This is a genomic window from Erythrobacter litoralis, from assembly GCF_001719165.1.
Taxonomy (GTDB): domain Bacteria; phylum Pseudomonadota; class Alphaproteobacteria; order Sphingomonadales; family Sphingomonadaceae; genus Erythrobacter; species Erythrobacter litoralis.
The window spans coordinates 281,268-392,898 of the sequence record NZ_CP017057.1 but is presented as its reverse complement, the minus strand read 5'-3'; the positions used below and the strand labels follow the sequence as shown (position 1 = coordinate 392,898).

110 protein-coding genes and 1 pseudogene (2 of these 111 only partly in view) are annotated in these 111,631 nt (G+C 62.1%); 42 read left to right on the top strand and 69 right to left on the bottom strand.

Annotated features, from left to right (window positions below; translation table 11 throughout):
- On the bottom strand, nt 1-994 hold the 5' portion of the coding sequence (locus Ga0102493_RS01850; protein WP_034906691.1) for an aspartate kinase. Its footprint begins 272 nt before the window's first position; the window shows 994 of its 1,266 coding nt (coding positions 1-994); it begins with the start codon at nt 992-994; its stop codon lies off the left edge, out of view.
- A gap of 112 nt (nt 995-1,106) precedes the next feature.
- Between Ga0102493_RS01850 and ubiG the strand changes: the two genes are divergently transcribed.
- Nucleotides 1,107-1,844 (top strand): bifunctional 2-polyprenyl-6-hydroxyphenol methylase/3-demethylubiquinol 3-O-methyltransferase UbiG, encoded by a 738-nt coding sequence (gene ubiG, locus Ga0102493_RS01845; RefSeq protein ID WP_034906616.1) that lies wholly within the window; start codon nt 1,107-1,109, stop codon nt 1,842-1,844.
- A 4-nt stretch (nt 1,845-1,848) separates the two neighbouring features.
- Here ubiG and Ga0102493_RS01840 read toward each other — a convergent pair whose 3' ends face one another.
- From Ga0102493_RS01840 to Ga0102493_RS01825, 4 genes are all read right to left on the bottom strand, one after another.
- Complete coding sequence (locus Ga0102493_RS01840) at nt 1,849-2,919, bottom strand: glycerophosphodiester phosphodiesterase family protein (protein WP_034906612.1); 1,071 nt, start codon at nt 2,917-2,919, stop codon at nt 1,849-1,851.
- The gene (locus Ga0102493_RS01835) at nt 2,898-3,248 is read right to left on the bottom strand and encodes an arsenate reductase (protein ID WP_034906609.1); all 351 of its coding nucleotides are present in this window, start codon (nt 3,246-3,248) and stop codon (nt 2,898-2,900) included. Before Ga0102493_RS01835 ends, Ga0102493_RS01840 begins: the two co-directional genes overlap by 22 nt.
- A gap of 10 nt (nt 3,249-3,258) precedes the next feature.
- A complete protein-coding gene (gene ruvC, locus Ga0102493_RS01830; RefSeq protein WP_034906607.1) occupies nt 3,259-3,723 on the bottom strand; it encodes a crossover junction endodeoxyribonuclease RuvC in 465 nt (154 codons plus the stop codon).
- A 105-nt stretch (nt 3,724-3,828) separates the two neighbouring features.
- Nucleotides 3,829-4,575, bottom strand: coding sequence for a YebC/PmpR family DNA-binding transcriptional regulator (locus tag Ga0102493_RS01825; RefSeq protein ID WP_034906605.1), 747 nt, complete (start codon nt 4,573-4,575; stop codon nt 3,829-3,831).
- Between the two features lie 48 nt (nt 4,576-4,623).
- Here Ga0102493_RS01825 and Ga0102493_RS01820 point away from each other — a divergent pair, with 48 nt between their 5' ends.
- A complete protein-coding gene (locus Ga0102493_RS01820; RefSeq protein ID WP_034906604.1) occupies nt 4,624-5,376 on the top strand; it encodes a CPBP family glutamic-type intramembrane protease in 753 nt (250 codons plus the stop codon).
- 4 nt (nt 5,377-5,380) lie between these two features.
- On the opposite strand, the gene Ga0102493_RS01815 is transcribed toward Ga0102493_RS01820, so the two are convergent.
- The 4 genes from Ga0102493_RS01815 to Ga0102493_RS01800 all read right to left on the bottom strand — a co-directional run bounded on the left by Ga0102493_RS01815 (nt 5,381) and on the right by Ga0102493_RS01800 (nt 7,482).
- Nucleotides 5,381-5,728 carry a heavy metal-binding domain-containing protein gene (locus Ga0102493_RS01815; RefSeq protein ID WP_034906603.1) on the bottom strand — a complete coding sequence of 116 codons (348 nt, stop codon included), beginning with the start codon at nt 5,726-5,728 and terminating at the stop codon, nt 5,381-5,383.
- A gap of 80 nt (nt 5,729-5,808) precedes the next feature.
- Nucleotides 5,809-6,690 carry an SDR family oxidoreductase gene (locus tag Ga0102493_RS01810; RefSeq protein ID WP_081845792.1) on the bottom strand — a complete coding sequence of 294 codons (882 nt, stop codon included), beginning with the start codon at nt 6,688-6,690 and terminating at the stop codon, nt 5,809-5,811.
- 122 nt (nt 6,691-6,812) lie between these two features.
- The gene (locus Ga0102493_RS01805; RefSeq protein ID WP_034906602.1) at nt 6,813-7,049 is read right to left on the bottom strand and encodes a DUF2312 domain-containing protein; all 237 of its coding nucleotides are present in this window, start codon (nt 7,047-7,049) and stop codon (nt 6,813-6,815) included.
- Between the two features lie 115 nt (nt 7,050-7,164).
- Nucleotides 7,165-7,482 carry a DUF1244 domain-containing protein gene (locus Ga0102493_RS01800; RefSeq protein WP_034906601.1) on the bottom strand — a complete coding sequence of 106 codons (318 nt, stop codon included), beginning with the start codon at nt 7,480-7,482 and terminating at the stop codon, nt 7,165-7,167.
- A gap of 49 nt (nt 7,483-7,531) precedes the next feature.
- On the opposite strand from Ga0102493_RS01800, the gene pyk reads away from it, so the two are divergent.
- Nucleotides 7,532-9,001 (top strand): pyruvate kinase, encoded by a 1,470-nt coding sequence (gene pyk / locus Ga0102493_RS01795; protein WP_034906599.1) that lies wholly within the window; start codon nt 7,532-7,534, stop codon nt 8,999-9,001.
- A 65-nt stretch (nt 9,002-9,066) separates the two neighbouring features.
- The gene (locus Ga0102493_RS01790) at nt 9,067-9,585 is read left to right on the top strand and encodes a nuclear transport factor 2 family protein (RefSeq protein ID WP_161490026.1); all 519 of its coding nucleotides are present in this window, start codon (nt 9,067-9,069) and stop codon (nt 9,583-9,585) included.
- A 56-nt stretch (nt 9,586-9,641) separates the two neighbouring features.
- On the opposite strand, the gene gltX is transcribed toward Ga0102493_RS01790, so the two are convergent.
- From gltX to rpoB, 4 genes are all read right to left on the bottom strand, one after another.
- Entirely contained in the window at nt 9,642-11,003 is a 1,362-nt protein-coding gene (gene gltX / locus Ga0102493_RS01785; RefSeq protein WP_034906595.1) for a glutamate--tRNA ligase, read from the bottom strand.
- Between the two features lie 62 nt (nt 11,004-11,065).
- Nucleotides 11,066-11,506, bottom strand: a complete 441-nt coding sequence (locus Ga0102493_RS01780) for a hypothetical protein (protein WP_034906593.1) — start codon at nt 11,504-11,506, stop codon at nt 11,066-11,068.
- 174 nt (nt 11,507-11,680) lie between these two features.
- A complete protein-coding gene (rpoC, locus tag Ga0102493_RS01775; RefSeq protein ID WP_034906590.1) occupies nt 11,681-15,967 on the bottom strand; it encodes a DNA-directed RNA polymerase subunit beta' in 4,287 nt (1,428 codons plus the stop codon).
- Between the two features lie 64 nt (nt 15,968-16,031).
- Nucleotides 16,032-20,234, bottom strand: coding sequence for a DNA-directed RNA polymerase subunit beta (gene rpoB / locus Ga0102493_RS01770; RefSeq protein WP_034906587.1), 4,203 nt, complete (start codon nt 20,232-20,234; stop codon nt 16,032-16,034).
- 312 nt (nt 20,235-20,546) lie between these two features.
- Between rpoB and Ga0102493_RS15855 the strand changes: the two genes are divergently transcribed.
- From Ga0102493_RS15855 to Ga0102493_RS01720, 11 genes are all read left to right on the top strand, one after another.
- Nucleotides 20,547-20,798, top strand: a complete 252-nt coding sequence (locus Ga0102493_RS15855) for a hypothetical protein (RefSeq protein WP_150132390.1) — start codon at nt 20,547-20,549, stop codon at nt 20,796-20,798.
- An 839-nt stretch (nt 20,799-21,637) separates the two neighbouring features.
- A complete protein-coding gene (locus Ga0102493_RS16085; protein ID WP_161490025.1) occupies nt 21,638-21,784 on the top strand; it encodes a hypothetical protein in 147 nt (48 codons plus the stop codon).
- 31 nt (nt 21,785-21,815) lie between these two features.
- Nucleotides 21,816-22,361 carry a DUF2975 domain-containing protein gene (locus Ga0102493_RS01760; RefSeq protein ID WP_034906583.1) on the top strand — a complete coding sequence of 182 codons (546 nt, stop codon included), beginning with the start codon at nt 21,816-21,818 and terminating at the stop codon, nt 22,359-22,361.
- Entirely contained in the window at nt 22,361-22,615 is a 255-nt protein-coding gene (locus Ga0102493_RS01755) for a helix-turn-helix domain-containing protein (protein WP_034906580.1), read from the top strand. The genes Ga0102493_RS01760 and Ga0102493_RS01755 overlap by 1 nt, the downstream gene beginning before the upstream one ends.
- A gap of 66 nt (nt 22,616-22,681) precedes the next feature.
- A complete protein-coding gene (locus Ga0102493_RS01750) occupies nt 22,682-22,927 on the top strand; it encodes a hypothetical protein (RefSeq protein ID WP_034906578.1) in 246 nt (81 codons plus the stop codon).
- 315 nt (nt 22,928-23,242) lie between these two features.
- On the top strand, nt 23,243-23,758 hold the full coding sequence (rplJ, locus tag Ga0102493_RS01745) for a 50S ribosomal protein L10 (RefSeq protein WP_034906577.1): 516 nt from the start codon (nt 23,243-23,245) through the stop codon (nt 23,756-23,758).
- Between the two features lie 80 nt (nt 23,759-23,838).
- Nucleotides 23,839-24,216 carry a 50S ribosomal protein L7/L12 gene (rplL, locus tag Ga0102493_RS01740; RefSeq protein ID WP_034906575.1) on the top strand — a complete coding sequence of 126 codons (378 nt, stop codon included), beginning with the start codon at nt 23,839-23,841 and terminating at the stop codon, nt 24,214-24,216.
- Nucleotides 24,217-24,337: 121 nt separating this feature from the next.
- A complete protein-coding gene (locus tag Ga0102493_RS01735; protein ID WP_034906572.1) occupies nt 24,338-25,729 on the top strand; it encodes an MATE family efflux transporter in 1,392 nt (463 codons plus the stop codon).
- Between the two features lie 146 nt (nt 25,730-25,875).
- On the top strand, nt 25,876-26,163 hold the full coding sequence (gene groES, locus Ga0102493_RS01730) for a co-chaperone GroES (protein WP_034906569.1): 288 nt from the start codon (nt 25,876-25,878) through the stop codon (nt 26,161-26,163).
- 54 nt (nt 26,164-26,217) lie between these two features.
- On the top strand, nt 26,218-27,867 hold the full coding sequence (gene groL, locus Ga0102493_RS01725; protein ID WP_034906567.1) for a chaperonin GroEL: 1,650 nt from the start codon (nt 26,218-26,220) through the stop codon (nt 27,865-27,867).
- A 126-nt stretch (nt 27,868-27,993) separates the two neighbouring features.
- On the top strand, nt 27,994-28,401 hold the full coding sequence (locus Ga0102493_RS01720) for a baeRF12 domain-containing protein (protein WP_034906564.1): 408 nt from the start codon (nt 27,994-27,996) through the stop codon (nt 28,399-28,401).
- A 101-nt stretch (nt 28,402-28,502) separates the two neighbouring features.
- Here Ga0102493_RS01720 and Ga0102493_RS01715 read toward each other — a convergent pair whose 3' ends face one another.
- Nucleotides 28,503-30,797 carry a DUF305 domain-containing protein gene (locus Ga0102493_RS01715; protein WP_051698445.1) on the bottom strand — a complete coding sequence of 765 codons (2,295 nt, stop codon included), beginning with the start codon at nt 30,795-30,797 and terminating at the stop codon, nt 28,503-28,505.
- 297 nt (nt 30,798-31,094) lie between these two features.
- On the opposite strand from Ga0102493_RS01715, the gene Ga0102493_RS01710 reads away from it, so the two are divergent.
- On the top strand, nt 31,095-32,129 hold the full coding sequence (locus tag Ga0102493_RS01710) for a serine hydrolase (RefSeq protein ID WP_034906683.1): 1,035 nt from the start codon (nt 31,095-31,097) through the stop codon (nt 32,127-32,129).
- A 98-nt stretch (nt 32,130-32,227) separates the two neighbouring features.
- On the opposite strand, the gene Ga0102493_RS01705 is transcribed toward Ga0102493_RS01710, so the two are convergent.
- The gene (locus Ga0102493_RS01705) at nt 32,228-32,494 is read right to left on the bottom strand and encodes a hypothetical protein (protein WP_034906562.1); all 267 of its coding nucleotides are present in this window, start codon (nt 32,492-32,494) and stop codon (nt 32,228-32,230) included.
- Between the two features lie 243 nt (nt 32,495-32,737).
- Between Ga0102493_RS01705 and polA the strand changes: the two genes are divergently transcribed.
- Nucleotides 32,738-35,587: a DNA polymerase I gene (gene polA / locus Ga0102493_RS01700; protein WP_034906559.1), complete on the top strand. Its 2,850-nt coding sequence runs from the start codon at nt 32,738-32,740 to the stop codon at nt 35,585-35,587.
- A 39-nt stretch (nt 35,588-35,626) separates the two neighbouring features.
- Complete coding sequence (locus Ga0102493_RS01695; RefSeq protein ID WP_034906557.1) at nt 35,627-36,718, top strand: mechanosensitive ion channel family protein; 1,092 nt, start codon at nt 35,627-35,629, stop codon at nt 36,716-36,718.
- A 10-nt stretch (nt 36,719-36,728) separates the two neighbouring features.
- Here the strand turns inward: Ga0102493_RS01695 and Ga0102493_RS01690 are convergent, their stop codons facing one another.
- Nucleotides 36,729-39,035 (bottom strand): CDC48 family AAA ATPase, encoded by a 2,307-nt coding sequence (locus Ga0102493_RS01690; protein WP_034906555.1) that lies wholly within the window; start codon nt 39,033-39,035, stop codon nt 36,729-36,731.
- 489 nt (nt 39,036-39,524) lie between these two features.
- Between Ga0102493_RS01690 and Ga0102493_RS01685 the strand changes: the two genes are divergently transcribed.
- The 4 genes from Ga0102493_RS01685 to Ga0102493_RS01670 are packed head-to-tail and all read left to right on the top strand — an operon-like array spanning nt 39,525 to nt 42,937.
- Nucleotides 39,525-40,247, top strand: coding sequence for a CoA transferase subunit A (locus Ga0102493_RS01685; RefSeq protein ID WP_034906553.1), 723 nt, complete (start codon nt 39,525-39,527; stop codon nt 40,245-40,247).
- 9 nt (nt 40,248-40,256) lie between these two features.
- On the top strand, nt 40,257-41,111 hold the full coding sequence (locus Ga0102493_RS01680) for a hypothetical protein (RefSeq protein WP_069297422.1): 855 nt from the start codon (nt 40,257-40,259) through the stop codon (nt 41,109-41,111).
- Entirely contained in the window at nt 41,108-41,773 is a 666-nt protein-coding gene (locus tag Ga0102493_RS01675; RefSeq protein WP_034906551.1) for a CoA transferase subunit B, read from the top strand. The genes Ga0102493_RS01680 and Ga0102493_RS01675 overlap by 4 nt, the downstream gene beginning before the upstream one ends.
- Before the next feature lie 3 nt (nt 41,774-41,776).
- Nucleotides 41,777-42,937: a CaiB/BaiF CoA transferase family protein gene (locus Ga0102493_RS01670; protein WP_034906550.1), complete on the top strand. Its 1,161-nt coding sequence runs from the start codon at nt 41,777-41,779 to the stop codon at nt 42,935-42,937.
- 9 nt (nt 42,938-42,946) lie between these two features.
- Here the strand turns inward: Ga0102493_RS01670 and Ga0102493_RS01665 are convergent, their stop codons facing one another.
- The 7 genes from Ga0102493_RS01665 to hisS form a co-directional block, all read right to left on the bottom strand.
- Nucleotides 42,947-44,158, bottom strand: coding sequence for a DUF418 domain-containing protein (locus Ga0102493_RS01665; protein WP_034906549.1), 1,212 nt, complete (start codon nt 44,156-44,158; stop codon nt 42,947-42,949).
- Between the two features lie 36 nt (nt 44,159-44,194).
- Nucleotides 44,195-45,442, bottom strand: a complete 1,248-nt coding sequence (metK, locus tag Ga0102493_RS01660; protein ID WP_034906548.1) for a methionine adenosyltransferase — start codon at nt 45,440-45,442, stop codon at nt 44,195-44,197.
- A gap of 99 nt (nt 45,443-45,541) precedes the next feature.
- Complete coding sequence (lnt, locus tag Ga0102493_RS01655) at nt 45,542-47,062, bottom strand: apolipoprotein N-acyltransferase (protein WP_418251650.1); 1,521 nt, start codon at nt 47,060-47,062, stop codon at nt 45,542-45,544.
- Between the two features lie 154 nt (nt 47,063-47,216).
- On the bottom strand, nt 47,217-47,873 hold the full coding sequence (locus Ga0102493_RS01650; protein ID WP_034906546.1) for a DUF4167 domain-containing protein: 657 nt from the start codon (nt 47,871-47,873) through the stop codon (nt 47,217-47,219).
- A gap of 260 nt (nt 47,874-48,133) precedes the next feature.
- Nucleotides 48,134-48,979 (bottom strand): peptide chain release factor N(5)-glutamine methyltransferase, encoded by an 846-nt coding sequence (gene prmC, locus Ga0102493_RS01645; RefSeq protein ID WP_034906545.1) that lies wholly within the window; start codon nt 48,977-48,979, stop codon nt 48,134-48,136.
- Nucleotides 48,976-50,043: a peptide chain release factor 1 gene (gene prfA, locus Ga0102493_RS01640; RefSeq protein WP_034906544.1), complete on the bottom strand. Its 1,068-nt coding sequence runs from the start codon at nt 50,041-50,043 to the stop codon at nt 48,976-48,978. Before prfA ends, prmC begins: the two co-directional genes overlap by 4 nt.
- A complete protein-coding gene (gene hisS / locus Ga0102493_RS01635; protein ID WP_034906542.1) occupies nt 50,040-51,263 on the bottom strand; it encodes a histidine--tRNA ligase in 1,224 nt (407 codons plus the stop codon). The genes prfA and hisS overlap by 4 nt, the downstream gene beginning before the upstream one ends.
- Nucleotides 51,264-51,393: 130 nt before the next feature.
- On the opposite strand from hisS, the gene ppa reads away from it, so the two are divergent.
- The gene (gene ppa, locus Ga0102493_RS01630; RefSeq protein WP_034906541.1) at nt 51,394-51,927 is read left to right on the top strand and encodes an inorganic diphosphatase; all 534 of its coding nucleotides are present in this window, start codon (nt 51,394-51,396) and stop codon (nt 51,925-51,927) included.
- Between the two features lie 21 nt (nt 51,928-51,948).
- Here ppa and Ga0102493_RS01625 read toward each other — a convergent pair whose 3' ends face one another.
- Both Ga0102493_RS01625 and Ga0102493_RS01620 read right to left on the bottom strand, forming a co-directional pair.
- Nucleotides 51,949-53,322: a BON domain-containing protein gene (locus Ga0102493_RS01625; protein ID WP_330657738.1), complete on the bottom strand. Its 1,374-nt coding sequence runs from the start codon at nt 53,320-53,322 to the stop codon at nt 51,949-51,951.
- Between the two features lie 108 nt (nt 53,323-53,430).
- Entirely contained in the window at nt 53,431-53,838 is a 408-nt protein-coding gene (locus Ga0102493_RS01620; RefSeq protein ID WP_236922275.1) for a hypothetical protein, read from the bottom strand.
- A gap of 297 nt (nt 53,839-54,135) precedes the next feature.
- On the opposite strand from Ga0102493_RS01620, the gene lptB reads away from it, so the two are divergent.
- The 3 genes from lptB (at nt 54,136) to ctrA (ending at nt 57,401) form a co-directional block, all read left to right on the top strand.
- Nucleotides 54,136-54,936 (top strand): LPS export ABC transporter ATP-binding protein, encoded by an 801-nt coding sequence (gene lptB / locus Ga0102493_RS01615; protein ID WP_034906540.1) that lies wholly within the window; start codon nt 54,136-54,138, stop codon nt 54,934-54,936.
- 20 nt (nt 54,937-54,956) lie between these two features.
- Nucleotides 54,957-56,474: an RNA polymerase factor sigma-54 gene (gene rpoN / locus Ga0102493_RS01610; protein WP_034906538.1), complete on the top strand. Its 1,518-nt coding sequence runs from the start codon at nt 54,957-54,959 to the stop codon at nt 56,472-56,474.
- A gap of 231 nt (nt 56,475-56,705) precedes the next feature.
- Nucleotides 56,706-57,401 (top strand): response regulator transcription factor CtrA, encoded by a 696-nt coding sequence (gene ctrA, locus Ga0102493_RS01605; RefSeq protein ID WP_034906536.1) that lies wholly within the window; start codon nt 56,706-56,708, stop codon nt 57,399-57,401.
- A gap of 84 nt (nt 57,402-57,485) precedes the next feature.
- Here ctrA and Ga0102493_RS01600 read toward each other — a convergent pair whose 3' ends face one another.
- Nucleotides 57,486-58,703: a mechanosensitive ion channel family protein gene (locus Ga0102493_RS01600; RefSeq protein ID WP_034906535.1), complete on the bottom strand. Its 1,218-nt coding sequence runs from the start codon at nt 58,701-58,703 to the stop codon at nt 57,486-57,488.
- A 117-nt stretch (nt 58,704-58,820) separates the two neighbouring features.
- On the opposite strand from Ga0102493_RS01600, the gene trmB reads away from it, so the two are divergent.
- Nucleotides 58,821-59,528 carry a tRNA (guanine(46)-N(7))-methyltransferase TrmB gene (gene trmB, locus Ga0102493_RS01595; protein WP_034906533.1) on the top strand — a complete coding sequence of 236 codons (708 nt, stop codon included), beginning with the start codon at nt 58,821-58,823 and terminating at the stop codon, nt 59,526-59,528.
- A gap of 160 nt (nt 59,529-59,688) precedes the next feature.
- Here trmB and Ga0102493_RS16080 read toward each other — a convergent pair whose 3' ends face one another.
- Nucleotides 59,689-59,859, bottom strand: a complete 171-nt coding sequence (locus Ga0102493_RS16080) for a hypothetical protein (RefSeq protein WP_161490024.1) — start codon at nt 59,857-59,859, stop codon at nt 59,689-59,691.
- A gap of 518 nt (nt 59,860-60,377) precedes the next feature.
- Nucleotides 60,378-61,019 carry a response regulator transcription factor gene (locus Ga0102493_RS01590; protein WP_034906531.1) on the bottom strand — a complete coding sequence of 214 codons (642 nt, stop codon included), beginning with the start codon at nt 61,017-61,019 and terminating at the stop codon, nt 60,378-60,380.
- A gap of 856 nt (nt 61,020-61,875) precedes the next feature.
- Between Ga0102493_RS01590 and Ga0102493_RS15850 the strand changes: the two genes are divergently transcribed.
- The gene (locus Ga0102493_RS15850) at nt 61,876-62,337 is read left to right on the top strand and encodes a helix-turn-helix domain-containing protein (protein ID WP_150132389.1); all 462 of its coding nucleotides are present in this window, start codon (nt 61,876-61,878) and stop codon (nt 62,335-62,337) included.
- Nucleotides 62,338-62,455: 118 nt separating this feature from the next.
- Here the strand turns inward: Ga0102493_RS15850 and fliD are convergent, their stop codons facing one another.
- The 17 genes from fliD to Ga0102493_RS01510 form a co-directional block, all read right to left on the bottom strand.
- Nucleotides 62,456-63,889: a flagellar filament capping protein FliD gene (gene fliD / locus Ga0102493_RS01585; RefSeq protein ID WP_034906528.1), complete on the bottom strand. Its 1,434-nt coding sequence runs from the start codon at nt 63,887-63,889 to the stop codon at nt 62,456-62,458.
- A gap of 25 nt (nt 63,890-63,914) precedes the next feature.
- Nucleotides 63,915-65,078: an EscU/YscU/HrcU family type III secretion system export apparatus switch protein gene (locus Ga0102493_RS01580; protein WP_034906527.1), complete on the bottom strand. Its 1,164-nt coding sequence runs from the start codon at nt 65,076-65,078 to the stop codon at nt 63,915-63,917.
- Nucleotides 65,075-65,872: a flagellar biosynthetic protein FliR gene (locus Ga0102493_RS01575; RefSeq protein ID WP_034906526.1), complete on the bottom strand. Its 798-nt coding sequence runs from the start codon at nt 65,870-65,872 to the stop codon at nt 65,075-65,077. The genes Ga0102493_RS01580 and Ga0102493_RS01575 overlap by 4 nt, the downstream gene beginning before the upstream one ends.
- 22 nt (nt 65,873-65,894) lie before the next feature.
- Nucleotides 65,895-66,167: a flagellar biosynthetic protein FliQ gene (locus tag Ga0102493_RS01570; protein ID WP_034906524.1), complete on the bottom strand. Its 273-nt coding sequence runs from the start codon at nt 66,165-66,167 to the stop codon at nt 65,895-65,897.
- Nucleotides 66,167-66,916, bottom strand: coding sequence for a flagellar type III secretion system pore protein FliP (fliP, locus tag Ga0102493_RS01565; RefSeq protein ID WP_034906522.1), 750 nt, complete (start codon nt 66,914-66,916; stop codon nt 66,167-66,169). The genes Ga0102493_RS01570 and fliP overlap by 1 nt, the downstream gene beginning before the upstream one ends.
- 50 nt (nt 66,917-66,966) lie before the next feature.
- Complete coding sequence (locus Ga0102493_RS01560; protein ID WP_236922274.1) at nt 66,967-67,275, bottom strand: flagellar biosynthetic protein FliO; 309 nt, start codon at nt 67,273-67,275, stop codon at nt 66,967-66,969.
- Nucleotides 67,272-67,634, bottom strand: a complete 363-nt coding sequence (locus tag Ga0102493_RS01555) for a FliM/FliN family flagellar motor switch protein (RefSeq protein ID WP_069297421.1) — start codon at nt 67,632-67,634, stop codon at nt 67,272-67,274. The genes Ga0102493_RS01560 and Ga0102493_RS01555 overlap by 4 nt, the downstream gene beginning before the upstream one ends.
- Nucleotides 67,631-68,455, bottom strand: coding sequence for a FliM/FliN family flagellar motor switch protein (locus Ga0102493_RS01550; RefSeq protein WP_069297420.1), 825 nt, complete (start codon nt 68,453-68,455; stop codon nt 67,631-67,633). The genes Ga0102493_RS01555 and Ga0102493_RS01550 overlap by 4 nt, the downstream gene beginning before the upstream one ends.
- A gap of 116 nt (nt 68,456-68,571) precedes the next feature.
- Nucleotides 68,572-69,162 (bottom strand): flagellar basal body-associated FliL family protein, encoded by a 591-nt coding sequence (locus Ga0102493_RS01545; protein WP_236922273.1) that lies wholly within the window; start codon nt 69,160-69,162, stop codon nt 68,572-68,574.
- Nucleotides 69,163-69,195: 33 nt separating this feature from the next.
- On the bottom strand, nt 69,196-70,563 hold the full coding sequence (locus tag Ga0102493_RS15845) for a hypothetical protein (protein WP_150132388.1): 1,368 nt from the start codon (nt 70,561-70,563) through the stop codon (nt 69,196-69,198).
- Nucleotides 70,564-70,590: 27 nt separating this feature from the next.
- Nucleotides 70,591-71,028 carry a hypothetical protein gene (locus Ga0102493_RS01540; RefSeq protein ID WP_069297419.1) on the bottom strand — a complete coding sequence of 146 codons (438 nt, stop codon included), beginning with the start codon at nt 71,026-71,028 and terminating at the stop codon, nt 70,591-70,593.
- Nucleotides 71,021-72,355: a FliI/YscN family ATPase gene (locus tag Ga0102493_RS01535; protein WP_034906669.1), complete on the bottom strand. Its 1,335-nt coding sequence runs from the start codon at nt 72,353-72,355 to the stop codon at nt 71,021-71,023. Before Ga0102493_RS01535 ends, Ga0102493_RS01540 begins: the two co-directional genes overlap by 8 nt.
- Nucleotides 72,352-72,993 carry a FliH/SctL family protein gene (locus tag Ga0102493_RS01530; protein ID WP_051698443.1) on the bottom strand — a complete coding sequence of 214 codons (642 nt, stop codon included), beginning with the start codon at nt 72,991-72,993 and terminating at the stop codon, nt 72,352-72,354. The genes Ga0102493_RS01535 and Ga0102493_RS01530 overlap by 4 nt, the downstream gene beginning before the upstream one ends.
- The gene (locus tag Ga0102493_RS01525; RefSeq protein ID WP_081845789.1) at nt 72,977-74,023 is read right to left on the bottom strand and encodes a flagellar motor switch protein FliG; all 1,047 of its coding nucleotides are present in this window, start codon (nt 74,021-74,023) and stop codon (nt 72,977-72,979) included. The genes Ga0102493_RS01530 and Ga0102493_RS01525 overlap by 17 nt, the downstream gene beginning before the upstream one ends.
- The gene (gene fliF, locus Ga0102493_RS01520) at nt 74,020-75,699 is read right to left on the bottom strand and encodes a flagellar basal-body MS-ring/collar protein FliF (RefSeq protein ID WP_236922272.1); all 1,680 of its coding nucleotides are present in this window, start codon (nt 75,697-75,699) and stop codon (nt 74,020-74,022) included. Before fliF ends, Ga0102493_RS01525 begins: the two co-directional genes overlap by 4 nt.
- Before the next feature lie 3 nt (nt 75,700-75,702).
- Nucleotides 75,703-76,062 (bottom strand): flagellar hook-basal body complex protein FliE, encoded by a 360-nt coding sequence (fliE, locus tag Ga0102493_RS01515; RefSeq protein ID WP_034906516.1) that lies wholly within the window; start codon nt 76,060-76,062, stop codon nt 75,703-75,705.
- Entirely contained in the window at nt 76,059-77,420 is a 1,362-nt protein-coding gene (locus Ga0102493_RS01510) for a sigma-54 interaction domain-containing protein (protein WP_236922271.1), read from the bottom strand. The genes fliE and Ga0102493_RS01510 overlap by 4 nt, the downstream gene beginning before the upstream one ends.
- A 256-nt stretch (nt 77,421-77,676) precedes the next feature.
- Here Ga0102493_RS01510 and Ga0102493_RS01505 point away from each other — a divergent pair, with 256 nt between their 5' ends.
- Nucleotides 77,677-78,474, top strand: coding sequence for a flagellin N-terminal helical domain-containing protein (locus tag Ga0102493_RS01505; RefSeq protein WP_034906514.1), 798 nt, complete (start codon nt 77,677-77,679; stop codon nt 78,472-78,474).
- 157 nt (nt 78,475-78,631) lie between these two features.
- Nucleotides 78,632-79,633, top strand: a pseudogene (locus Ga0102493_RS01500) (IS630 family transposase); the annotation flags it as partial.
- Nucleotides 79,634-79,720: 87 nt separating this feature from the next.
- On the opposite strand, the gene Ga0102493_RS15565 reads toward Ga0102493_RS01500, so the two are convergent.
- The 14 genes from Ga0102493_RS15565 to flgB form a co-directional block, all read right to left on the bottom strand.
- A protein-coding gene (locus tag Ga0102493_RS15565) for an IS5 family transposase (protein WP_150132387.1) occupies nt 79,721-80,481 on the bottom strand; the annotation gives its coding sequence in 2 pieces (ribosomal slippage) (nt 79,721-80,148 and nt 80,148-80,481; 762 coding nt in all).
- 107 nt (nt 80,482-80,588) lie between these two features.
- Nucleotides 80,589-81,512 (bottom strand): flagellar motor protein MotB, encoded by a 924-nt coding sequence (locus Ga0102493_RS01485; RefSeq protein WP_051698291.1) that lies wholly within the window; start codon nt 81,510-81,512, stop codon nt 80,589-80,591.
- A gap of 1 nt (nt 81,513) precedes the next feature.
- Nucleotides 81,514-82,377 (bottom strand): flagellar motor stator protein MotA, encoded by an 864-nt coding sequence (gene motA / locus Ga0102493_RS01480; protein WP_034905599.1) that lies wholly within the window; start codon nt 82,375-82,377, stop codon nt 81,514-81,516.
- Between the two features lie 28 nt (nt 82,378-82,405).
- Complete coding sequence (locus Ga0102493_RS01475; RefSeq protein ID WP_034905601.1) at nt 82,406-83,323, bottom strand: flagellin N-terminal helical domain-containing protein; 918 nt, start codon at nt 83,321-83,323, stop codon at nt 82,406-82,408.
- Nucleotides 83,324-83,340: 17 nt separating this feature from the next.
- Nucleotides 83,341-84,681 carry a flagellar hook-associated protein FlgK gene (gene flgK, locus Ga0102493_RS01470; protein WP_034905602.1) on the bottom strand — a complete coding sequence of 447 codons (1,341 nt, stop codon included), beginning with the start codon at nt 84,679-84,681 and terminating at the stop codon, nt 83,341-83,343.
- On the bottom strand, nt 84,681-84,983 hold the full coding sequence (locus Ga0102493_RS01465) for a rod-binding protein (RefSeq protein WP_081845733.1): 303 nt from the start codon (nt 84,981-84,983) through the stop codon (nt 84,681-84,683). The genes flgK and Ga0102493_RS01465 overlap by 1 nt, the downstream gene beginning before the upstream one ends.
- Nucleotides 84,980-86,065 (bottom strand): flagellar basal body P-ring protein FlgI, encoded by a 1,086-nt coding sequence (locus tag Ga0102493_RS01460; RefSeq protein ID WP_051698320.1) that lies wholly within the window; start codon nt 86,063-86,065, stop codon nt 84,980-84,982. Before Ga0102493_RS01460 ends, Ga0102493_RS01465 begins: the two co-directional genes overlap by 4 nt.
- Nucleotides 86,066-86,105: 40 nt before the next feature.
- The gene (locus Ga0102493_RS01455; protein WP_236922352.1) at nt 86,106-86,756 is read right to left on the bottom strand and encodes a flagellar basal body L-ring protein FlgH; all 651 of its coding nucleotides are present in this window, start codon (nt 86,754-86,756) and stop codon (nt 86,106-86,108) included.
- A gap of 68 nt (nt 86,757-86,824) precedes the next feature.
- Nucleotides 86,825-87,616, bottom strand: a complete 792-nt coding sequence (gene flgG / locus Ga0102493_RS01450; RefSeq protein WP_034905607.1) for a flagellar basal-body rod protein FlgG — start codon at nt 87,614-87,616, stop codon at nt 86,825-86,827.
- A gap of 24 nt (nt 87,617-87,640) precedes the next feature.
- A complete protein-coding gene (locus Ga0102493_RS01445; protein WP_034905609.1) occupies nt 87,641-88,381 on the bottom strand; it encodes a flagellar basal body rod protein FlgF in 741 nt (246 codons plus the stop codon).
- 10 nt (nt 88,382-88,391) lie between these two features.
- A complete protein-coding gene (locus Ga0102493_RS01440; protein ID WP_034905610.1) occupies nt 88,392-89,204 on the bottom strand; it encodes a flagellar hook-basal body protein in 813 nt (270 codons plus the stop codon).
- A 43-nt stretch (nt 89,205-89,247) separates the two neighbouring features.
- Nucleotides 89,248-89,547 (bottom strand): flagellar hook assembly protein FlgD, encoded by a 300-nt coding sequence (locus tag Ga0102493_RS01435; protein ID WP_034905611.1) that lies wholly within the window; start codon nt 89,545-89,547, stop codon nt 89,248-89,250.
- 2 nt (nt 89,548-89,549) lie between these two features.
- Complete coding sequence (flgC, locus tag Ga0102493_RS01430) at nt 89,550-89,942, bottom strand: flagellar basal body rod protein FlgC (protein ID WP_150132386.1); 393 nt, start codon at nt 89,940-89,942, stop codon at nt 89,550-89,552.
- A gap of 20 nt (nt 89,943-89,962) precedes the next feature.
- Complete coding sequence (flgB, locus tag Ga0102493_RS01425) at nt 89,963-90,316, bottom strand: flagellar basal body rod protein FlgB (RefSeq protein WP_034905614.1); 354 nt, start codon at nt 90,314-90,316, stop codon at nt 89,963-89,965.
- 306 nt (nt 90,317-90,622) lie between these two features.
- Between flgB and Ga0102493_RS01420 the strand changes: the two genes are divergently transcribed.
- Nucleotides 90,623-91,273, top strand: a complete 651-nt coding sequence (locus tag Ga0102493_RS01420; RefSeq protein ID WP_069297417.1) for a MotA/TolQ/ExbB proton channel family protein — start codon at nt 90,623-90,625, stop codon at nt 91,271-91,273.
- A 424-nt stretch (nt 91,274-91,697) separates the two neighbouring features.
- Here the strand turns inward: Ga0102493_RS01420 and Ga0102493_RS01410 are convergent, their stop codons facing one another.
- Entirely contained in the window at nt 91,698-92,807 is a 1,110-nt protein-coding gene (locus Ga0102493_RS01410; protein ID WP_236922351.1) for a GGDEF domain-containing protein, read from the bottom strand.
- 181 nt (nt 92,808-92,988) lie between these two features.
- On the opposite strand from Ga0102493_RS01410, the gene Ga0102493_RS15560 reads away from it, so the two are divergent.
- From Ga0102493_RS15560 to Ga0102493_RS01385, 6 genes are all read left to right on the top strand, one after another.
- Entirely contained in the window at nt 92,989-93,549 is a 561-nt protein-coding gene (locus Ga0102493_RS15560) for a flagella basal body P-ring formation protein FlgA (protein ID WP_081845735.1), read from the top strand.
- 78 nt (nt 93,550-93,627) lie between these two features.
- A complete protein-coding gene (gene flgM / locus Ga0102493_RS01405) occupies nt 93,628-93,930 on the top strand; it encodes a flagellar biosynthesis anti-sigma factor FlgM (protein WP_034905618.1) in 303 nt (100 codons plus the stop codon).
- Nucleotides 93,927-94,268, top strand: coding sequence for a hypothetical protein (locus tag Ga0102493_RS01400; protein ID WP_034905619.1), 342 nt, complete (start codon nt 93,927-93,929; stop codon nt 94,266-94,268). The genes flgM and Ga0102493_RS01400 overlap by 4 nt, the downstream gene beginning before the upstream one ends.
- Nucleotides 94,269-94,386: 118 nt before the next feature.
- Nucleotides 94,387-95,418, top strand: coding sequence for a transglycosylase SLT domain-containing protein (locus Ga0102493_RS01395; RefSeq protein ID WP_051698301.1), 1,032 nt, complete (start codon nt 94,387-94,389; stop codon nt 95,416-95,418).
- A gap of 59 nt (nt 95,419-95,477) precedes the next feature.
- Entirely contained in the window at nt 95,478-97,577 is a 2,100-nt protein-coding gene (locus tag Ga0102493_RS01390) for a flagellar biosynthesis protein FlhA (RefSeq protein ID WP_081845737.1), read from the top strand.
- Entirely contained in the window at nt 97,574-98,311 is a 738-nt protein-coding gene (locus Ga0102493_RS01385) for a sigma-70 family RNA polymerase sigma factor (protein WP_034905621.1), read from the top strand. The genes Ga0102493_RS01390 and Ga0102493_RS01385 overlap by 4 nt, the downstream gene beginning before the upstream one ends.
- Nucleotides 98,312-98,518: 207 nt before the next feature.
- Here the strand turns inward: Ga0102493_RS01385 and Ga0102493_RS15555 are convergent, their stop codons facing one another.
- Both Ga0102493_RS15555 and Ga0102493_RS15840 read right to left on the bottom strand, forming a co-directional pair.
- Nucleotides 98,519-99,118 carry a PilZ domain-containing protein gene (locus tag Ga0102493_RS15555; RefSeq protein ID WP_034905623.1) on the bottom strand — a complete coding sequence of 200 codons (600 nt, stop codon included), beginning with the start codon at nt 99,116-99,118 and terminating at the stop codon, nt 98,519-98,521.
- A gap of 214 nt (nt 99,119-99,332) precedes the next feature.
- Entirely contained in the window at nt 99,333-99,809 is a 477-nt protein-coding gene (locus tag Ga0102493_RS15840; protein WP_150132384.1) for a hypothetical protein, read from the bottom strand.
- Nucleotides 99,810-100,093: 284 nt separating this feature from the next.
- Here Ga0102493_RS15840 and Ga0102493_RS16075 point away from each other — a divergent pair, with 284 nt between their 5' ends.
- Entirely contained in the window at nt 100,094-100,252 is a 159-nt protein-coding gene (locus Ga0102493_RS16075) for a hypothetical protein (RefSeq protein ID WP_161490023.1), read from the top strand.
- An 813-nt stretch (nt 100,253-101,065) separates the two neighbouring features.
- The gene (locus tag Ga0102493_RS01375; protein ID WP_034905726.1) at nt 101,066-101,566 is read left to right on the top strand and encodes a ferritin-like domain-containing protein; all 501 of its coding nucleotides are present in this window, start codon (nt 101,066-101,068) and stop codon (nt 101,564-101,566) included.
- 71 nt (nt 101,567-101,637) lie between these two features.
- On the opposite strand, the gene Ga0102493_RS01370 is transcribed toward Ga0102493_RS01375, so the two are convergent.
- Nucleotides 101,638-103,911, bottom strand: coding sequence for an NADP-dependent malic enzyme (locus tag Ga0102493_RS01370; RefSeq protein ID WP_034905626.1), 2,274 nt, complete (start codon nt 103,909-103,911; stop codon nt 101,638-101,640).
- 158 nt (nt 103,912-104,069) lie between these two features.
- Here Ga0102493_RS01370 and mutS point away from each other — a divergent pair, with 158 nt between their 5' ends.
- Together mutS and Ga0102493_RS01360 are read left to right on the top strand one after the other, a co-directional pair.
- On the top strand, nt 104,070-106,733 hold the full coding sequence (gene mutS / locus Ga0102493_RS01365; protein WP_472311529.1) for a DNA mismatch repair protein MutS: 2,664 nt from the start codon (nt 104,070-104,072) through the stop codon (nt 106,731-106,733).
- 25 nt (nt 106,734-106,758) lie between these two features.
- The gene (locus Ga0102493_RS01360) at nt 106,759-107,151 is read left to right on the top strand and encodes a hypothetical protein (RefSeq protein ID WP_034905627.1); all 393 of its coding nucleotides are present in this window, start codon (nt 106,759-106,761) and stop codon (nt 107,149-107,151) included.
- Nucleotides 107,152-107,179: 28 nt separating this feature from the next.
- Here Ga0102493_RS01360 and Ga0102493_RS01355 read toward each other — a convergent pair whose 3' ends face one another.
- The 5 genes from Ga0102493_RS01355 to gluQRS all read right to left on the bottom strand — a co-directional run bounded on the left by Ga0102493_RS01355 (nt 107,180) and on the right by gluQRS (nt 110,197).
- A complete protein-coding gene (locus tag Ga0102493_RS01355; RefSeq protein ID WP_034905629.1) occupies nt 107,180-107,503 on the bottom strand; it encodes a hypothetical protein in 324 nt (107 codons plus the stop codon).
- A 64-nt stretch (nt 107,504-107,567) separates the two neighbouring features.
- Nucleotides 107,568-108,437 (bottom strand): 3-hydroxyacyl-CoA dehydrogenase NAD-binding domain-containing protein, encoded by an 870-nt coding sequence (locus tag Ga0102493_RS01350; protein WP_034905631.1) that lies wholly within the window; start codon nt 108,435-108,437, stop codon nt 107,568-107,570.
- Between the two features lie 76 nt (nt 108,438-108,513).
- Nucleotides 108,514-109,089: a cob(I)yrinic acid a,c-diamide adenosyltransferase gene (locus tag Ga0102493_RS01345; RefSeq protein WP_034905633.1), complete on the bottom strand. Its 576-nt coding sequence runs from the start codon at nt 109,087-109,089 to the stop codon at nt 108,514-108,516.
- 34 nt (nt 109,090-109,123) lie between these two features.
- Nucleotides 109,124-109,354: a hypothetical protein gene (locus Ga0102493_RS01340; RefSeq protein WP_034905634.1), complete on the bottom strand. Its 231-nt coding sequence runs from the start codon at nt 109,352-109,354 to the stop codon at nt 109,124-109,126.
- Nucleotides 109,355-109,378: 24 nt separating this feature from the next.
- Nucleotides 109,379-110,197 (bottom strand): tRNA glutamyl-Q(34) synthetase GluQRS, encoded by an 819-nt coding sequence (gluQRS, locus tag Ga0102493_RS01335; RefSeq protein WP_236922270.1) that lies wholly within the window; start codon nt 110,195-110,197, stop codon nt 109,379-109,381.
- A 181-nt stretch (nt 110,198-110,378) separates the two neighbouring features.
- On the opposite strand from gluQRS, the gene Ga0102493_RS01330 reads away from it, so the two are divergent.
- Entirely contained in the window at nt 110,379-110,987 is a 609-nt protein-coding gene (locus Ga0102493_RS01330; RefSeq protein WP_034905636.1) for an HNH endonuclease, read from the top strand.
- 157 nt (nt 110,988-111,144) lie between these two features.
- Here the strand turns inward: Ga0102493_RS01330 and kynU are convergent, their stop codons facing one another.
- Nucleotides 111,145-111,631, bottom strand: the final stretch of a protein-coding gene (gene kynU, locus Ga0102493_RS01325) for a kynureninase (protein ID WP_034905638.1). The gene runs 737 nt beyond the window's last position; 487 of the gene's 1,224 nt are visible here — the last part of the coding sequence; its start codon lies off the right edge, out of view; its stop codon occupies nt 111,145-111,147.

Below are 111,631 nucleotides of genomic sequence, written 5' to 3'. Positions count from 1 at the left end.
GGGCAAGGTCGGCCTGCGGCACGGTGAAGGTCACGTCGGTCTCGCCCTTGTCGCGGCCCACGTTCTGGATGATCATGTCGACATTGATGCTCGCCTCGGCCAGCGGCTCGAAGATGTTGGCGACCGCCCCGGGCGTGTCAGGCACGCGGGTGAGGATCACCTTGGCCTCGTTCTTGTCATGCGCGATGCCGGTCACAAGCTGGCGTTCCATCAGGCCCTTCTCCACCAATTCATCCATTTCCTCGTCCGAGACGATCAGCGTACCCGGCAATTCGTCGGCGGGCGGGGCATCGTCGCCGATAAAGCTCGAAAGCACCTGGATTCGAACGCCCTCCTTCATTGCGAGGCCGACCGAGCGGGTCTGCAGCACCTTGGCCCCGACGCTCGCCAGTTCGAGCATTTCTTCGTAGGTAACCGCCTTCAGTTTTCGCGCCTTCGCGACGATGCGCGGATCGGTCGTGTAGACGCCGTCGACATCGGTGTAGATATCGCAGCGATCCGCCCCGACCGCGGCCGCGACCGCCACCGCAGAAGTGTCGGAACCGCCCCGGCCCATGGTCGTGACGCGTCCTTCATCGCTTACGCCCTGGAATCCGGGGATCACCGCGATCTCTCCGCGGCCGAGGGCATCGAGCATTCCGGGAGCATCGATCGTCTCGACTCGCGACTTCGCATGCGCCCCTACCGTCTTGACCGGCAATTGCCAGCCGAGCCAGCTGCGCGCCGAGCAGCCCAGCGATTGCAGGGTCAGCGCGAGCAGCCCGCTCGTCACCTGCTCGCCGCTTGCGACGACGACGTCGTATTCGGCAGGATCGTAAAGCGGATTGGCCTCGCGACAGAAATTGACCAGCCGGTCGGTTTCGCCGGCCATCGCGCTGACCACGACGGCAACCTCGTTCGGTTCGCCGTCCCTGCCCGCCGCCTGCGAGCGGACGAGATTGGCGACGCGCCGGATCCGTTCGGTCCCGGCCATCGACGTGCCGCCGAATTTCATAACGATGCGCTGCCGCTTCTTGTCCGGGCGCTGGGAAGCCACGATATGCATGCTCCTGCTGGCAGGGTCTTCGGGGCGCTGTTAAGCAAGGGTCCAGAGAAAGGCAAACGGCATGGCGAGCAGCGGCGCAACCACGACAATCCGCCCGGAAGAGGCTGAGCATTTCGCACGGCTTGCGCAGCGCTGGTGGGATGCGAAAGGCCCGATGGCATCGCTCCACGAAGTGAACCCGGTGCGGCTGCGCTTTATCCGCCAGTCGATCGACTCGCATTGGCCCGGCGCCACGGGCAGTGCAAAGCCGCTCGCGGGCAAGGCGGCGCTCGATATCGGCTGCGGCGCCGGCCTGGTGTGCGAACCCCTGGCGCGGCTCGGCGCGGACGTGACGGGCGTCGATGCGGCGGCGGAAAACGTCGCGGCGGCAAGCGCCCATTCGGAAGCGGGCGGGCTGGATATTCGCTACATGGCGGGCGAACTGGCGGCGCTCGACATCGGCACTTTCGATCTCGTTACCTGTCTGGAGGTTATCGAGCATGTAGCGGACAAGCGCGCCTTTCTGTTCGACGTTACGCAAAGGCTCGCACCCGAAGGCCTGCTGGTGCTCTCAACGCCCAACCGCACCGCGGCAAGCCGGGTGCTGCTGGTCGGCGCCGCCGAGGCCGTCGGTTATGTTCCCCGTGGAACACACCGATGGAGCGATTTCGTAACGCCGGAGGAAATACTCGACCTGCTGGAAGAAGTCGGGCTCGAGGTCACCGACCGCCGGGGGATAGCCTGGAGCGCAGCAAAGAGCCTGCACCTTTCGGACAACGAGGCGCTGAACTACATCCTCGCAGCGCGGCGAAAGACTTGATGCCTCAGCGCGAGCAGGCGGCCGAGCGGTCGCCCGCAGCGAGTGCGACGAGTTCGGCAGGGTTGTCGGTGAACACGCCGTCGACACCCGCCTTGACGAGTGCGTCCCACACTGCATCGTAGCAGCCGATAGTCGCCTCTCCGCCCTCACGCCGGGCAGCGACGGGCAGAAACACGTTCTCGCGCCGCAGCGTCCAGGGATGGACCTTCAGCCCCGCCGCATGGGCATCGGCGACGAGCGACGTGGCCGAGCCATCGGCGTTCAGGACATGGCCCATGAAGGGACCGATCCCATCGGCATAGGTCGCGACCTCGGCAAGGCCGGTCGGCGTCATGATCTCGCCCCAGCGCATGGTCGGCTCGTCATAGGGGCCGCCTTCGGAGGAGATCAGCAGGATGAGCGGCACGTCGATGAGCTTGTCGAGCCGTTGCAACGGACCGACTTCGAATATCTGGACGAAGACCGGGGCATCGGCGCTGTCGAGCCCGAACTGGCGCAATTCGCGAACCAGCAGGTCGACCGTATCGATGCCCTCCTGTTCGAGCAGCAGGGTGGGATGCTTGAGCTCGGGATAAAGGCCAACGGTCCGGCCGGTCTCTGCCTCTTTGGCGCGGACGAGCTGCACGATCTCGGCGAAGGTCGGTATCTGGTAGAGCCCGTTGAAGGCGGTGTTGGCGGCCCGAACGGTCGGCATCTGCTCCTTGACGCGCAGGGTGCGCAGTTCGGCGAGCGTGAAGTCCTCCGCGAACCAGCCGGTGACGCGCCGCCCCTCGATGTCCCTGGTTCGCCTGCGATCCTCGAACTCGCGGCGGCTGGCGACATCGGTCGTGTCGGAAAGCTCGGTCTCATGTCGCGCCACGAGGACGAGGTCCTTTGTCACGACGAGGTCGGGTTCGATATAGTCCGCGCCCTGGTCGATCGCACGCTCGTAAGCGGCGAGGGTGTGTTCGGGCCGTTCCCCGCTCGCGCCGCGATGGGCTATGATCAGGATATCCTCGGCGGGCGCTCCGTGAAGCGTCGGAGCGCCGAGAGCAAGCACGCCCAGCGCAAGCGTCAGGAAAGGCTTTGCGACCATTCGTCTTCCTTGAAACCGATGAGTATGCCGCCCGCATGTTCGACCACGGGACGCTTGATCATGCTGGGGTGCTGGACCAGCAAGGCTACGGCCTTGTGACTGTCCTGCGACAGAACCTTTTCCTCGTCCGAGAGCTTGCGGAAGGTCGTCCCGCGACGATTGACCACGGTGTCCACGCCTTTCGCCGCGATCCATTGCTCGAGTTTGGCCGGGTCGGCCCCTTCCTTTTTGAAATCGTGGAAGGTGTAATCGAGCCCCTCGGCGTCGAGCCATTTGCGCGCTTTCTTGACCGTATCGCAATTGGGGATGCCGTGAAGGTGGATCGTCATCGTGGTCTCCTCATCTCGAATGCGCATCGGCGATCGCCACCGCCAGCGCGTCGGCGGCATCCGCTCCGGCAATGGACGCCCCGGGCAGCAGGACCCTCAGCATCGCCTGCACCTGTTCCTTGTCCGCAGCGCCCGTTCCCACCAGCGCCTGTTTGACCCGCCGCGCCGCGTGTTCGCGTACCGCAAGCCCCGCAGCGCCACAGGCCGCAAGCACGGCGCCACGCGCCTGGGCGAGCTTGAGCGTGGATTGCGGGTTGCGATTGACGAACACCTCTTCGCACGCGGCGCGGTCCGGGGCGTGCGCCGCGATCACATCGACGAGCCCAGCCTGCAGGGCAGCAAGACGCTCGGCCATGGGCGCGGCGGTCGATGTCGGGATTTCGCCGTTCGCAACGTGCAAAAGCCGCGCGCCATCGCATCGGATGATACCCCAGCCGGTGCAGGAAAGCGATGGGTCGAGGCCGAGAATAATCACGCCGCGCCCGCGCTCATTCCAGACCGAATCTCAGGCCGACCCGCCACAGGAAGGCGGTCAGAAAAGCAGCACCGAGCGCCAGCGCAAGGAGCCATTCGAGGCGGCTCACGCCCCGAGCTTCTCCATCACCTCGTCCGGGATCTCGTAATTGCCCCATACGGTCTGGACGTCGTCATCGTCGTCGAGCGCATCGATCAGCTTCATCAGCGTACCGGCGTGGCCCTCGTCGAGCTGAACCGTGATGTTGGGCTTCCACGCGAGCTTCACGTTCTCCGCCTCGCCCAGCGCCTTTTCGAGGTCGCCCGCGACCTGGTGGAGGTCTTCGGCCGCGGTCCAGATCGTGTGCCCGTCCTCGCCGCTCTCGATGTCGAGCGCGCCCGCTTCCATCGCCGCTTCGAGCACCTTTTCTTCATCGCCGGCGCTCGCCGGATATTCGATCAGGCCGAGCCGTTCGAAGCCGTGCTGGACCGAACCTTCGGTGCCGAGATTGCCGCCGTTCTTGGCGAAGCAGGTGCGCACGTTGGTCGCGGTGCGGTTGCGGTTGTCGGTCAGCGCCTCGACGATGATCGCGCTGCCGCCCGGGCCGTAGCCTTCGTAGCGGACTTCCTCGTAATTGTCCTCGTCGCCTCCGCTCGCCTTGTCGATCGCCCGCTGGATGTTGTCCTTGGGCATGGACTGGGCCTTGGCGTTATTGATCGCTAGGCGCAGGCGCGGGTTCATGTCGGGATCGGGCGCGCCCATCTTCGCCGCCACCGTGATTTCGCGCGAAAGCTTTGAAAACAGGTTGGACCGTTTCTTGTCCTGCGCACCCTTGCGGTGCATGATGTTCTTGAATTTGGAATGGCCTGCCATGGGGACTCTTCGTCAGCGGGTGTTGAATAATGGGGGCCCATTAGCCGCATGACGGGTGAAATCACAAGTGGCCGCGCAGGCGCGGCGCTCGCGCCGAGCCTTCGCGGGCAATGGGCGCGGCTGTTCGAATTCCTGAAGCGCCCGGTCCTGCCCGAGAGACTTGCCAGCAGCGGCGTATCGGCGCGGCTCGTGCTGCGGCTCTACCTGCTCGACTTGCTGTTCATTCTCGCCTTCGGGGTCGCCATGATCCTCGCCGAAGCGGCCGGGATCGCGTTTCCCGAGAACCTCAATTCGACGCTCGAGCTCAACACGGGGACGATCCTGCTGTTCGTGGTCGTTGCCCCGGTGCTGGAGGAGATCGCCTTCCGCGGCTGGCTGTCGGGCCGTCCGGGGGCGATCATGCCGCTTCTTTCCGTCTTGGCGGGCTTCACGGCATTTCTTTTCGTGGCCCGGGACGGCTCGCTCCTGGGGCCGGGCTTCCTGATCCTCGGCGTGGTCGGGGCGGCGATCCTGTTCGCACGGCTGCGCCAAGCCCCGACTTTGCGCTTCTTCCGGAACAGTTTCCCGCTCTTCTTCTGGGCAAGCGCTGCAAGCTTCGCGCTGGTCCACCTCGTCAATTACGAGGAGGGCGCGCTCGTCATCCTGCTGCCTCTGCTGGTCCCACAATTCGTGCTGGGAACCATGGCGGGCTATGTGCGGGTGCAATGCGGGCTGATGTGGTCCATGCTTCTGCACGCGGCCCACAACGCCTTTGCGGTCGGCATGGCCCTGCTGGCGGTCGAGCTGGCGCCGGGCGGCTGACGGATCAGACCTTCACCGCCGTGCCGCTCGCGCTCACCATCAGCATCGAGCCGCTGTTGCCGATCACCTCGTAATCGAGATCGATCCCGACCACGGCATTCCCGCCGCGGCTGGCGGCCTCGGCCTGCAATTCGGCAATCGCCTCGTCGCGGGCCCGCTGGAGGATGCGTTCGTAGCTGCCCGAACGGCCGCCGACGATATCGCGGATATTGGCGAACATGTCGCGGAACAGGTTCGCGCCGACGATCACCTCGCCCACCACGATGCCGCAATAGTCCTGGATCGGCCTGCCCTCGATCATGGGGGTGGTGGTGACAATGACGCCGCTCGCGTCCTTCCATTCGCCTGGCATGAATTTCTCTCCCTGAAGCCGGTGCTGTGTTATTTGCACAATACAGCACCGGCGACAAGACCAAGTCAGGTCAGGTCAGGTCAACCGCTGACCACGCTCCCGCCATTGGGATGAAGCACCTGCCCGCTCATGTAGGAGGAATCCTCGCAGGCTAAGAACAGGAAGGCCGGGGCGACCTCGTTCGGTTCGCCCGGCCTGCCCATCGGGACGCCCGTGCCCCAGGTGTCCATCTCCTCCTCCGGCATACCCCCGCACGGGTTGAGCGGTGTCCAGATCGGCCCGGGCGCGACCGCGTTCACGCGGATGCCGTCATCCACGAGATTGCCGCTGAGCGACCGGGTGAAAGCGGTGATCGCGCCCTTGGTCGCGGAATAATCGAGCAGGATGGGGGCGCCCTGGTACATCGTGACGCTGCTGCAATTGACGATGGTCGCACCCTCCTTCAGATGCGGTCGCGCGGCCTGCGCGACGTAGAACATAGAGAAGATGTTCGACTGGAAAGTGCGCTGCAACTGCTCTGCGGTTATGTCGGTCACGTCATAATCGGGATGCTGCTCGCCCGCGATCTGGATCACGCTGTCGATCCTCCCAAAGCGGTCGATCGTCGCATCGACGAGTTTCTGCGCTTCACCCAGCGCGCCGAGATCGCCGGCGAGCGTCAGCACTTGCGAGCCCTCGGCCTCGCACAATTCCTTGGTCTTCGCGGCGTCGTCGTGCTCTTCGAGATACGAGATCGCGATGCTCGCCCCTTCGCGGGCAAACAGCACGGCCGTCGCGCGGCCGATGCCGCTGTCGCCGCCAGTGACGATCGCGACTTTGTCCTTCATGCGCCCCGAGCCCGGATAGCGCGGCTGCCATTCGGGTTTGCGCTCCAGCGCGCCCTCGTGGCCGGGAAGATCCGGCTCCTCGTCGATCGGTTCGATGAAGGCGGCCTGCTGCGAATTCGCCTTTTGCTGCGTCATGGTTGATCCTGCCTTTCCTTGCTCTTGCAGGATCAATGAGGCCCGAAGGCCGGCCGTTCCGCCTGGGCCGACCGGGCGGGGCCACCGAGCGACGACCCGCGCGAGGCGGCCCTGACGAACGATCAGCCCATGCCGAGCGCGGCCTTGTAGGTCTCGAGGATCGTTTCCTGCTCGGACCGGTCGTCGGGCTTCATCTTCCTCAGGCGGATGATCTGGCGCATGATCTTGGTGTCGTATCCGACCGCCTTCGCCTCGGCATAGACATCGCGGATGTCGTCCGCGATGCCCTTCTTTTCTTCCTCGAGGCGTTCGATGCGCTCGATCAGCAGGCGCAGGCGGTCGTCGGTGGCTTCGGCCATTGTCTCTTGGTCTCCGATTGGGTGAGAATCAGCTCGGCGCACCGGATAGGCAAAGCGGGGGAGGCGCAAAAGGCCGCTTTCCACAGGCTGACGAAAGCGGCGGGGATAATTCGCCTCAGCGGGTGTCCGGGGCATTGAGCGCAATCGAGCGCTGCATCGCCGCGATCTGCTCCGGGCTCGCCTCCTTCTGGCGGGTCGCCTTCCATTCCTCCACCGGCATGCCGTGGATGAGCTCGCGCGCCGCCCCCTTGTCGCCGCCAAATCCGGCGTCACGGATCCAGTCGGCGAGGCAATTGCGGCAAAAACCCGCAAGTCCCATCAATTCGATGTTCTGCGCATCATGACGATGCCGCAGGTGCCGCACCAGCCGGCGAAAGGCTGCCGCTGCCACGGCATCGTCGAGTTCGTCGAGCGGCTCGTGTCCATCACTCATCGTGGCTTTTCCTTGAGTTGCAAACTTGCTGTGCCATAGGCTCGCAGCCATGGCGAAACGCGATCATGCAAGGATCGACCCGCGCGGTCGCAAGGTCAAGATTCTGGCGACGATCGGCCCGGCAAGCCGCTCGCCCGAAATGCTGCGCCGCCTGTTCCGCGCCGGAGCCGATGCCTTTCGCCTCAACATGAGCCATGGCAGCCACGACGAGCACGCAGAGGCGATCCGCGCGATCCGCGCGCTGGAAAGGGAATTTGCCCGGCCGATCGCGATCCTCGCCGACCTGCAGGGCCCCAAACTGCGCGTGGGTACATTCGCGGACGGGGAAGCGGTGATCCGCCACGGCAGCCATTTCACGCTCGACCGTGACGAACGGCCTGGCGATGCGAGCCGCGTCTGCCTGCCTCATCCCGAACTGTTCGGAATCCTCGAGCGCGGACAGCGCCTGCTCATCAACGATGGCAAGATCCGCCTCATCGTGCGCGAGGCGGACGACGACCATATCCGCTGCTCGGCCGAGGTCGGCGGGGTCATCTCCGATCGCAAGGGGGTCAATGTGCCCGATGCCGAGGTCCCGATCCCGGCGCTCACCGAGAAGGACCGGCGCGACCTTGCCTTCGCGATGGAACACAATGCCGACTGGATCGCGCTTTCCTTCGTACAGCGGCCCGAAGACATCGCCGAAGCGCGAAAGCTGATGGGGCGCGAGGGCGCGCTGTGCGCCAAGATCGAGAAACCACAGGCGCTTGCGCGCCTGTCCGAGATCATCGAACTCGCCGACGGGATCATGGTCGCGCGCGGCGATCTCGGGGTCGAACTCGAACCGTTCGAAGTGCCGCCGCTGCAAAAGCGTATCGTCAATGCCAGTCGCGTCGCTGGCAAGCCTGTCATCGTCGCGACGCAGATGCTGGAATCGATGATCGAAAGCCCCATGCCGACCCGCGCCGAGGTCTCCGACGTGGCGAACGCGGTCTATGACGGCGCCGATGCGGTGATGCTGTCGGCCGAAAGCGCGGCGGGCGACTGGCCCGAGGAATCGGTCGCGATGATGGACCGTATCGCGGGACAGGTCGAACGCGACGAGGGTTACAAGGAACGCGTCCGCTTTCTCGAGACGATCCCCGACGAAACGACCTCCGACGCACTGGCCCACGCCTGCATGACGATCGCCGACACCGTTCCGATCAGCGCGATCACCGTGTTCACCTCTTCGGGCGCGACCGCAAGGCGCGTCGCGCGTGAACGCCCGGCGACGCCTATGCTGGTCCTCACCCCATCGATGCGGACCGCTCGCCGGCTCGGCCTGCTATGGGGCGCGCACGCAGTGGCGACCAAGGATATCGGCAGCTTCGAGGAAATGATCGGCAAGGGGCGCCGCATGGCGCTGCGTCACGGTTTCGGCACGGCGGGGAGCAAGATGATTGCCCTTGCCGGCGTTCCTTTCGGGACGCCCGGCGCGACCAACCTGCTCCATATCGTTACCTTGTCGGGCGACGAACTGAAAAAACATCCGGGCTGAACCCCCCTTTACCTCGTGGGCCCATCGTGCAAGTTTTGCACCAGGTCATGGAGTGGGGGAACGACATGAAACCGCATTTTGTTTGTATCGCCGCGCTGGCGCTTGCCCTTCCGGGTTGCGCCAATGTCGCCGTGAGCAGCGATGCTCAGGCAGTCTCGGATGATCGGCTCGAGCGCAACAAGCGGCTTGCTCGGGAATTCTACGAAAAGCTGTGGTTCAGCGACAACACCGATGCCTACTCCGATTATGTCGCCGACGAATATGTCGTTCACGATATCGGCGCGCGCAAGAACGTCACCGAACCCGCCATCGAGCAGAAGAAGGTCGCCGATCTCTTCCAGGGCTTCGGCGAATTGTCGGGCGAGATCGACTACCAGGTCGCCGAGGGCGACAAGGTGGCGACGCGGTGGTTCATCTCTCTCGACGCGAGCGACGAGGCAAAGGCCGCCGGCATGATGGACGTCGACCGAGTGCCGATCATCAACGTCTTTCGCTTCGACGAAGCGGGCAAGATAGTCGAGATCTGGAATCATCGCCACGATGTCGACCTGCCGCGTCCGCCGGGCCCGCCCCCGGAAGCCTGACCGGCGCGCGATTTCGCGATCCTATCGCCGCCACCGCGTCAGGGCGGCAGCGTCCGTCAGCCCTGCGCTGCCCGCGCGAGCCTTGCGCGCGCTTCGTCCTCGCCGATCAGGGGAAGCAGTTCGCCCATGTCAGGGCCATGGTCCATGCCGGTAAGAGCCTGGCGGAGCGGAAGGAAGAGCGCCCTGCCCTTGCGGCCCGTGCGTTCCTTGAGCGCGTCCGTCAGCCCGGCCCAGGGGTTTTCGGACCATTGCAGCACCTGAGCGGCTTCGCCGAGATAGGCCCGGTCCTCCGGCGTGAAATCCGGTTGCGCGATGGGGCCGGTAACGAGGCCCCACCATTCCTGAGCCTCGGCTACGGTATGCACGTTCGGGCGAATCGCTAGCCAGCCGGCTTCGTCCATTCCGTGGGGAAGACGCGGGCGCACAGCTTCGAAAGGCATGTGGTGGACGATTGCGGTGTTGATCCGTTCGAGTTCGGCGTCTTCGAATTTCGCCGGGGCGCGGCCGAAAGTCGAAAGTTCGAACGTCTCGAGCAGCGCTCCGCGATCGGCGATCGGTTCCACGGGGAGCGAGGTGCCTAGCCGGGCAAGCAAAGCGACCAGCGCCTCGGGCTCGATACCGCGCTCGCGAAACGTGTCGCAGCCCAGCGAACCGAGCCGCTTGGAAAGCTTGCCCTCCTTGCCGATGAGGAGCGCCTCGTGCGCGAAGGCCGGCACGGGCCCCGTTCCGTCATGCTGCGCAGCAAACTGCGCAGCATGAAGTGCGGTAAACATCTGAATCTGAACGGCAGTGTTGGAGACATGATCTTCGCCGCGCAGCACCTGCGACACCCCCATGTCGATATCGTCGACCGCGCTCGGCAGCATGTAGAGCCATGATCCGTCCGCCCGGCGGATGACCGGATCGGAAAGCTGCGCCGGATCGAATTTCTGAGTTCCGCGGATGCCGTCTTCCCACGTGATCGCTTCGCCGTGATCGAGCCGGAAGCGCCAGTGCGGGGCGATGCCTTCCGCCTCCTTTGCAGCGCGTTCGTCATCGGTGAGTTCAAGCGCTGCGCGGTCGTAGATCGGGGGCAGGCCGCGCCCGAGCTGGATCTTGCGCTTGAGTTCTAGTTCCTGCGCCGTCTCATAGGCCGGATAGATTCGGCCGGCGGCGCGCAGAGCAGCGAATGCCGCGTCATATCGTTCAAGCCGCTCCGACTGCCGCTCCTCTGCGTCCCATGCGAGCCCGAGCCATTCGAGATCCTCACGGATCGCGTCGACGAATTCCTCCCGGCTGCGCTCGGCATCGGTGTCGTCGATCCGCAGGATGAAGCGGCCGCCTGCCTTTCGGGCGAGCATCCAGTTATGCAGTGCTGTGCGGATATTTCCGACATGCAGGCGCCCGGTGGGCGAAGGGGCGAAACGCGTTGTGGTCATGCCGCTCGCGGTAGCCAGAGCCGAGGCGCCCGGCAAGCGCTTGCGCGCGCCCGCTTCGGCTCTCAGGCGGCCCGCATTTCCGCCGTCAGGAGAGCGAGCGCGCCGTCCCAGAGCCGCTCGATCCGGTCGGGTCGCACGAGGCCCGCTATGCTTGCCTCGAAATCGGCGCGACTGCCACAGGCTGCCGCGTCGAGCATGGCGCCGATCGTCGCCTCGTCATGGGTCAGGTGGCAGCAGCAGAAGCGCGATACGTGGACGTTTTCAGGCCAGCATGATGCGATGGCCTGGGACAGGAAGAGTGCCTTGGCGGCGATCTCGACCCCGCCCAGACGCAAGGTGAGTTCAGGGACCGGATCTCGCGATACCCGTTCATGGGCCGCGATCAGTCGGAGAGAGTAGATGAAGCGCGCTGCTAAGGGCCCCTGCGCCTCGAGCCGGGACGGCTTCGCGAGTTCTGCGACGAGGGAGCGAGTACGGGAGCCTGGCGTGCGGTGCTGGTTCATGATTCTCTCTCTGTGGCTTCGACCTCACTCTAGTCGCACTGTTGCGAGTGATTTGCAATCTCAAAGATTCGAAGCTTTCGGTTCATCCAAGAAAAACCCCGCCGGAAGCGCAAGGCCTCCGGCGGGGTCGTTCATTCGGGGCGAAGCGCTGATCCCAGCCGCCTGCCGCGGATATTACTCTTCCGTGGAAGCCTCCGCATTGCCGCCGCCCATCGCGGCCTTCATCGCTTCCTCGGAGGGAACCGCATCGGCCTCGGGCTCTTGCTCGACCGCATTGGCCGCGGCGAGCGCTTCCTGCTGCTTCTTCCATTGCGCCTTGAGCGCGGCATCGCGGCTGGATGCGGTGACGCGCATCCGGTTCATCGCCGCGCCGGTGCCGGCGGGGATGAGACGGCCCACGATCACGTTCTCCTTGAGCCCGATCAGCGTGTCCTTCTTGCCCTCGACCGAAGCCTGGGTAAGCACGCGGGTCGTCTCCTGGAAGGAGGCCGCCGAGATGAAGCTGCGGGTCTGCAGCGACGCTTTGGTGATGCCGAGCAGGACCGGCTTGCCTTCTGCGGGCTGCTTGCCCTTGGGAAGCCTGCCGTTGATCTCGAGCATCTCGGCAAGGTCGACCTGTTCGCCCGGCAGCAGTGTCGTGTCGCCGCCGTCGGTGATCTCGACCTTCTGCAGCATCTGGCGAACGATCACCTCGATGTGCTTGTCGTTGATCTTCACACCCTGCAGTCGATAGACCTCCTGGATCTCGTTGACGAGATATTCGGCCAGCGCCTCGACGCCGAGCACTTCCAGGATGTCATGCGGGTTGGGCGAACCGGAAATCAAGGTATCCCCCTTCTTCACGAAGTCGCCTTCCTGCACGTCGATCACCTTGGTCTTGGGGATCAGGTATTCCACCGGATCGCCCTCTTCCGGGATGATCGCGATCTTGCGCTTGGCCTTGTATTCGCGGACGAATTCGATCTTGCCCGAAATCTTGGCGATGATCGCGTTGTCCTTGGGCAGGCGCGCCTCGAACAGCTCAGCCACCCGCGGCAGACCGCCGGTGATGTCGCGCGTCTTGGCAGCCTCGCGGCTCGCACGGGCGAGGATGTCGCCCGCCTCGACCGTCTGGCCGTCCTCGACCGAAAGCGTCGTGCCCGGGGCCAGCATGTAACGCTGCGCCTCGGTCTCGCCATCGTCGGTCTGGCCTTCGCCGAGCAGGGTCAGGCGCGGGCGAAGATCTTCCTTCTTCTTGCGTCCGGTCGCCCGGTTCTCTGTGACCACGCGCTGGGCGATGCCGGTCGCGTCGTCGGTCTGCTCCTCGAGCGTCGTCCCCTCGATCAGGTCCTTGTAATGGACCACGCCCGAATATTCGGTGATGATCGGCAGGGTGAACGGGTCCCACTCGGCCAGACGGTCGCCCACCTTGACCTTTTCGCCATGCTTGAAGTGCAGCACGGTCCCGTAAGGCACCTTGTGCATTTCACGCTCGCGCCCTTCGGCGTCGATCACGGCGATCTCGCCATTACGTGCAAGGCTGAGGATGCGACCCTTCTTGTCGGTGATGGTCGGCATGTCGCGCAGTTCGATGCGGCCGTCCGAGATCGCCTCGAGATGGCTCGTCTCGTTGAGCTGCGCCGCGCCGCCGATGTGGAAGGTCCGCATGGTCAGCTGCGTGCCCGGTTCGCCGATCGACTGCGCCGCGATCACGCCTACCGCTTCGCCGATATTGACCGGCGTGCCGCGGGCAAGGTCGCGCCCGTAACAGGTCGCGCACACGCCCTGCTCCGCTTCGCAGACCAGCGGCGAACGGATCTTGGCCGACTGCACTTCGGCGGCCTCGATGTCCTTGACCATCGGCTCGTCGATGAGCGTGCCGGCCTTGACGATCACTTCGCCGGTGGCGGCGTTGAGGATGTCCTCTGCGACGGTGCGGCCGAGGATGCGCTCGCCGAGCGAGGCGATCACGCTGCCGCCCTGGACGATCGCGCGCATCTCGAGCGCGTTCTCGGTCTTGCAGTCGGTCTCCACGATCGTGCAGTCCTGCGACACGTCAACGAGGCGGCGGGTCAGGTAGCCCGAGTTCGCCGTCTTGAGCGCCGTGTCCGCAAGACCCTTGCGGGCACCGTGGGTCGAGTTGAAGTATTCAAGGACGTTGAGACCTTCCTTGAAGTTCGAGATGATCGGGTTCTCGATGATCTCGCCCGACGGCTTGGCCATGAGGCCGCGCATCCCGGCGAGCTGCTTCATCTGGGCGGGCGAACCGCGCGCGCCCGAGTGGCTCATCATGTAGATCGAATTGATCTCGGCCTCGCGCCCGTCCTCGTCGATCGGCTGGGCCTTGATCCGCGCCATCATTGCCTCTGCCACCTGGTCGCCGCAGCGGCTCCAGGCGTCGATCACCTTGTTGTATTTTTCCTGCTGGGTGATGAGGCCGTCCTGGTACTGCTGTTCGTAGCCCGCGACGAGATCCTTGGTCTCCTCGACCAGCTTCACCTTCGCTTCGGGGATGATCATGTCGTCCTTGCCGAAGCTGATCCCCGCCTTGAACGCGTGGCGGAAGCCAAGGCTCATGATCGCGTCGGCGAACAGCACCGTGTCCTTCTGGCCGGTGTGACGATAGACTTGGTCGATCACGTCACCGATCTCGCGCTTGGTCAGCAGCCGGTTGATGATGTCGAAGGGAACCTTGTAGTTCTTCGGCAGGCATTCGCCGATCAGCATCCGGCCGGGGGTCGTGACGAAACGCTTCATCACCACGTTGCCGTTCTCGTCAGCCTGCGGCACGCGGGCGAGGATACGGGTGTGCAGCGTCACCGACTTGACCTCGAGCGCCTGGTGCACTTCGGCCATGTCAGAGAAGCGCGGCAGCTTCTCTATCTTCGACCCGTCCTCTTCCTCGATGAATTCGGGCGTCTTCTCCTGCCGTTCCATCGACAGGTAATAGAGCCCCAGCACCATGTCCTGCGAGGGCACGATGATAGGCTTGCCATTGGCGGGCGAGAGGATGTTGTTGGTGCTCATCATGAGTACGCGCGCCTCGAGCTGGGCCTCCAGCGAAAGCGGCACGTGGACCGCCATCTGGTCGCCGTCGAAGTCCGCATTGAACGCCGAGCAGACGAGCGGGTGAAGCTGGATCGCCTTACCCTCGATCAGCACGGGTTCGAACGCCTGGATGCCGAGGCGGTGGAGCGTCGGCGCGCGGTTCAGGAGCACGGGGTGTTCGCGGATCACCTCGTCGAGGATGTCCCAGACTTCCTTGCGCTCCTTCTCGACCCACTTCTTCGCCTGCTTGAGGGTCATCGACAGACCCTTGGCATCAAGGCGGGCGTAGATGAACGGCTTGAACAGTTCGAGCGCCATCTTCTTGGGCAGGCCGCACTGGTGCAGCTTGAGTTCCGGCCCGGTAACGATGACCGAACGGCCCGAATAATCGACACGCTTGCCGAGCAGGTTCTGGCGGAACCGGCCCTGCTTGCCCTTGAGCATGTCGGACAGCGACTTGAGCGGACGCTTGTTGGCGCCGGTGATGACCCGGCCGCGGCGGCCGTTGTCGAACAGCGCGTCGACCGCTTCCTGCAGCATGCGCTTTTCGTTGCGCACGATGATGTCGGGCGCGCGCAGTTCGATCAGGCGCTTCAGGCGGTTGTTGCGGTTGATCACGCGGCGATAGAGATCATTGAGGTCCGAGGTCGCGAAACGGCCACCGTCGAGCGGGACGAGCGGGCGCAGTTCCGGCGGAATGACCGGGATCACTTCGAGGATCATCCATTCGGGACGGTTGCCCGATTCGATGAAGCTCTCGACGACCTTGAGCCGCTTGATGATCTTCTTAGGCTTGAGTGCCGACTTGGTTGTGGCGAGTTCTTCCAGAAGATCCTCGCGCTCCTGTTCAAGGTCGAGATCCATCAGCATGGTCTTGACCGCCTCGGCGCCGATATTGGCCGAGAAAGCGTCCTCGCCATATTCGTCCTGCGCCTCGAGCAGCTCGTCCTCGGTCAGAAGCTGGAACTTCTCAAGCGGGGTGAGGCCCGGCTCGACCACGACATAGCTTTCGAAATAGAGCACGCGCTCGAGCTGCTTCAACTGCATGTCGAGCAGCAGGCCGATGCGGCTCGGCAGCGACTTCAGGAACCAGATATGCGCGACCGGCGCGGCCAGTTCGATGTGGCCCATGCGCTCACGGCGGACCTTGGTGACGGTGACTTCGACGCCGCACTTTTCGCAGACGACGCCCTTGTATTTCATGCGCTTGTACTTGCCGCACAGGCACTCGTAGTCCTTCACCGGGCCGAAGATGCGCGCGCAGAACAACCCGTCACGCTCGGGCTTGAACGTGCGGTAGTTGATGGTTTCCGGCTTCTTGATCTCGCCGAACGACCAGCTGCGGATGCGCTCAGGCGAAGCGATGCCGATCTGGATCTGGTCGAAGGTTTCCGGCTTCGCGAGCTGGTTGGTGAATTTGGTCAGTTCATTCATGACTGTGTTCCCTTAAGGGATGAATTTTCGAGGGCGGGAAGGAGGGGCCGGCTGGCCCGCTCCCCTATTCCGCCGCCTCCAGCATATCGCCGTCGTCGTCGTCCTCGTCGGTCAGCGACTTGAGTTCGACATTGAGGCCTAGCGAGCGCATTTCCTTGACGAGCACGTTGAAGCTCTCGGGAATGCCAGCCTCGAAGGTGTCGTCGCCCTTGACGATCGCTTCGTAGACCTTGGTGCGGCCGACCACGTCGTCGGACTTCACCGTCAGCATTTCCTGCAGGGTGTAGGCAGCGCCGTAAGCCTGCAGCGCCCAGACCTCCATTTCGCCGAAACGCTGGCCGCCGAACTGCGCCTTCCCGCCCAACGGCTGCTGGGTGACGAGCGAATAGGGGCCGATCGAACGCGCGTGAATCTTGTCGTCGACGAGGTGGTGCAGCTTCAGCATGTAGATGATGCCGACGGTCACCTTCCGGTCGAACGCCTCGCCAGTGCGCCCGTCATAGAGCACCGACTGGCCCGAGCTGTCGATCCCCGCCTTGATCAGCATCTCCGACACGTCCGGTTCACGCGCGCCATCGAACACGGGGGTTCCCATCGGCACGCCCGCGGTCACGTTGCTTGCAAGTTCGACGATCTGTTCGACCGAACGGCTCTCGATATCCTCGACGTAAGAATCGCCATAGGCATCCTTGAGCCGGTCGATGACCGCCTGCGGAGGCTTGGCATTCGCGTAGTCTTCCTCGGCGTTCGGATTTTCCGTGCGCCACTTCTCGAGCTCATCCTTGACCCGCATGCCGAGCCCGCGCGCGGCGAATCCGAGATGCGTCTCGAAGATCTGGCCGACATTCATGCGCGAAGGCACGCCCAGCGGGTTCAGCACGAGGTCGACCGGCGTCCCGTCCTCGAGGAAGGGCATGTCCTCGACCGGCAGGATCCGGCTGATAACGCCCTTGTTCCCATGACGGCCGGCCATCTTGTCGCCCGGCTGCAGCTTGCGCTTCACCGCGACGAAGACCTTGACCATCTTGAGCACGCCGGGCGCGAGTTCATCACCGCGTTCGAGCTTTTCCTTGCGGTCCTCGAACTTGGCGTCGATCAGGCCGACGGCCTCGTCATATTGCGACTTCACCGCTTCGATCTGGGCCTGGCGATTGTCGTCCGCGACCGCGAACTTGAACCACTCGTGCTTCTCGACATCGTGCAGCACCTGCTCGCTGATCTCGATGCCCTTCTTCACGCCCTTCGGCGCTGCCGAAGCGGTCTGGCCGAGCAGCATGTCGCGCAGGCGGTTGTAGGTAGCGCGGTTGAGGATGTTGCGTTCGTCCGCGGCGTCCTTGCGCAGGCGCTCGATCTCCTCGTTCTGGATCGCGCGGGTACGGTCATCGATCTCGATGCCGTGACGGTTGAACACCCGGACCTCGACCACCGTGCCGGCCACGCCTGGCGGCAGGCGCAGCGAGGTGTCGCGCACGTCCGACGCCTTCTCGCCGAAGATCGCGCGCAGGAGCTTTTCCTCCGGCGTCATCGGGCTTTCGCCCTTGGGCGTGATCTTTCCGACGAGGATGTCGCCCGGATGCACTTCGGCTCCGATGTAGACGATGCCTGCCTCGTCGAGGTTGCGCAGCGCTTCCTCGCCGACGTTCGGAATGTCGCGGGTGATGTCCTCCGGCCCGAGCTTGGTATCGCGGGCCATGACCTCGAATTCCTCGATATGGATCGAGGTGAACACGTCGTCCTTCACGATGCGTTCGGAGATCAGGATCGAGTCCTCGTAGTTGTAGCCGTTCCAGGGCATGAACGCGACGAGGCTGTTCTTGCCCAGCGCCAGCTCGCCGAGATCGGTCGAAGGACCGTCGGCGATGATGTCGCCGGCCTCGATCGTCTCACCCACCTTCACCAGCGGACGCTGGTTGATGCAGGTGTTCTGGTTCGAACGCTGGAACTTCTGCAGGGTGTAGATGTCGACGCCCGACTGGCCGGGTTCGACATCGCCGATCGCGCGGATCACGATACGGGTCGCGTCGACCTGGTCGACGATCCCGCCGCGCTTCGCAGCGATCGCGGCCCCCGAATCGCGCGCCACGGTCTCTTCCATGCCCGTGCCGACCCACGGCGCCTCGGCCTTGACCAGCGGCACCGCCTGGCGCTGCATGTTCGAGCCCATCAGCGCGCGGTTGGCGTCATCGTTCTCGAGGAACGGGATGAGCGAAGCCGCGACCGAGACGAGCTGCTTGGGCGACACGTCCATCAGCGTCACTTGCTCGCGCGGGGCCATTAGGTTGTCGCCCGCATGGCGAGCGGAGACCAGCTCCTCGACGAAGCTGCCGTCGTCGTTCAGTTCGGCGGATGCCTGCGCGACCGTGTGCTTCTGCTCCTCCATCGCGGAGAGGTAGATGACCTCGCTCGTCACCTTGCCGCCCTCGACCTTGCGATAGGGCGTCTCGATGAAGCCGTACTTGTTGACCCGGCTGAAGCTCGCCAGCGAGTTGATGAGGCCGATGTTCGGGCCTTCCGGTGTCTCGATCGGACAGATGCGGCCGTAGTGCGTCGGGTGGACGTCGCGCACTTCGAAGCCCGCGCGCTCACGCGTGAGGCCGCCCGGACCGAGCGCGGAAACGCGGCGCTTATGGGTGACTTCGGAAAGCGGGTTGGTCTGGTCCATGAACTGCGAAAGCTGCGAGGAGCCGAAGAACTCGCGCACCGCTGCGACAGCGGGCTTAGCGTTGATAAGATCGTTCGGCATCACCGTGCTGACGTCGACCGAACTCATGCGCTCCTTGACGGCGCGTTCCATGCGCAGAAGGCCGACGCGGTACTGGTTTTCGAGCAGCTCGCCGACCGAACGCACACGGCGGTTGCCGAGGTTGTCGATGTCGTCGACTTCGCCCTTGCCGTCTTTGAGGCCGACCAGTTCCTTGACCACCGCAAGGATGTCTTCCTTGCGCAGGGTCGTGACCGTGTCCTCGGCATCGAGGCCGAGACGCATGTTGAGCTTGACGCGGCCCACGGCCGAGAGGTCATAGCGCTCGCCATCGAAGAACAGGCCTTCGAACAGGGCTTCGGCGGTTTCCTTGGTCGGCGGTTCGCCCGGGCGCATGACCTTGTAGATCGCCTCGAGGCCCTCTTCCCGGTTTTCGGCCTTGTCCGCCTTGAGCGTGTTGCGGATCCAGGGGCCGGTGTTGATTTCGTCGATGTCGAGCAGTTCGAGCCGGTCGATCCCGGCATTGTCGAGAGCCTCGACATGCTCGAGCGTCACCTCGTCGCCCGCCTCGATGTAGATGCGGCCTGTGGACTCGTCGATCATGTCGCGCGCGGCATAGCGGCTGACGACCTCTTCGGTCGGCAGGAGCAGTTCGCTCAGACCGTCCTTCGCCGCCTTGTTGGCAGCGCGAGGGCTGATCTTCTGGCCAGCGGCGAAGACTTCCTCGCCGGTCTTCGCATCGACAAGCGCGAAGGCGGGCTTCTGGTTGCGCCAGAGTTCGGGGTTGAAGGGAATCCTCCAGCCTTCCTTGGCCCGCTCCCAGACGACCGTGTCGTAGAAGTGGTGCAGGATGTCCTCGGCATCGAGGCCGAGCGCATAAAGGAGCGCGGTCACCGGCAGCTTGCGCTTGCGGTCGATGCGGACGTTCACGATGTCCTTGGCGTCGAATTCGAAATCGAGCCACGAGCCGCGATAGGGAATGACCCGCGCAGCGAACAGCAGCTTGCCCGAGGAATGGGTCTTGCCGCGGTCATGGTCGAACAGCACGCCGGGCGAACGGTGCATCTGCGAGACGATCACGCGCTCGGTGCCGTTGATGATGAAGGTGCCGTTCTCGGTCATGAGCGGCATGTCGCCCATGTAGACGTCCTGCTCCTTGATATCGAGCACGGAGCGGGTTTCGGTTTCCTGGTCCACTTCGAACACGATCAGACGCAGCGTCACCTTCATCGGGGCGGCATAGGTGATGCCGCGCTGCCGACATTCGGTCGTGTCGTACTTGGGCTCTTCGAGCTCGTAATGGACGAAATCGAGTTCGGCCGTTCCGGCGAAGTCGCGGATCGGGAACACGCTGCGCAGGGTCTTTTCAAGGCCGGAGACGTAGCCCACCGAAGGATCGGAGCGCAGGAAGAACTCGTAGCTCTCGCGCTGGACCTCGATCAGGTTGGGCATGTCGACGACTTCGTGAATGTCGCCGAAAATCTTTCGGATCCGCTTCTTCGCGGTGCCCTGCGCCTTGCGGGAGAGGTTTTTGCTCGTGGTAGGAGCCTTCGCCTTGGTTGCCATGAAGCTTATTGCCTTCCTGCCGTTGCGCGCGGGACAGAGTTGCCCGCACGCCAAATGGATATCGCTGCGTCACGCGAATCAGCAGCCATGAAGGACGAGAAAACGCCGCACACCATGAGGGCCCCTGCGGGACCGTCGGCTGCAGCACTTCGAAGCGTCGCGAATATGGCCGGGCGCCGCTTCCATTCCTGAACCGATTCCCGCGCATGAATCGGTTTCGCTCGAAGCTGGCGTGTAGGGTGGCGAAGTAGGTATGTGAGTGGCGGCTGTCAACGCCCGGATGTTCCGGGATCATCGAGGCGCGAAGTCGGCATGGCAGTGCGCCGAAAGATTCGACTAAAAGCGATCCACCTTTCGGTAGCGCCCTTTTTCGTCACGCTGGTAGGTCAGTCGACCGGTCGGAAGGGTCAGCCACGCCCGTATTCTACCGATAAGGACTTTGCTGTGGGCCAGGTCGGCGGCACGGTCTTCGTCCTGCTCGCGGAACGCCCATGCAAGAACGAGGCCGAGCGCCAGAGCCGAACCGATGAAAAGAGCGGCAAACAGGCCGACCCAAATCATTGAAGCCCAAGCAGGCGAGCCAGCAGGCCGGGCTTGTCCATGGGCTGGATCGGGCCGAATTTCCGTCGCCGCAATTCAGGGTCCTGGTGCGACCGGGGATGGGTCCAAGTATCCGACGAGGAAGATCGATAGGTAAGCTTTGCCATCAATTGCTCTCCACCAATGTGAGCGAATCGCGACCGCTTTTGTCCTGCGACGATGCCACCCGGCGCTCTTGCTGCCAACCTACGTTATCCACAACGACCCTAAAGCATCTAATGGCTTCGGGCACACGGGCCGGGCGAAGATCGGCACGCCTCGTTTAATTCGACCCCGGCCTCATTCGAGGAGCCCGACTACAAGGTCTGCGATCGCAAGACTTGACGTCAGCCCGGGCGATTCGATCCCGAACAGGTTCACCAGCCCCTCGACACCATGACGCCGGAGGCCGTCGATGCGAAAATCGGCGGCAGGCTCTGCCGGCCCCGAGATTTCGGTCTTCTTCCAGTGTAGTCAGGAACCAGCTGGCTCTCGTGGATGGCAGGCAGATAGGTGCGTATGGCACCACGAAGCCGGGCTTGAGGCTGTCGTCGAACGTGTCGTCGATGGCGTTGATCCATCGGATGTCCGGGCCGAACTTCGCTTGGCCGCCTAGGTCGAGAGTGAGGTGCACGCCAAAGTCCACCGGCGGCCGGGATCGGGTAGATCAGGCGGTCGCACGGCGCGCGCGCCAGCCCGAACCCCACATCTCGCTGCACGATATACCTCATATTGTTTATCAATATTATTGATTGACAATAAACCGGATCAGGACTAGCTCGGGTTTATTGAGGATCAATATGCCCCATCAAGGAGATCGATATATGGCTCAGCAGTTCTTCCGTCCGTTCGCCGCCTGCGCCGCTTTTGCGCTCGCGCTGGTGTCGATCAGTGCGATCACGTTTGTCCCTGAGACGGTCCCGCTCAGCGCTCAGTCGTCCGCAGCTTCGGCGATGCCGGAGCTCGCCTGAAAATCCTGACGCCCCGGACTAGGAGCCTCCGATGAAAGATAGACCCAACGACCTGCTGCTGCTCGCAGGTCAGATTCTCGCCGTCATAATGCAGATCTTCGTGACGATCGGCGCCGCCGCGCTGCTCATTGCCCTTCCCATCCTTCTCTTCGCCGGCGACTTGATTAATGCCGAGATCGCTAGCGAGTTCGGCGAGGCTGCGAGCGGCCTTCCCATGGTGCCGATTGTCGCCATGATCGCGATCGCGCTCGGCCTGCTGGCGATGCTTTTCGTCTTCCTTGGCAAGCTTCGCGCGATCATCGCCACCGTCGGAGAAGGCGACCCCTTCGCGCCCGAGAATGCAAGGAGGCTCAACCTCATGGCATGGCTGCTCCTGTCGATGCAGCTTCTAGCCCTCCCCGCTGCCGGCCTCGGCCTGCTGCTCGCGAAATGGGCCGACCAGTTCGAGGACCAGAGCATCACGATCGATGCCGGTTTCGACTTCACCGGGATCCTGATGGTGATCGTCCTGTTCATTCTGGCCCGCGTGTTCAAACATGGCGCCGCGATGCGCGAAGATCTCGAGGGGACCGTGTGATGCCGCCTGCAACCGACAGTGCCGAAGGAGGCGCGATCATGGTCAGGCTCGACGATCTGCTGCACGAACGTCGCATGACGCTGACCGAACTGGCCGAACGGGTCGGCCTGACGCTCGCCAATCTCTCGATCCTCAAGACGGGCAAGGCGAAGGCAATCCGTTTCTCGACCCTCGCCGCGATCTGCAGGGAACTCGATTGCCAGCCGGGCGATCTGCTCGCCTATGCGGGCTCGATCCGGGCGGGGGAGGACTAGACCTGCGGAACCGCGCCGCTGCCGGGTTCGTTGGGTGGGCAAGACATTCGGAAAAAGGGACTGCCTATGAAACCCCTTGCCGCCCCTGCCCTCCTCGCCTGTTCAACCGGCCTTGCCGCCTGTTCGCAGGAAACTGCCTCGGACGTGATCAGCGACCAGGCGGAGGCGACCTCGGAACATGCCGATCTTGCCGAAAGACGGGCGGCGGGGGCCCAGACGGAAGAGGAGGCGCAGGTCTTCGAAGAGCATTCCGACCGGCTCGATGCGCGGGCGCGCGAACTCGAGAAGGAAGCCGACCGCCTGGTCGAGTGATAGCTTGACAATCGCACCCCGCCAGCTAAAGGCCCGCATCGTCCGGCGGGTCTTTTCGCGTCGGGCATCCGTCCGAGACAGTTGGTGACCGGAATGTGCCGGTCTTAATTTCCAGCCTAGACGGGGAAACGAGATTTCAGGCCGCCGCTCCACTGGTGGCCATCCCGGCGCAAAGCGTCGCCTCCTTCCCTTGTCAACGGACCCAGCCCGTGCCGGTTTTCGGCGCGGGAGCCTCTGCCGGTTCTCGGCAGGGGCCAATGTGAGCCGGTCGTGCGGGGAGCCATCCCTGCGCGGTCATTAGTGAAGGAGTATGGCATGGATCGTTCGCAGAAAACCGACGCGGTCGCCCAGCTCAATGCGGTCTTCAACGAGGTCGGCGTGGTGGTGGTCACCCGCAATCTCGGCATGACGGTGGCCCAGTCCACCGACCTGCGCAACAAGATGCGCGAAGCTGGTGCTTCCTACAAGGTTGCGAAGAACCGTCTCGCCAAGCTCGCCCTGAAGGACACCGACTATGTCGGGCTCGAGGAATTCCTCACCGGCCCGACCGCGCTGGCCTGGTCGGAAGACCCGGTCGCGGCCGCCAAGGCCGCTGTCGACTTCGCGAAGTCGAACGACAAGCTGGAAATCGTCGGCGGTTCGATGGGCACGCAGGTTCTCGACGAAGCGGGGGTCAAGGCGCTTGCCTCGATGCCCAGCCTCGACGAACTGCGCGGCACGATCGTGGGTCTCATCAACGCCCCGGCGACCAAGATCGCCCAGGTCGTCAATGCGCCCGCAGCCAAGCTTGCCCGTGTCTTCGGCGCGTATGCCGCCACCGAAGACGCATAAGAGACGCTATTCGCACAAGACGAAACATCATGGGGCTGACCCGATGAAGGGCATCCCGCCACAATTTGGAGTGAAACATCATGGCCGATATCGCCAAGCTTGTTGAAGAACTTTCGAAGCTGACCGTCCTCGAGGCGGCCGAACTCGCCAAGGCGCTGGAAGAAGAGTGGGGCGTGAGCGCCGCCGCTGCCGTCGCCGTGGCCGGCCCCGCCGGTGGCGGCGATGCCGCTGCCCCCGCCGAAGAGAAGGACGAATTCGACGTTATCCTCACCGGCGACGGTGGCAAGAAAATCCAGGTCATCAAGGAAGTCCGCGCCATCACCGGCCTGGGCCTGACCGAAGCCAAGGGTCTCGTCGAGGGCGCGCCGAAGCCGCTCAAGGAAGGCGTCAACAAGGCTGAAGCCGAAGAGATCAAGAGCAAGATCGAAGCCGCCGGCGGTACCGTCGAGCTCAAGTAAGCTTCGAACTGCTTTCGCAGATCAACGAAGGGCGGTGCCGGCGACGGCGCCGCCCTTTTTCGTTTGACTGCACTCTTTGGGCTTTCCTCGGCGCCGCGCCGCGCCTATCCGGGCCGGCTTCATGGCGCACACGGCCCATCTCAATACGCCCCGCTGGGGAGGCGAACTACGCGCGACGACCCTGCTCGCCGCGCCGCTCGCGCTCGCCAACCTGCTGCAGATGGCGACCTACATCGTCGATGTCGTGTTTATCGCACGGCTGGGCGAGGAACAGCTCGCCGCATCGGGGCTGGCGGTGGGGGTCTTCGGGCTCGTCCTATGGGCGATGACCGCGCTGACAGGGGCAGTGGCGCCGCTCATCGCCGAGGCTCTCGGCGCGCGTTCACCTTCGTTCCGTCCTGTCCGGCGCGCGACGCGGATGGCGTTTTGGCTGGCAGTGATGAGCGGGCTTGTCGGCATGGGCCTGTGCCTTCTGCTCGACCCGATGATGCGGATTTCGGACCAGCAACCCACGATCATCGCGCTCGCCAACAGCTACAATGTCGTGATCATCTTCTCGCTCGTGCCGATGCTGCTCGCCGCCGTGCTGCGCAATTACGTCTCGGCGCTGGGCTGGCCGATCGTCGCGACCGCGATCACCGCCTTCGGCATCCCGGTCAATGCGCTCGCGAACTACGCCTTCATCTTCGGAAATCTCGGCGCGCCCGAACTCGGCCTCGTCGGGGCGGCGGTGGCGACGATCATCACCGCGCTGGTGACGCTTGCGGCCTATGTCGCGGTGGTTCTGCTCAACCCCGCGCTTGCCCGGTTCCACATCTTCTACCGGTTCTGGAAACCCGACTGGGCGCGGCTGCGACAGATCGTGCGGATCGGCACTCCTATCGCCCTCACCGTGACGGCGGAAGCGGGGGTGTTCAGCGCGGCGGCCTTCCTTATGGGCCGGTTCGGTGCGGCCGCGCTCGCGGGGCACATCGTCGCGCTGCAGATCGCCGCGCTCGCATTCCAGGTGCCTTTCGGGGTGGGACAGGCGGCCACCATCCGGGTCGGCTACTTCTTCGGCGCGCGCGATCCCGTGGGCGTGGCGCGGGCGGGCTGGGTCGCACTCGCACTCGGGGCCGGCTTCATGACGGTGACGGCGAGCCTGATGATCTTCGTTCCCGAGCCGCTGCTGATGATCTTCGTCGACCCGACCGAACCGGAAAACGCGACGCTGGTCGGTTTCGCGCTGCAATTCCTCGTTCTGGCCGCGGCGTTCCAGCTGGTCGACGGGGTACAGGCGGTGGCGGCCGGAGCCCTGCGCGGTTTGCAGGACACGCGCGTCCCGATGTGGATAGCGATCTTCAGCTACTGGGTGCCGGGTTTCGGAGCGGCCGTGTTCTTCGGCTTCTTCACGCCGCTCGGGGAGAGGGGCGTGTGGGTCGGGCTCGCCACGGGGCTGTCCTGTGCAGCGGTCCTGCTGATCTGGCGCTGGGGCAGGCGCGAAACGCTTGGCCTGACCCGGCGACACTCGTGAATGCACCCGCCGGCCTGCGCTGGCGTGAATTTTTTTCATGAACCTCGCTTGACTCTGCGCATCGGCACAACCAAATGCGCCGCGTTGGCACTCTCGAGGGGAGAGTGCCAACAGTCATGCAAACCCAAGCAGAAAGGTCATTACCTATGGCATTTCGTCCGCTGCACGACCGCGTTGTGGTCCGTCGCATCGAAGCCGACCAAAAGACCGCAGGCGGCATCATCATTCCCGACAGCGCCCAGGAAAAGCCGAGCGAAGGCGAAATCATCGCCGTCGGCGATGGCGCGCGCGACGACGATGGCGACCGCATTCCGATGGATGTGAAGGCCGGCGACCGCGTGCTGTTCGGCAAGTGGTCCGGCACCGAAGTCAAGATCGACGGCGAAGACCTGCTGATCATGAAGGAAAGCGACATCATGGGGATTATCGGCTGATCGGCCGACCCGCTACGCTTTTCCCGTAAACCCCGTAATCCAGGAGAAACACCAATGTCTGCCAAGGACGTGAAATTCTCGCGCGATGCCCGCGAACGCATCCTCAAGGGCGTCGACACGCTCGCCAACGCGGTCAAGGTGACGCTGGGGCCGAAGGGCCGCAACGTCGTGATCGACAAGAGCTTCGGCGCGCCGCGCATCACCAAGGACGGCGTCACCGTAGCCAAGGAAATCGAACTGAAGGACAAGTTCGAGAACATGGGTGCGCAGATGCTGCGCGAGGTCGCAAGTAAGACCAATGACCTCGCCGGCGACGGCACCACGACCGCGACCGTTCTGGGTCAGGCGATCGTGACCGAAGGCATGAAGTCGGTTGCCGCCGGGATGAACCCGATGGATCTGAAGCGCGGCATCGACCTTGCCGTCACCAAGGTCGTCGAAGACCTCAAGAACCGTTCGAAGGATGTCTCGGGCTCGTCCGAAATTGCCCAGGTCGGCGTGATCTCGGCCAATGGCGACAAGGAAGTCGGCGAGAAGATCGCCGAAGCCATGGAAAAGGTCGGCAAGGAAGGTGTTATCACCGTCGAGGAAGCCAAGGGCCTCGAATTCGAACTCGATGTCGTCGAAGGCATGCAGTTCGACCGCGGCTACCTGTCGCCTTACTTCATCACCAACCCCGACAAGATGACCGTGGAACTGGATAACCCCTACATCCTGATCCATGAAAAGAAGCTGTCGAACCTGCAGTCGATGCTCCCCGTTCTCGAAGCGGCGGTGCAGTCGGGTCGTCCGCTGCTCATCATCGCCGAGGACATCGAGGGCGAGGCGCTCGCCACGCTCGTCGTGAACAAGCTGCGCGGCGGCCTCAAGGTCGCGGCGGTCAAGGCTCCGGGCTTCGGCGATCGTCGCAAGGCCATGCTGCAGGACATCGCAATCCTGACCAAGGGCGAGATGATCAGCGAGGACCTCGGCATCAAGCTCGAGAACGTCACGCTCGGCATGCTCGGTGAAGCCAAGCGCGTCACCATCGACAAGGACAACACCACCATCGTCGACGGTGCCGGCAGCGAGGACGACATCAAGGCACGCGTCGCCGAGATCAAGACCCAGATCGAGAACACGACCAGCGACTACGACAAGGAAAAGCTCCAGGAGCGCCTTGCCAAGCTCGCCGGCGGCGTTGCCGTGATCAAGGTCGGCGGTGCGTCCGAAGTCGAGGTGAAGGAGCGCAAGGACCGCGTCGACGATGCGCTTCACGCGACCCGCGCCGCGGTCGAGGAAGGCATCGTCCCTGGCGGCGGTACCGCTCTGCTCTATGCCTCCAAGGTCCTCGAAGGCCTCAAGGGCGAGAACGACGACCAGACCCGCGGGATCGACATCGTGCGCCGCGCGATCCTCGCCCCCGTGCGTCAGATCGCCGCGAATGCCGGCCATGACGGCGCGGTCGTATCGGGCAACCTGCTGCGTGAAGGCGACGAAACGCAGGGTTTCAACGCCGCGACCGACACCTATGAAAACCTCGTCCAGGCCGGCGTCATCGACCCGACCAAGGTCGTGCGCACGGCACTCCAGGATGCGGCTTCGGTCGCCGGCCTGCTGATCACCACCGAAGCGGCGATCGTCGACGCTCCGGAAGACAAGTCGAACGCCCCGGCAATGCCCGACATGGGCGGAATGGGCGGCATGGGGGGCATGGGCTTCTAAAGCCTCACGTCCCATCCGACACACGAACGAGGCCCGGCGGGAGCGATCCCACCGGGCCTTTTCGCATCGAGTCTCCTGCAACGATCGCGGCGCCCGCGCGTTGGTCGGGTAAAGAGGAGGAAGTTTATGAAACTACCCGCAAAGGCCCATGTCGCAGTGGTCGATGGAGAGACGTTCTCATTGTTCCGCAATGAGGGGCAGATCTTCGATCCCTCGCTGGCTGTCGAGGACAGCCCCGAACTCGACCCAACCAATTTCAGCGCCGGGATCCGCCATCAGGACGATATTGGCCAGCGCCACGGGCGAACTGATCTCAACGAACTCGCCCACGGCGCTGCCGCAGCGGAATGGCTCAACGAAAAAGCGATCGCGGGCAAGCTCCACGACGTGCTGGTAATCGCCGATCCGAAAACGCTGGGCGAGATGCGCCAGCACTATCACACCGAACTGAAGAAGCGCCTCGTCGGCGAGATCGACAAGACCCTTACCAACCGATCGACCGGAGAGATCGAGAAGGCGATCGCCGCAGCCTGAGTGCATGGCTGTGGGTGACGTAGGTCACCATCGCCACAACGAAGGAAGGCGAAGGCGACATCAGATCGCCTTCGCATTCGCAAGCGCAATTACGGTGAGGCTTACCCGCCCTTACGGCTGGCCTGCGCCGCCTCGATCTCGGCTTCGGACCAGGTCACCTCGGTCTGGGTCTGCGGGTTGAAGCGCGTGTTCTCATAGGACGCCGCTTCCGCAGCGGCGATCTCGGCCTCGGTCAGGTGCTCGCTCGGCTCCAGCGCGAAGACGTCGATCCCGCGCGTGATCTCAGTTCCGTAGATGCGCCCATTATACCAGTAGGACGACCAGAACCCGCCGACGACAAGCTGTTCCTCATCGATAGGACCGCGGTCGAAGAAGGCGATCTCCTTGGGGTTCGCGCTGTCGGTGAAGTCCATCACGCTGATCCCGCCCTGGTACCAGGATTGCACGAAGATATCGCGGCCCGGCACCGGCACGATCGAGCCATTGTGCGCGACGCAGTTCTCCCACTCGGTTTGGGGAGCGGGCATCTTGTAATGGCTGCGGAATTCCAGCTTGCCGTCGACGATGTCGTAGATCGCATTGGCACCCCAGTCCATCGGGTCCGAAGCGCGGCAGCGAGGGCGCCCGCCACCGCCCCATTCGTCGGTGAAGACGACCTTGGTCCCGTCATTGTTGAACGTCGCCGAATGCCAGTAGGCAAAGCCCTTGTCGAAGACGGCGTCGATCCGCTTGGGATTGTAGGGGTCGGAGATTTCCATCAGGATCCCGTTGCCCGAACATGCGCCTGCGGCGAGGTTCTTCGACGGGAAGACAGTGATGTCGTGGCACTGATCAGTGCGGCGGGTGTTCTGTGCGCCCTCGCCGCTTTCGCCGCCCTTCCAAAGGCCCGCAATCTCGCCCGTTTCGGCATCGGCGAAAACGCGCGGCGAGCTCACGATCCGGGCCTTGGAAGGATCCGCCAGCGGGATCTCGATCACGTCGATGCTGAACAGCGCGGTGCGGCTCGAGGCCGGATTGTCGACGCAGCGGGCGAGCTCTTCCTCGTCGCGAATGGACGAGGTCCCCGAATTGTAGACCACGATCTTTTCATCGTCCGCGCTGACAATGGAATGGGTGTGGCTGCCGCGGCACGTCTGCACGCCGCCGACCTGGCGCGGGCGGCGAAGGTCGGAGATGTCGAAGATGCGAAGGCCCCGGAAGCGATCTTCGCTGACGTCTTCCTCGACGCCCTGGAGCCCGCAATCGACACGCCCGCGGGTCTGTTCGACGCTCATCACGAGGATGTTGCCGACGACTGAGACATCGCCCTGCCCGCCGGGGCAGACGACCGAAGACATAAGGACCGGCACGCCGTCCTCGCCCAGCCGGTAGATGTTGAAGCCGTGGTAATTGCCCGCGACCATGATGTCGTCGAAGAACGCCATGTCGGTATTGGCGAAATCGAGCAGCGGCGAGCGTTCGGCGAACTGGGTGAGGCTTTCCTCCTCGCCCTCCATGCGGGTCGGCGTTTCTTCGGCATCCTCCGATGCGGCGGCTTCGGCGACGTCCTCGGCAGCCTCTGCGAGGGCTTCGTCCGCCTCGTCCCTCTCATCCTCGCGCGGCGGGATGGCGGGGCGCAGATCGGCGGGATTGTCAGGGTTGAAGAAACCAGCGGGCTTCCGCAGGCTCGCGACGAGACGCAGGTTCGAGATCGCCTCGCCCGCATCGTCGAAGCCGGCCGCAAGGCCGGCACGCGGGTCGGGCGAAAGCCCTGCGAGGACGACGTCCATCCGGTCGATTTCGCTCTTCTGGTCGTTCTCGACATCGCCAATGAAGCGATAGAGGACCGGGTCCGCCGCGCTGCCCGGCAGGGCGAGCAGCTTGTCGACCATGTCGAGCGCCCCTTCGTGATGGGCGATCATGAGGGTGAGGAACTGGCGATCGAACTCGGTCCCCTCTGCGGCGGCGAGCGCCTGCATCTGTTCAGGGGTCGCCATGCCCATCATGGTGTGGTGACGGTGATGATCGTGGCCAGCGGCCATCGTCATCACGATCGGTTCGCCGCGCGCTTCGAGCCACTCGCGCATGAAAGCCATCTCGTCTTCCTGGCTCGCCTCGATCCGCCCGGCGACTGCGACGATTTCTTCGGTGTTTGTCCGGTCCGCGACGAGCGCCGCCATTTCCACGGCCTGCCGATGATGGACGATCATGTCCTGCATGAACTTGACGTCCGCGCTCGTATAGCTTGACCCGGCGAGCTTGACCGCCTCCTCCGCCGAAAGGTCACGGCTGTCCTGGCCGGGAGCTCCGGGCTGGACGATCGGCGCGCTCTGGGCGAAGGCGATGCCGGAAGTGCCCGCCAGCATGGCGGCAAGCACCGCGCGCGCGGCGCGGCCGCTCAATTTCATATCGGTCATAGAGATCCCCGTGGACAAGTGAATTGACACCCAACCTGCCGCGCGAGACGATCCAGTCAAGGCCCTATGCGGGCAAATCGGCCTGCTTTCGACGAACGCCTCGCGGGAACCGGCCAACGCAAGATCGATTGTATGAAGCAGGCGAAGAGACAGAACGCGGCGCGCCGCAGAGGTCCGCATCGCGCCGCTCGCACCATTCGCCGCAGGTTTGCTCGCTTTGCCCTTGCGGCACGGAATCAAGGCGCACTAGACTGTGTCATTAAGCGCGCGGCAATCACAGGGATGTATTTCTTTTCCATGGCTTCCAACCGGCGACTCCCCCTCCTCGGCCTCCTGATAGGCGTAATCGCGCTGATCGGAGCGCCCCTGCAGGCGCAGGGCAACGACCTTGCGGCAACCTTCGACAACGCCTTCGGGACCGAGCTTCGGACGCCGCAGACCTTCGAGGCGATCTACGAAAGCGGGTTCGAGCAGCGCATCGCCGCGCTAGCCGACGGCTCGAACGGGCGCATCGGCGTCGCTGCTGTCGACCTTGCGACCGGCGACCAGATCGCGGTCCTCGGCGACCAGCTGTTTCCGATGGCCTCGACCAGCAAGATCGCGATCGCCGCGACCTATCTCGACATGGTCGAGAAGGGGCAATTTTCGCTCACCTCGGAATGGCCGTTGATGATCCCAATCCGCTCGGCCAGGTTCTCCTCGCCAGCAGCCCCCGTGCGCGAGGGGAAATACATGCAGGCGATTGACCTCATCGAGATCATGATCACCCGTTCGAGCAACCCTGCGACCGACGCCCTTCTCGCTGCCGTGGGCGGCCCCGAAAGCGTGAATGAATGGATACGCCGGCAGGGCATTAACGAATTCAGCATAAACCGCGACATCGCGACGCTCGTTCGGGACGACGGTGAATACGATCCGGCGAGCTACATCGACCCGCGCGATGCCGCTACTCCCAAGGCGATGGTGCGTCTCCTGACGGGGCTATATCGCGGCGATTTCCTGTCCGACACGCACCGCCGGGTCCTCCTCGGCGCGATGAGCCGCACGGTCACCGGCAAGCGCCGGATCGTCGCCAACATGCCGGACGAAGCCGTGGTGAGCCACAAGACGGGATCGCTCAACAACACGTCGAGCGATATCGGCATCATCGAATATCCCGACGGTCGCGCGATCGCGGTTGCGATCTACGTAACCGGCCAGGGTTCGCGTCTCGCCCGCGAACAGCGCATCGCTGCGATAGCCCGGGCGCTTTATGACGGCTTCGGGGCCAAGGCGCGGCTGCGGCAGGATGACGGCGTCAACTGGACCAGCGCGCCGCGCACCGGCGGTTGACGTTCATCCGATGCTCCGCGTGAAAAAGGGCGGCGCCTGAACGGCACCGCCCTCTCGTTTTCGTCAGCCTCGCAATGGATGCGCGGCGAACGGCGCGATCACTCGCTCGTCATTTCCTCGGCTTCGGCTTCGGCGTTTTCCACCGCTTCGTCGACCGCTGCCTCGGTGTCGGCAGCCATGCCTTCGGCGCCTTCTTCCATCTCGGCCATGCCTTCCTCTGCGGTGGCGGTGGCCTCATCGGCGACCGTTTCCGCATCGGCATTCATTTCCGCGACGGTCTCGTCGGTCGTTTCGGCGGTTTCGCCGCAGGCGGCGAGACCAAGTGCCGAAGTCGCGATCGCAGCGGCAAGAACGATCTTACGCATCAAATCAATTCCTTCTTCAGCGTCAGGGGGCGCGCAGCGTTCGTTCGAAGGCCGCGGCAAAACCGGTACGCTTCCCGGCTCTGCGCCCCTGAATAATGGCGAGAATGTGGCAGTGCAAGCAAAATGTGGCAGAACTGCCTTAATTCGGCCCTTGCCGCGGCCGCCGACACGCCGCTCTGTCCGCCCCCTGAATCAGGCCCAAAGCGGCTTACCCCCGCGCTCGCGCGATGCTAGCAGGCCTGCATGGGCACAGAGCGCAATCATCTCTATCTCGTCGACGGCTCCTCCTACATCTTCAGGGCCTATCACCGTCTGCCGCCGCTGACCGATCCGGAGGGAACGCCGGTGGGCGCGGTCTATGGCTACACCACGATGCTGTGGAAGCTCGCCGAGGATCTCGACGCGGCGGAGGGGCCGACCCATCTGGCGGTCATCCTCGACAAGGATTCGAAGAGTTTCCGCAACGACATCTATCCCGAATACAAAGCCAACCGGCCCGAACCGCCCGAGGATCTGCGCCCGCAATTCCCTCTCATACGCGACGCCACCCGCGCCTTCAGCCTGCCCTGCATCGAAGAGGCGGGGCTGGAGGCGGACGACCTCATCGCCTCCTATGCCCGCGAAGCGCAGCGCCAGGGCTGGGACGTGACGATCGTCTCCTCCGACAAGGACCTCATGCAGCTTGTCGGCGAGGTCGACGGCCCAAACGGACCTGCCCGCATCGACATGCTCGACACGATGAAGAGCCAGCGGCTCTACATTCCCGAAGTCGAGGCCAAGTTCGGCGTGCCCCCCGAACTGGTGGGCGACGTGCTCGCACTGATGGGCGACAGTGTCGACAACATCCCCGGCATTTTCGGCATCGGCCCCAAGACCGCGAGCAAGCTGATCGCCGAGCATGGCTCGCTTACCGCCGCTTTAGACCAGGCGCCGGAGATGAAGAAATCGAAGCTCAAGGAACGCCTAATCGAAGGGCGCGCCGATGCCGAAATGAGCCGGGTTCTCGTCACTCTCAAGGAGGATTGCGAACTGCCGCAGCCGATCGAGGCGATGAAGCTCGGCAAGGTACCGCCCGAACCCCTCGCCGCCTTCCTCGAAAAGCATGGCTTCACCTCACTGCTGCGAAGGCTCGGCAATGGCCATGGCAGCCCCGAGCGGGCCAACAATCTTGATCCCGCGGGAGAAAAACGCGCGGGCGACAACGGAACGGACGAGGGCAATCGCCAGCAGCCGCCAGAAATGCCCGCCGTCGATCGGAGCGCCTATGAAACGGTGCAGACCATGGAAGCGCTCGAGAAATGGATCGTCCGGGCGAAGGCGGCCCGGCTGGTCGCGGTGGACACCGAAACTTCCTCGCTCGACGCGATGCAGGCCGATCTCGTGGGAATCAGTCTCGCATTGGGCGCGAACGACGCCTGCTACATCCCGCTTGCCCATGGTTCAGGCGACATGTTCGCCGAGAAGCCGCAGCAGATCGAACGCGAGGCCGCGCTCAAGGCCCTGCGCCCGCTGCTCGCCGACGATTCGGTCACGAAAATCTTTCAGAATGGCAAGTACGACCTCAACGTCCTTGCCCGCCATGGCGCCCCGGTGAGCCCGATCGAGGACACGATGATCGTGAGCTTCGCGCTAGATGCCGGCCGATCGCAGGACGGGATCGGCGGTGGGCATGGCATGGACGAATTGTGCCAGCGCCACCTCGCCCACACCGCGATCGCCTACAAGGACGTCTGCGGCACCGGCAAGAAAGCGATCCCCTTCGGCGAGGTACCGCTGGACCGCGCGACCGAATACGCCGCCGAGGACGCCGACATCACCTGGCGGCTCTACACCCTGCTCAAGCCCCGGTTGGCAGTGGAAGGCGGCAGCCGCATCTACGAGCGGGTCGATCGGCCTCTGATCCCGGTCGTCGCCGGGATGGAACGCGAGGGCATCAAGGTCGATCGCGCGCGCCTGGCGAAGCTGTCCGAGGAATTCGCCAGGGAGATCGGCAGGCTCGAAGGGGAAATCCACGAGGCAGCGGGGCAGGAATTCACCGTAGGCAGCCCAAAACAGCTGGGCGATATCCTGTTCGACAAGCTCGGCTACAAGGGCGGACGCAAGGGCAAGAGCGGGCAGTATTCGACCGATGTCTCGGTGCTGGAGAAGCTCGCTGCCGAAGGAGCGCCGATCGCGCGGCTGGTGCTCGAATGGCGCCAGCTTTCCAAGCTCAAATCGACCTACACCGATGCGTTGCAGGCTGCGATCAATCCGCAAACCGGCCGCGTGCATACCAGTTACAGCCTTGTCGGCGCGCAGACCGGGCGACTGAGCTCGACCGATCCAAACCTGCAGAACATCCCGGTGCGCACCGCCATCGGGCGCCAGATCCGCGAAGCCTTCGTGCCGGAGGACGGCAATGTCCTGCTCGCTGCGGACTATTCGCAGATCGAACTGCGCCTTGCCGCCCACATGGCCGATGTCGACACGCTGAAACAGGCCTTTGCCAATGGCGAGGACATCCATTCGCGCACCGCTACAGAGATGTTCGGCGAAGTCACCCGCGACACCCGGGCGCGCGCCAAGACGATCAATTTCGCGATCCTCTACGGCATTTCTCGCTGGGGGCTAGCCGGCCGGCTGGAGGTGACGCCCGAAGAGGCGCAGGACATGATCGACACCTATTTCCAGCGTTTCCCCGGCATCCAGCGCTACATCGCCGAGACATTGGAGACCGTACGCGAGCGCGGCTATTCGGAGACATTGTTCGGCCGCAAGACCTGGTTCCCGCGGATCAATTCCAAGAACCAGGCAGAGCGCCAGGGATCGGAGCGCGCGGCGATCAACGCGCCGATCCAGGGGACGAGCGCGGACATCATCAAGCGGGCGATGGTGCGGATGCTGCCTGCGCTGCGGGACGCGGGCCTGCCCGATGTCCGCATGTTGCTCCAGGTACACGACGAACTCGTATTCGAGCTGCCCGAAGCGGACGTCGCCGCCGCCTCGCCGGTGATCGAACGGGTCATGGCGGAAGCGGCGCTGCCCGCAGTCAGGCTCGACGTGCCGCTCGGGGTGGAGATCGGGACCGGCGCTTCGTGGGATGCCGCACACTGATCGTGACGCAGCGGCGCCTTCGCTTTAGGGTCGCGCTCCATGGATGAGTGGATCGAAAGAACGCGCGAGCTCCTGCCGAGCGACTGGGCCAGCATCGCCGCGGCCGCGCTGGCGGCGGGGGTTGCGGTCGCCGTCGCACTGGTCGCGCATCGCATCCTGTTTCGCATCCTGCGCCGCGTGGCCCGTGCGAGCGAGAGCGACGCCGACAATATCGTCGTGCGCGAGCTCGTCCGGCCGACCCGCTGGGCGATCGTCGCGCTCGGGCTCGTCCTCGCCGCCCGGACCATGCCGGTGCTCGACACGGTCTGGCAGGCGATCGCCGGATTCATACTGCCGGCTCTGATCGGCTGGATGGCCCTTTCGATCATGCGGGCGACCGTGAAGGCGCTCGAATTGCGGGCAGATATCAGCGTCGCGGACAACCTCGCGGCGCGCAGGCGGCGCACGCGGCTGGCGATCTTCAGCCGGATCGGGACCTTCGCGATCATCTTCGTGACTGTGGGACTGATGCTTCTCTCGATCCCCGGAATCCGCGACATCGGCGTCACGCTGATGGCTTCGGCGGGCCTTGCCGCACTAGCGGTAGGCGCTGCGGCACAGCCTGCCTTGAAGGCCCTGATCGGCGGCCTGCAGATGGCCCTGACCGAGCCGATCCGGATCGACGACGTCGTCATCATCGATGGCGAATGGGGCCGGATAGAGGATATCCGCACGACCTATGTCGTGGTCCGCATCTGGGACGAACGGCGGCTGGTCGTGCCCGTGCACAAATTCCTCGACGAGAGTTTTCAGAACTGGACCCGGCGCGAATCCCAGTTGCTGGGAACGGTGTTCCTCCATCTCGATCCCATGGCAGAGGTCGAAAAGGTGCGGGCCAAATACGAAGAGCTGATCGCGCAGAACCCGCTATGGGATCGGCGCGTCCAGGTCGTGCAGGTGACCGGCACCGCGCCCGATTACATCGAGGTCCGGCTGCTGATGAGCGCGAAGGATGCCGGCACCGCGTTCGACCTGCGCTGCCAGATTCGCGAGGCGATGATGGCGTTCATCCGCGACGAAATGCCCGAGGCGATCGCGCGGCGTCGGTGGGAGCCGATCGAAAAGGACGGGGCGGACACATTGCCCGGCTGAAGCCAGGGGATCAGCCGTGCTTGCTGTCGCGTGTCGGTTGGAGCTTTTCGGGCACGACAAAGCCGATCGGCTGAACCTCGGCAGCGCGCTTCTTCAGCTCGCCCTGCATGTTGCGATATTCGTCTTCCATCTTCGCGGTGACCGTCGCGCGCGAATCCTTGAGCGCGGCCCGGAAATCCTCGTTGGCGACCTCGCTCACCTCGCTCCCGACCCGGCGCAGCGCGCCGAGCCCGGCGCGGCGGACAACATCCTCGAGATCGGCGCCGGTGAAACGTTCGGTCTCCGCCGCGATCGCGGAGAGATCGACGTCATCGGCGAGCGGCATGTTCGAGGTGTGGATCCGCAGGATATGCTCGCGCCCTGCCTTGTCCGGGGTGCTGACGAAGACCAGTTCGTCGAAGCGACCGGGCCTGAGCAGCGCCGGGTCGACGAGCGTCGGCCGGTTTGTCGCCCCGATCACGACGACCGACTGGAGGTCCTCCAGCCCGTCCATCTCGGCAAGGATCGTGTTGACGACCCGCCCCGTCACCTGAGGTTCGCCCTGTGACGAACCGCGGGCGGGGACGAGGCTGTCGATCTCGTCGATGAAGACGACGCAGGGCGCCACCGCCCGCGCGCGGGCGAACATCTTGGCGATCTGCTGTTCGCTCTCGCCGTACCATTTCGAAAGGAGGTCCGAGCTCTTCATCGAGATGAAGTTCGCCTCCGCCTCCTTCGCGACGGCCTTGGCGAGCAGGGTCTTGCCGGTCCCGGGTGGGCCATAGAGCAGAAATCCCTTGGCCGGGCGGATGCCGAGCCGGCGAAAGGCCTGCGGATTGCGCAGCGGCAGCTCGATCCCCTCCTTGAGCCGCTCAATCGCCTCGTTCGCGCCGCCGATATCGTCCCACGCGACATTGGGCACCTGCACCATCACCTCGCGCATGGCGGAAGGCTGGATGCGCTTCAGCGCGGAGAGAAAATCCTCGCGCGTGACGCAAAGGTCCTCGAGCACGTCGGGCGGAATCGTGCGCTCGTCGAGATCGAGCCGCGGCATAATGCGGCGCACCGCATCGATCGCCGCCTCGCGGGCAAGCGCGGCGATGTCGGCGCCGACAAAGCCATGGGTGACGCGGGCGAGCTCCTTCAACTCCACCGCATCCTCGAGCGGCATGCCGCGGGTGTGAATCGCGAGGATCTCTCGCCGCCCACGTTCGTCCGGAACGCCGATCACGATTTCGCGGTCGAACCGGCCCGGGCGGCGCAGCGCCTCGTCGATCGCATCGGGCCGGTTCGTCGCGGCGATCACGACTAGGTTCGAGCGCGCCTCGAGCCCGTCCATGAGGGTGAGAAGCTGGGCGACGAGGCGCTTTTCCGCCTCACCCGGGACCTGCTGGCGCTTGGGCGCGATCGAATCGATCTCGTCGATGAAAACGATGGCCGGCGCGGCGCGGCTCGCCTCCTCGAACACCTCGCGCAGGCGCTTTTCGGATTCGCCATAGCCCGAACCCATGATTTCCGGGCCGTTGATCGCGAAGAATTCCGCATCGCTTTCATTCGCGACCGCCTGGGCGAGCCGGGTCTTGCCCGTGCCCGGCGGGCCGTGGAGCAACACGCCCTTGGGCGGGTCAACGCCGAGCCGCGTGAACAATTCGGGATAGCGCAGCGGCAATTCGACCATCTCGCGCAGCTGCTGGATCGTGTCTTCCATGCCACCGACATCATCGTAATTGACCACCGCGCGCGCGTCGCGGGGCTCCTCGAACTCGGTGCGAAGTTCGACCTCCGTGTTCTCGTCGATATGGACGATGCCCTTGGGGCTGGTCGAGGCGACGGTCAGGCGGATCTGAGTGAGCGCATACGCCGGGGCGCGCAGCAGCTGGCGCACGTCGGAAGGCATGTTCTGCACCGGCTGCTGCCCCGTCGTCGCGACGAGATCGCCTGCGACCAGCGGCTTGCGGAAGAAGTTTCGCTTGAGCGCCTGGGTCGGCCCCTGCAGCCGCATCTCGCGCTGGGCGGGTGCGAAGACGACGCGGGTTGCAGGCCGGGATCGCGCGGCGGAAATCTCGACATGCTCGCCCGAGGCCGCCTCTGCATTGCCTCGCTGGAGGCCGTCGAGGCGCACTACGTCGAGGGTCTCGTCCTCGGGATAGGCGGCCATGGCTATTGCCGCGGTCGAACGCTTGCCCGCGATCTCGACGACGTCGCCCTCGGTAATACCGAGCGCCTGGAACGCCGAACGCGGCATGCGCGCTATGCCCTGTCCGGATTCCTCCTGGCGGGCGGGTGCGACCTGGAGTCGGGCGGTGCGGGCGTCATTGGCGGTATCTGCATCGGCCATGGGCAATCCTCTGGCTGCAACGGGCTTGCGTCGACGCTAGCTAGGAAGGCCGGAGGGCTATTGCAAACAGGCGCGGCAATGGCCCGCGGTGCAACGCCTCACCTGTCCGACAACGAGCGAGGGGCGCGCGGCGAGAGGGCAGAAAAAAGCCCGGCACGAAGGCCGGGCTTGAAAAGTTTGGGAGAGGATGCCTGAAAGGCACTATTGGTATGCCGCCGCGGCCATCATTGTGCAAGTGCGAATGGCGCATGGTTCGATGAAAGTTTTGCATCAGATCATGCGAATATCCGTGAGTTGTGCCAATTCTTGCACATTATCTGCCTAAATAAGCGGCAGTCGCCCGCATTTTCGGCAAAAATGCCTTCTTCGGCGTTTTGCAATGCAGCACGAATCGACGGCCTTTGAAGCATCCTGCAAGGCGCGCGTGACAGCGGCGGGACAAGGCTCTAATCAGCCGCCTGACCGACCCCGAGCCATTCGAGGACAGCAATGAGCAAGCTCTACCCCGACGCCGCCAGCGCCCTTGAGGGCGTCCTCAGGAACGACATGCTGATTGCCGCGGGCGGGTTTGGCCTGTGCGGCATACCCGAACGCCTGCTCGATGCGATCCGCGACAGCGGGGTCACGGGCCTCATCTTCGCCAGCAACAATGCCGGCATCGACAATGAAGGCATCGGCAAGCTGCTGCGCACCAGGCAGGTCAAGAAAATGATCAGCTCCTATGTTGGCGAGAACAAGGAATTCGAACGGCAATTCCTCTCCGGCGAGCTCGAGGTCGAGTTCTGCCCCCAGGGAACCCTGGCTGAACGGATGCGGGCGGGCGGCGCGGGCATTCCGGGTTTCTACACCAAGACCGGCGCCGGCACTCAGGTCGCAGAGGGCAAGGAGCACAAGGACTTCCCCGATCCCGACGGCGTGATGTCGACCTATATCCTCGAGCGCGGCATCTTCGCCGACCTGTCCATCGTCAAGGCCTGGAAGGCCGACGAGACGGGCAACCTCATCTTCCGCAAGACGGCGCGCAATTTCAACCAGCCCGCCGCGACCTGCGGCAAGGTCTGCGTCGCGGAGGTCGAGGAGATCGTCCCCGCAGGAGCGCTCGACCCAGACCAGATCCACCTGCCAGGCGTGTTCGTGAACCGGCTCGTGCTGGGCGCGCCCTATGACAAGAAGATCGAGTTCCGCACCGTGCGCGAACGGGAATCCGCCTGAGCGACGCCTGTGCGCTTACGCCGATTCCTCCTTGCCGCAGGCGTCCTCGCACTGGCAGCCCCGCTTTCGGGCTGCGTCGCGGCAGCGATCCCGGTGGTCGCGGGCGGAGCGCTTGTGCGCACCGGCACCGATGGCAAGGACGCGAAAGTGAGCGCGGAGACCGCAGCAAAGGCCTCAGCCGCCCGCTCACCCGCGCGATCGACGCGAGACCTCTCGCGCGATGACGCAAGGCTCCTTGCCGGCTCTGCCCCTTCTTCGCTTTCGCTATCGAACGCAAAGCGCGGATACATGGTTGAAGGCTTCGCCGATTTTCTCTCGTTCGCAAGGGACACGGCCGCGGCCGTTCCGGACGAGGCTCCCCGGAAGTCGGCCCTGCTCGCCGATCCGGCCTCGCTCAGCGGAGAGCGCAAGTTCTGCTCGCAGGGCCCGCCCGCCGTTCTGATCGAGCTCGACCCGTCGGGCGGAATGCTGCCCGTTCAACCTATTCTCCAGGCCGATCGCACGCTGGCAGACCGACTGGAAGGCCTGAGGCAATCCGGCATGGAGATCGCATGGATTTCGGGCCAGTCGGCTGCCCATGCCGATGCCGTGCGCGAGGCCCTGACCACTGCCGCGCTAGACCCGGAGAGCCGCGACACTTTGCTGCTCATGCGCTATCCCGGCGACCGCAAGCAGACCAGGCGCGAGGACCTTGCCCGGCGCGCCTGCCTGCTTGCCATTGCAGGAGATGAGCGCGAGGATTTCGACGAACTCTATGCCTATCTCGTCAACCCCGAGGCCGCGCTCCGGCTCGAAAACCTGATTGGCGACGGATGGTTTCTCGTCCCGCCGCTTCATTCCTCAGACCAAAGGCCGACACAATGACCGATGAACCCAAGGGCTGGACCCGCGACCAGATGGCTGCACGCGCCGCAAAGGAGCTAGAGGACGGCTATTACGTCAATCTCGGTATCGGCATTCCGACGCTGGTCGCGAATCACATCCCGGATGGCATGATGGTGACGCTGCAGAGCGAGAACGGGATGCTGGGCATCGGGCCCTTCCCTTATGAGGACGAGGTCGATCCCGATCTCATCAATGCGGGCAAGCAGACCATCAGCGAGTTGCCGCACAGCGCCTATTTCGACAGCGCGACGAGCTTCTCCATGATCCGCGGCGGGCATATCGACCTCACCGTGCTGGGCGCGATGGAAGTGGCCGAAAACGGCGACATCGCCAACTGGATGATCCCGGGCAAGATGATCAAGGGCATGGGCGGCGCGATGGATCTCGTCGCCGGGGTCAAGAAGATCATCGTGGTGATGGACCACAACGCCAAGGACGGAAGCCCGAAGTTCATCCCCGAATGCACCCTTCCGCTGACCGGCGCGGGGGTGGTTGACATGATCATCACCAATCTTGGCGTGTTCCAGCGCCCCGATCATGACAGTCCGTTTCGCCTGATCGAACTCGCGCCCGGTGTCACGGCGGAGGAAATCGCCGATAAGACGACTGCGCATTACGAAAACGCGCTCGAAAGCGCCTGAGCCATGTGGCTCGATCACCCGCGCAATCCCGATGCCCCGCTCGCCGGGCTCAGGGTGGTTGAACTCGCGCGGGTGCTTGCCGGGCCCTATGCAGGGCAGGTCCTAGCCGATCTCGGCGCCGACGTGATAAAGGTCGAAAGCCCCGAGGGCGACGGGACGCGCGCCTGGGGACCGCCCTGGATCGAGCGTGCCGGACCCGCTGGCGAGACGCGGCGCGAGGCGGCCTATTACCACGCCTGCAATCGCGGCAAGCGGGGGATCACCGCCGATTTCCGCAACCCGGACGATCTCGCCCGCGCGCGCGACCTGTGCCTTGGCGCGGACGTGGTGATCGAGAATTTCAAGACCGGCAGCCTTACCAAGTTCGGCCTCGACTACGCCGCGCTCGCGCGGGAAAACGATCGGCTCGTCTACTGCTCGATCACCGGTTTCGGCCAGACCGGCCCACGCGCCCACGAGGCGGGGTATGACTTCGTGGTCCAGGGGATGAGCGGCTTCATGTCGCTGACCGGCGAGCCGGAAGGAACACCGGTCAAGATGGGCATCTCGATCTCAGACCTCGCGACGGGCGTGTGGGCGGTAAACGGCATCCAGGCCGCGCTGCTGATGCGCGAACGCACCGGCAAGGGCCAGCACGTCGACATGAGCCTGATGGATTGTTCGATCGCGCTCCTTTCGAACCAGGCGACCTATCATTTCACCACCGGGGAGAACCCCCCTCGCATGGGCAATGCCCATGCACAGGTCGCACCCTATGGCGTGTTCCCGGTCAAGGACGGCTACGTCATCCTCGCGCCGGCCAATGACCGGCTGTTCCACAAGCTCGCCGACCTGCTCGGGCGCAACGACTGGTCGGGCGATCCGCGCTTTGCGCATAATGGCGAACGGGTCGCGAACGCGAAGGCCCTCGATGCTGAGATCGCGGCGGCGACGGCAGCCTGGACGAAGGAAGCCCTGCTCGATGCCTGCCACGCGGCGGGCGTTCCGGCGGGGCCGATCAACCGGCTGGACGAAGTCTTTGCCGACCCGCAGGTCGCAGCGCGCGGGATGAAGGTCGAACCCGGCGGAATGGCGGGCGTGCGCAGCCCGTTCACCTTCTCCGGCGCGCAGCTCGCGCTCGACCGGCCTTCGCCGCTGCTCGGCGAACATGACCCGGAAGACTGAACGGGCAGGTCAGCCGAAAAGGCCCGAAATTCCGCGCCAGAGCCGCTCGAGAGGACCCTGCCCGAACCGCGCGATCCATGTAGGCGACCAGGCCAGCATCGCCATGATCGGCACGAATCCGAAGGCGAAGGCCTCGGCGCGGCTCACTGTCCCGAACAGGCCGAAGCCCCAAGATGCAAAGATCGAGGCGAGAATGACCGAGGTCATCAGGTAATTGGTGAGCGACAATCTGCCGACGGTCGCCAAGCGCCTGGTCGCAAAGCCGCCGGGCGTGAAGAACGCCATGGCGAGCGCGGCATAGGCAATGCCGAGCAGGGTGTCGAACGGGGCCGAAAGGACGAGGCTCGCTGCACCCGTAAGCGCGCCGGGAAAGCCGCTTTCCGCAACGAACCATGCCAGCGCCAGAAGGGCCGGGACTGCGACCAGCGCGCAGACCGCCGCGAGCCGCTGGAGCCGGAAGGTCCGCCACCTTCCAGCGAGCATTCCGCCGCGCCAGAACGCCATGCCGAGCGCGATCGCCGACAGGTTGAGCGGGAGCGAGGCGGCGATTGCCGAAAGCTGGCCCGGCATGCCTTCGACCCTGCGCACGACCCGCTCGCGCAGAGTTTCCTGCCCACGCTCGAGCATGAAGGACACCGCGGCAGGATCGGTGCCGAAATTGCGCTCCATGAAGAAGGTCGCATCGCTCGAGAACCGGCCCATGTGCCAGTCGTAGAGCCCGCCCCCGAACGTGACTATCCCGGCGCCGACATGGAGCGCCATGAGACCGATCGCGACCGCGACCAGCGCGCGGGGTGAAAGCGGGGCGAGGAGCGGCAGGGCCAGTCCCGCGAGTGCGTAGGCACGCAGGATATCGTTGTTGGCAAGCAGGATCGCATGGACCAGACCTATCGCGAACAGCACCGCCATGCGCGCATAATGCGCCCGCCAGGCCTTCCCCGGTCCCGATGCCGCGCGCCCGCGGTCGAACAGGATCAGACAGCCCGCCCCGAAAAGCATGGCAAAGAGCGTCCGGAACTTGTCCTCGACGAACACGAAGCTTGCCGCCCAGACCAAGCGGTCGAGCGGGCTCTCGCCGCCCCAGGCGAGCGGGTTGTAATAGGCCTGGATGGGCAGCGCGAAGACGTGGACGTTCATCCAGACGATGCCGATCACCGCGATGCCCCGCAGGGCATCGAGTTCGGCTATGCGTCCGGAAGAAGGTTGCGGCGCCACCACCATGGGCGAAGGCCCTAGCAGGCGGCGCTGCTCATGGGATCAGGAAAGCGCTGCCTTGAGATCGTCGACGAGATCGGTGCGCTCCCACGGGAAATGATCGCCCTCGGCCGGACGGCCGAAATGGCCGTAGGCCGCGCTCGTGCGATAGATCGGTTTGTTGAGGCCGAGATGCGTGCGGATCGCGCGCGGGGTCAGCCCGCCGAGCTTGCCGATCGAACGGATCGCGTGCTCGATCGCCTCGTCCTTTACGCCCTCGGCGCAGGTTCCATGCGTATCAACATAGAGCGACAGCGGCTCCGACACGCCGATCGCATAGGCGATCTGGATCGTGCAGCGCTTAGCAAGACCGGCCGCAACCACGTTCTTGGCGAGGTAACGGGTGATGTAGGCGGCGCTGCGGTCGACCTTGGTCGGGTCCTTGCCGCTGAACGCTCCGCCACCATGGGGCGAAGCGCCGCCATAGGTATCGACGATGATCTTGCGACCCGTGAGCCCTGCGTCGCCATCCGGTCCGCCGATCTCGAACTTGCCGGTCGGATTGATGTGCCATGCGGTTTCATCGGTGATGAAGCCTTCGGGAAGGATATTGCCGACGACCTTCTTCACATAAGCCTTGAGCTCGGCTTCCTTCTCGCCCTCGTGATAGCCCGGCGCGTGCTGGGTCGAGACGACGATGGCGGTGCAGGCGACCGGCTTGCCGTCGACATAGCGCAGCGTCACCTGGCTCTTGGCATCGGGTTCGAGAAATGGCGCTGCGCCCGACTTGCGGTCCTCGGCGAGCTGCTGGAGGATCTTGTGGCTGTAATCGAGCGTCGCCGGCATCAGGTCGGGCGTTTCGTCGCAGGCAAATCCGAACATGATGCCCTGGTCGCCCGCGCCCTCATCCTTGTTTGACCCTTCCGCGCCCGCATCCACGCCCTGCGCGATATGAGCGGACTGGCCGTGCAGGTGATTTTCGAAAGTCAGCGTCTTCCAGTGGAAGCCGTCCTGTTCGTAGCCGATGTCCTTGACGGTCCGGCGAACGGCGCTCTCAATTTCGTCGCGCGCGCCCGGCGCCCAGTAGCCGTTGAACTTCCACTCCTCGTTCTTGTCGTCATACATCGGCTTGCACCGGATCTCTCCCGACAGGACGACCCGCTGGGTGGTCGTCATGGTCTCGCAGGCGACCCGCGATTCGGGGTCCTTGCCAAGCATCAGGTCGACGATCGCGTCCGAGATCTGGTCGGAAACCTTGTCGGGATGGCCTTCGGAAACGCTTTCGGAAGTGAAGATGAAATCGCTGCGCATGATTCCCCCAGGGGTTCGTTGTCCAAGCCGCGCCCTCGATCATGTTCCCTTATGCAGATATAAGGAAATCTTTATGTCCGGGCAGTCGCAGCCAAGCACCTAGCCGCGCGAACGCCGCAGCGCAAGCAATCTCGGCACGGCGAGCGCGAGGACGATGAGCAGGGCGGCCCAGCCGAGCGGCAGTGCGTTTCCAAGGCGCGCGAAAAGGGTCGGCGGCTTCGGATCCGGGACGTACCCGTCGAGCCTCCCGGCCTTTCCCTGGCCGATGGCACCCCGAACCAAGCCGTTTGCGTCGATCACCGCGCTGATGCCGGTGGTGGTCGAACGCAGGACCGGCAATCCTTCCTCGATCGCACGCATCCGCGCCTGGGCGAGATGCTGGGGCGGCCCCCAACTGCCGAACCACCCGTCATTGGAAGGGTTGAAGATGTAGTCGGGCCGGTTCTGAGAATCGGTCACCTGGCCCGAGAACACGATCTCGTAGCAGATCTGGATGCCCGCCCGACCATGCTCACCCAGATCGAGCGTACGCGGGCCCGGGCCTGCGACGTATTCGATCGTCCCGGATGTCAGTCGAGAAAGGCCGAGGCGCTCGAGCGCCCATTCCATCGGCAGATATTCGCCATAGGGCACAAGATGCGCCTTGGCGTAATGCGCTTCGATTGCGCCCTGGCCGCTCAGCGCCAGCACCGAATTGCGCGCACTGACCGCGCCAAGGCGGCCGTCCGCGCGCGGCGCGATGTCTAGATTGACGACCCCTGTGAGCAAGGTCGAATCCGCGCCGATGACCTGCCCGATCCGCGCCCTCGCATATTCGGGGTCCGCGCCGGCGGTCATCCGGGCATAATAGCGCAGCGGATAGCCGTCTTCGAGATAGTCGGGGATCGCGCTTTCGGGCCACAGGACGAGGCGCGATTGTCCGTTGCCGGGCCGCGTCAGCCGGGCGATGCGCTGGAACTGCTCTTCGAACTTGGAGCCATCGTTGATCTCGTCCTGCGGGATCAGTGGCTGGATCAGCGCATAGCGCACCGCGTTGGCCGGCCGCGTCATTTCAGCGTCCAGGCCTGGCAGCAGCATCGCCGCCGCCATAACCAGCGCACTTGCGCCTGCGACGATCCAGCGCCGGACCGCGACAGCCCAAATCAGCCCGCTCGCCAGCAGGATCGCGAGGCCGGAAAGCGCATAGGTGCCGAGCCACGGGAGATAGCGAGCGATCCCGGGCGTGTCCCACCCGCCGAGCAGCATCAGGCCGAGCGGAGGCCACGGATACCCGGTAAAGGCCCAGCTGCGGACCCATTCCGTGACGATCCAGGCAGCGGCAAAAAGGGTCCCGAAGACCCCGATGCCGACACTCCGGGGAGCGAGCTTGCGAGTGGCGAGATGCGCCGCCAGCGCTGCAAGCCCGGGGTAGATCGCAAGATAGATGCAAAGCAGCGGCACGGCGAGCCAGCCCAGAAATTCGGGCATCTTCGCCTGGTGCGTGAAAGCCGTCGCGATCCAGTTGTTGGCAAGCGTCAGATGCGCCCACCCGAAAAGGTAGCCGCGCCATGCCGCCGCGCGCCAGTCAGGCGCGTCATGCAGGTGCCACACCAACCCGGCGAGGGCCAAAAGCCCAAGCATCCATAGATGAAAAGGCGGATACGCGCAGGCGCCCAGCAGACCGAGTGCGAGCGAACTCAGCCCCGGCCAGCGCTGTGGGAATTTACCCAGTGTCCTGGAGCGCACCGTCATGGATCAGGAAGAGACCGGATGCGAACCAGGCTTTCGCCAAGGATCAGCCGACGGTCTCGAGATTGTCGTCACCATCGCCGGAGGACGCTTCGTCCCTTCCGATCGAAGGCGGCAGGACGGAAGAATCGATCTCCCCGCCATCTTCGCCCTTCTTCGCGCGCGGCTTGCGCTTGGGAGCGGCACGGTCGCCCTTGCGGGGGGCCTTGTCGTTCTCGCCGCGGGGCTTGCGGGCCCTGCGCTTGGGTTCATCCGAACTTTCGTTCTCGGCAGGCTCGCCTTCGAAGCCTTCTTCACCCTCGCTCGAGCCGTCCTGGGCATCGCTGTCGTCGCGGTCGTCCCGGCGCGAGCGCGACCGGCGATTGCCGCCGCGCTTGTTGTCGCTGCGACGGTTGTTGTCGTCGTCGTCGCCGTAATCGTCGTCGTCGGACTGGCTGCGGTCGTCGCCCCGTTTCGAGCGCGCCTCTTCCTGGCGCGCCTTGTTGTCGGCGATCACGCGGAAATAGTGGTCGGCGAACTGCAGATAATATTCCGCCTGGACCCGGTCGCCATTGTGCTGCGCGTCCTGCGCGAGCTTCTTGTACTTCTCGAGCAGCTGCGGCGCATTGCCGCGTGCCCGGCTGTCGATCCGGTTGAGCTGGTTGCCCCCGCCCGAATTGCGATTTCCGCGACCACGGCGGCGATTGTTGCGATTGTTATTCAAGGAAAACGTTCCTTATCAGCGACCTGGCGCAAGCATTGATGCACTCACGGTCAACAGACCCCTTGCTATGCGCCGCCTGCCTGGCTTTTGCCAAAGGGGGCGCGCGCTCCGCGTTGCCAGAGGCCGGGGACGAGCCCTAACGGCCGTTTCAAGCGAGATTTGGAGCTTGGCCTAAGCGATTTGCGCCCTTCGCAGATCACTTGCCTGTGTGACGAGGTAGCGATGCCAAGCGGGTTTGCCAAGCCCCCCCCGGATTTTCCTCAGGAAAGGATGACCGCGCGCGGGCGGGCGGCGAGGTCGTTGCGGATTTCGACAGCGAATCCGGCCGCTTGAGCGAGGCCTGTGACTTCATCGCCCTGTCGCGCGCCGATTTCGAGCACCGCTGCCCCGCCTTCGATGAGCATGGCACGCAGGGCAGGAATGATGATCCGGTAGTCGTCGAGCCCGTCCGCCCCGGCGAAAAGCGCGCCCGCAGGTTCGTGCTCGCGCACGTCCGGGGCAAGGTCGGCATCCGCCTCGACATAGGGCGGATTGGCGATGACGAGGTCGGCGAGCGGCAGGGCGGTATACCAGGCATCGCCGTGCGGGCCCGGCATGGTCCAGTCTGTCCGGTGAAACCGCGCCCGCGCCGCAAGGCCAAGGCGCTCCGCATTGTCCCGCGCCACCCGCAGTGCGCCTTCGCTCCGGTCCAGTCCGATGCCGGTGAAGCCCGGCCGCTCTGCCAGCAGGGTGAGCAGAAGCGCGCCCGAACCCGTGCCGAGATCGACGATTTCCCCGCTGCGCCTGTCCCCCAGTACGTCGAGCGCGGCCTCGATCGCCGTCTCGCTGTCGGGGCGCGGGATCAGCACCTCCCGATCGACCCGGAATTCGCGCCCGAAGAATTCCTGAACGCCGATTATGTAGGCGACCGGTTCATGGCCTAACCGCCTTTCGACCAGGCGCTCGAACTTCGCCGGAGACGGGTCGGGCATTCGCCGCAGCAGCATGTCCGATCGGCTGCAACGCAGCGCGTGGGCCATCAGGATCTCGGCGTCGAGCCGAGCCGTGTCGCTGGTGGCGGCGAGCCGGGCGGCGGCTCCACGGATCGCATCGCCAGCGCTGCTCATCCGGCCAGCGCTGCGAGCCGCTTCGCCTCGTCCTCGGCGGTCAGCGCATCGACCAGTTCTCCGAGCCCCGGACCTGCCAGTATCTCGTCGAGTTTGTGCAGGGTGAGACCAATCCGGTGATCGGTCACGCGCCCTTGCGGGAAATTGTATGTGCGAATGCGCTCCGAGCGGTCGCCCGAGCCGACCATCGCCTTCCTCGCCTCGGCCTCGGCCCCTTCGGCTTCGTCGCGCATCTTTTCGTAAAGGCGCGCACGCAGGACCTGCATCGCCTTGGCGCGGTTCTTGTGCTGGCTGCGCTCGTCCTGCTGGGTGACGACGATGCCGCTAGGCAGGTGGGTGATACGCACGGCCGAATCGGTCGTGTTGACGTGCTGTCCGCCCGCGCCGGAGGCGCGGTAGATGTCGATCTTGAGGTCCTTGTCCTCGATCTGGACATCGACCTCGTCCGGCTCGGGCAGGACCGCGACGGTCGCCGCCGATGTATGGATGCGCCCGCCGCTTTCGGTGACGGGCACGCGCTGGACGCGGTGAACGCCGCTTTCAAACTTGAGCTTGGCGAAGACGCCCTGCCCTGAGACGTTGGCGACGATTTCCTTGAAGCCACCGACCTCGGCCGCGTTCATGCTGACCGGCTCGACCCGCCAACCCTGCTCGGCGGCGAAGCGTTCGTACATGCGGTAGAGGTCGCCCGCGAACAGCGCCGCCTCGTCGCCGCCCGTCCCGGCGCGGATTTCGAGCATTGCCGGCTTGGCATCGGCGGCATCGCGCGGGAGAAAGGCGACGGCGAGCGAGCGCTCCTTTTCGGGCAGATCGGCGCGCAGGCTTTCAAGCTCCTCCTCGGCCATGGCCTTCATCTCGGGGTCGGAAAGCATGTCCTCGAGCCCCGCGATTTCCTCGCGGATAGCCTTCACCTCGCGGGCGATCTTCGCCACCGGTTCGAGTTCGGCATAGTCGCGGCTCGCCTGCACGAATTCCTCGCCATCGAGCGTGCCCGAAGCCATGCGCGCCTCGAGCTCGGCGAAGCGATTGGCGATCTGGTCAAGGCGTTCGGGGGGGATTTTCATGCAAGCAGGGCTTCGATTTCGCCCTGACGCTCGCCGCGGACCCTGACACTTTCGGCAGAAACGAAGGAAACGAGGCTCTTTGCGCCCATTCTCGACGCCTTGTCGAAGCGCTTGCGAACACTGCCGGTCGCCAGCATTTCAGCAGCGAAACCTGCCGCACGCAGCTTCCCGATCGACGCGATGGCATCGGCAAGAAGCGTATCGTCCTCGACGACCACGATTACGTCTGCTGGCGTTTCGCCCTCTTGCGCAACCAGCATCGCCAGCCGCTCGATCCCCGCGGCCCAGCCGACCGCCGGGGTCGCGGGGCCGCCGAGGCTTTCCATCAGCCCGTCATAGCGCCCGCCGCCCAGCACCGTGCTCTGCGCGCCGAGCGCCGCGGCCGCCGCCGAACCCTCGTCCGGGATGAATTCGAACGCGGTGTGGCGATAATAGTCGAGCCCGCGCACGAGGCTTTCCGCGCGCACCCAATTCACACCCGCCGCTTCGAGACCGCTCGTCACCGCCTTGAAGAAGCCGCGCGCCTCCTCGGAGAGATAGTCGTCGATCCGCGGCGCATCGGCGAGGAAGGCGCGATCACGCGGGTCCTTGGAATCGAGAATGCGCAGCGGGTTCTTCTCCAGCCGCTCTTGCGAATCCTCGGACAGATCGCCCTTCACCCTGCCGAAATAGTCGATCAACCCGGCCCGCCAGGCCTCCCGGCTTTCCGCATCGCCAAGCGTGTTGAGATGCAGCGTCACGCCCTCGATGCCGAGTTCCTTGAGCAATTGGTCGGCCATGGCGAGCAATTCGACATCCGCCTGCGGCTCGGCTGCGCCGATGATTTCGGCGTCGATCTGATGGAACTGGCGATAGCGGCCCTTCTGCGGGCGCTCGTAGCGGAACAGCGGGCCGTGGGTCGCCACTTTCAGCGGCGCATGCTGCTGCCAGCCATTGGTGAGAAAAGCGCGTGCGATACCCGCCGTGAATTCGGGCCGCAGGGTGAGCGATTCGCCTCCGCGATCCTCGAAGGAATACATCTCCTTCGAGACTACGTCGGTCGTCTCGCCAAGCGACCGGGCGAAGACTTCGGTGCGTTCGAAGACCGGGAATTCGGCGCGGCGAAAGCGGTAGAGGCGGCGGACCCGTTCGAAGGTCTCGACCACGAAGGCAAAGGCTTCGGCATCGGCGCCGAAAATGTCTTGCGTGCCGCGAACCGCCTTCGGAGTGTTCTTGCTCATGGAAATGTCCTTGGTTGCCCGCGCGATTAGGCGAGACTTCCGGTTGCCGCAATATCGAGAGCGGGCTATCGGCCCTCGACGCTGCTCTTGGGGAAAGAGGGGGCAGCCCAACAAGGACAGGAAGGCATTCATGCGCATCGACAAGATCCCGACCGGGAACAATCCCCCCGACGATCTCAACGTAATCATCGAAGTGCCGACCGGCGGGGAGCCGGTAAAGTACGAATTCGACAAGGAATCCGGCGCTTTGTTCGTCGACCGGATCCTTCACACGCCGATGCGCTATCCGGCCAATTACGGCTTCGTGCCGCATACGCTTTCGCCCGATGGCGACCCGCTCGATGCGCTTGTGATCTCGCGCTCGCCCTTCATTCCCGGCTGCGTGGTGAACGCGCGCCCGATCGGCGTGCTCAACCTCGAGGACGAGCATGGCGGCGACGAAAAGCTCGTCTGTGTGCCGGTCGACACTACCTTCCCCTATTATTCGGATGTGGGCGAGACCAAGGATCTGCCCTCGATCATCTTCCAGCAGATCGAGCACTTCTTCACCCACTACAAGGATCTCGAAAAGGAGAAGTGGGTGCGGATCGGCAATTGGGGAACCCGCGCCGAGGCACAGCAAATCGTTATCGAGGCGATCGAGCGCGCCAGGAACGGCGGCTGAAGGAAGCGGCCGGCACCCGGCTCACTCGACCGGGCGCCCCTCGTCCAGCAAATCGCGGCTGCTCGCGGGGTCGGTGCTGCGTTCGGCTTCGACCAATTCGCTGATCTCGCTTTCAGGGCGGATGTCCTCCGCTTCCGCCGACGCTTCGCGCACCTTGCGCGGCTTTCGAGGCTCATCCCTTTCCCGCGGCGACCGGCCGATCGGAAGCGGATCGGTGCGCCCGTCAAAGCGCAGGCGGTAGATCGGCTCCGGCAGGGCGAAACCGGCTTCCTCGAGCGCGTCCTTGACGCCGGCAATGGCGAGGCTTCGCGACTTGAACCAGTCGGCCTCGCGCTGGTCGATCCAGCCGAAGAACTGGATGACGATGTTCGAATCGCCGACATTGACGATGCGCGCGGCAGGGGCCGGGTTCTCGAGCACGAACCGCAGGCCGCCCAGCACTTCGATCCCCAGCGCCATCGCCGCGCGCGGATCGTCGTCGGCATCGACCCCGAGTTCGAAATCGAAACGCCTTTGAGGGTTGCGCGTGTAATTGAGGATCACCGCCTTGAAGACCTGCGAATTGGGAATGCGCAGGTGATTGCCCTCGAGCGTCATCAGGATCGTCGCCCGGCTTGTTAGCCGGATCACCCGGCCCTCCAGATTGTCGATCAGGACATGATCGTTCGGCCGGAAGGGCTGACGCAGGCTCAACATCAGCGAGGCGACGTAATTCTCGACCGTGTCGCGCATCGCAAAACCGAGTGCGATCCCGATCACCCCTGCCCCGCCGAGCAGCGCCCCGAGCAGGGCGCCCGCGCCGAGCATGTCGAGCGCGATGACAAGCCCGCCGACGACGAAGGCGAAGCGGACCGCAGTGCGGATCAGTTCGGCGAGAAAGGCATTGGGGGCGACCCGGTCCCACACGAAGCCGAAGCTCGCAAGCAGATAGCCGAAGCCGCCGACCAGTGCCGCGATGATCGCGGCAACGGCCAGGAGCGGGAGAATAGCGAGCGCTTTCTCGCCGATCTCGGCGGCCTGTCCGAGGACCGACAGGTTGCGCTCGATCGAAAGATCGCGCCTGATCTGGTTTTCGACCGTGGCGACCCCGGAAACCCGACCGGCGATCGCCTCGGCGCGAGCGATCGCCTCGGCATCGGGCACGGTCCCGGAAAGCGTCACGACCCCTTCGCGCACCGTCACGGTCACGGCCCCGAATTGCGGAAGTTCGGAAAAGATGCCCCTGATGCGTGCCGCGATCCGGCCGTCGCCGGCTGGATCCTGCTCCTGCGCGATCGCGGGGACGGGCTCTGAAGCTGCTGGTGTTTCGGTGGTGGCAGGAAGCGTCAATGCTGCGCTGACAGGCAGGGCAATGGTCGCTGCCAGCAGGATCGCGAGAAGGCGCAGCACCGACACTCTATTCCCCTCCCCTGAAGCCGACTGGATTCGAGGAGAGCATACAGCAGGCCGGGACAAGCGAAAGGCTCTGCGCCGAAACATCGGCGCAAGGCGATGCGGGAACGTTCAGAAGATCGCGAAGAAAGCCTTGATCAAGATCGTCAGCGCAACAGGGAGTCCCGTCGCGAGCAGCCAGAGCGCAGCCGCATCGCGCCGGAAGGCAGGCGCATGGGACGGGTCGAGCGCCTGTTCGTCGGTAAGACCCGACCAGCGCTTCTCGAACCAGCGACAGGCCGGAATGATGCCGGCCACGAGGATGACGAGCGCGGCATAAGGCAGCAGGCCGGACGCGCCTTCGTTCAAGGCCTTCACCGTCATGAATATCTGGAGACCGGTATAGACCAGCAGGGCATAGGCGACATGATCGCTCATCGCCCGGCGCCAGTCTCGCACGCCCTGCGCTTCACGCGCGCGCGCCGGAATTCTTTTTGCGCGGGCAGCTGCCCGGTGCTGGCCATGCGAAGTATCGTTCATTCTCGATCCCCGAATACTTTCCGTCTGCCCCGAGAGTATCACAGAACCGTCGCCTTGTTGCAAGGACGGTAACCAAACCGAAATAATGTTGCGCCCGGCGCATTTCAGCCGATGCAACCTCCGGATTTTGCCTGATTTGCTTTGCGCGCAGCCTGTGCGAAGCACCCCGGGCACGATCCGGCCGCTCGATCGGGCCCCGCATGGAAAGGGCGCGCCCATACCTTGTTAGCAAAAATCCTGCCAAATTCGCGATCAACGCCCTTACATGGTCCGTCATGGATGCTAAGGCGTGCGGCCATGGACAAGTCATCCGCGATCGAGGAGCCCGCAGCGGCCGCTTCCGCCGATGGGCAAGGTGCGCACCCATCGCTGCACGAAGGCGGGCTCGAGGTCATCTCGATCGCCAAGAGCTATGACAAGCGCGCGGTGCTGACCGACATTTCGCTTACGGTGGCGAAGGGCGAAGTGCTCGGCCTGCTCGGGCCGAACGGCGCGGGCAAGACGACCTGCTTCTATTCGATCATGGGGCTGGTGAAGCCCGATTCGGGCCGCATCCTGATGGACGGCGAGGATGTGACCACCTTGCCCATGTATCGGCGCGCGATCCTCGGGCTAGGCTATCTGCCGCAGGAGACGAGCATCTTTCGCGGCCTCACGGTGGAGCAGAACATCGAAGCCGTGCTCGAACTGGTCGAGCCCGACCGGCAAACGCGGGCCGCCGAACTCGAACGACTGCTCGGCGAATTCGGCCTGACACGCCTGCGCGACGCGCCGGCAATGGCGCTGTCGGGTGGTGAGCGGCGGCGCTGCGAGATCGCCAGAGCGCTGGCGGCAAAGCCTTCGATCATGCTGCTCGACGAACCCTTCGCCGGGATCGACCCGCTTTCGATCAACGACATCCGCGATCTCGTGAAGGATCTCAAGGGACGCGGGATCGGCGTTCTGATCACCGACCACAATGTCCGCGAGACTCTCGATATCGTCGACCGCGCCTGCATCATCTATGGCGGGCAGGTCCTGTTCGCCGGCAGCCCGCAGGAACTCGTCGCGGACGAGAATGTGCGCCGGCTCTATCTCGGCGAAAGTTTCACGCTGTGAGCCGGCAGCGGGGATAGGCCATGGCGCTGGGTCCGCGGCTTGACCTGAGGCAGTCGCAATCGCTGGTCATGACGCCGCAGCTGCAGCAGGCGATCAGGCTGCTAGCGGCATCCAATCTCGAACTCGAAACCTATATCGGCGAAGCGCTGGAGGCGAACCCGCTGCTCGATGCGGGGACGACGGGCACGGAGGAACGCGCCGAACCGCCCGAAGACGGCGAAACCCCGCGCGAGGAAAGGACCAGCGACCTCCTGATGGAAGCGGGCGAAGGCGAAGGCGATGCGCCGCTCGATCTCGATCCCGCGGCGCTCGACCATGACCGCGAGACGGGCGACGGGGCAATCGCGGGCGCCGAAAGCGGCGACTGGGGCGGCGCGGTCAGCGCCCCGGGCTCCGGAAGCCTCGAGGACTATCCCGATGTCGAACAGCTTGGTGCCGCCGAGATCACGCTGGGCGAACACCTGCTCTCGCAGGTAGGCGCCTCGGCGCGCGACGAGCGGCAGGCCTTCATCGCCAGGCACATCGTCGGCCTGCTGGACGATGCGGGCTACCTTCGCTTCGATCTGGAGGCGATCGCCTACGACCTCGGAGCCGACCACACGAGCGTCGGTGAAGCGCTCGATCTCGTCCAGTCACTGGACCCTTCCGGTGTGGGCGCGCGCAGCCTTGCCGAATGCCTCGCGATCCAGGCACGCGACGCCGACCGCTACGATCCGTGCATGGCCAAGCTGATCGACAACCTCGACCTGCTTGCTCGCGGGGAGATCGCCCGGCTTAAGCGCATGTGCGCGGTGGACGAGGAGGACTTCGCGGACATGCTGCGCGAATTGCGCGGCTACGATCCCAAGCCCGGCCTCGCCTTCGCGCCGTCGCGTGTCGAGGGGGTCGTGCCCGACGTCCTGTTGAGCGCGAACGGCGCGGGCGGCTGGGACATCGCGATCAACGAGGAGACCCTGCCCCGCCTCGTCGTCAACCGATCCTACTACATCGAAATCAGCGCCGCAGCCTCGGATGCATCGGCCCAGGGCTGGCTCAAGGAGAAGCTCGCGGATGCGCACTGGCTGATCCGCGCGCTCGATCAGCGGCAGAAGACGATCCTCAAGACCGCCGCCGAGATCGTCCGACGGCAGGACGGCTTCTTTCGCCGCGGCGTTTCCGAACTGCGGCCCCTGACCCTTCGCGAGGTGGCCGAGAAGATCGATATGCACGAGAGCACGGTCAGCCGGGTGACCAGCAACAAGTACCTTGCCTGCGATCGCGGTACCTTCGAACTGAAGTATTTCTTTTCCAGCGGGGTCGGACGGATCGGCAGCTCTGGCGAGAGCGAAGGGGCCTCGTCGGAAGCGATCAAGGCGCGGATCAGGGCGCTGATCGATGCGGAGGACCCCAAGAAGGTCCTCTCCGACCAGAAGCTGGTCGACCTGCTCAACGAAGAGGGCTTCGATCTCGCCCGGCGCACGGTAGCGAAATACCGCGAGGCGATCGGCATTGGGTCGAGCGCGCAAAGGCGCCGGGCGAAGAAGCTCGAAGGGTTGTGAGGCACCCCGTGCGTCTGCGTAGGAATACCTGCGACTCGCGGTAAAACCTCGCTTTACGCTTAATTAACCTTTCCCGTTCAGATGTTGTGTGGTTAATGAAGGGCAACACCTCTTTCCGAGGCGTTACCGCGGGAACTGAACGCGAATCGAAAAGGGCCGCCTTCTGCGAAGGTTCGCCCGCTGGATTTCACGGCGGGCGACGATCGGGCAAGTGACGACAGGGGAACGACAATGCGAGTGCTTCTGATCGAGGATGAGCCGACCACGGCGAAAGCCATCGAACTCATGCTCACGACCGAAGGGTTCAACGTCTATTCGACGGACCTGGGCGAGGAAGGCCTCGATCTGGGCAAGCTCTACGATTACGACATCATCCTGCTCGACCTGAACCTGCCGGACATGCATGGCTATGACGTGCTCAAGAAGCTGCGCGTCGCCAAGGTGCAAACCCCGGTCCTGATTTTGTCGGGCATCGCGGAAATGGACAGCAAGATCCGCAGCTTTGGCTTCGGCGCCGACGATTACGTGACCAAGCCATTCCACCGCGAGGAACTGGTCGCCCGCATCCATGCCGTGGTGCGCCGTTCCAAGGGCCACAGCCAGTCGATCATCCGCACCGGCAAGCTCGCCGTGAACCTCGACGCCAAGACGGTCGAAGTCGATGGCGCGCGGGTCCACCTGACCGGCAAGGAATACGCGATGCTCGAGCTGCTCAGCTTGCGCAAGGGCACGACGCTGACCAAGGAAATGTTCCTGAACCACCTTTATGGCGGAATGGACGAACCCGAACTCAAGATCATCGATGTCTTCATCTGCAAGCTGCGCAAGAAGCTCAGCCATGCTTGCGGTGGGGAAAACTACATCGAAACCGTCTGGGGTCGTGGCTATGTGCTGCGCGACTCGAATGAAGAGGTCGAAGCCGCCTGATCGCCGGTACCCGAACGATCGAGAAAACACCCGGGGCGGCGACGCTCCGGGTGTTTTCTTTCGTGGCCTGCACGGCGCACCCGTTCAGTCCAGCCTTTGCAGGCCCTCGGCGAGATCAAGACCCGAGGGCTCCTGAAAGACGCGCAGGCCGAATTCGGGGATGATGGCAAGGATGTGGTCGAATATGTCCGACTGGATCCCCTCATAGACCGGCCATTCGGTAGTCGCGGCAAAGCAGTAGAGCTCGAGCGGAACCCCCTGCGGCGTCGGGGCGAGCTGGCGCGCCATCAGGGTGAAGCCCTTGTCCCGCACCCGCGGATGGTCCTTCATGTAGGCGACCGCATAGGCCCTCAGCGTGCCGATATTGGTGATCCGCCGGGCATTCACCAGGTCATCGCCTTCGGACAGGGTGCGCGCGTTCCATTCGTCGAGTTCCGCGCGTTTCGCATCGAGATAGGGCTTGATGAGGCGGAAACGCGATAGCCGCGCAATCTCATCGTCGTCGAGGAAGCGGATCGTGTTCTGATCGAGATGGACGGCCCGCTTGATCCGCCGCCCGCCGGCATCCTTCATTCCGCGCCAATTGATGAAGGCGTCCGAAATCAGGCGGTGGGTCGGGATCGTGGTGATCGTCTTGTCGAAATTCTGGACCTTTACTGTGTGCAGCGCGATGTCGATCACGTCGCCGTCGGCATTCATGCTCGGCATTTGGATCCAGTCGCCCACCCGCAGCATATCGTTCGACGAAAGCTGCACGCTCGCGACGAGGCTCAGGATTGTGTCCTTGAACACCAGCAGCACGACCGCCGCCATCGCGCCCAGCCCGCCCAGCAGCACGATCGGCGACTCCCCGATCAGGACTGAGATGACGATGATCGCCGCCCCGCACAGGACGACGATCTTGAGAACCTGGAGATAGCCCTTGATCGGCCGGTTCTTCGAGATCGGGCGGCGTTCGTAGACCTCGTTGGCGTAGGTCAGCGCCTTGACGATTGCCATCGCGATCGAGAGCACGATCAGCCCTTGCGCGACATTGGTGACGACGAGACGCGCGTTTTCCTGCAAGTTGGGGACGAAATTGATCCCGCGCGAGACGATCAGAAGCGGGATCACCGTCGCGAGCCATGCTATGGCCTTGTCAGAGGTATCGGTCTTCTTGTCGAGGAAGGGTGCGGCGGCGCGCAGTATTACCTTTTTGAGCAGGAAGTTGACTGCCAGCGCAGCAAGCGCCAGCAGGAGAAGGCCGATCAGCGACTGCACCCACAGCGCCTGTTCGTTGAAACTCGCAAAGAGATCGCTCATGCCGGGCGCGATAGCGGCAGACGGTGAGCATGCTCAAGCCCTGCGGGTCTGCAATTCGTCCCGGCACGCGCACGAGGGGCTGGACAAAGGCCCCCCGCTGGCCCTAGCGGACGCCTGATGACGGCTTACAAGGAAGGCGATCCGACAACGCTCAGCAGGCTTTACGGCCGGTCGGTGGGCAAGCCGCTGCGCGCCCGACAGCAGGGACTGGTCGACAACCTACTGCCTCAGATCGCCGTGCCCGAAGAGGGTCCGGTCACCGCCGAAAGGCTGTTCGGCGAGGATTGTCCGCTTCATTTTGAGATCGGCTTCGGCGGCGGCGAGCATCTCGCCTATCGTGCCGACCTCCTGCCGAACCATGGCTTCATCGGCGCCGAGCCGTTCCTCAACGGGGTGGCTCAGGCGCTCACCCATGTCGTGGAGCAGCGGCTTGCCAATATTCGACTGCATCATGGCGACGCACTCGAGGTTCTCGCCCGGGTGCCCGACGGCGCGCTAACTATGATCTATCTTCTTCACCCCGATCCCTGGCCCAAAGCGCGTCACGCCAAGCGACGGATGATGAACGATGGTCCGATTTCTCTCTTTGCCGACAAGCTCAAGCCGGGCGGCGAGTTGCGCTTGGGGACTGATCATGCCGTCTATCTGCGGCATGCGCTGATGGTTATGCAGCGCCACAGCGAACGCTTCGAATGGATCGTCGAAGGCTCCTCAAGCTGGCAGAACCGCCCCGCAGGCTGGTGCGAAACGCGCTACGAACAGAAAGGACGCGAAAAATTCGGTCATGAGATCTGGTATTTACGCTGGAGACGCACACCTACCTAGCCCAGACATTTACCTTGACGACATGAAATGTCGGCCGCGGTGCAACTAATGGCCTTTGAAAAACGTGGGCACAAGGGTTCGAATCCGTTTGGATATCACCCCGACGCTTGGATTTTCCGAAATAATCATCAAACTCATAGCACTGCCGACAAGTTTTATATTATCTGGCACGATCTAACTTTACAGATGGTTTATTACAGATCCCAAGCGGCGAGAGCAAGCTCGGCAAACCTTTTACAAAACCGGCGCATATCTCCCCGCGCACGCCAAGTAACGCATTGGTTTTGAGGAAGCCATCGGTCAACAGCGCAGTGCCTTTGTAGCCGATCATCCGATCTTTGCTTAGTAAATTGATCAACGGAAGGCCGCGGCCGCCACCGACTGCGTGCAGTTTGGGCCGCTTATGGTACTCCGATAAGTGGCGGAAGAGCCTCTTCTTCGGCGTTCTTGCCAACGTGCGCAGTGGTCAACGGCATCGATCGTCAACTCATCCGGATAGCCCCAAGGCCCGCAAGCTCTTCGGAGATCGTGCCGCTCACGATCCGCCAATCACCGGATCGCAACCACGAAAAAATAAAGCTCGATCGGAGACGCATCTGTATATTGCTCAAAAAATAGCCTCTGAGATCAACAGAACCACGTTAGTGCTGCTATTGGAGCCAAAGGCGTGCGACACACAATCAAGATATTTCCTTAGGATACGTGAGTAAATGGCCCCTGATCACAATTCTTCCATACTCTTCTCACTAACGGGCCCAAATCCACTCATACATCACCTTCTACAATAGAGCTATTCATCATGAAATATGATTTCATCTTCGGCACGCTCTATCTGTACTTTCTCAGAAACTAAGCTGACATCGAGGCCGGCTGATCTGCATCATACATGAGCCGCACAGCTTCCACAGCGTGGCGGACGTCGAGCTTGTTCATCATATTGAAGCGATGCACCTCGACAGTCCGATGGCTAATGTTCAATTCCCTCGCGATACCCTTGTTGGTCAGACCTTTGGCCAACCAATCCAGAACTTCGCGCTCCCGTTGGGATAGGGAAGCGACGCGAGCGCGGGCCTCCAACATGCGGCGGCGCGCCAAACTGAATTCGTCAATCTCAGTCGCCACGCGCAAGAGACAGCGAGCAACCCGCTCCCGTTCCAATGGAAGTTCGAGATAGTCCAATGCGCCAGCCTTGATCGCCTCAACGATGCGCTGAGGGTGTGGGCACGCGTCGAAAGCAATCACTGGAAGATGGACACTCATTTCCGCCAGAATGTCGATAAGATGAGAGACGCCCCCCCTATCGGCATTATCACGAGCTAAAATCACTCCCGATTTAGGAGGGAAATTTTTTATCTCTTCAACACCGGTATATACTTCAGCATGGTAGCCCATTTCAAAACATATTCGCGCGAGCATTGCCCGCACACGGCTTTCGGCCTCAACAATGTGTAGGACGAGCCTCGCCCCACTGCATTCTTTGATCTGCTCCATATTCGCTCCCCTGGCTAACGAAAGTTAGCTTAAAAGGAGATTTACCTTTTCACGTAACCAAGTCAGTAAGGGCGAATACGTAGAAAATCGCAGCCAACATAGCGCTTTCCCCTATAGCCATAACCTAAGTCCTGCAGCTATTCTTCGCTATAAAGATGGCCAAAGGAGTTTGCGATGGATGAAATGCTCTTTTTGAGACGTTTAGAGGCGTTAGCCAGTGAATGCGAATTTCGGGGGGACTATGTAAGTGCAGCCCACCTACAACTGGTCCTTGATCGTATCTTGGATGGCGATTCTCCATCTTCTCCCTGCCTATTGGACAGGCTATTCATCCAAGAACTTCAATAAGGAGAGAATTCTTCTAGTTTGCCGGCCATGTTCCAATTTCTCGCCATGAATACGAAGACATTGCACTCGAGCAGAACTTCTTCGCAGCACGCACTCGCAATGCTACCAACGCGTCAGCCGCTTTTGTCGGACGCCAGATGTGCGACGTCATCGGCGCAGCTGCTTTTCAGCTTCTGGCTAAACGATCTGCCTGGCACAGCCGCTATTGCACTTCATGGGATCAAATGATTTCCACCAATTCCTTGGCCTAAGTTGGGTAACCGCCAGCGGTAAACCCGGTGGTCAGGCTGGGGATGGCCATGGCAGTGCGGACATGACGCGAAGCCTCTCAACTCAGGAATTTGCTCGTCGATCATGGCCCTCGGCTTAACCTCACCGACTGATGCAAAATCGCGCGGCCGACAAGCAGGAGGTTGCACATTAGGTTTTTTTTCTTAATCCTGACGCACTGACTCTGTCTTACTATCAAAACTAAACAGACCCGGGGCAGCAAGAAGGCAGTGCTTTTATGTCAAAAAGACATGTGACCGATCTATCCGCCAAACTCGACGCTATGCAAAACTTGCTTAACGAAGTTCGGGAAGCAAGTGGTGGTGATAGCTACGGGCCTACGCAAATTAATACAGATACAAGGCTAAAAGAAGCATTAGAGATAGCGCGCAGAGCGTACAATAATAGACGCAGTCGCTGCAACTTTTTCGATAGCAAGAATCTTTTCGGCGAACCCGCTTGGGATATTCTTCTTGACCTTTTCATCCGACAGGCGAGCTCGGAAAGGGTATTGGTGAAGAGCGCCTGCATCGGCGCTGCTGCGCCAGCGACAACCGCCTTGCGCTGGCTCAATGTTCTTGAAGAACAAGGCCTCCTCAGCATAGCAATCGACCCGGAAGATAGACGATCTAAGCTGGTCAGCCTCACTCCTAGAGGCTTCGAGAGCATGTTGCGCTACCTTCACACAGTCGCAGCTTAAATTGCGAGGTCTTCCCTTAAGCGCAAGCCGCTCAGAAGCGATGCAAGTTCTCAGTATCTCTTAGCAAGTCTGCCACTTTACGATTGATCGACATAGCCTAACACCATCTAGCGTTGCTTCAGTCGCGCTGGGAGGACCAAGCATCAACTTGCTGCTGCAGGAAACTGAGGGTCGATTGCGACGAGGCCACGCGGCGCTCTGCGGCTGCAAACTCTCGAGTAAGACGTGCGCGTAACTGCTCCTGCTGTTCCGCGATCCGCGAAAGCCGTTCGTCGTTGTTTTCGATCTGACGCTCGAACCGCTGAAGTGAGCCCCCTAATGAACCCGGATCGGACGCAAGACTGTTATCTCGAGCCAACCTTTCGATTGTCGCAAAAACTCCGAAGACCCCCGTGGTAAACATCGCGGCAGTGCCTTCAAGATTCTCTTGCAGTGTAGCATCGAGACGAGCGCGATCGAGGCGAAAACTCCCGTCGCGATTGATCGACAGCCCTAGATCAGCGAGTGTGCTGGGCTCTCCCGCCGTAGCATTGGGCATCACAATCACGCTGGTCAGACGAGATAAGTCTCGGCGGAGCTCTCGCGCACCAGTATCGTTGCCCAACTCGCCGCCGATCGGTGACGCCACTTCGCCCAACCTGCTGACGACATCATTCAGGGCTGAAACAAAATCGCCCATCACGCTAGTAATCGCGCTAGCGTCGTTCGAGAATTCCAGTGTTGTTGGCGAGCCGGCATTCGTCGCATTCAGCTGCAAAGTTATGCCTTCAGGCAAGCCAGTTACCCTGTTGGTGGCACTGGTTAGCGGCACGGTGTCGAGAAGAAAGTTTGCATCACGCGGAGTAGTACGCAATTCGCCTACGTCGGTCGCTGGACTCCAGGCTAGATAGGACAGATTTCCTGGCGCTGCGGCCGGCGCGTTAATGCTAGATGGCTCAAGGACAAAGCCGTTTGACGCGCCCTCTCGCCCCTTAAGCACGAGCTGTGCTCCGTTTGCACCCTGCAAGGCATTGGCAGAGATCGCCCCGTCCGATGCAGCGTTTATCTTGGCGGCTAAGGATACGAGAGTATCAGCCGCATCGACGTCAATCTCTATCACGGCCTGCGTATCGTCAGTGGTGAAGCCTCCGCCCTCGATCGCACCAAAGCGAATTCGCAAAGTGCCCTCACCTACGAGGTCGCCAATATCGTCATACGGTTGACTTACAAGCGTTTGCCCTTGTGCGAGCTGCGTTACTTCTAACGAGTATCGGCCTCGCGGAATTGCTCCGGGCTGGGTCGCAACGCTCGCGATGGCTGGATTGTCGATCCGCCCGCGCGGAGCGAGATCACCGGTTCGCACCCGTTCACCAAGCGCAGCGGCCAGATCATTCAACGAACTACGCAACATACCAGCCGCCGAGATACGCGCCTCGAGCGCTTCATTCCGGCTTTCGAGATTCTGACGCTGAACAGCAAATGTGGCATTGGACAAATCATCGGCGAGTCCGATGAAATCGATGCCACTGCCAGCGCCTAGCGCCGCGATAATTGATGAGCCGGGATTAGTCATAAGACCAAGAACGGTAGAGCGTCGACTAGATTAAGGGGTTCTGTCGGCCCGCCCTTGCAGGCATTTCTGGTCGTCCCTCCGCATCGAAGCAGAGTGCATCTGGTACGGATACGATCGGTCGTGGAGGGCGTTCGCCGCGCTTCAACGCGAAAACGAAGGCGACCAGCGAGGCGATAGCGACATATAGCTCTTCTCGCACCATGTGGTTGATGCGGCCAGTGAAGTAAATTGCGCGGGCGAGCTGCGGATACTGAAGTATAGGGAGCCCTTCTTCGCCCGCAATTTCGCGGATGGCAAGCGCCGTTTCGCCGCGCCCCTTCGCCAGAACAACCGGGGCAGGTGCCATCGCCGGATCATAAGTCAAGGCAACCGCGAACTGAAGTGGATTGACGACCACAAACTGCGCTTCTTTCATAGCCTTCGCAACCCCGCCTCGAGCGAGATCCCGTTGCCGCTGACGGCGCGCCGCTTTGAGTTCGGGTGACCCTTCAGACTGTTTCAGTTCGTCCTTTAACTCCTGCAAGCTCATCTTCAGCCGTTTTCCACGTTGAAAACGCTGAAGAGGGTAGTCAACGGCAGCGATTACAAACAGACCCAGGACCAGAAAACCGACAAGTCCAACAACGGCATCCCAGGCAAATCTCAGTTGCGCTTCAAGCGCGGCCTGCCCAAGGCCGAGTAGGCCGGTCAGGGCGCTCGCGCCCCACCACCAGGCGATAGCTCCCAGTAACGCCAATTTAAGGAGGCCCTTACCCAGTTCGATCAATCCGTTGAGTCCGAACATCCGTTTCAATCCTGCAAGAGGATTGATCCGTGATCCCTTGAAACTCAGATTTTCAGGGACAAAGCGCCCTTCACCAAGAACCAGTTGCGAGCTTAAGGTGGCGATCGCTACAGTAAGACCGAGAATGAAGATCGGCGGCAGCACGGCTAACGATGCGTCAGATAAGATTGCTCCGGGTGTGAAGCCGTCAAGCGCCTGCCTGTCGAAATCAAACGACAAACGCGCGACCCGCGTCACTTCGTCAAGCAGCCAAGGCGCGACCATCAATAAGGCGAACGCACCGCCCCCTGTGGCCGCTGCAGTCGCCACTTCGCGCGATCGCAGCGTATCGCCCTTTTTCGCAGCGTCGGATTTCTTTTTCTCGGTTGGGTCGAACGTCTTCTCGCCCGCGCTTTCCTGGCTCATGGACGCACTCTCATCGTCCCGACCAAGCGGGTGGCTTCTTCCAGACCACTCTCGATCAAGAGCGCCAATTGATCAATCATGATTGGCATCACTACTATCAGTGCGATTATGCCAGCCAAGACCCCTGCCGGGAGCCCAAGCGCGAAAAGATTGAGTGCGGGTGCGGATCGCGCAACGATACCGGTGACGACCTGGACCAACAGCAGCACGAGCACCACAGGCAATGCGATGGCCGCCGCAGCGGCCAGGGCATGACCCATGAACAGTACGACGTTCTGCGCATTGACTGCGCTCAGCGCAGATCCACCCGCTGGGAGGAGCCGGTAGCTTTCGATAAGGAGTTCGAACCACAACAAATGCCCGCCAATGGCGTAGAACAAGAGCGTCAGCATCAGGCTGAAAAAGGTTCCGAGGGCGCCCGATTGCGCACCGCTAGACGGATCGATCGACGTGGCTATCGCGAGACCCATCGTGCCCGATATTTGCTCCGCCGCGATAAGCGGTGCCGCAAAGGCCAATTGCAGCAAGAAGCCCATCGCCGTGCCAATCACCACCTCTTGAACCACAGCCAGTATCGCAGTGAAACTTAGCATTTCCGGAATGGGCGCAAGCGGCAGCCAGGTTGAAACGAGCAGGCCAAGCGAAATCGAAAGAAGCACGCGCAGAGGAACTGGCACGGCTGTGCCTCCAATCATTGGTGCTGCAAGAAGAGCGGCACCGCAGCGGATTGACAGGAACAAGATCTGCCACAATTGCGCCTCAAGCGATCCAGAAGCGAAGTCGAAGATGTTCATCGGCTGCGTGACCAATCTTCGATCAAGCAGAAATCTGGGCGATTTGCGCCATGATTTCGAGTACGAAATCACCCAGCAGAGCCAGCATCACGCTTCCCAGAACTACAAACACCAGAGCTGTTATGGCCAATTTGGGTACGAAAGTGAGGGTCTGTTCGTTGACCGATGTTGCGGCCTGGATGATCCCAACCACCAGGCCGACGACCAACGCGGCAACAAGCACCGGCCCCGCGATCAGTGCGGTAACCCACAGGGTCTGGTCGGCGAGAGCAAGAAGTTGCGCATCCTGCTGCATCAAGCGAAACTCATTGCAAGACTGCCCATCAACAGCGCCCAGCCGTCAACAAGAACGAACAGGAGCAGTTTGAACGGCAAAGAGATGATTGTTGGTGAAAGCATCATCATGCCGAGACTCATCAAGACACTGGCGACGACGAGGTCAATCACGAGAAACGGCAGGAAAAGCATGAATCCGATCTGGAATGCTGTTTCTAGCTCACTAGTGACAAACGCTGGCAGCAGGATGGAAAAAGGGATGTCGTCCGGGCGGGCAAATCCGCCGACGCCTGAGATATCGGCGAACATGGTCAGATTGGCCTCACGTGTCTGGCGCAACATGAATGCATGGAACGCCTCTCCCGCATTGGCAATTGCAGCATCTGCACCGATCGATCCTGCTGCATAAGGCGTAATCGCGTTCGCATTCACGAGTTCAAGTGTAGGAGCCATGACGAACAGCGAGAGAAACAGCGCGAGGCCTGCGAGCACCTGCCCGGGAGGCGAACCTTGCAGGCCAAGCGCCTGACGAAGGATCGAGAGGACTACTAGGATGCGAAGAAAACTGGTCATCATAAGGACCAGCGCTGGCAGGATCGTGAGTAGACTCATCACGATGAGCAATTGCAGCGAAAAGCTCAGAGGGCTGTCTTCGCCAACGCCGTTGTCGCCAAGCGCGCGTTCGATTGCGCTACCTACTCCCGAATCAATCGTGTCCGTCGGAGACGTGCCAGCGGCCGCCCAAGCCGCCTCGGGCCAGGCAAACATGGTTAATGCGACACAGGCGAGTCCGCAAAAGGTCCAATTCCTGCTTGGCATTATTCAGAACCTGCGAGCGAGGAATTCAAATGGGGTTCAGCCGATAAGGGGTCGGGTGCTTCACCGAGCCGGACGAGCCCATTACGAGAACAACCCAGGAGAATCTCTCGGTCATGAAACCGGACTACCGCCAGCTTGAGACCTGGCGCAATCAGGCTGGTCTCGACCAGCTGCAACCTGCGACCTGTCACCTCGGTGCCCGAGAGCCGCTTCTGCAGAAACCGGGTCAACCACAAGCTTCCCCAGATCAACAAGCCTAATAGGGGAAGCAACAACGCCAGGCGCGCAAGATACTCGAACATCATCATGGTGCGACGTCCGCTCCGCCAGACATGGCCGGATCCGAAACGGGCCCGAGCGGCCCGGAAACTCCTGCCGATGAATCGCCGGCCGTTTCCAAGACCCCGTCGTCTCCAACAAGGCTCAAAATCTTAAGCGCAAACCGGCCATTTTGCGTTACGACTTCGCCACGAGCGATCACCCGCCCATTGGCGGTCAGGTCAAGTGCCTCGTCGGTCAAGCGATTGAGTGCGACGGTACTTCCCTCGCCAAGCAGCAGGACGTCCCGCAACATCATCTCGGTGCGCCCGAGCTCGACCGACAGCCTGACACCCACATTGCCGAAACGATGCAGCGCAGAACGAGAGCTGGGGCTGAAATCACTCATTTTAATAGCCTTTCTTCGGGTAAGCGGGTGAGGCGTAGCGCCATTTGATCATCAAGGGTTCCAATGCTTCCATAGGCCAACACAGTATCGCCAAGCTTGATGGGCACATGGCGCGCCGGGACGAGCGGGATCTGATCCCCGGGCGCGAGGGTGCCAAGACGACCTAACGGCAGGTCAAATTCGGCAAGCACAGCATGCAGCGAAAGAGGAATTGTGCCGAAAGACCCGGTGACGACTTTCACCCCAGTATGGCCAGCATCCGGTTTTCTCGACGCGGTCGCAGCCTGCGCAGGATCGGGAAGCAGGGGGTCAATGAAATCACTCGCAATCGCTAGCATCGCGCCCCATTGGCACCCGTCGTTGTCGCCGATTTCGAGCGCGAAAGATGCACACAAAGCGTCAGCTGCGAACGGCCTTAATCGAGCCGCACTTTCACTGCGAATGATTACCTCGCCCTCTGGGCATTGTGGAGCGAGACCGGCATGGCCGTGATTTGCGATGCGAGCCATGGCCCCTGCGACCATAGTCGCGGCCTCTTCGACCAGCAGGGCCGCCGAGCGTGGCAAGCGCTCCGGGACCTCGCTTGCGGTCCGACCACCCCCGCCGAACGACCGGTCAGTGAGCGCAATTGCGTTTGCAAAATCAATCGAGAGAAGCGCAGTGACCCCGGTTACTCCAACGCGAAGCAAACTGTTGGCAGCCACTGGTCCAATTCTGCCAAGAACCTCCGTTCCAGACAACCATTCGGGCTCAGCAACCTTTACGTTAAGTCGATCGTTAGAAAGCAGCACCGCGAGATCTTGCGCGAGCTGGTCCGCCAAGTCGCGTCTCCATGCTGCCAGTAACTCGGCGCGTTCTTCCGGTCGCGGACCGCGTTCTGTGAGCTCGGGGCAATGACGCACAACGGGGCGCGCAGCCGTAAACGTGCGCTCCATTTTCATTGGACAAGAAACCCGCGGAAATGGACGGCATCGACGCCACCGAAGCCCTCGTTCTGCTCAAGCACCTCATTCACTGCTTTGGTTAGCCTGTCAGCTAATCGCTGTTTGCCTTGGACATCGTAGGCTTCGGCCTCCGAGGTTGCAGCAAGTTCCACGAGGATTGCGGAGCGGATCGCGAGTTCGTGGTTCTGGACCCATTGCAGTACCCGGCCATCGCGTCGGGTCGAAACGGCCAGTTCCACCTGAATCAGGCCTGGAGAATCTGACAGGTTCGACGTGAAGCTCTCAGTGAAACTGTAATAGGCGGTACGATATTCGCTTCCGCCCTCGCCATAGACGACTGCGGGCGCTTTCTTGGCTTTATCATCATTTGCAAATGGGTAAGGATCAGCATCACCCTTGAGTACCAGCTTCGGCAAATCTGGCTTCGAAGCCCGCTCATCGCCGAACAATCCTGCGCTCACAGCACCATATGCTCCGCCCGCACCAAGGAAGAGCAAGAAGGCCGCTCCGAGCACAATCTTGAGCGTACCACTGCCCTTCGAAGACTCCGGCGATTTGTCCTTTCCCTTCGACATATCGATCATTCTCCTGCCTGCGGCAGAGTTCGAGACCTGGCGTCAGGCAAAGAGCCCGCGCTGCTCCCGAATTTCCTGCCGCGACTCAATCTGCGGGCCTTCGCGGTCGGTCTTGCCCGGATCCTTGCTTTCCGGATCCGCTCCCTCCCGCTCGTTGTTAGCGTGATGCGACATGTATGGTTGATGCGACCCTTGTCCGGACCCTAGGGAAGACCCGTAACGCGGCTCCGAAAAACCTCCTTGCTCGCCCCCTCGTGAATTGCCGTGCTGGCCATTGTGGGAGGCCGCTTCACCGCTCGATGTCGCCAGTCGTTCCCCGAGAGCCGCCTGTATCGCCGGAACAAAGCCGGAGTCCCGACTTGTCAGCACTGCCCGCCAGTCGGAAGGGCCTGACGCTTCGATCCTTATTGATATTGCTCCAAAATCGGCGTGTCGCACCAACATCTCGGGCTTTGCCGAACGGGCCGCATCGCGCAAATCCGTCAACGCTTCGATTGTGGCATCAAGCTGTTGTGTAAGACGAACTTCGGCCTTGGCCTCTATAGGTATGCCGGAATTGCCCGCTTGCGGACCAACAGGAGATGCCGGGAGATTATTGCTCGAAAAGCCGGATGTTGTTGAAGCAGAAGGCTGCACTCCGTCTATTGCGTGATCACTAGTTAGTTGGGGGGGCGACAGTTCAGCAATCGCCTGATTACCGGCGAACCTACTTCCTCGTGCAAGCGGCTGCGACGCGTAAACTTCCGGCAGTCCAAGCGTCGAAGATTTGCGCACTTCAGCGCCGGTAACGCGGACATGATTTGTCGCGAGTGCTGGCGCCTGGATCGTTGAGCTACGAATAAGAAGGCTTAAAGGAGCTGTTCCCGTCTTATCCCCTGACAAACTAGGAAGCGATCCGGCGACGTCACCGGCCTCTTGATCGAACGCCCCTCGCCCTCCCCCGTCAGCTTCCCGCGATATGCCGGTGAACCCCATTTCGGAGCCGATTGCCATAATCGGCGGGGAAGATGGTTGTGTAGACGCTCCAACTTTAGTCGTCGCACGCGCTTCTCCCGGCAAGTTTTCGCCGCCGCCTGGCAATGTCTTTCCGGGAAGTCCGGCAAGGGCCTGCATTTCTTTGGGTATGGCGCTACCGGACTGAATAAGGGAGAAAGCCTCGTCAGCCAGCTCCGGAAGGGGCGACGTCGACTCTTCAAGTGGATCTTTCGGTTCACCCAACTGGGTGCTCGAGATACTCCCTGCATCGGCCCATGAAGCCCCAGCACCAATCCGGTCGCCTCGCACACTCGCCTTCAGCACGGTCGCAAACTCGATTGCGCGCGGTTCCTCGAAATGTTCTGGCGAAGCGATCGCTGACATCGACTTGGCGTTGGTGGAGTCGCTAGCGAGTTTGGGCAGCGTCGGGATCACAATTTCTTCCTCAAACGGTTTGATGAATCAGGTCGAATCCTTTTTAAGCAACTTTCGTGCCATCCCTAGGGGAGGAGAGGCGGCACGTCGGTTCAGCTCGGTCTCGAGTGCGCGTCGCGCTTCAAGTGTACGATCCTCGAAGCGACGCATCCGGGTGTCGGCTTTGGCGAGCACGTCAGCCTGCCACTCTGCCTGTCTCGCGGCATCGCCTTCAGCTCGCTCGGCTGCGGCGCTTACTTCACTTAGCGAAGCTAAAAAGCGGCCTCGCTCGGTCAATGCCTCCCCTGAAGCAAGCCCCGAGACGTATGAGTAACTCTCAAGAAGAGAGCGGCTTCGCTCTACCAGCGTACGACTTCTCGTTTCTTCGCCCAAGGCATCGGCAAGGCCACGCATCGCTTGCCGCTGGGCGATCTGAGCGATGAGCAACTGGCGCTTAGCCAGCGCCAATCGGCGCCGTTCACGCATCTGCTCGCGCCATGAGTTCGCAAAGTCCTGCGAGACTCTGCCCCAGCGGCTCCGCAGCGCCGCGCGACTGTGACAAGAAGGCGTCGATGGCCGGGCTTAGTGCCAATGCGGTGTCAAGCACAGGATCAGCGCCTGAACGGTAGGCGCCCATCAGAACAAGATCGCGGTTCTCTTCGCGGGCGGAAATCAATGCGCGCAATTGCCGGGCGGCTTCGGAGACCTCGGGCGACACCAAATCGTCCATTACGCGGCTGAGCGAGGAAGGCACATCGATCGCAGGATAATGTCCACGCTGCGCAAGTTCGCGCGATAACATAATGTGTCCGTCCAAAATCGCCCTCGCAGTATCCACCACTGGATCCTGCGCATCGTCCCCATCGGCAAGCACCGTGTAAATCCCGGTTACGGCTCCGCCGGAAGTCAACGAGTTACCGGCACGTTCGACTAATCGTGTAATCGCTGCCAGCGCTGAAGGGGGATAGCCTCGCGCCGCACCGGGTTCCCCGAGCACAAGCGCCAATTCTCGCGCTGCGTGCGCGACGCGGGTAAGACTGTCGAGAATTAGAAGGACGTTCTTTCCCATTTCACGAAAAAATTCGGCAATTGCCGTAGCATATTGCGCAGCCCGCAACCGTAGGTTTGGAGCGTGATCGGCAGGTACAGCCACCACGATGAGCCTCCCGCGTCGAGCGCCGGACATGTGGCGGTTGACAAAGTCAGAGACTTCGCGCGCTCGTTCGCCAATGAGCGCGACTACCGTGACGTCGGCCACAGCATGCCCGGCGATCGTATCTACGAGAACAGATTTACCGACACCAGAACCGGCCATGATCCCGAGCCTTTGCCCAATTCCCATGGTCGCAACCGCATTGATGGCCCGGACTCCGCAATCAAATGGTTGTTTTACGCTGGCGCGTTCCAAAGCGTTTTCCCGACGGCCAACCAACGAACGAGTGTGGGGCAGAACCAGCCGCGGGCCGCCATCGATTGGTGCCCCTAGCCCATCTACAGCGCGACCCAGCAAGGCCTCGCCCAACCTGACTTCGCCCGGACCGCCAAGAGCCCGCACCGCCGCTTGAGGGCGCAGCAGCATGGCATCACCGAGCAACATCATCAGTGAATGGCCGGCCCTGAATCCAATCACCTCGGCCAGGCACTCGGCGCCGGCGTCGTTCTCAATCGAACCCAGAGAACCGACTGGCAGTGGAAAACCCGCAACCTCAATGAGGCCGCCATCGCAGGATACCACGCGACCGAACAACGCAGGGCCCGAAGCGACTTTGGCCGCGCGCATGCGGGCCATCTCGAGTTGCATTTCTCCGATCATCCGCGCACCGCTGCGGCTATCGCTCGCCGCCATTCACCCGGTCCATCGCGCACCGTGCCTTCAGGTCCTTCAAGGACAATTGCTCCGCGCTCGAGCGACGGATCGGAAATCACACGCCAACAACTCAAAGCTTCCTCTCCGACAATTTCGATGTCTTCAGGATGAAGATGGAGTGCAAACGATTGCGCCGCAGTCCCCATGCGCTCAGCAGCAACTTGGCAACGTTGCAGCAGCGCTGTTCCATCTACGGCGCATTGCCCGATCACACCCTCGCATAAATAGACTACCGTCTCGGCTAGGTCCGCCGCGAGAGCATCGCGCGCCGCCTCGTCCAGTGCCCGGAAGGCGAGCCGCAACGTCGTATGTCGCTTCGCGTCGATTTGCATCTCGGCCTCGACTGCGGCTCTTCCTGCTGCTTCTCCACGCGCAAACGCGTTTTCGATGGCTTCAGTTGCGGCCTTGTCCTCTTGAACCGCCGAGGCGGATTGATCCGGGGCCTCTGGCTGCTCGCGCCAAACCTCTTTGGCGAAAGGAAAATGATCACGGAAAATCGCAGGTCCTTCGAGCGCTGCGATCCATTGGGGCGAAAAAGAGTCCTCCCCGGCGAGCTCGGCTAGCCAGTCAGATGAATTCGCCATTATCATTTCCGATCACAATTTCGCCCTCATCAGCCAAGCGCCGGGCAACGTCGACAATCAGGCGCTTCGCTTCCTCTGCTTCGCTCTTGGTCAACCTGCCGCGCATCTCGATCTCATCACGGATGCCGTCGGCAGCTCGGGTCGACATGGCAGCAAAGAAGGGTGCGCGCTGCGCTTCGTCGAGCCCCTTGAGTGCACAGACCAATTTCTCGCTTTCGACATCGCGCAACAGGCGTCCCATACCTTGAGGATCAAGATCGAGCAGCATTTCGAAGGTGAACAGCTGCTCTTCGATCGCCTCGGCCAATGGCGCATCGCGCATCGCGATGTCCGGAAGGACCGAATGACGTACTTCACCAGCCGCGAGATTGATGAGATTTGCAGCCTCGCGTGGGCCGCCCAAAGTGAGCGCGGAACTTCCGAAAGAGGCACCAATTCGCTGGGTAAGAAGAGTGTCGATTGCCGAAATTGCCCGTGCCGAGATTGGGCCTATGCGAGCAACCCTCTCGACGACCGCCGATTGAGCATCCGCCGGCAAGCTAGAAAGCACCGCGGCAGCCTGCTCAGATTCGAGCAGCAAGAGCATGGCTGCGATAACCTGGGGATGTTCGTCTGCCATCAATCTCACGAGGACTGAAGGCGCCAGCCATCGCGCTATCTCGATGCTGCGCGGACGTTCGTCGGTTTCAATGCGCTGCATTATGCTTTCAGCCCGCGTAGGGCCCAGAGAACGCTCAAGCATGGAACGGACCCGGTCGTGCCGCCCGCGTGCGGACAAAACTTCACGATCCGCTTCGGTGACGAAATCGGCAAGCGCCTCGATCATATGCGGCTGATTTATTTCCCCCAGCGCCATCATGGCGCTGCCGATTTTCTCCAACTCGTCCGGGCCGAGCCGGCTAAGAATGATGGCCGCCTCCTCGTCCCCAAGCAGCATCAGGAAGACTGCTGCGCGGTCCACTCGGTTGAGCAGAGGGGAAACTTCTAAGGTGTCCCCTGGCTCGTTTGCGATAGTAGCGGGGGCGGTCATCGGACAGCCTCCTCGTCGCGCCGGGGTTCTGGTGCCTCGAGCATGCGCTGAAGAGCTTCAACTGCGCGTTCGGGCTGGCTCGCGGCAAGCCGACGAGCAAGTTCAACTTGGCGGGGAAGGTCGCCCAGGCTGCGGCCATTTTTCAGCTCGCTGGAGATCTCGCTTTGCTCATCGTCCTGACCAATCGCCGCCGGAAGAGAGGGAGTCTGGCCGGTCTCTACCTCTCTCAGGTCGCGCCCGCGCATTCGTGCGATAAGCGGACGCACTGCGAGCAGCAGAACCAGCAGCACTGCAAGAAGCGCCGTGACGTAACGCAGGACCATCGCGAACCATGGCTGTTCATAGAAGAGGGGAGGCTCCATTTCGGTTGCACCGAAGGCGCTTGCCACGACTTCAATCTGGTCCCCACGTTCCGTGTCCGCCCCTACCGCGGCTCCGACGAGTTTTTCGATCTGTTCAGCCGTTAGCGGCGAGGCTGCCGCAAGTGCATCCTTGCTGACAGCAACCGCTACGGAAAGTTTGACCAGGCCTCCGGGGCGGGTATTGGTCACAGCCACTTCGCGTCCGAGTTCGTAGCTGCGTTGAACGGCACTTTCAGTGTCGGTAGGAGCCGTGCCTGCAGCCGGGGCGGTAGGCTCGGGGGGGGCATCGACCAGGACCGGATCTGGCGGGGGAGTGTTTGCCGTTACGCCAGGGACACCTCCGATCCCACCTTGCCCAGTGCGGACTGCGTTCCGTTCGCTTTCGCTGCGGACGGAGCCATCTTTCTCGAAAGTTTCGCGCGCTGAGGTAACTTCCGCCTTATCGAGCTCCACCTGCACCTGGCTTGTGAAGTTGCCATCACCCAGCAGCGGCAACAGCAATCCATCAACTTGTTGACGCAGCTTCGCCTCGAATTCGCGCTGCAGCGCGAGCGCGTCGATCGTTTCCTCGCGCTGCGAAGACAGTAGACGTCCGTTTTGGTCTACCACTCGGACTCCGTCAGCGCTCATGCCAGGGACAGAAGCAGAAACGAGGTTGACGATGGCCTCGACCTGACTCTGGGATAAAGAGCGCCCGCTCACCAGCCTCAGCATCACCGAAGCGCTTGGTGGACTGCTCTCACGAACGAACACAGAGCGTTCGGGGGTCGCCAGATGCACCCGCACCGCTTCGATCCCATCGATCTCCCTGATAGTAAGCATCAGCTCACGCTCGCGAGCAAGCCGCAAACGCTCGCCCTCCAGCGTCCGGCTTGAGCCGAGCGGAATGGAGTCGAGCATCTCGGTTGCGCCTTGAGGAGCAGCAATGCCTGCATCGCTGGCGACGAGCATTCTGGCACGATAGACATCGTCCTCAGCGACAGACAGGGCACCAGTAGCGTTGTCGATCGCGTAGGAAATCCCGCCACTCTCTAGCGTTTCAACCACCTTCGCTCGTTCACCATCACTCAAGCTGGAATACAGGATCCGCTGCGGACCCTCAGCGAGCGCTAGATACAAAGCCCCGACCAACCCAAGCGCACCAAGGCCTGCCAACGCCGGAAGAGCACGGGCAATTGCCGGTTGCCGCGAGAATTCACGAAGTGGCCCGGGAAGCATCGAGCGCCAGTCATCGGCCCCCGAAACGGAGTTGTTCGGCGGCGCGCTCGTCGCGAGAGGAGCCTCATTGGGGACTGGCAATGTGGTTTCTGCCATGGGTTAGCCCCCCATTCGCATTATGTCTTGATAGGCGGACAAGAGCTTGTTGCGAACTTGCAGAGTCGCTTCGAAAGCAACACCCGCCTCTTGCCGCGCCAACATTACTTGCGCGATGTCGGTCACCTCTCCGCGCTCATAACCAACCTGCAGATCGGACGAGCGCTGCTGTACTGCGTTGACCTGGCGCAGGGCGGTGCTGAGGGTGTCTGCGAAACCGGCTCCGGGAACCTTAGTCTCCCCGGCTCCTTGCGAATCGTCCGTCGCGGCATGAACTTCTCGCAGCGCGGTATTGCGCGCCAGAATTTCCTGACGCAGCGCCAAAACGTCCTGCACGCCGCCAGTAGGGCGCACCGGGTTCATGCCCGAGCCCCCGCAGAGATGAGCCCGTTAGCGCGCATGGAAGCCAGACGATAACGAAGGGTGCGTTCCGAAATACCTAGGCTGCGCGCGGTGCGCGCACGATGACCATCGTGGCTCTCGAGTGCATCGAGGATCGCTTGCGCTTCTGAAGCAAAGGCGACGTCCGAGAGCGAACGCTTCTCGTGCTTTGGAGATGGCATCGGTGCAGGATTGTCGATGACCGCACGAACCGGTTGATCGAAGACAATGTGTGACCCGCAAATCGTGGGGGCATCCCCCGCGAGCAAGACGGCCCGCCGAATAACGTTCTCGAGCTCCCTCACGTTGCCGGGCCATGCATGTTGCTCAAGAAGGGAGAGGGCTTCTTCCTCGATCCAAGTCGGCATGCCCGGTCGACCAGCGTGGCGTAGCAACATTCCAAAGGCTAGCGGGGCGATATCGCCCGACCGATTCCGCAAAGCAGCCAATTCAAGGGGAAAAACGTTCAGTCTGTAGAGCAGATCTTCGCGAAAGCGCCCAGCACTGACCTCTGCTGCAAGCTGACGATTGGTGCAGGCGATGATGCGCACATCGAATTTGACGGGAGTTGTTGCCCCCAAAGGCAAAACCTCTCCTTCCTGTAAAGCGCGGAGGAGCTTGGCCTGCAGGGCCAGAGGCAATTCGCCAATTTCATCCAGAAGCAGCGTGCCTGTATCTGCAGCGCGGAAGAGCCCCTCGCGCGTCTCGGCCGCACCGGTAAATGCCCCTTTGCGGTGACCGAAAAGCAATCCTTCAAGCATGGCTTCGGGCATGGCTGCGCAGTTTACAGCCACGAACGGGCCCTTAGCCCTGGAAGAGAGCCGATGAACGAACCGCGCCAGCACTTCTTTCCCCGTCCCCGTCGGTCCTTCGAGCAACACCGGAATGTCGCTAGTAGAAATGCGTTCAGCCAAGGTCAGAAGGGCCATGCTGTGTTCGTCGCCTGCGATTGGCCAGCCGCCGTGGGCAGCGCTTGCAAGAAACGCCGAGCGAGCACGATCTAAGGAAGTCTCATTGTAAGAAAGTACGATCCTGTTTGGCGCGAGCAATCCGATCGCGGGGCGATCCGCCTGCATCAGATCGATTTCGATGGCATCGGTTCGGCGTCCCCCCGGCGGGCAGGGGAAACGGCCGTCTTCGCCAAGGACGAGACGAGCGCTTTGCCAGTTGTGACTGAGCAGCGGCAGGGTCGTATCGATAAGGGTCCGGTGACGGGCAATCAGCCGATCAGTCCCGAAAGGGGAGCTGCATGAGTTAACCGTGCTTAGCGCTGCATCTGGATTGATACCCGCGCCACGCGGGCGCTCTTTATCAGGCATCTTGCTTGTTTGAGTTGTCATGATCGCCCCTGTCGTTCCTTGGTGGAAGGAAATTGCCGGGGAGCGTCCAAAACATCGCAAATTTAAGCCCTAGTAGGATCACCTATTGCCCTATGGGAACCCTGCATCGACCCCGAGTGGAGCAAACTGCTATTGCCGGGCAATTCTTTGCCGCCGACGTTGACCGCAGCACTTAAAGTTTCGCGCCACTGGTCGGTCTAAGGGTCAGCAGCGGCGGACCCCTCCGTCCTGCACGACCATTCGGAGGTTTGAAAAAATGTCTGTCATCAACACCAATATCTCGGCTCTGCGCGCGCAGAATGCGGGCGTTCAGGCGAACAACATGCTCGGCCAGGCGATGGAACGTCTTTCCACGGGCAAGCGGATCAACAGCGCTGCCGACGACGCGGCCGGCCTAGCGATTGCTTCGTCCATGACCTCGCAGATCAGGGGTATGCAGCAGGGCGTCCGCAACGCGAACGACGGCATAAGCCTTGTTCAAACGGCTGAAGGCGCGCTGAACGAAGTAACCAATATGCTCCAGCGCATCCGCGAGCTGAGCGTCCAGGCAGCTTCGGGAACCTTTAGCGCTGACGACCGCACGAATATCGGTCTTGAAGTCACCGCTCTGACGGCTCAAATGACGCAGGTCATCACCGGTACTGACTTCAATGGTATTTCGCTCCTCGATGATGCTGCCGCTATCAATATTCAGGCCGGGGAAGACGTTATCGCAGTTGGTAGAACCGACCTGACTGGTGTCTCGGGCGCAACCTACAGCGTTGCCGATGCAGCCGCTGCGACCACCACGATTGCTACGGTCGACACGCAGCTTGCCGCCGTGAATAGCGCGCGTGCATCGTTCGGTGCGAGCCAGAACCGGCTCGAGTCGGCGGTGAACAACCTCACTAACGTCTCCACAAACCTCACCGACGCACGTTCGCGGATTGTGGACACCGACTACTCGGCCGAGACCACCGCGCTCTCCAAGGCGCAAATCCTCGGGCAGGCGTCGACCGCGATGCTTGCGCAGGCGAATCAGTCCCAGCAGAACGTCCTTTCGCTTCTGCGCTAATCGAGCCACCGGCAGATGGCCGGTCCTCAAACCAAGCCCGGAGCCTTGGGGCTCCGGGCTTTTTTTGTTTTGGCAACACGACCGATCCACTGCCATTCGACGCGTTCAGCTGGTCATTTGGAACTGAAATAGATTGTCCTCCTCAGAGGGCGGACCGATGATGGCGGGTGAGCAGGCAGGGGCGGTCGTTTCGAGGATCGAGGATCGACGCTTTCTCGAGGCTCAGGTTCGCCGCCACGATGTGGCGCTCGCTCCCGGATCCTTGCCGGGTTTCTTTTTGTGTGCCGAAGGACTCCAAAGCAAGCAAGTTGCTGAACCTCTCGGTGTTCATTAGCATATAGTTCGCGAATCTCGGCGACGGTTTGTTCATGCTGGGATTGAGGGACTGACCGACGAGTATCGCGCGGGACGCCCTCGAACCGTATTAGGTGCCCAGATCGCTGAAATTCTGGACGCACTTTGAACACCACGCCGAAGGATGACACCCATTGGTCGATGGCAGCTGAGGTCGGGCGTTCGCATACGACTATCCGCCGGGTTCGGAATGCCTTTGGCCTTCGGCCGCATCCTTCCGAGAAGTTCATGCTTTCGAGCGGCCCGCTGTTCGTTGACAAGATGCAAGACATCGTCGGCCTCTATATATCGCTACCGGACCGGACGGTCGTGCTGCGTCTCGATCAAAAGAGCCAGATCAAGGCGCTCGACCGTTAGCAACCGGTTTTGCCTATGGCGCCTGGCGTGGCCGAGCGGCGAACCCATACCCACGCACCACGTCCTTGTTCGCAGCGCTCGACATCGCAACAGGCGATGTGATCGGCAAGTGCTACAAACGTCACCCTTCAGCCGAGTCCCTGAATTTGCTCAAGCGGATCGACGCTGCGATGCACACGGGTTTGCAAGTGCATCTGCTGATGGACAGCTATACGACCCACCAGACGCCGAAGGTCAATGCGTGGCTTGCGCGTCGGCCGCATTGGCATGTCCGCTTTACCTCAACATCAACTTCCTGGATCAATCATGTGGAACTTTGGTTTGCAGAGCGGCCGCGCAAACAGTTGCAGCGCGGGGTTCATCGTTCCACCGCCGAGCTTGGAGCCGACATCATTGCCTTCATCACAGCCCATAACAAAAAAACCCGAAACCATATCGCTGGACCAAATGAACCGACGATATCCCAGCCTCCGTTAAAGGCTTCTGCCAAGAAACACTGAGCCGAACTTCAGATTCAGGTGACTAGGGTCAGGACTCATTGCGGCAGCCAGAAGATGACGGTTGCGGCGATGCATATGGCGGACATGAACGTGTGGGCGCATCGGTCGTAACGGGTGTGGATGCGTCGCCAGTCCTTGAGTTTGCCGAACATGTTCTCGACTTTGTGGCGTTGGCGATAGAGCACCGCGTCGTGGGGGATGGGCACTTTGCGGTTCGTTTTTGACGGGATGCAGGCAGCGATACCGCGCTGTTCCAGAGCGGCGCGGAACCAGTCGGCATCGTAGCCCCGATCGGCGAGCAACGCCTCGGCCTTGGGGAAGGCTTCGATCATCAGCGCAGCCCCTTTGTAGTCGCTCATCTGCCCTTCGCTGAGCAGCATGATCAATGGCCGGCCCTTGCCATCGCAGACTGCATGCAGCTTGGAGTTCAGTCCGCCTTTGGTGCGGCCGATACGTCTGGGTAGAGCCCCTTTTTTAGCAGGCTTGCCGCCGTCCGGTGCGCCTTGAGGTGGGTGGCGTCGATCATCAGCTGATCGGGCTTTCCGCCCTTGGCGGCGAGCTGGGCAAAGATCCTGTTGAACACGCCCAGGCGGCTCCAGCGGATGAAGCGATTATAGATCGTCTTGTGCGGGCCGTAGCCGGCAGGCGCATCACGCCAGCGCAATCCATTCCTGATCACGAAGATGATACCACTCACAATCCGCCGGTCATCGACCCGTGGGATCCCATGCGACAACGGAAAATAGGGCTCAATCCGGCGCATCTGCGCCTCGCTCAACAACCACAGCCCGGACATCGGCAGCACCTCCTTGCTGCCGCTATTGAATCAATCGACTGCCGCCAGCGCAAGTGATTTAATGGGTCCTGAGCCTAGGTCACATCGTTAGTACGGGGGCGCAATTCCTATTGAGCTCCTTGCGCTGATTGCATCGGGCGTTTGCGAATCGCGACCTTTCGTGTCTCAAGTAGAAGCAGCGAAATTCGACGATTGCGCGGGTCTGTTGGATCATCAACAATCAGAGGCTCTGTTTCGGCCACCCCCTCGATCCGAGCGATACGGGTAGAGGGAATTCCGCCTAGCAAAAGTGATTGCCGGGTTGCTTCCGCGCGTCCCGTTGAAAGAGACCAGTTGTTCGCTTCTACCCCGCTCCGCCATGGGAGAGCATCAGTATGACCGCGCAAAATCAACGGGGCGGATTCATCAATCAGTGTTTCAGCCATAATCTGAAGCAAGCCCCGAGCTTCTTTGGTGAGAATCGTGGTCCCAAGCTCGAACATCGAAAAATCTGCATCGTCGACAAGGTCGATACGGATACCCTCCGGAGCTCGCATCACACGGACCTGACGTGCAAGGTGGGCCAATTGGCGGCGCTGGGCGAGCTTCTTGTCGATCTTGTCGCGCAGTTCCTTGAGCTTGTCCGCTTCCAATTCGCCGCGACCGCCACCCTCCACAGGGCCGCCCGTAACGCCACGCGGAATCGTTATAGATCGCGTGCCAGTTTGGCCCATTGCATTCGGGTAATTGTCGGGATCAGTTATTGAGGATCCGCCTAGGAGCCCATGAGACCCCGCGCTTTCCTTGCGCATCTTGACCAGTGTCGGTGTGAAGTAGTCCGCGATTCCCCTTCGCTGGTTTTCCTCGGTCGCCCCGAGAAGCCAAAGAAGAAGGAAGAACGCCATCATAGCAGTTACGAAGTCCGCATAAGCGACTTTCCAGGCACCTCCGTGATGGCCTGCGGCCTCGACAGTAATCTTCTTGACAATGATTGGCGCAGGGCTCGCGTGGCTCGCGCTGTCCCCGGGACGCGCGGGATCGTCAAGTGCCATGTCAATTGCTCCGCATCATGTCGAGCAATTCCGTTAACTTGGGCCGGTGCGACGGCGCCAAACCGGAGCGCGCCGCTTCGAGCACCAGGGGTTGAGGGTAGCCATGAAGCGACGCGATGATCACCTGCTTGATCGAGTGGAAGACTTGCTGATCGCGGGTATTGATCTGCTTGAGGCGGCTCGCCATCGGGCCAACGAAACCATAAGCGAGCAAGACCCCAAGAAAGGTTCCGACGAGCGCCGCGCCGATCATCTTGCCGAGCACTTCGGGTGGCTCGTTGATCGAACCCATCGTCTTGATAACGCCCAGCACCGCGGCAACAATGCCGAGAGCGGGGAAAGCGTCAGCGAGAGATTGAATAGTATGCTCTGGCTCGGCCATTTCGTGCAACTCGGTCTTGATCGCCGAATCGATGACCTCCTCCACCGCATGCGTATCAAGCGTGCCGCTTGACACCACGAGCAAGGTAAGCGGATCGCATATCATGGTAGTGAGCACGCGGTCATTCTGAATCCGCGGATATTCGCTGAAAATCGCTGAATTCGCGGGCTCCGTGACGTGGCTTTCAAGGGCTACCGCTCCTTCCGTGCGAAGCAGCTTCATCAACTTGCTGGTCAAGGCGATCGCATCGATATGATCCTGATCGTTATACTTCGGGCCCACAAAGACCTTTTTGAGCCCGCTTGCGAGTAGCTTGATTTCATGCGTCGAGTTGCCGATCAGGACTGCGCCGATTGCGGCGCCGCCGATGATCATGAACTCAAGTGGAAGCGCAGCAAGTACGGGGCCGATCGCGCCGCCCGCCAGAATGAAGCCGCCAAACACCATGACGAGCAGAACGATGATACCGATGGCGACGAACACTGGGAACTGCTCCTGGCAGGGGGGTGAATCAGAGCGCGTTGAATAAGGTGAGCGAACTCACCCGGGTGAAGGCAGCTTGGCTCGCTTCGAGCGCTGTCATCGATTGCTGCAACTTGGCGATTGCATCCCCGATCTGGGTATCCCCAACTTCGCTGCGGCGCTCAGCGATCGCCACTGAACGATCCAGCTGTTCTTGGCGGACGGTCTCTACCCATGCGAGCCGGGCACCCAGGATAGTCTGTCCTCGATTTACGGTAGTTAGCGCCGCGTCGATCCCTTCGATCGCTGCCGAAGCCGATGCGGACGGATCGGGTGTGCCGCCACGCAGCGCGTCGGCCAGCCCTCTAAGAACGGCGAAGGCATTGGAGGGTGATCCTGCGACGTCGAATTCGAACAACTGAGCGCCGTCGAGCCCTCGCTCGATCTCGGTACCCTGTCCAACTGGCACTGAAAGCGATTGCGTAGTCCCCGCATAGGTTACGGCACCCGTGCCATCGCGTGTAAAAGCCGGTCCGGCTGCAAGACCGGCAAATAGGGGCTCACCACCGGGGCCTTCTGCATTTGCGCGCGCGAACAATTCTTCGCCCAACTGTTCGATCTCGAAAGCAATCGCCTCTCTCCCAGCCGCTCCGCTCGTATCGCTTGCGGCACCAAGCGCCAGTTCGCGTGCGCGCTGCAGGAGGTTGGTAACTGCGGCTAGCTCCGTGGTCGCAGAGGTAAGATCCTGATCCACCGATGCGGCATTGCTTGCATCGGCTGTGCTCAATATCTCACGGCGCGCCAATTGGCGGAGTTGGGCGGCTGCGGCCGGGTCATCCGATCCGCGTTCCAACCGCTTTCCTGTAGCAATCTGGGTCTGCAGACGTTCGATGTTGCCCCGCAGTTCGCTCATTTGGCTAAGCGAGCGATTGTAAAAAGTACCTGTAGCGGTGTTTACGAAGCTCATGAGTAGGGTCCCTTCACTTACCGCAAGCCCAACAGAACGTCGAAGATCTCGCTGGCGACCTGTATGACGCGCCCGTTGGCCTCGAAGGCTTGCTGTAGGCGAACCAGATTGGCCGCCTCCTCATCAAGATCGACGCCAGTCTCGCGCAGCAATTCCGCTTCGGCGCTAGCGGCAACGATGCCCAAGCCCTCGCGCTGGCTGTCAAGCCCTGCAACTCTGCTCGAAAGACCGAGCAGAAGTGCATCAACGCTGGCGGTCGGCCCAGTACTATTGCCGAGCGCAGTGATTAGACCGCCCAAGTTGGTGGTATCACGGCTCCCGGCAGGAGCCCCAGCAGTGGCGGTTGCAATCCCTGCGCCCGATCCAAGGACGATTGTTATGTCGGCTGCGGCGGTGCCTGCGAATATTGGCTGACCGGGTGTGCCGTCGGCAGCGACCCCAGTGCCCTGCGCGCCATTGACGAGTGACACGGTCGATACTGCAATTCCATCCAACTGCGTCTGGAGGCTCGCGATTGCACCGAGCGCCGCAGCGCGCCCAGCCATCGCACCGCTCATGGGAACATACGGCTGCCCATCCACTTCAAATGACAAAGTACCATCTGGCGCGACGGAAAGGTCAAAGCCAATTGCGGAACCGCCTTGCACAAGCGCCGCCGGGGGACTCCCCGACAAAGTGACATCGACCGTGCCATTGGCATTAAAAGAGGGCACAATACCGATTTGTTCTGCCAATCCGCGCAGTGCTGCATCGCGTTGGTCGAGCAACGCGGCTTTAGAAGCAGTGCCTTCCTGAGCGGCAACGAGATCTTGATTCACTCTCGCCAGTTCATCGGCAAAGCCCCGAACACTCAGCAAGTCGGCCTCAGCTTCGGATACAGTCAGCAGTCTTGCATTGCCGAGAGCGTTATCGGCAGTGCCAAAAGTTGCTGCGAGCTGGCGAGCAGTCTCGAGCGCCGAGACCCGTAAGGCGGGGTTGAGGGGGTCACTTTCTAGGCGTGCCAACGCCGCTTCGAAGTCAACCAGGTTATCGAAAAGTCCCGAGTTTTCCAAGGCGGTTTCAGCCTCGCGCATTGCCGAATACTCGGCCGATGCATTGGCTAATGCAGAAGCGCTGTCGCGCGCCTGACGTTGCACCAAAGCGCTGCCTGCGCGTTCGATCCCGCCGATCCGGACTCCACCAAGCGAATTTGAGGAGTTGAGTCCTATGGAGGCACTCATGACCAGCTCGCTCTGGCCTAGCGTTCGCCTCGCATAATCTGGATTTGCCGCATTTGCGACGTTTTGAGCAGTCAGCTCAAGGCTTGCGCGAGATGCAGTCAAACCGCTGCGCCCGATGTAGAAGAGAGCGGTCGGCATTACGAATCTCCCTTCTCTTCGATATATCGTGCCAGCTGCGCCTCGATGCTCCGGGCTAATCCGAAGCTCCCAGATGCTGCCGCGATCTCAGCAAAGTGCTCATCGCGCATCTTCTCGAACTGCCGGAGCCCGCCCCCAGTAAGGGGGGTGTCCTCCGTAAAGCTCGCGGCCCGCGCCGTTTCGAGCATTCGTCGCAGCATGATTGCCTCGAAACCCTCGGCCGCCTTGCGCAGCTCCGCGCGTTCAGGCGAAATGGTGGCTTCTGGACTGCCAGCAGATGGAAGGGCGCGAGAGATGATCACAGCACTACCATTTCCGCCTGGAGCGCCCCGGCTTGCTTGAGGCTTTCGAGGATGACTACGAGGTCTGCAGCGCCCACGCCCAACAGATTGAGAGCATCGACAATCTCGGAAAGCGAGGCAGCACCCGGCATCAGCGCGACCCGATCTGATCGCTCGGTGACGCTGATATCGCTCGAGGGTTCCACTGCAGTACGGCCAAGGCTGAAAGGCTCCGGCTGAACCACCACGGGATCTTCGTCAATCCGGATGACCAGCTTGCCGTGACTCACCGCTGCTGGCGACAGACGGACTGCCTCGTTGATCACGACCGTTCCGGTCCGACTGTTGACGATCACCCGCGCCGCAACAGGGGCCGGGGTTACCGGCAACATTTCTATCTCGGCCATCAGCGCCGAACGAATATCGTTTCCAAACGGCAGCGCGAGCTCGATGCTCACTCCATCAGCGATCCGTGCAGTGCCTGGAAAGCGTTGGTTGATCGCGTCGCGAACGCGCGAAGCGGTGAGAAAGTCGGCTTGGTGAAGGTTAAAGCGTAGACTCCCTTCGCGATCGAACCCGGTCGAGACCGCTCGCTCGACTGTGGCTCCGTCTGCGATTCTCCCTACTGTTGAGACATTGACTGTGAGTTGCGATCCGTCACGCCCCGTCACTCCGAGACCGCCCACGGCCACATTGCCCTGTGCCATCGCGTAGATCTGCCCATCCGCCCCGTAGAGAGGCGCCAGCACCAGGGCGCCGCCACGCAGACTGCGGGCTTGACCGAGGGTGGAGACAGTGATGTCGATGCGCTGACCAGGCTTCGCAAATGCCGGCAGTTCGGCGGTAATGATTACCGCTGCTGCGTTGCGGAGATTGGGGCTTACCCCTGGAGGAAGCTGAAGGCCCAATCGGCCCGAAACACCTCGCATTGCCTCGGTTACATAAGCGAGGTTGTCATCACCGGTGCCTTGAAGGCCCACAACCACCCCGTAGCCGGTGAGCTGGTTCGCGCGGAGGCCTTCAAACTCGCCGACGTCGCGAATCCGCTCTGCTGCGGCGGCAGCCGGGAGCAGGGCTGCAACCAGCACTGCCAGTAGTGCCATCACGGATCGAGTAATCTTCACGAGCTTTCTCCCGGAACCATCACAAAGGCGAAATGAAATTAAAGAAGCGAGACAGCCATCCTGGTCTGCTCGCTTGCTGAACGGCGCCCTTGCCCGAGTAGATGATCCGGGCATTCGCGACCTGCGCCGACGAGAGGCGGTTGTCGCTGTCGATATCGATCAGGCGAATACGCCCGGCGAATTGAATCCACTCATCTCCTTGGCTCAACGACATTTGCTTTTCTCCCACCACTTCAGCCGTTCCATTGGGGTAAATCGCTGCGATGGTCACTGCGACTGCGCCGGAAAGGCGGCTGCGTTGCGAAGCACTCCCTCCTCCTCTGAACGTCCCTTCGCTCGCAGCTTTAAGGGCTTCGGGGTTTAGGAAGTCGAGCGGCCCGGAGACCGGGGGGGTGATCGAGAAGCTTCCGCCGCGGTCAGTCTGGCCTGCCGTGCTTTTCTGGGTTGAGGTATTCTCAACCAACACGATGGTCAGCATGTCTCCGAGCATTCGGGCACGGGTGCCAGTATGCAGTCCGGAATATCCGGACCCGGTCTGGAGTATCGCGCCTGCACTTCCGGTTGGCCTGGGCACAGTGAAGGACGCACCACCGGCCGTGGCGACGACTGTCGGCACCCCTGGCGGGGGTGGTGCCACAAACCCCGGTTGTGGGCCAGAACCGGCTCCCATACAGGCAGCCGCGAAAAGCAGTAGTGGAGATACTAGAAGCGTGCGCAGGTCCATGATCGGGCTCTTCCTCACAAAGTCTGGTTGGCATTGCGCAGCATCTCGTCGACTGCGCTGACCATCTTGGAGTTTATTTCATAGGCGCGCTGCGCTTCGATCATCTCGACGAGCTCCTCGACGACGTTGACATTAGAGCCCTCGAGCATTCCCTGACGTACCTGGCCCCGTCCATTTTCCCCTGCCAAACCGATTTCGGCGGGTCCGCTTGCCGCAGTCTCAATCAGGAAGTTATCACCAATCGCCCGCAAGCCGGCGGGGTTTACAAAGCTTGCCAAAGTGAGCTGTCCAAGCTGCACTGGAGCAGGGTCTTGGGCAGTGACAGCGCTGATGGTGCCATCGGGCGCAATGGAGATCGACTGGGCGCCTTGCGGGACTTGGACCGGAGGTTGAACCGCATAACCTTGGGAGGTGATGAGCTGACCCTCAACAGATAGAGTAAAGTTTCCTGCTCGGGTGAATGCGATCTGTCCGCCAGGGGGAAGCTCGACTTGAAAGTAGCCTGGTCCGTCGAGCGCAAGGTCAAGCGAATTGCCCGTTCCGTTGAGCGTCCCCTGAGTTTCAATTCGAGTTGTACCTTGGATCTGAACGCCCGTACCAAGGTTCAAGCCGACGGCGAAGGCAGTCTGCCCGGTAGATTGTTGGCCTGCAATACGTTGTTCCTGGTAGGCGAGCGTCGCGAAATCGGCCCGGTCACGCTTGAAGCCAGTGGTACCGATATTGGCAAGGTTGTTGGCGATGACGCGCATCCGCGCGTCTTGGGCTTCGAGCCCAGTCCGAGCGACATGGAGAGCGGAAGTAGGCATTGGACTAGCTCCTGAATCTTATTATCACCGCAGGCCCATCAGGCGGCTGCTGGCTTCATCGAGATCATTGGCGGTGCGGATGATCTTGGCACGCTGCTCGAACGCGCGCTGCGCGTCGATCATTTGGACCAAGGTTTCTGCTGTTTCGACGTTGGATTGTTCGAGAGACCCGGGGGTCACGCGCGCAGTTGGGTCAGGCGGCAGAACCCCGCCATTTGGTACTTTCAGAAAGCTATCGACGCCTTTCGCAATCTGGCTACCCTCAGGTGAAACGAGCTTGATCCGGTCAAGAACCTGTGCCGGTTCGCGTGGAGCCGCCGGATCATTCGCGAGGATCGTGCCATCACCTGCAACGGCTATGCTGAAACCGGCAGGTACGGAAATCGGACCACCTCCCTCCCCCAACACCGGGAGCCCATCGCCATTCTCCAGCACGCCTGAGGCCGCCACACTCAAGTCTCCCCGGCGTGAATAAACCTCTCCTGCCGGCCCTTGCAGGGCGATCAGGGCGTTGCCCTGCACGGCAATGTCGAGGGGGCGACCCGTGGGAATTACCCGCGCCGTAGTTAGGTCGGCGCCGCGCACAAGGCCACGCGCCATGGCTCGCGCCTCGATGGAGCCGTCCTTTAATGTCGCCGGCGTGACGGCGAAAAGCTCCTGTCGAAAGCCCGGTGTGGAAGCATTCGCAAGGTTGTTCGCGACGGCCCGCTGCCGGTCCATTGCAGCGTTCATCGAAGTCAGCGCGGTATAGATCATCCGGTCCATCAGTCAGTGCTCATCGCTGGAGATTGATGACAGTCTGCGATATCGTGGTCGCCGTATCGATCGCTCGAGCGTTCGCCTGGAAGTTGCGTTGAGCAGTCAATAGACCAACCATTTCCTCGGCGAGATCGACGTTCGAACGCTCGAGTGCTCCGCTGATCAAGTCGCCATAATTCCCAATTCCAGGGTTCCCGAAAGCCGGGGCTCCGGAGTCGCCCGAGGCTTCCCATTTCGTCTGCCCAACGGCTCGCAGGCCTGTAGGAGAGGCAAAAGTGGCCAACGCCACCTGTCCTACCGCAACCGCGGTGCCATCGGCATAAGCTGCATTTATGGTACCTCGGCCGTTGATAGTGACATTGGCGAGCGCGGAACCCGCTGCATTGGTCAAGGGCACCGTGACGTCGACCGGCACTGCTGCAGTCGGATTTCCGGCTGCATCAACGGGGAAAGCCTGCAGCTGGCTTCCAAGCGAGTCCTGTACTGCGCCAGTTGCCGAGATCTGCAAATTGCCGTTGCGGGTAAAGCTGAGATCTCCAGAGACGGGGTTAGCAAAAGCGAGAAAGCCGTCACCATTGATCGCGAGGTCGAGGCTGCGGCCAGTTTGTTCAATCGGCCCGAGTGCGAAGTCCTGCGTGATCGCGGAAACTGTCGCCCCGATGCCGGCGGTACGGCGCGGATCGGTGTTCGAACCGGACGCTACGAGGTCCGCGAACTGGGCCGAACTCTTCTTGAAGCCGACAGTCTCTGCATTGGCGATGTTATGGGCGATGACCCGCAGGTCGGTTTCGGCGTTCTTGAGGCCGCTAAGAGAGGTGAAGAAAGACATCAGTTTTCGTCCTTTGCTGCAACTTGTTTCAGGGCTTGGGAACTCAAGGCATTCGACCGGTTCCGCTTTGCACCTCAATCAATCGGTCGAGCTTGGCGGAAATTTCATCGAGGGTCGCAGTGGATTCGCTCGTCGCAGCGAGTGTTGAGAACTGCGCCATCTGTGCCAGCATCGCTTCATTGTTGACCGGCTCAAGCGGATCCTGAAACGATAACTGAGTCGTAAGAAGGCGCATGAAATCCGCTTGATCGAGCGAGCCCAGACCCCCCGCACCGGAAAGTCGGGACGGCGTATTTAGCCGATCGAGCACTGGATTGGATGTCTGCGAGTTCACAGTATTCATGATCAATTGCTCCTGAGTGTTTCGAGCATCAGCTGCTTGGCGGTCTGCAGCGCCTGCACGAGATTCTGATACTGACGCGCACTTTCCATGATCTCGACCATCTCTGCGCTCTCATCCACCGGTGCTTCCCAGACATGGCCGTCGGCGTCAGCGAGAGGGTGAGCTGGGTCATATCGTCTTGTCGGTGCAACTTCCGAGCGCACGAGTTCACTGCTGGTCACACTTGCCAAACCCGAAGCGCGGTCGAGTTCCGTTGCAAAGACGGCGCGGATTGGCCGGTAGGCGCCATCCTCAGTGCTCGACACTGACCCGGCATTGGCGAGATTGGACGTAGCCACGTTCATTCGCACCATCTGAGCTTGCATGGCGCGTTCGGTCAGCGAGAACAGGGTCATGGGGGCACGATCTGGCATCGTTATTCGCCCTTCAGCGCGCGAGTGATCGTGTTAACCTTGCCCTGAACAAAGGACAGCGTTGCGCTGTAAGCCAATGCGTTCTCGGCGAAAGCAACCTGTTCGCGCCCCAGCTCCACGGTATTCCCGTCAAGCGCAGGCATTGTTGGGCTTCGATAGACGAGAGCCGGACCAGAAACTTCCGTCGAAGTTCCTCGCTGACGCAACATCCGGGCCTCAAGCGCGGCGTTAAAGTCAATATCGCGCGCCTTGTAGCCGGGCGTTGCAGCATTCGCGATGTTGGACGCAAGCACGCCCATGCGTTGCGAACGCAATTCTAGCGCTGCGCCGTGAATACCAAAGATTTGTTCACTCATGGCAAGAAGCCTTTTCGAGCTAGATTGCGGTCTCGGTGCCGAAGGTGCCTCCAGCGGTGAAGGAGGATGCACGAAGCGTGCCAAATCAATTGCTGGCTTCAGAAGAAGCCTAGGCGTTGGTCCATGAGATATTGAGAACGCAATGACCGGCAACTGTTTGCCGGTGCCAAGGAAATCTTTTGCCAGGCTTATGCAGCGTGCATTGCCGTCTGACACGATCCCTTAATCAGGCTCTTCCCTGCCCGTTCTATCTTTTAAGTATAGTCAGCCGGGAGATCCAAGTCAGTGCCAAGCGAGCTCACTCGATTGCTGGACGGCGAGGCATTGCTGATCGTGGTAGCGGGAACCCTCCTCGCAAGCCTAGCCAGGTGCGGATTTCGGAACCTATTCGGGGCAGTCCATGCGGGGTTCACCCTAATCCACAAGCACTTCGATGAGGCGAGCAACCGCGCCGCACTTGCGCGCATTGTGCGGTCAATTGAGCATTCCGGTCCTCTCGCTGTCGAAAGCCCACTACCGCCGGATCCGGAACTGGCGCGGCTGCTCGAAAGCTATCTGCGCAGCGGCTCGCCTTCGGCAATGTTCAGCATGCGAGCCGCGCAGCAGAAATCAAGCGAAGCTCGGATGAGCGAAGCAGCGAATGTGTTGGTCGTAGCCGCGGAACTCGCTCCAATGTTTGGGCTTGTGGGGACCCTGTACAGCATAACCAACCTTGCCCCAGCCGGAGCAGTGAACACCCTCGAGACAACGATGAGCGCGATCGCCACGGCGGTGACATCTACACTTTACGGAGTGCTGCTCGCGCATCTCATCTGCCTCCCAATCGCTGCCATGATCGAGCGACGCGCAAAACTCGAGGCCCGCTTGCGGGACGCTCTGTTGGAGTGGTTTGCAAGCCAGCTGACCAGCCCAGTGGTTACCGCTGCAAAGCAGCCAAAGATCCGGGGCGTGGCATGAGCCCGAGCCGGCTGATTCCGAACGCGAACGGGTGGCAGCTGATCCTTGCCGATCTTGCCCTTATACTCTTTCTCGTGACCTTGGCTGCTCTTCCGTCATCATTCGCGGACGGAAACCCTGAAGGAGAGCGCTCCCAGAAGCCGACAATCTCAGCCTCCCAGGCGTTGTATCGTCCGATCGCGGGCGGCCCAACGCTTCGCGAATGGCTAGGAGACCAGCCGCGAGACCCGCGGGCAACATTGACAATCTTCGCGACATATCGACCCGGGGGAGAGGCCCAAGCATGGCAAGCGAGCGAAAGGCTGGTTTCGAGCCTGAATGATCCCCAGGTCGCAGTCCGCACGATAATCTCGCGAGGGCGGGAAGATCACATCTATGCCAGTCTCGCCTATGACAGTGTTGCCGATCTGGCAGACTCGACATTCTAGATGAAAACGACGCGGTTCCGACCGGCCGCCTTGGCTTGGTACAAGGCGGCATCCGCCCGTGCGAGCGCGGAACGCGTATCGCTGTCTTCGGTTACCTCGGCAATACCAGCCGAGAAGGTGATCTGCCCGAACGGCTGACCGGTGAACCGATCACGCAGTCTCCTGGCCGCCTGCGCACGCCGGATGCTGTCAAGCTTGGCAAGCGCAGCCTGCTTGTCCAGTCCATAGAAAAGCACGACAAATTCTTCACCGCCGTGCCGCGCGACGAAGCATTGATCGCTTGCGTGCTCACTGAGTGTGTCGGCAATCGTGCACAGGACACGATCGCCGGCATCATGACCATACCGATCGTTGATCTGCTTGAACCGATCAACATCGCAAAAGCCGATGCAAAGCGGCTCAGACTTCGACCGGGCCTCGCTAGCCGCCGACACCAATCGCCGTTCAAAGGCTCGGCGATTTGGCAGCCTTGTCAGATGGTCGACGTCCGCTTCCATCCGTGCCGTAGCGAGGCTGGCGCGCAGCCGCCGCGCCTCGTCCTGACTACGTTCCATAGCTTGCTCGACCCGTTCGATGCGCTCGAGCACTGCCCTTGACAGCTCCACCACCCGATCAAGTTCCGCGACCATCCCGCCGGGCGCCGCGACGTCAGCGATTGCCTCGATCTGCGCACCCAGCGCACCGCGGTGGTCGCTGGTTTCATCCTGCGCCATCTTGGTCGTTTGGGCGAACCGCATGAGCGAATACTCAAGTTTATCCATGAGCTGCTCGAGCTCGGCTATGCGTCCATTCGTTCCCGGATCAAGCCTTGCAAGCGTATCAAGCCATCGCTGGTCGATCGGTTCACCCGACAATTCCCGAGCTGTAAAAGCCTGCGCGAGCTCGGCATCCGCGCCGGACAAGGCGGCGCAGATCGCGGCGAGATTGGCTGAGTTGACGCCAAGCCCGTGCTCAATGACGAAATCGCCGATCCGCTCGAGCAGTTCTTTTTGCGCTTCCACCGCGCGCGAGGGAGGAGCGGATTGCTCTTCCGCAGTTGGACCAGTCCGGGTCGCCCGGATCAATCGATCGCGCGCGCCGGAGCGCAGAAATTGAGGATAGGGCACCTCCAAGGCCTCCCAGCAAGTCACCAGAGTTAAGCGGCTCCATAATCAAGGTTTGCTTAAGGCGTTCACGGTTTCGGACTTGGGAAAAGTCCTTAGCTCGCGTTTGCAGGAGCCGACCACAGAATTGGCATGACTCTTGCTTCTCTTCCGGTGGTAGATTAAAGAAGCACGGAGACCTTCGATGATGAAAGATTCCTCTCGCAAAACCGCGAGGCGTATCGCGAGCGTCCGTTGGCGAACGTCATTGGCGATTGGGGCTCTTTGGTGTCTCAGCCTTCCAGTAGCGGCCGCTGGCGGTGCTCCAGCAGGCAGCCATATCGACCCCAGCGAAATCGATGAGGCGGTAATCGCCTTCACAGGCGCAGAAGTTGGAAAACCGGGCGGACCGCGCCTGCCTTCGGATCGTCGCCTTCGGCTGGCGGCATGTGCGGAGCCGCTTCTCACCGAATGGTTCGGCACCGCGCGAAGCACTGTTCAGGTTTCCTGCAGCGGCCCCGAGAGCTGGCGCATCTTTATTGCCACCAGTCCCCTACAAGGACAGGCGGCACGCAATAACGTCGTGAAGCGCGGTGATGCCCTCACCATATTGATCCGCGGACGAGGCTTTTCGGTTCAACAAGCTGGCGAGGCGATGGAGAGCGGAGCGGCGGGCGACTGGATTTTTGTGCGAACTTCGCGCAAGGCTGAGCCGCTGCATGCCCGAATTGAAAGACCAGGGCTAGCTGTCGTTCCAGCGGGATGACACTAGAACCGGATATCAGACTTAAACTTACCTAAACTTGGCCGTCCTGGGTAACAGGATTCTTGCAGGAGACCCGAGATGCCCTCTGTCGAATTGAGCAAGTTGCAAGGCGTCAGTTCCGCCCGCTCTCTTTCGGAGACCGACCGGACCCAGCCAACCGCACGAAAGGCCTCGGCTTCTACCGACCAGGCGAAGCAAGCTGCTGCGCGTGGGGTCAGCATCGAAGTCCGCAGCGAAGTCGATGCCGTCACTCCGCCGATCGACCGGGAACGCGTAGAACAAATTCGCGCGGCGTTGCAGGATGGATCCTACCCGCTTGTCCCGACCAAAATCGCAGACGCGATGATCGCAGCCCAGATTAGCTTCGAGTTGCCTCGATGAAAGACGAGATAATGGCGCACGAAACTCCGAGTGACCTTGCCGGCAAATTGCGGCAGATGATTGCCGTACTCGAGGCAGAGCGGCAAGCGCTTGCCTCGCTAGAGCCGGAAGCAATATCGGATTGCGCGCGTGACAAAGAAAGCCTGTGCGACGTTCTGAGGCCGAGCGTTGGTTACACGCTGGACCCAGAGACTAGGGAGCTTGCCTTGACGGCGAGCAGGCTCAACGAGGTTAACCGCCGAGTTCGCAACCTGCTTGCTGCCAATGTTGCAGCGCGCATCGAAGCACTGGGAGACCCGAACCAAGTGCGTTGCACTTACGGGCGCGCAATCGGATAGGCCCAAAATTGCATTGTGGCTCACCACGACCGAATGAACTCGAATTGGCACGCTTTTTGCTACGTGGGTTCTGAAAGCGCCGCCGTTCTGCGGCGTTGCCAGACCGAGCGGAACTGCAGTGAGCCAACCACCTGCCATATCGTACCCCTCTGGCGGGATCCGGGTCGCGTTCGAAGCGGCGTCGCGCTCCTATGAAAGCGCGCGAGACGAACTGAAACGCGGCGGGGAAGACCCGGCGCGTGCGTCGAAAACCGTACACGCGCGCGACCCCATCGAAGCGGCCATCGCGAAGGCTTCCCGAAAAACGGGCATAGATTTCAATTTTCTGATTGCGCAAGCGCAGGTCGAGTCCTCCATGGACCCTTCCGCAAAGGCTCGCACATCGAGCGCTAAGGGCCTTTATCAATTCATCGACAGCACATGGCTGCAAACGCTGCGCAAACACGGCAGCCGGTTTGGTCTCGGTAATATCGCCGCTGAAATCGGGATCAATGCGCGCGGCCAAGCGCATGTTGCCGCTCCTGCCAAGCGCGAGGCAATCCTGGCGCTTCGCGAAAACCCGCAGGTGGCGGCGTTAATGGCGGCAAGTCTAGCCGAGGATAATCGCGATTTCCTGACACCTATTCTAGGGCGCGAGCCGGATCCTGCCGAGCTCTACCTCGCGCATTTCCTCGGTGCCGAGGGAGCGGGTAGATTCCTGTCGGCGATGACCAAAGATCCAACGCAGAACGCAGTAGCGCTCTTTGCTCGACCGGCGGCAGCCAACAGAGCAGTATTCTATGAGAGGAGCGGCAGTCCGCGAAGCCTTGCCGGCGTCCTCGAACATCTATCAACAAAGCTTGAGGGGGCGCTCGGGTCTGCACGCAGGCGCGTCCATGCGGTTATCCAACAAACAGAGCCCAGCCCGAGAGCACCTCAGGTAGACCTTGCCATGGCCGATGGATCGTTCGCCCCCCCCCGCCAGCGACCTTCCCTTCCATCTCTGGAAACAACTCGCGCTAGCGGTTCGGCAATCGGCGCATCCGTGAGCGGTAGGGCCCCGATTTCGCAAATTCTCTACGCGACGTTCTTGGCACCGGCAGGCGAAAATTCCGCCACGCAGGAACAGGTCCGGCACGCATATGACCGGCTCAAGGAGTTTGGACTGTGACCACCGCTGTCTCGAACGGATCTGCAATCATTGAACGGCTGCGGCTGGCGCCCGCGGCAATGGCATTGCCGGTCGGCATCTTCGCGCTCTTTGCCTTGATGGTGCTTCCCATTCCTCCAGTCCTGCTTGATATCTTTTTCGTACTCAATATCGCCATATCCGTCGCCGTGCTTATGGTTGCGCTGAATGCTCGGACCCCTGTCGAGTTTTCGTCTTTTCCCACGGTGCTGCTTTTCGCAACTTTGCTGCGACTCGCGCTCAACGTTGCATCGACGCGAGTGGTGCTGGTAGCTGGTCACGAGGGCGGCGCGGCGGCTGGACAGGTGATCGAGAGCTTCGGCGAGTTCCTTGTCGGCGGGAATTTTGCCGTCGGCCTATTCGTGTTCTGCATCCTGATGATCATCAATATGATCGTCGTGACAAAGGGAGCAGGGCGCGTTTCGGAAGTTTCGGCACGGTTCGTTCTCGACGCTTTGCCTGGCAAGCAGATGGCGATCGACGCGGATATTGCTGCAGGGCTTATAAGTTCCGAGGAAGCTCGCGATCGACGTTCACAAGTCTCAGTCGAAGCCGATTTCTATGGTTCGATGGATGGCGCCTCGAAGTTTGTCAAAGGCGATGCCCTAGCAGCTCTGCTGATCCTCGGGGTCAATATCATCGCCGGCTTTGCGCTCGGCATGGTCAGTCATGGCCTCACTGCCACCGAAGCTGGCGAGCTTTATGTGACGCTTGCCGTCGGCGATGCGCTAGTCGCGCAAGTTCCTGCCCTACTGCTCTCAATAGCAGCAGCCGCGATAGTCACCCGGGTTTCGGACAAGAGCGATCTGACTGGCCAGATCGGCAGGCAATTCTCAGATGCTAGGGGCTGGTTGCCGGTTGCGGTCATCCTTGCTGCAATTGGCCTTGTTCCCGCTATGCCGCAGTCCATCTTCCTACCAGGAGCGGCGGTTGCAGGAGGCATCTGGTGGCACTTGCGTCGCAAGTCTGCCGAACCGACCCCTGCCCATGAGCCGATCGAGGGTCCTTCGCCAGATGCGATCGAGCTCGCAGATGTGAGCGACCAGACACTGGTTACTATAGAGCTCGGCTATGGCCTTTTGCATCTAGTGGACAAGGAGAAGGGAGCGCTGCTCGCAACGCGCATCACGGGTATCCGAAAGCAGCTATCGCGCGACCTTGGCTTTGTCCTGCCCCAGTTCCGTATTCGCGACTCGCTTGACCTCGGAGCATGCGATTATGCGGTGCTTATGGGCGGGATCAGCATTGCGCGCGGCACCGTGCGTGCAGGGAAGCTCCTCGCAATTGACGCCGGCGATGTGCGCTCGGGCCGATCGCACGAAGACATGGGATTACATGGAGAGCCCACTCACGACCCGAGCTTCAATTGCCCGGCCTTGTGGATCGAGCCCGCCCTGCGCGACCAAGCCATTGCCGAGGGCTTCATGGTTGTGGACGCCAGCACAGTGATTGGCACGCATGCCAACCAGGCGTTGCTAGGCGAAGCGCATCAATTACTGGGTCCGGAAGAAGTGCGAGAGTGGCTTGACGAACTCAAACTACACGCACCCGCCTTGGTCGAGGCCGTCCATCCCGACCCGCTTTCTCTCGCGGCTCTGACCCGTATCCTGCGCGCGCTTTTGGCCGATGGGATCGGCCTTGCTCATCCGCAACCTCTCTTCACTAGTCTCGCTCTAGCGCTGCAGAAAACACAGGATTTCGACACGCTCATCGACGCAATACGAGCTGATTTCGGCGCGCGACTTGTTGCGAGGGTTTGTCCGCCGGGCGAGCAGCTCAAGGTCGCAACGCTCGATGCCTCGCTAGAGTCCGCGATCCTTGGGGGCATGGTCGATCCTGGCACGGGCCAACCGCTCATTGAGCCGGATTGCGGCAGCATGATCGTAAAAACAGTAAATCGTCTTCTAACCGAGCAGGCGGGCCCTATTGCTCTTATCGTGCAGCCTCCCGCGAGGCGCGCCCTTGCTGCTTTGCTCAAGCATCGTGCACGCGGATGCCTCGTGATTTCAATCAACGAACTTCCCGCCTCGCAGACAGTCGAAGTCGTTGGGATAATAGGTGGCTCGAATGGCGCAGCATCTCCCAGCGACGAAACCTTGTCCGATTCTTCGTCGTCTAATCGCAATGAGGTCGCCGCATGAAGCACGATCCACGCGCATTTGCTGCTAAAGCCTATTCTGCCACCTATGCTTCTGTTTCGCAGGATGACGTCAAACGCCGCGTGCGGCAATTTTTGCCGCTTGTCCGGCGATCTGCTTGGCACATCTATGGGGCCGGTCGCGACGGACTCGAGGTGGAAGATCTAATGCAGGCTGGCATCGTGGCACTTACCGAATGCGCGCACCGGCATTCCGGACCGACCGAAGACGGTTTCGCAGCATATGCGAAAATTCGTGTCCGTGGGGCGATGCTCGATCAAGTCCGGCGCAACCGGCACGACAGTAGATTAGCCAGGCGCAAGCGCGTTCGCTACGAGCAAACCCTCGAGAAATTGCGTACGGAGCTGGGACGCGAACCAGATCGTGGCGAAGTTTCAAAGGCTATGAACCTGAGCGATCGCGAATTGCTCGATATCGAAGCGTCAGGCATTACAATCAGCTCGATCAGTGAGGAATATGATGATGGCAACGTAGCATTTGCGAGCGAGGATCCCGATCCTTTTGAATTGCTCTGCGAGGCCGAGGATCGTAACTTATTAGTGAATGCCATGGCCGAGTTGCCTGAACGGCTCAAATTGGTCCTTCAATTGTTCTTCGTCGAAGAACTAAATCTCACTGAAATCGCAGCCGTGCTTAGCGTGAGTGTGCCGCGGGTGCACCAGCTTCGGGCAAAGGCACTTGCCGATCTAAGAACGCTTATTGAACAGATTCGTTGACGAGGAAATCGACCCATCTGCTTCCCGGGTTTATGTTGTGTGTGCGTGGGCGAGCCAAAAAATGTTGGTTTTTTTGAGCGCAGGTCTTACGGCACTTGGCGCCCCCCTTTGTGATTATCGCTTCGCCCCTGCCCCAGCTACTCTTCGTGACACAGGGCCCCGCACTATGGCGAGCAAACCACGAGCCAGTAAGGAAAACCTCGATACTCAGAAGATAAAGAGGCTCGCCAGACCTAATAATCCACCGAGCAAGGCTGACAACACAACGAGGATTGACGTCCGCCTATCGAGCCATTCCGTGAAACGGCGACGAGACGACCGCGACCTTGGCCCAGGCTGGGCTATCGCCTGACGAGTGCCAATAAGCGACGCATCGCTGGCTTGACCCAGGACCTTGGCGATCCGCTCACTTTTTTTGCAATCGCTGGGCTTACCGACAACCCAGTCACGCGCGGCTAGCATCGCTTCGGCGGCCGCGAGCTCTTCTGGGTCTACACTGCCGCCTTGGAGGTGCAAAATGAAGGCCTTGGGCAGCTTCTCGTCGAACTGAATGCCGATGACATCGCCAATCGCCCAACGAGTTGTCCCGAACACTTTCAGGTTGCCAAGGGTTAGCCATAAGTCTGAGCCTGCTTCGATCGAATGCTCGGGTTGAATTTTCGCTCCACCAAGGGATAAATCGACTACCAGGCAGCGTACGGTGCCCGATGTAGTCGCGACGAAAGTTCGCAAGCCCAGCTCTGCCCGCCCGAAGCTTCTTTGGCAGAAAATTCTCTCGTTCGATCTGGTGGTTGCGGCAGCATTCATCTGCAAAGTGTCGCAGATTTTAGTGAATCAATCTGTCTTCGGGGCATTCGGAAACGCCCTTATATAATAAAAAGTCGAAAACCGCTTTTTTAAATTCCAACCCTTTCTTGGGTAACCGCATTCCCGCACTTCGATAAAGCGAAGGCCGCGGCAACTAGAAATGTTGCTGCATTCCGCAATCTATTAACAATCTCGTTGGCTTCCGGCATCGGCTTCAGAGATGCAATTGAAGGGCCCGTGCAGTTCTAAGGAAACCCTTCTCTGTCAGGGCCACGCTCTCACTTTCAGTACCGACGCTCATCTTTACAAGCAATTGCCTGCTTTCCAAAACTTCGAGCCAACGAAGAGCAACAGAAGAAGGACAGCTCAGAGCTTCACACAAAGCGAGGACTGACAATGGAGCGCCTCTTACACGAGCCTGAAACAGTTCGAGCACTACATCACAAGCGGGGCTAACAGCGAAACCGTCAAGCTCGAAGATCTCGTCGATCTTTCTTCGTGATTGCTGTAAAGCAGACGCTAAAGCACTAAGCGTCTCGCTGCTGGCCAAAACCTCTCCGTCAGGACTGCCAATTCCCCTTACTTCGAGAGCTATAGCTTCGATCCGATCTGCGATCGCATCGCCAGCAGCTTTCTTAAAGACGCCTTGTCTGGCAGTAGAGGTTGAATTTGAAATTTCGCGACCCTTCACAACAGACCCTTTCGACGATTTCTATTGGCAACTTTAAACCGAATGGCGCCAGTCGGAAAGGCATTTGAGGCAAACCGTGAGCAAATTGTTGCGCATTGACCGGTTGTGGCGCATTAACCGAATGCCATGCGGTGATCTGGGCATGATGTTGCTTTCATCGTTATGTGTTGCAAAACGGGACCGCGGGTCTTGACCGCTTGCGGTTCCGATCGTGCCGCGTAGGGCCCGCGGCGCCGACCGACTGCGGGCAACTCGATGTGCTCGCCAGGATTTGATGGGACAACATGGCTGATCCGCTAGATAGGTGGGAAGATAGCGATTTGGAACGTGCGCTTCTTCTCGTTGAACAAGCTCTCGAGCTTTGCGACGATCTCGGCTTCAGTTTCGCCGCGATCGATCTGTGTGCAGCGCTAGAAAAGCTGAAAGAGTTGAGAGCAGAGTAAGCGCGAATAACTTCTTTACTAAGCGGATGCTTAATTTAGGTCGAACGCAGCCCTGCAGGTTCTTAGCACACCTGAGCATTCGCGTAGATTAGTCCGTAATCAACGAGCAAACTGTCCAGTCGAATCAGGTGTGCACTACGCGTCCTAATAGCGGCAAGTTCTCTGGTTAAAGAGAGGCTGCCACTCAGAACGTAGCAATAATATCGTAAAAATGTTTTGGCGTAAATATCTAGCTACAAGTACGAACCACGCCCCCGGGGACAGAAAGGGGCCATCGTCTCACGGCCGCAAGCAGGGCTCTCTCCCCCCAACATCTGCTCAGAAACAAATTTGGCGTTCGTCCAACCTGGCTTGGCAATGGGTTTCCATTGAGCTGGGTAGGTGAGGGGGAATTGGGACACGGCTGCAAGCCAATAAGTTTCCTCGCGAAATTCGGTCGACACCCCTCCTCGCTAAGTTGTTCTTGATAGGCGCGCACATCTGCACCAATAAAACTGTTGCCTCAAGGTTCAGATTTGACACCTCCGGTGTTCGACAATTCCACATCAATTGACTTGATCCGCTGCACTTTAGGCGGATCAGCTAATTTGTGCGAGTTAGCCGGCGTCATTCGTGAAAGGCCTACTACTACTATTTGGACGGCGGTTCCTAGCGTGCGCCCCCCGGGCCTTCACGCGGACTTTGCAACCCGCTCGTCGTGGTTCGCTCCCGCCTCGTCGCGCCTATCCCGGGCTGCTCGCGCTTATTCGGAACATCCATCCAGCGCACCCGTAAATATCGTGAACCATCAACACAAATATGGAGACGAAGCATATGAGCATCGCGACCCTGAAAGACCTCTACATTGACCAGCTTCAGGACATTTACAGCGCCGACAAGCAGTCGCTTGAAGCCACGAAGAAACTGCGCGAATGCGCTACTTCGGAAACGCTCAAAGACGCGCTAGATGCCGGTACCGACGGCATCAAGCAGGGCATCGAAAAGGTGCGCGGCATCATTAAGACGCATGACGCCGATCCGACCGACGAATTCTGCAAGGGCATGGAAGGGCTCGTCAAGGAAGCGCACGCTCACGCCATCGACGCCGATAACATCAAGGACGAAGACGTCCGCGATGCATCGATCATCGCCCAGTATCAGCGCATGACTCATTACGGGATTGCGGGTTACGGCACTGCAGCAAGCTTCGCGCGCCGTCTCGGCCTAGAGGACGACGCAAAAATCCTGAGGGATTGCCTCGATAACACCTATGGCGGTGACCGCACGATGACCGACATCGCCTCGGGCGAAGTGAACCGGCAGGCAATGGCCTGATCCGAGAAGACAATGCCGGGGCAAACCCGAAACAACGAGGGCCCGGCCAGCCAAGCCGGGCCCTTTTTGTTTCAGCCAACAACACCCGCGCTGGCGAGCACAGAAAGCGTCAGCACGTCCGGCGTCAGCGCAGTCATCGGCGCGATCTGCACCGGCTTCTCCATCCCGATCAGCATCGGACCGACGGTCGTGTTCGCGCCCAGTTCGCGCAGCATTTTGGCTGAGAGGTTGGCCGATTGCAGGCCCGGCATGATCAGCACGTTGGCTGGCGCCGACAGGCGGCTGAAGGGATAGAGCTTCATCACCGTCGGGTTGAGCGCAGCATCGGGTGCCATCTCCCCTTCGTACTCGAAGCCAGGATCCTCCCGGTCGAGGATCGCGACGGCCTCCCTAATATTGCCGAGCCACTGGCCGGAAGGGTTTCCGAAAGTCGAATAGGACAGGAACGCAACCCGCGGCTCGTGACCCATGCGCCGCGCGACTGCGGCAGCTTCGCGCGCGATATGGGCGAGTTCCTCGGCGGTCGGCCGCTCGTTCATGGTCGTGTCGGCGAGGAAGGTCGTGTGGTTCTTGCCGATCATCATGTGGATGCCGAAAGGCAGCGCGCCCGGCTTGCGGTCGAGCACCATGTTCACCTCGCGCACGGTCTGGGCGAACGTCCGGGTAAGGCCGGAGATCATCCCGTCGCCATGGCCCAGCGCAACAAGCAGTGCGGCGAAGACGTTGCGCTCCTGATTGACCATTCGCCGCACGTCGCGCTCGGTATAGCCGCGCCGCTGAAGCCGCTGGTAGAGATAGTCGACCATGGCCGGCACATGCTCGCTGTCGGCCGAATTCTGGATCTCGAAACTGCCGGGATCCGACACCGAAAGCTGGTGAAGCTTGTCGAGCACAGCCTTGGTCCGCCCGACGAGGATCGGCTTGCCATAGCCGAAATCGCGGAACTGGATCGCAGCGCGCAGCACGACCTCTTCTTCCGCTTCGGCGAAGACCATGCGCTTCGGGTTCTCCTTGGCCTCGTTGTACACGCCGCTCAGCACCGCGGTAGTCGGATTGAGCCGTGAGCGCAGCTTTATGCGATAGGCCTCGAAATCCTCGATGCGCGCCTGTGCGACGCCCGAATCCATCGCTGCCTTGGCAACCGCCGAGGAAACCACCTCGATCAGCCGGGGATCGAAGGGCGCGGGGATGATATAGTCGGTCCCGAACTTGTGGTTCCTGCCATAGGCGGCAGCGACTTCCTCTGGCACGCGCTCCCGGGCGAGCTTGGCGATGGCTTCGGCTGCAGCGACCTTCATTTCCTCGTTGATCGTCGTCGCCTGCACGTCGAGCGCGCCGCGGAAGATGAAAGGGAAGCCGAGCACGTTATTGACTTGGTTCGGGAAGTCGCTGCGCCCCGTCGCGATTATCGCGTCGGGGCGCACTTCCTTGGCCTCGTCAGGCATGATTTCGGGCACGGGGTTGGCCATGGCGAAGATGATTGGCTTGTCGGCCATCTTCTTCACCCATTCGGGTTTGAGCGCGCCCGCCGCCGACAGGCCGAGGAAGATGTCTGCACCGACCAGCGCCTCTTCGAGGTCCTTAGCATCGGTCGCGGTCGCGTGCGCGCTCTTCCATTGGTCGACATTGTCGCGATCGGGCGTGATCGGTCCGGAGCGGTCGCACATGATGACGTTCAGCGGCGACACGCCCATCGCCTTGATGAGAGCGGTGCAGGCGATGGCCGCCGCGCCCGCGCCGTTCACGACCACCTTCACGTCCTTGATGTCGCGATTGGTGAGGTGGCACGCATTGAGCAGGCCCGCCGCCGTGATGATCGCGGTGCCGTGCTGGTCGTCATGCATCACGGGTATGTTCATGCGCTCGCGCAGGGCGGCTTCGATGATGAAGCATTCGGGCGCCTTGATGTCCTCGAGATTGATGCCGCCGAAAGTCGGCTCCATTAGCGCCACCGCCTCGATGAACTTGTCCGGGTCCTCGGTATCGAGTTCGATGTCGATCGAATCGACGTCGGCGAACCGCTTGAACAGCACCGCCTTGCCTTCCATCACCGGCTTGGACGCGAGCGCCCCGAGATTGCCGAGGCCGAGGATCGCCGAACCGTTCGAGATCACCGCGACGAGATTGGCCTTGGCGGTGTAGCGCGCCGCCAGCTTGGGATCCTGCGCGATCGCCTCGACCGGAGCGGCGACGCCCGGCGAATAGGCGAGGCTGAGGTCGCGCTGCGAGGTCATCGGCTTGGTCGCGACGATCTCCAGCTTACCTGGCCGGATCGTCTCATGGTAGAACAGCGCCTCGCGCGTGGTGAATCCCCCCTTCGACCCACCAGTCGGTTCGTCAGCCATGCCGGTATTCCTTCAACTGCCCATGCCCTTTGCTCGACAGCCGCTTAGCCCGCCGAGGTGACAAACGATAGGCTCTTGTGGGCCGAGGCGGCGAAGGAACAGGGGAAAGCGCCACGGGGCCTCGTTCCGAATCGCCAGTGCGATGCTAGTCCGGGACCATGGCCGCAAGCACCGCCTCGAAAACCGCCGGCAAACCGACGCCGATGATGGAGCAATATCTCGCGCTCAAGGCGGAGGCGGGCGCATCGCTGCTGTTCTACCGGATGGGCGATTTCTTCGAGCTGTTCTTCGACGACGCCCGCACTGCCTCGCAGGTGCTGGACATCGCCCTGACGACCCGCGGGGAACATGCGGGCGAGCCGGTCCCGATGTGCGGCGTCCCGGTCCATTCGGCAGAAGGATATCTCGCCCGGCTGATCAAGGCGGGCTGCAAGGTCGCGATCGCCGAACAGGTCGAGACGCCAGAGGAAGCGAAGGCCAGGGCCAAGCGCGAAGGCACGCCGTCCTCGAAAGTGCTGGTGAAGCGCGACATCGTGCGCTTCGTCACCGCAGGCACCCTGACCGAGGAAGCGTTGCTCGAACCGCGCCGGGCGAACCTGCTCGCGGCGCTCGCCGAAGTGCGCGGGGCAATCGGGCTTGCCAGCTGCGACATCTCGACCGGGACCATGGTGCTGGAGGAATGCGCGCCCGAAACACTGGGCGCCGAACTCGCCCGTCTCGCGCCGAGCGAGATCGTGATTCCGGAGGACTTCGCCTTCGCGCATGAGCCGGGCCTTGAAGAAGCCGCCCTTCATCCGGCGCGCGATTTTTCTAGCGAGGCAGGCGGTGAACGGCTGCGCAAGGTCCACGAGGTCAAAACACTCGACGGTTTCGGAGATTTCAGCCGCGCCATGCTGGCGGCAGCCGGCGGGCTCATCGCCTATCTCGACCATGCCGGGCGGGGGCGATTGCCGCTGTTGCTGCCACCGGTGCGGCGCGCAGGCAATGCCGGGCTGGCGATGGACGAGGCGACGCGCACGAGTCTCGAAATCCTCGCCAGCAGCACCGGCGGGCGCAGCGGGAGCCTTGCGGCCTCGCTCGACCGCTGTTCGACCGGCGCTGGCTCGCGCCTGCTCGCCGAAGATCTGTCCGCGCCGCTGCTCGACCGGCAAGAGATCGAGGCGCGGCTGGCGCTTGTCCAGTTCTGGCTTGACCGCCCGATCGAACGCGCGCGGCTGCGCGACGGGATGCGCTCCCTGCCGGATATCGGGCGTGCGCTCGGGCGGATCGCTGCCGGTCGCGGGAGCCCGCGCGATCTCGGGCAGGTGCGCGACGGGCTGGCCGAAGCGACGCGGCTCCATGAATGGCTTGCCGCTCAAGCAGATCGCCCTGCCCTGCTTGCCCGGCTGCTCCCGGAGCTCGGCGGGCATGGGGCATTGGTCGACCTGCTTGCGCGCGCACTCGTCGCTTCACCGCCGACCGAGCGCGGCAATGGGGGCTATATCGCGGGCGGCTACGATGCCTCGCTCGACGAATTGCGCGAGGTTTCAGGGAATGCGCGCAAGGCGATCGCGGCGATGGAGGCGCGCTACCGGGAGGAGACGGGAACGCCCTCGCTCAAGATCAGGCACAATGGCGTGCTCGGCTATTTCATCGAAGTGCCCGCGCGCCATGCCGATCGCTTCATGGCGGCCGACAGCGGTTTCACCCATCGCCAGACGATGAAGGACGCGGTGCGCTTCAATTCGCTCGCCCTGCACGAGGAAGCCTCGCGCATTTCCGAGGCGGGCGGCCGGGCGCTCGCCGCCGAGGACGCGCATTTCGAGGAACTCGTCGGCGAAGTCTGCGCCGCACGCGAAGGCATCGCGCGCACGGCCGCCGCGCTCGCCCGGCTCGACGTGGCTGCGGGCAATGCCGAACGCGCAGCGGAAGGGGAATGGTGCCGTCCCGAAATCGACGAGGACCCCGCGCTCGATATCCGCGCGGGCAGGCACCCCGTGGTCGAGGCGGCGCTCGCAAAGGCGGGGGAACGCTTCGTCGCCAATGACTGCTCGCTCGCATCGCAGGACCGGCTGTGGCTGATCGGCGGGCCGAACATGGGCGGCAAGTCGACCTTCCTGCGCCAGAACGCGCTTATTGTCTTAATGGCGCAGGCGGGCTGCTTCGTCCCCGCGTCCTCTGCCCGGATCGGGTTGGTCGACCGCCTCTTCAGCCGGGTCGGCGCATCCGACAATCTCGCCCGGGGCCGGTCGACCTTCATGGTCGAGATGGTCGAGACCGCCGCTATCCTCGCTCAGGCCGGGCCGCGCAGCTTCGTGATCCTCGATGAGGTCGGGCGCGGAACTTCGACCTATGACGGGCTCGCTTTGGCATGGGCTGTGGTCGAGGCGGTGCATTCGCGGATCGGCTGCCGCTGCCTGTTCGCGACTCATTACCACGAGCTTTCGCGGCTCGCCGAAAGCTGCCCTGCGTTGTCACTTCACCATGTTCGCGCGCGCGAATGGAAGGGCGATCTCGTCCTGCTCCACGAACTCGCCGAAGGCCCGGCCGACCGTAGCTACGGGCTCGCCGTCGCCAAGCTCGCCGGAGTGCCGAAAGAGGTGGTCGCGCGGGCGAGCCAAGTGTTGGCGAAGCTCGAACAGGCCCGCACCGAGACCGGCGGGCTTGCCGCGGGCCTCGGCGAATTGCCGCTGTTCGCCGCAGCGAGCGTGCAGCCCGAACTTGGCCCGCAAGAGGCGCTGGTCGAACGGCTGCGCGAAATGGACATCGATGCGCTTTCCCCGCGCGAGGCGCTCGACATGCTCTATGAACTGAAGCGCGAAGCGGCGAATACGAAAGCTTAATCCCGCTCCTGTAAGGCGAGAAGCCATGGTCCGGACCTTGTTCGACAACAGCAGGACAGCGCTCGCTTTCGCGGCCGTAGTCGTCGTGGGCGCGGGGTTGGTCGCCGCCAATTTCGAGGGGGTGAGAGATCGCCCTGCGACCCCGCCTGACTACGAGAACGCGGCTGCCGAAATCGAAGCCGAGCCGGAAGCCGAAACCAGCATCGCCGACCTTGCCGGCTCTTCGGAAACACCGGACGGTTGGTACGATAATTCCTACGACGGTTCGGACGGCAGCGAGCCGATCGACGATGCGCAGGGATTCGATCCCAATCCCGAGCTATCGCGCGATGCGGCGAGCGAGGATTACGTCATCCTCGAAGGCGATGCGCCCGAGACGGACGCATACGCCGCTGAGGATAACCCGGCCAACTATTAGAGCGGGTAATCCCGGGCATGCGCGCAGGTCAGCTTTCCTTGCCGTCGTACTTGCCGGTATTGTCGTCGTGATTGGGTTCGCCGGCATAGGCCGAATGATCGATGCGGCCGCTGTCTTCCATGTCGCGCATCTCGTCGATCATGTCGCGTTCATTGCCCGCGACATTGTCGATGCCGGGTGACGGGGCCTTGCGGCTTTCGGTGGCCCCGGGCTCGCCGCTCTCCTCGGACTGCGCTTCGCTGGCGACTTCCTGCGCCTGCTGGCGGTGATCGTCCTGCTCGTCATTGTGCGTCTCGGGCGCGAGGCCCGACTGGCGCTCTTCCTGGCTGACGGGGTTCTTACGTTCGGTCATGCAAAATCTCCTTTGCATAACCAACGGTTAGGCCCGGTCCGATGTTCCTTGGCGTCCCACCGGCTCAACGCGTGGGGACGGGCGCCTCGCCGCTGTAATCGTAAAAGCCGCGCCCGGTCTTGCGCCCCAGCCAGCCGGCCTCGACATATTTCACCAGCAGCGGCGCGGGCCGATACTTGCTGTCCCGGGTCGTCTTGTAGAGCACCTTGATGATATCGAGGCAGGTATCGAGCCCGACGAAATCCGCGAGTTGCAGCGGCCCCATCGGATGGTTGAGGCCGAGCCGGCAGCCCTTGTCGATATCCTCGATCCCCGCGGTCGACTGGCCGAGCACGAAAACCGCCTCGTTGATCATCGGCAGCAGGATGCGATTGACGACGAAGCCGGGTTCATCCTGCGACAGCACGACTTCCTTGCCCAACCCGCGGGCGAAGGCGGTGACGGCATCGGTCGTCTCCTGCGAGGTGGCGAGGCCCGGAATGACCTCGATCAGCCCCATCACGGGCACGGGATTGAAGAAATGCAGGCCGATGAAGCGCGCAGGATCGGGCGAGTGATTGGCCATGCGGGTGATCGGGATCGAGCTTGTGTTGCTAGCCATGATCGCCGTCTTGCCGAGCACCTTGCTCGCATTTTCGAAGATCGCCTGCTTGATCTCTTCCTTCTCGGTCGCCGCCTCGATGATGAGGTCGGCACCCTCCATCGGCGCGTAATCGGGAACCGGCGTGATGCGGGAGAGCAGCGCCTCGGCCTCGTCCGCCTCGAGCTTGCCGCGTCCGACCAGCTTCGTCACGGCGTTTTCGATATTGGCCTTGCCCGCCTCTGCCCGTTCAAGGTTCACATCGGCAAGCATGACCTTCATTCCGTGCCGGGCGACGGTCTGGGCGATCCCGGTGCCCATCTGCCCGGCCCCGATGACGGCGATATTGCGCATGATAATTCCTTCGCAAGTGCAGCATTCCAGTTGCCGCACCCGTTAGCGCGCGCCGCGGGCAAAGGCCAGCGGATAGCTACCGGTTCGCGCCGGGGACCCAGTTGACGTCGGAAGCGCCGTCTTCGTTGAGCACCCGCGCAAGGACGAAGAGCAGGTCGGAAAGGCGATTGATGTACGCGCTGGCGGCCGGGTTGACCGGGCTTTCGCCGGCAAGCGCTGTCATTGCCCGTTCGGCCGCGCGGGTCGTCGCGCGGGCGACATGGACGCGAGCAGCCGCCTCGCTTCCGCCAGGAAGGACGAAGCTGGTGAGCGGTTCGAGCCGTTCGTTAAGGGCATCGATCTGCGCCTCGATCCATTCGGCCTGCGCCGGAACCATGCGCAGGACCATTTCCGACGGCGCGAAATCCCTGTCGACGGCAGGGGTCGCAAGATCGGCGCCGAGGTCGAACAGGTCGTTCTGGACCCGTGTCAGCAGCGCGCGATGTCCCTTATCGGCAATCGCAGAGATCGCGAGCCCGATCGCGCTGTTTGCCTCGTCGACCATGCCGATCGCCTCGATCCGCACGGAATGTTTGGGAATGCGCGAACCGTCGACAAGGCCGGTAGTGCCGTCGTCGCCGGTGCGGGTGTAGATGCGGTTGAGCTTGACCATGGGCGCAGGCTCTATGCGCTTGCAGCGCGTGCGTCTAGCGCGCGACCGCGAGGATGATCGCGACGACGACGATCGCCAGCGCCTGATACTTGATCCGCGCGAACATTGCCTTGTTCTGGGCAAGCTGCATATCGGTCGCAGTCTCACCCTCGCCGGATTCGAGATCGATCTTGGTGGTCTTGAGGAAGGCCACGACCCCGCGGATCAGGGACACGAGGACCATGATGCACAGGATGACGAGCGCGGGGATCAGAACGTATTCCATGAGTGCAAAATGGGCCTTCTTCGTTCAGGTTCCAGATGGCAAATGCTGCAAGCGCAATTGCCGGGCAAGCATCAATCCGTCCTCGCCCGCCTCGCGCCGGTCCGAAAGCGCGGGCGAACCGCGGCGTTTCGCCAGTTTCCGGCCCTTCTCGTCGAGCAGCAGACGATGATGGTGCCAGCGCGGCACCGGCAGGTCGAGTAGCGCCTGAATCAGTCGGTGGACATGGGTGGCATGGAACAGATCGGCACCGCGCGTGACCAGCGTCGAGCCATCGGCCGCATCGTCGAGCGTGGCCGCGAGATGATAGCTCGCCGGAAGATCCTTGCGCACAATCACGACATCGCCCCCGGCGGCGGCATCCGCGACCTGTTTTCCTGCGAGTTCGTCCATCCAGAACAACTGCCCCGTGACGGCAAGCGCCTTCTCGACATCGAGACGCAGGGCCGCAGGCAAGGCAGGATCGATCGCACGGCGTTTGCACGTCCCGGGGTAGACGGGGCCTTCCGGGCCCTTACGCGTGGCAGCAGCCTCGATCTCCCGGCGCGTGCAAATGCAGGGATAGAGCAGGCCTCGCTCGCGCAGGCCCTGCGCGGCGGCGGTGTAGCTGTCGAGCCGAGTTGATTGGGCGGGCACCTCTTCCCATTCAAGCCCGAGCCATTCGAGGTCGCGGCGGAATTCATCGCCCAGTTCCGCACGCGAGCGCGGGCCGTCGATATCCTCGATCCGCAGGAGGAAACGCCCACCCGCTGCTTGCGCGAGATCGTGCGCGACGATCGCGGCGAAGGCGTGGCCGAGATGCAGCGGACCATTGGGGCTAGGGGCGAAGCGGGTAACGATTTCCACAGCATGTGCCTCCTGCCACAATCGGGCCGCGAGTCCCATCGAACCGGGCGGCGCGGGAGCGTCCCCCACAAGCTATCCACAGGCTATCGACAGCTCGCGACCGTGGATAAGCCGCCTGTCACGGCATTGACTCTTTTCCTTGCCACGGCATGCTTCGTTCAATCAGGGAGGAACGCCTGGCGTGTTCAAGGCCGAACTGATCGAAGGAGCTGCTCGTTTCCGGAGCAGCGGCGATGACCCGACGCGCAACCTGTCGGCGTGCCCCGCGCTCGTGCTCAACGCGGACTACACCCCCCTTTCCTACTACCCGCTCAGCGTGTGGCCTTGGCAGACCGCGATCAAGGCGGTGTTCCTCGACCGGGTCGATATCGTCGCGAGCTATGATCGCGAAGTTCACTCGCCCAGCCTCGACATGAAGATCCCGAGCGTGATCGCGCTGCGCCAATACGTGAAGCAGAGCGAGTTTCCCGCCTTCACCCGCTTTAACGTGTTCCTGCGCGACCGCTTCCAGTGCCAGTATTGCGGCAGCGGCGATCACCTTACCTTCGACCATGTCATCCCGCGCCGTCTGGGCGGCAAGACGACTTGGGAGAACATCATCACCGCCTGCGCACCCTGCAACATGAAGAAGGGCGGGCGTACGCCGAAACAGGCGGCGATGCCGGTGCGCATGAAACCGATCCGCCCGACAAGCTGGCAATTGCAGCAGCACGGCAAGCTGTTCCCGCCCAACTACCTCCACGAGACGTGGCGCGACTGGCTCTATTGGGACATCGAGCTGGAGGCGTGAACCGCCGCCCGCTTTCCTACTTCGCACCGCCGCGCTAGCTTCGCGCCCCGTGAGGTTCGCGCTTCGCCGGGACTGCTGGCACCGTCGCGGGTCGAATTGCCCGTTTGCGCCGACTGGGGGCGGATGAACTACGTCAACCAACCCGCGACTCGAAGGTTCAGGTGACAGCAGCGCGCCGGTTGAATTCATCGCGGCGCCATTCTTCCCCGGTCAGCACCTCTGCAAGGTGCCGCGCTGCCTCCGAGATATCGGCGAAGCGCAGATAGGCCGGCGCGAAACCGAGCCGCAGGATGTCGGGCGCGCGAAAATCGCCGATCACGCCGCGCGCGATCAGCGCCTGGCAGATCGGGTATGCCTGTTCGTGCCGGAAGGAGAGCTGGCTGCCTCTTGCGAGGCTATCGGAAGGGCTGACGAGATCGAGCGCGATCCCGCTTTCGGCAAGGCTTTTGAGGAAAAACCCGGACAGCGCGCGCGACTTTGCATGGAGCCGCTCGACACCGATTTCCGCAATCAGATCGACCCCGACCTCGAGCGCGGTCAGGCCGAGCACCGGCGAAGTGCCGCACAGCAATTGCTCGACGCCCGGCGCGGCTTCGTAGTCGTCGAAAAAGTCGAACGGAGCGGCGTGGCCGAACCAGCCGGTA

Excerpts from the sequence above, each read along its gene's own strand:
- ubiG (WP_034906616.1), top strand. The coding sequence starts at position 1,107 with ATGGCGAGCAGCGGCGCAACCACGACAATCCGCCCGGAAGAGGCTGAG.
- Ga0102493_RS01840 (WP_034906612.1), bottom strand. The coding sequence starts at position 2,919 with ATGGTCGCAAAGCCTTTCCTGACGCTTGCGCTGGGCGTGCTTGCTCTC.
- Ga0102493_RS01835 (WP_034906609.1), bottom strand. The coding sequence starts at position 3,248 with ATGACGATCCACCTTCACGGCATCCCCAATTGCGATACGGTCAAGAAA.
- Ga0102493_RS01825 (WP_034906605.1), bottom strand. The coding sequence starts at position 4,575 with ATGGCAGGCCATTCCAAATTCAAGAACATCATGCACCGCAAGGGTGCG.
- Ga0102493_RS01820 (WP_034906604.1), top strand. The coding sequence starts at position 4,624 with ATGACGGGTGAAATCACAAGTGGCCGCGCAGGCGCGGCGCTCGCGCCG.
- Ga0102493_RS01815 (WP_034906603.1), bottom strand. The coding sequence starts at position 5,728 with ATGCCAGGCGAATGGAAGGACGCGAGCGGCGTCATTGTCACCACCACC.
- Ga0102493_RS01810 (WP_081845792.1), bottom strand. The coding sequence starts at position 6,690 with ATGACGCAGCAAAAGGCGAATTCGCAGCAGGCCGCCTTCATCGAACCG.
- Ga0102493_RS01805 (WP_034906602.1), bottom strand. The coding sequence starts at position 7,049 with ATGGCCGAAGCCACCGACGACCGCCTGCGCCTGCTGATCGAGCGCATC.
- Ga0102493_RS01800 (WP_034906601.1), bottom strand. The coding sequence starts at position 7,482 with ATGAGTGATGGACACGAGCCGCTCGACGAACTCGACGATGCCGTGGCA.
- pyk (WP_034906599.1), top strand. The coding sequence starts at position 7,532 with ATGGCGAAACGCGATCATGCAAGGATCGACCCGCGCGGTCGCAAGGTC.
- Ga0102493_RS01790 (WP_161490026.1), top strand. The coding sequence starts at position 9,067 with ATGAAACCGCATTTTGTTTGTATCGCCGCGCTGGCGCTTGCCCTTCCG.
- gltX (WP_034906595.1), bottom strand. The coding sequence starts at position 11,003 with ATGACCACAACGCGTTTCGCCCCTTCGCCCACCGGGCGCCTGCATGTC.
- Ga0102493_RS01780 (WP_034906593.1), bottom strand. The coding sequence starts at position 11,506 with ATGAACCAGCACCGCACGCCAGGCTCCCGTACTCGCTCCCTCGTCGCA.
- rpoC (WP_034906590.1), bottom strand. The coding sequence starts at position 15,967 with ATGAATGAACTGACCAAATTCACCAACCAGCTCGCGAAGCCGGAAACC.
- rpoB (WP_034906587.1), bottom strand. The coding sequence starts at position 20,234 with ATGGCAACCAAGGCGAAGGCTCCTACCACGAGCAAAAACCTCTCCCGC.
- Ga0102493_RS15855 (WP_150132390.1), top strand. The coding sequence starts at position 20,547 with ATGGCAGTGCGCCGAAAGATTCGACTAAAAGCGATCCACCTTTCGGTA.
- Ga0102493_RS16085 (WP_161490025.1), top strand. The coding sequence starts at position 21,638 with ATGGCTCAGCAGTTCTTCCGTCCGTTCGCCGCCTGCGCCGCTTTTGCG.
- Ga0102493_RS01760 (WP_034906583.1), top strand. The coding sequence starts at position 21,816 with ATGAAAGATAGACCCAACGACCTGCTGCTGCTCGCAGGTCAGATTCTC.
- Ga0102493_RS01755 (WP_034906580.1), top strand. The coding sequence starts at position 22,361 with ATGCCGCCTGCAACCGACAGTGCCGAAGGAGGCGCGATCATGGTCAGG.
- Ga0102493_RS01750 (WP_034906578.1), top strand. The coding sequence starts at position 22,682 with ATGAAACCCCTTGCCGCCCCTGCCCTCCTCGCCTGTTCAACCGGCCTT.
- rplJ (WP_034906577.1), top strand. The coding sequence starts at position 23,243 with ATGGATCGTTCGCAGAAAACCGACGCGGTCGCCCAGCTCAATGCGGTC.
- rplL (WP_034906575.1), top strand. The coding sequence starts at position 23,839 with ATGGCCGATATCGCCAAGCTTGTTGAAGAACTTTCGAAGCTGACCGTC.
- Ga0102493_RS01735 (WP_034906572.1), top strand. The coding sequence starts at position 24,338 with ATGGCGCACACGGCCCATCTCAATACGCCCCGCTGGGGAGGCGAACTA.
- groES (WP_034906569.1), top strand. The coding sequence starts at position 25,876 with ATGGCATTTCGTCCGCTGCACGACCGCGTTGTGGTCCGTCGCATCGAA.
- groL (WP_034906567.1), top strand. The coding sequence starts at position 26,218 with ATGTCTGCCAAGGACGTGAAATTCTCGCGCGATGCCCGCGAACGCATC.
- Ga0102493_RS01720 (WP_034906564.1), top strand. The coding sequence starts at position 27,994 with ATGAAACTACCCGCAAAGGCCCATGTCGCAGTGGTCGATGGAGAGACG.
- Ga0102493_RS01715 (WP_051698445.1), bottom strand. The coding sequence starts at position 30,797 with ATGACCGATATGAAATTGAGCGGCCGCGCCGCGCGCGCGGTGCTTGCC.
- Ga0102493_RS01710 (WP_034906683.1), top strand. The coding sequence starts at position 31,095 with ATGGCTTCCAACCGGCGACTCCCCCTCCTCGGCCTCCTGATAGGCGTA.
- Ga0102493_RS01705 (WP_034906562.1), bottom strand. The coding sequence starts at position 32,494 with ATGCGTAAGATCGTTCTTGCCGCTGCGATCGCGACTTCGGCACTTGGT.
- polA (WP_034906559.1), top strand. The coding sequence starts at position 32,738 with ATGGGCACAGAGCGCAATCATCTCTATCTCGTCGACGGCTCCTCCTAC.
- Ga0102493_RS01695 (WP_034906557.1), top strand. The coding sequence starts at position 35,627 with ATGGATGAGTGGATCGAAAGAACGCGCGAGCTCCTGCCGAGCGACTGG.
- Ga0102493_RS01690 (WP_034906555.1), bottom strand. The coding sequence starts at position 39,035 with ATGGCCGATGCAGATACCGCCAATGACGCCCGCACCGCCCGACTCCAG.
- Ga0102493_RS01685 (WP_034906553.1), top strand. The coding sequence starts at position 39,525 with ATGAGCAAGCTCTACCCCGACGCCGCCAGCGCCCTTGAGGGCGTCCTC.
- Ga0102493_RS01675 (WP_034906551.1), top strand. The coding sequence starts at position 41,108 with ATGACCGATGAACCCAAGGGCTGGACCCGCGACCAGATGGCTGCACGC.
- Ga0102493_RS01670 (WP_034906550.1), top strand. The coding sequence starts at position 41,777 with ATGTGGCTCGATCACCCGCGCAATCCCGATGCCCCGCTCGCCGGGCTC.
- Ga0102493_RS01665 (WP_034906549.1), bottom strand. The coding sequence starts at position 44,158 with ATGGTGGTGGCGCCGCAACCTTCTTCCGGACGCATAGCCGAACTCGAT.
- metK (WP_034906548.1), bottom strand. The coding sequence starts at position 45,442 with ATGCGCAGCGATTTCATCTTCACTTCCGAAAGCGTTTCCGAAGGCCAT.
- lnt (WP_418251650.1), bottom strand. The coding sequence starts at position 47,062 with ATGCTTGGGCTTTTGGCCCTCGCCGGGTTGGTGTGGCACCTGCATGAC.
- prmC (WP_034906545.1), bottom strand. The coding sequence starts at position 48,979 with ATGAGCAGCGCTGGCGATGCGATCCGTGGAGCCGCCGCCCGGCTCGCC.
- prfA (WP_034906544.1), bottom strand. The coding sequence starts at position 50,043 with ATGAAAATCCCCCCCGAACGCCTTGACCAGATCGCCAATCGCTTCGCC.
- hisS (WP_034906542.1), bottom strand. The coding sequence starts at position 51,263 with ATGAGCAAGAACACTCCGAAGGCGGTTCGCGGCACGCAAGACATTTTC.
- ppa (WP_034906541.1), top strand. The coding sequence starts at position 51,394 with ATGCGCATCGACAAGATCCCGACCGGGAACAATCCCCCCGACGATCTC.
- Ga0102493_RS01620 (WP_236922275.1), bottom strand. The coding sequence starts at position 53,838 with ATGAACGATACTTCGCATGGCCAGCACCGGGCAGCTGCCCGCGCAAAA.
- lptB (WP_034906540.1), top strand. The coding sequence starts at position 54,136 with ATGGACAAGTCATCCGCGATCGAGGAGCCCGCAGCGGCCGCTTCCGCC.
- rpoN (WP_034906538.1), top strand. The coding sequence starts at position 54,957 with ATGGCGCTGGGTCCGCGGCTTGACCTGAGGCAGTCGCAATCGCTGGTC.
- ctrA (WP_034906536.1), top strand. The coding sequence starts at position 56,706 with ATGCGAGTGCTTCTGATCGAGGATGAGCCGACCACGGCGAAAGCCATC.
- Ga0102493_RS01600 (WP_034906535.1), bottom strand. The coding sequence starts at position 58,703 with ATGAGCGATCTCTTTGCGAGTTTCAACGAACAGGCGCTGTGGGTGCAG.
- trmB (WP_034906533.1), top strand. The coding sequence starts at position 58,821 with ATGACGGCTTACAAGGAAGGCGATCCGACAACGCTCAGCAGGCTTTAC.
- Ga0102493_RS16080 (WP_161490024.1), bottom strand. The coding sequence starts at position 59,859 with ATGATCGGCTACAAAGGCACTGCGCTGTTGACCGATGGCTTCCTCAAA.
- Ga0102493_RS01590 (WP_034906531.1), bottom strand. The coding sequence starts at position 61,019 with ATGGAGCAGATCAAAGAATGCAGTGGGGCGAGGCTCGTCCTACACATT.
- Ga0102493_RS15850 (WP_150132389.1), top strand. The coding sequence starts at position 61,876 with ATGTCAAAAAGACATGTGACCGATCTATCCGCCAAACTCGACGCTATG.
- fliD (WP_034906528.1), bottom strand. The coding sequence starts at position 63,889 with ATGACTAATCCCGGCTCATCAATTATCGCGGCGCTAGGCGCTGGCAGT.
- Ga0102493_RS01580 (WP_034906527.1), bottom strand. The coding sequence starts at position 65,078 with ATGAGCCAGGAAAGCGCGGGCGAGAAGACGTTCGACCCAACCGAGAAA.
- Ga0102493_RS01575 (WP_034906526.1), bottom strand. The coding sequence starts at position 65,872 with ATGAACATCTTCGACTTCGCTTCTGGATCGCTTGAGGCGCAATTGTGG.
- Ga0102493_RS01570 (WP_034906524.1), bottom strand. The coding sequence starts at position 66,167 with ATGCAGCAGGATGCGCAACTTCTTGCTCTCGCCGACCAGACCCTGTGG.
- fliP (WP_034906522.1), bottom strand. The coding sequence starts at position 66,916 with ATGTTTGCCTGGCCCGAGGCGGCTTGGGCGGCCGCTGGCACGTCTCCG.
- Ga0102493_RS01560 (WP_236922274.1), bottom strand. The coding sequence starts at position 67,275 with ATGATGATGTTCGAGTATCTTGCGCGCCTGGCGTTGTTGCTTCCCCTA.
- Ga0102493_RS01555 (WP_069297421.1), bottom strand. The coding sequence starts at position 67,634 with ATGAGTGATTTCAGCCCCAGCTCTCGTTCTGCGCTGCATCGTTTCGGC.
- Ga0102493_RS01545 (WP_236922273.1), bottom strand. The coding sequence starts at position 69,162 with ATGATCGATATGTCGAAGGGAAAGGACAAATCGCCGGAGTCTTCGAAG.
- Ga0102493_RS01540 (WP_069297419.1), bottom strand. The coding sequence starts at position 71,028 with ATGCGTGAACGGCGCCGATTGGCGCTGGCTAAGCGCCAGTTGCTCATC.
- Ga0102493_RS01535 (WP_034906669.1), bottom strand. The coding sequence starts at position 72,355 with ATGATCGGAGAAATGCAACTCGAGATGGCCCGCATGCGCGCGGCCAAA.
- Ga0102493_RS01530 (WP_051698443.1), bottom strand. The coding sequence starts at position 72,993 with ATGGCGAATTCATCTGACTGGCTAGCCGAGCTCGCCGGGGAGGACTCT.
- Ga0102493_RS01525 (WP_081845789.1), bottom strand. The coding sequence starts at position 74,023 with ATGACCGCCCCCGCTACTATCGCAAACGAGCCAGGGGACACCTTAGAA.
- fliF (WP_236922272.1), bottom strand. The coding sequence starts at position 75,699 with ATGGCAGAAACCACATTGCCAGTCCCCAATGAGGCTCCTCTCGCGACG.
- fliE (WP_034906516.1), bottom strand. The coding sequence starts at position 76,062 with ATGAACCCGGTGCGCCCTACTGGCGGCGTGCAGGACGTTTTGGCGCTG.
- Ga0102493_RS01510 (WP_236922271.1), bottom strand. The coding sequence starts at position 77,420 with ATGACAACTCAAACAAGCAAGATGCCTGATAAAGAGCGCCCGCGTGGC.
- Ga0102493_RS01505 (WP_034906514.1), top strand. The coding sequence starts at position 77,677 with ATGTCTGTCATCAACACCAATATCTCGGCTCTGCGCGCGCAGAATGCG.
- Ga0102493_RS01485 (WP_051698291.1), bottom strand. The coding sequence starts at position 81,512 with ATGGCACTTGACGATCCCGCGCGTCCCGGGGACAGCGCGAGCCACGCG.
- Ga0102493_RS01475 (WP_034905601.1), bottom strand. The coding sequence starts at position 83,323 with ATGAGCTTCGTAAACACCGCTACAGGTACTTTTTACAATCGCTCGCTT.
- flgK (WP_034905602.1), bottom strand. The coding sequence starts at position 84,681 with ATGCCGACCGCTCTCTTCTACATCGGGCGCAGCGGTTTGACTGCATCT.
- Ga0102493_RS01460 (WP_051698320.1), bottom strand. The coding sequence starts at position 86,065 with ATGGCACTACTGGCAGTGCTGGTTGCAGCCCTGCTCCCGGCTGCCGCC.
- Ga0102493_RS01455 (WP_236922352.1), bottom strand. The coding sequence starts at position 86,756 with ATGGGAGCCGGTTCTGGCCCACAACCGGGGTTTGTGGCACCACCCCCG.
- flgG (WP_034905607.1), bottom strand. The coding sequence starts at position 87,616 with ATGCCTACTTCCGCTCTCCATGTCGCTCGGACTGGGCTCGAAGCCCAA.
- Ga0102493_RS01445 (WP_034905609.1), bottom strand. The coding sequence starts at position 88,381 with ATGGACCGGATGATCTATACCGCGCTGACTTCGATGAACGCTGCAATG.
- Ga0102493_RS01440 (WP_034905610.1), bottom strand. The coding sequence starts at position 89,204 with ATGTCTTTCTTCACCTCTCTTAGCGGCCTCAAGAACGCCGAAACCGAC.
- Ga0102493_RS01435 (WP_034905611.1), bottom strand. The coding sequence starts at position 89,547 with ATGAATACTGTGAACTCGCAGACATCCAATCCAGTGCTCGATCGGCTA.
- flgC (WP_150132386.1), bottom strand. The coding sequence starts at position 89,942 with ATGACCCTGTTCTCGCTGACCGAACGCGCCATGCAAGCTCAGATGGTG.
- flgB (WP_034905614.1), bottom strand. The coding sequence starts at position 90,316 with ATGAGTGAACAAATCTTTGGTATTCACGGCGCAGCGCTAGAATTGCGT.
- Ga0102493_RS15560 (WP_081845735.1), top strand. The coding sequence starts at position 92,989 with ATGATGAAAGATTCCTCTCGCAAAACCGCGAGGCGTATCGCGAGCGTC.
- flgM (WP_034905618.1), top strand. The coding sequence starts at position 93,628 with ATGCCCTCTGTCGAATTGAGCAAGTTGCAAGGCGTCAGTTCCGCCCGC.
- Ga0102493_RS01400 (WP_034905619.1), top strand. The coding sequence starts at position 93,927 with ATGAAAGACGAGATAATGGCGCACGAAACTCCGAGTGACCTTGCCGGC.
- Ga0102493_RS01390 (WP_081845737.1), top strand. The coding sequence starts at position 95,478 with ATGGCATTGCCGGTCGGCATCTTCGCGCTCTTTGCCTTGATGGTGCTT.
- Ga0102493_RS01385 (WP_034905621.1), top strand. The coding sequence starts at position 97,574 with ATGAAGCACGATCCACGCGCATTTGCTGCTAAAGCCTATTCTGCCACC.
- Ga0102493_RS15555 (WP_034905623.1), bottom strand. The coding sequence starts at position 99,118 with ATGAATGCTGCCGCAACCACCAGATCGAACGAGAGAATTTTCTGCCAA.
- Ga0102493_RS16075 (WP_161490023.1), top strand. The coding sequence starts at position 100,094 with ATGGCTGATCCGCTAGATAGGTGGGAAGATAGCGATTTGGAACGTGCG.
- Ga0102493_RS01375 (WP_034905726.1), top strand. The coding sequence starts at position 101,066 with ATGAGCATCGCGACCCTGAAAGACCTCTACATTGACCAGCTTCAGGAC.
- Ga0102493_RS01370 (WP_034905626.1), bottom strand. The coding sequence starts at position 103,911 with ATGGCTGACGAACCGACTGGTGGGTCGAAGGGGGGATTCACCACGCGC.
- mutS (WP_472311529.1), top strand. The coding sequence starts at position 104,070 with ATGGCCGCAAGCACCGCCTCGAAAACCGCCGGCAAACCGACGCCGATG.
- Ga0102493_RS01360 (WP_034905627.1), top strand. The coding sequence starts at position 106,759 with ATGGTCCGGACCTTGTTCGACAACAGCAGGACAGCGCTCGCTTTCGCG.
- Ga0102493_RS01355 (WP_034905629.1), bottom strand. The coding sequence starts at position 107,503 with ATGACCGAACGTAAGAACCCCGTCAGCCAGGAAGAGCGCCAGTCGGGC.
- Ga0102493_RS01350 (WP_034905631.1), bottom strand. The coding sequence starts at position 108,437 with ATGCGCAATATCGCCGTCATCGGGGCCGGGCAGATGGGCACCGGGATC.
- Ga0102493_RS01345 (WP_034905633.1), bottom strand. The coding sequence starts at position 109,089 with ATGGTCAAGCTCAACCGCATCTACACCCGCACCGGCGACGACGGCACT.
- Ga0102493_RS01340 (WP_034905634.1), bottom strand. The coding sequence starts at position 109,354 with ATGGAATACGTTCTGATCCCCGCGCTCGTCATCCTGTGCATCATGGTC.